Origin of the sequence: Streptomyces sp. CB01881 (assembly GCF_002953255.1) — a bacterium.
In the GTDB taxonomy this organism is placed as follows: Bacteria; Actinomycetota; Actinomycetes; order Streptomycetales; family Streptomycetaceae; genus Kitasatospora.
Window position 1 is genome coordinate 1,073,858 of the sequence record NZ_CP026498.1, and the last position, 84,835, is coordinate 1,158,692.

Here is an 84,835-nt window from a genome sequence, read left to right on the forward strand (position 1 = left end):
TCGAAGATGGAAGTACAAGGCCACCATCGACTCCCCGGCCGGGCCACGCAAGTGCCTCCAGGTCAGTCTCGCCCGTGCCCCGAGCAGCAAGCCACTGGTCGCCCGGTTCGGCGGAATCCCACTCCGACGCAGAAAGGACGCGGTCCTCAAAGACCGCGACCCCGCCCAAGCAGTCTCCGCGCCACGCCAACGCGAGCTGGTCAAAAGGCTGTTGGCCGGGTTCTGCGAGCTCTGCGGAGCGACCGACAACATCGCGGTCCACCAGATCCGCAAGCTCGCTGACCTCGACCTCTTCGGACAGGGACAGCCCAACTGGGCCGCCCTCATGGCCAGGAGACGGCGGAAGACCCTCGTGGTCTGTCCAACCTGCCATGACGGCATCCACGTTGACTGCGCAAACACACCTCACGGAAGTCACTGGAGAGCCCGTTGCGATTAACGTCGCACGACGGGTTCGGGAGGAGGCCGCTGGGAAAAGGACCAGCTCACGCGCTGGCACCTCGCCCGGCGGCCCACCTCACGGTCCCTGTAGCCGATGAGTCGGTCGCCACATCATCGGGCCAACGGCGGCCGCCGGCCGGATCGCGTGGCGGGGTTGACAAGCGCGCCCCCGATCGGAGCAGGAGTCGCGATCCACTCGGGGCAGCTCTCACCGCGTGCTGGGCAGCAGGCCACGTGATCGTCCTGGGCCTCCTCGGCCAGCTCGTTCACCACCAGGTCGAGGACGCGCCGACGTTCCGGGCAAGCGCCCCGCTGGCCGTCCTCGACGGCGAGTCCGACTCGTAACTCCTCCACTGAATCGCACTGTTCCCACGGCCTCGCCACGCAGACCGTCCGAGGAGGTACTCCGATGAGCCCCTTACCCCACCGTCACGCAGCTATTGCCGCGCGCAGTCGGGCGAGAGCCGCCTCGGCTTCTTCCCGGACCTCCGGCAGGCCTCGGCTCGCCCGCACGACGCGCTGGAGTTGGTGCGGCAGGCGGTGCATCGCCGCTCCCTTGACGGCCGCCGTCATCTGCTCGCGGGCAGCGCTGCGGTCGCCTTGACGGGCCAGGACCTGACCGGCGGTGATCGCGGAGATGATCTGCCACTGCGCGGTGGTCTGCAGGCCCGGATATGGTGCGCGGTCCAGCAGGGCGGCGGCCTCGCTGATGCGCCCTGTGCCTGCCAGGCCTCGCAGGTGGACCTCGTGGTGGGTGAACTCGGAGAACAGCGGGGTTGCCGAAGCGGCGTCGAGCAAGCCTCGTCCCTCGGCTACCGCCGAGTCGAACGCCGCGGTGTGCCCAGCACTGCCTGCGGCCCGGGCCAGCAGGATGACGGCTTCGGCCCGCTCCTCGGGAGTGTTGGCGAGGTCTCGGGCCAGTGCCAGCCGGTCCAGGGCAGGGCCCAGCATGCGGGCCTTGCGCAGCTCGTTTCCGTGGTGACGCAAAGCGTAGGCGTGCAGGCTTCGGTCGCCCAGTCGGCGAGCGATCGCAGTGCCCTTGCCGGTCCAGCGTGCGGCCGTGGCGAGACGTTCCTCGGGCAGGACGTGGCCGAGGGCGACGCCGAGGCTGACACGGGCGCGGGCGAGCAGGCGCAGCACGTCGGTCTCGGTGTGGCCGTCGGCGGCTCTGGCTTCGAGGCGGGCGACGAGGGGCCACAGTTCGTCGACGGCGGCGGCTGCTTGGCCGGCTTGGCGGACGATCTCGGCCAGGCGCAGCACACTGTCGGCGAACTGGATCACGGCGTGATGGTCTCCGTCGGCGTCGTCGGTGATGCCGAAGACGTGGGGTGGCAACTGCAGACGTTCGGCGATGTGCCGCAGGGCACCAATGTCGGTGATGGTCCTACTGCCGGTCTCCACTCGGGAGATGTACGAGGTGGAGTAGCCCAGCAGGGCACCGAGTTCCTCCTGTGGCAGGTGGTGCAACTCGCGGTAGAAGGTGAGGATCTGGGGCAGGCTGCGGCGGCTCAGAATGGCCTGCGCCCTGGGGGTGGTCCAGTGCCAGCGGATGCCGCTGCGCGGGTCCGGCCGGGCCATGGGTCAGCTCCGATCGAGCAGTTCGTACCAGCGGGCGATGGAGTCCTTGTAGCCCTGCGGCATGACCAGGCCGGGTACCTCGTCGCGGTGGAAGAGGCCTGCTTCCTTGTGCTCGTGGCTGACGACGGGGGGCTGGTGGGCGTCGGTGGCGGTGCAGCCGTAGGTGACGATGAAGACCAGGCGGCCAGGCAGCGGCTCGTACATCCACGTGTCCAGCAGCGCGCCGGCAGTGGCCTTCCAGCCGCTTTCCTCGCAGATCTCAGTCTCCACGCGGGTCTCGGGCCTCTCCTTGCCTTCGAGCTTCCCGCCGGGCAGCTCCCACTCCTGGCGCTCGTTCTTCAGCAGCAGGACCCGGCCCTGCGGGTCGAGGACCACGCCCTTGATCGAGATCGGGAACGTCGGCGGCACATAAGGCTTTTCGGTCATCTCTTCTTCCACGGCGCGCGGGCTGGCACGGGCACCTCGAACGTAGCAGCGTTCCGGTGCCCCAGACTCCCGACGGCCGGTGATCTGGCTTTGACAATCTGTCACTTCACCTGGGGAGGGTGCGGCGGGGAGAGTGTGTCGTCTCCCGTCCGCCCGGTCTCACGAGGGGGATCCACCATGCCGTCCTTTGACACCGCGGTCGCATCCGCAGGAGAAGATTTCACCGCCGCGTCCCTGAGCGGCGGGGTACGTGAGCGCGCCGGCGCGGTGCTGCGCGAGCGCGGCCTGGTGCGGCTTGGCAGGCTGGGCGGGCGCGAGGATGTGCTGTACGCGGCAGGCCGCTTGATGGTCGGACTGTGGCCGCACCGCGATGCCGATCCGGACGGGCTGACCGTCATCCGCGACACCGGCCGCCATGACGGCCGGGCGGGCTTCGCCGGCCTCGGGCGCGGCGACCTCGACCTGCACACCGAGTGCGCGCAGCAGCCGCAGCCGCCCCGTCTGCTCCTGCTGGCATGCGCGCGGGCGGGCGATGCCGGCGGGGAGAGCCTGCTGACGGACGGCCGAGCCATCCTCAGCGAGCTGGCCGAATTCCATCCCGCTGCATTGGAGGCGCTCTCGGCGCCGCGGGCCGCATTCTTCGGCGGGGCGGACGGCCATTTCGCGCCCGTGCTGGAGCAACTAGCTGGCGGGCGGTGGCACTTGCGGCTGCGCCAGGACTCCCTGGCCCGTTTCTCGCCGGAGGCCGAGGCGCACCTGCCCGCCCTGCGCCGGGCCATCGAACGGCACACGACCCGGCTGCGCCTGGCCGCCGGGCAGGGGATCGTCCTTGACAACCACCGCTTTCTGCACGGCCGAACGGCGTTCCGAGGCGAGCGACTGCTGTTGCGCGCGCTCGGTGATCCGCACCCCGTGGTCGGCTTGGACGCCGGCTTTGCCGCCCCCTGGTCCACGCCCGCTGACGCCGGAGCCTCGGGACAAGGGACGGCCTGATGGTCGGCGTGAACGCCCACGGCCGAACGCCGCCTCACCCGCTGAGTGCATCGCCGCCCGGATCCACGACCGAAGCGAAGAAGACCGTCACACCACGCCCTGCCTCGAAGCCCATCCGGCGGGCACCTCGGACGGTCAGCCGCCGTCCAACCGGCAGCTGACCGTCGACAAGCAGCACACCCACCTCACCGTCTCCTGGTGATGCGGAGCGCATTCCGCGCCCCGACGCCAGGTCCCACAAGGGAAATCCCAACAGGAGGAACCACATGGCTCAGAAGATCACGGTCGAGAGCCCGGCCGCCCCGGTCACCGGCTTCGCCGACGAGTTCGACCTCGACGTCCGCACCGTCGAGACGGCCGACGCGGCCAGCCTGCAGGTGCTCACCGACGACGGCTGCGGCAGCACCTGCGGTGCCTGCACCACCGGCGTGCACTGACCCCGCCCGGCCGGGTGCGCCGGGACACCCGTCCCGGCGCACCCGGCCGGCACCACCCTTCCGCTCCCCTAAACCCCGAGGTCCGCCATGCGCCGCCGCCCGTCCGCTCCCACGGCTTCCTACCGCGCCACCGGCGTGGCGCTCGTGCGCGCCGTCGCCTGTCCCGACCTGCCCGTGCCCGCCTGGCCGGACCTCACCACCGACGCCCCGGAGCAGGCACACCAGCAGGTGGAATGGCTGCGCACGCTGTGCGGCGACGAGCACCTCACCGAGGCGCTCGCACTGGCCAGCCCGGTCCTCGCCCACTGCATCGAACAGCTGGTCGCCGCCGAGCAGCCGGCACCGCGGGAGGTGCGGCGCGCCGCCCTGTCGACCGCGCGCTACCTTCTGCGTGCGCAGGCCCGCCCGACCCCGTTCGGGCACTTCGCCGGTGTACAGGCAGCCGCCTTCGGACCGGCCTGCAAGGTCCGCTGGGGCAACTCCCACCACGTGGTCGCCCAGGCTTCGGCTGCCTTCCTCAGCCGGCTGATCGAGCGGCTGGAACAAACGCTGCTGCTCCGGCTGGACGTGATGACCAACAACACCGTCCACGTGCGTGGCAACCGCCTCGTGATCCCCCACCAGCCGCTGGCCGGGCCCGGCGGAGCGACGGCGGCAGAGACCACCCTGCGCCACACTCACCCGGTCGCGTCCGCCCTGGCCGATGCCCGTCGCCCGATCCGCGTCCAGGATCTGATCGCCAAGCTCAGCACAGAGTTTCCAGAAGTACCCGCCGAACGGATCAATGGGGTCCTGTCCGAGCTCGTCGCCTGCCGCGCCCTGATCACCAACCTCCAGGCCCCGGCCACGGAGCCGGACCCGCTCAGCCACCTCTTGGCCGCGCTGCAGAGAGCCGGTGCCGACCGGGTCCCCGTCGCCGCCGCCTTGGTCGCGGACCTGCGTGCCACCGACGACCTGCTCACTGCGCACAACGGGGCGCCCAGCCGCGCCGTCCGCGACCACGCCCGGACCGCGGGCTCCATCAGCGGCGACCCCAGCGACCCTGAGCGCCCGGCGCTGGCCGTCGACCTGCGCCTGGACGCCGACCTCGTACTCCCGCAGGCCGTGGCCGACGAAGCCGCACGCGCGGCCGACCTGCTCACCCGACTCAGCGCGCTTCCCAACGGCACTGCGGCGTGGCGGGCCTACCACCAGCGGTTCTACGAGCGATACGGCCGCGGCGCGCTGGTCCCGTTACTCGACATGGTCGCGGACAGTGGGATCGGCTGGCCAGACGGCTACCCCGGCGCCCGGCCCACCGAGGCACCGCGCTTCGACCAACGCGATGCAGTCCTGGCCGCTGTCGCTCAACAGGCGGCTCTCGACAGCGACCGGGAGGTCGTCCTGGACGACACATTGCTGGCCGCACTCGACCTCGGCCCGGACGAGCCGCGTCTTCCCCCGCACTTGGAGATCGTCGCCCGAATCCGCGCCCGGACCCAGAACGCCCTCGACCGTGGCGAGTTCCGGCTGGAGGTGGTCTCTGCATCCCGGGCGGCCGGTGTCTCGGTCGGCCGCTTCCTCCATCTTCTCGCCCCCGACCACCGGACCGCCTTCGCCGATGTGATGACCAGCCTCCCGACCATGGACGAGCGAGCCGTTACCGCTCAGCTGTCCTTCCCACCGCTGGACGCGGCCACCGGACACGTGGCGCGCAGCCTGGCGACCGGCCAACTGGTGATCAGCCTCGCCGAGCACCGCCCGAGCGCCGATGACATCCTGCGTCCGGAGGACCTCGCGGTCGGCTGCGACGGGCGACGGATGTACCTGGCCGCGCCGGCGCTCGGGGTGCGGATCGAGGCCGCCGCCACCCACGCCCTGAACCTCCGGACCCATACCCCACCGCTGGCCCGCCTCATCACCGAACTGTCCCGCGCCCAAGCCGCGCAGGTCACCCGCTTCTCCTGGGGTTCCCTGCGCTCGCTGCCCTTCCGGCCCCGGCTCCGGCGCGGCCGTGTCATCCTTTCCCCTGCCACCTGGCGCCTCACCTCCGCCGATCTCCCGGCCCAGAGTGCTCCGTGGGAGCAGTGGGACGAGTCCCTCACCGCGTGGCTTGAGCGGCGCCGGGCACCGCGGCACGTGCTGCTGACCGCCGACAGCCAGGGCCTGCCGCTCGACCTCGACCACCCCGGCCACCGCACCCTGCTGCGCACCTACCTCGGCTCCACCCCGCACGCCGTCCTCGCCGAAGCCCCCGAGCCGGCCGACCTCGGCTGGGCCGGCGGACGGGCCCACGAGGTCGTCGTCCCCGTCACCGCCACCAGGTCCCCGGCCTGGCCGCGCCTTCCCAAGCCCACACCCGCTCGCGTCCTGGCCCGTGGCCACGGCGACGCCCCCGGAACCTCCCGGGTCCTCCTCGCCTCCCTCTACGGCAACCCGGACCGCCAGGAGACCGTCCTCGCCCGGCATCTGCCCGAACTCCTGGAGCACCTCGGGAAACCGGCCTGGTGGTTCGTCCGTTTCCGCGACCCACGCCATCACCTCCGACTGCGTGTCGCCCTGCCCGCCCCCGACGACTTCGGACCCACCGCTGCCGCGGTCAGCAACTGGACCGCCGAGCTGCACCGAGCCGGGCTCCTGTCCGAAGTCGTGTACCCGACCTCGTACGCGGAGACCGGACGATGGGGCGAGGGCCCGGCATGGGCCGCGGCCGAGCAGGTGTTCCGCGCCGACTCCGCCACCGTCCTCGCCCAGCTGTCACAGCCCGCGCTGCCCGGGCGGCAGGCCCTGCTCGCCGCCCACGCGGTCGCCATCGCGGTCGGCTTCACCGGCTCGGTCACGGCCGGGCTTCGCTGGCTCGTCACCAACGTCCCCGCCAAGCCCCCGGCTGCCATCCCGCGCTTGGTGTTTCGTGAGGCCGTGCGCCTGGCGGATCCCGCCGACCAGTGGGCGGCGCTGTGTGCGAAGCCGGGCGGCGCCGCGATTGTGGACGCCTGGAGCGAACGCCACCGAGCCCTCGACGCCTACCGCCTTCACTTCCCGGGACCCGACACCCAGGGGGTGGAACCGGACGACGTGCTCGGTTCCCTCCTCCACTGCAGCTATGTCCGCGCCCACCGCATCGACTTCGACGACGAGGCCCAAGTCCTCTACCTGGCCCGCGCTGCTGCCCTCGCCCGCCTCTCCCGGGACGGCGACCTGTGACCCCACCACCTCACCCCGCCCTCCGGCTGTCCGACCGGATCGCCGAGCTGCTCGCCGACCCCGCCGACGCTCCCATCGCGTGGACGTCCCGACCGCAGTGGCGCCAGTCCCTCGCCCACGGTGCCCCTGGCATCGCCCTGCTGCACATCGAACGCGCCGCCACCGGCCGAGGCCCGTGGGATCCGGCATGCGCCTGGCTCGCCGTCGCGGCCGGTGTTCCGCTCACAAGTGGGGCCGACAGCTACCTCTACTACGGAGCCCCTGCGTTCGCGCACGCCCTCGCCTGTGCCGCCCAAGCCCGACCCGGCTCCTACCGGCGCGCGCTCGCCCACCTCGACCAGGTCGTGGCCGACGACGCGGTGCGGCGTAGCGAGGAGGCGCTCGCCCGGATCGACCGCGACAAGTTCCCGGCGCTCGCTGAGTTCGACACCATCCGCGGCTTGGCCGGCGTCGGCGCAGTCCTGCTGCGTCGGGCGCCCAACGGTCGGGCAGTCCGACGGGTCCTCGCCTACCTCGTCCGCCTCACCGAGTCCGTCAAGCACGACGGCGAGCTGCTGCCGGGCTGGTGGACCGCCGACGGCCCGTCCGGCAAGCCGGACCGGGGTTCTCCCACGGTCACGCGAACAACGGCCTTGCGCACGGCATCGCCGGCCCCCTCGCTCTGCTCGCCCTGGCGCTGCGCCGCGGCGTCGAGGTCGAGGGTCAGCACGCGGCGATCCGTACCGTCCTGGCGTGGCTGGAGCGCTGGCGCGACCGCCACGTGTGGCCGTACTGGATCACGTCCGCGCACCTGACCGGCCCCGACCGCAGGCCCCTAGCACCACAGCGGCCGAGCTGGTGCTACGGCACCGCCGGGGTGGCCCGCGCGCAGCAGCTCGCCGCCCTCGCCCTCGGCGATCCCCGGCTTCGCCACCAGGCCGAAAGCGCCCTCGCCACCGCGCTTCTGGACCCACTGGCGCTCGCCGCGACCACCGACGTCTCCGCCTGCCACGGCTACGCCGGGCTCGCCCACATCGCCCATCGCGCCGCCGCCAACGCCTCGCCATGCAACGCTGCCCGGCTCCGCGCGGCCACCGCCCTGCTCCTGGACACCACCCACCCCCCGGGCACCGACCCCGACGAGCAAGCCCGCCGTCTCCTCGCCTCGGCCGGGCCTGCGTTCCTGGACGGCGCCGCCGGCACGGCCCTCGCCCTCCTGTCGCCCGCCTCCGGCACCACCCCAGCCACCCGCTGGGACGCCTGTCTCCTGACCTCCTGACTGAGGACCGACCCGATGACCACCGGATGGATCCAGCACGACATCACCGTCGCCGACCGCGGCACCACCGAGCACCTCGCCGCCCACCACCTCGCCCCGATGCTCGCTGTCGCGCAGAACTCCGGCGCGTTGGAGGGCTGGTGGTACGCAAGCAGCCGTTCCGGCTCCGCTACCGTGCCGACGCACCCGCTCCAGCGGTCGCGGCACTCCTGGACGCCCTCGTTGAAGAAGGGCTCGTCCGACGCTGGACTCTCGGCATCTACGAACCGGAGACCGAGTCGTTCGGCGGCGAGGAGGCGATGGCGGTCGCGCATCGCCTGTTCCACGCCGACAGCCGCCATCTACTCGCCCGGGCCGTTCAGGAGCCGCCCACCGCACTCGGCCGGGCTGAGACCGTCGTCGTGCTGATCTCCGCCATGTTCCGCGCCGCAGGGCTGGACTGGTACGAACAGGGCGACGTCTGGGCGAAGTTCGCCGTCCTCCGCAACGTCCCCGCCCCGGTCTCCGCCGGTCGGGCCGCCACCCTTGCCACCGCGATGCACCGCCTCATGCGCCTCGACACCTGTGGGGTCACCCGCGACGGGGCGCCGCTCGCCGGTCACAGGGGCTGGGCCGACGCATTCGAGCGCGCCGGGCAGGACCTTGCCCGCCTGAACCGCGACGGCCTCCTCACCCGCGGGCTGCGTGCCGTCCTCGCCCACCACCTCGTCTTCCACGCCAACCGCGCTGGGCTCCCGACCGACCACCAAGCCTCCATGGCCGCACGAGCATTGGATGCAGTCTTCCACTCCGACGAGGGCCCCGAGCCCTCGAACTCCATCATCCGCGCAACCACTGGGGTCACCCACATGACTACTCTCAGCGACGACACCACCTCCGCAACCTCCGCACAGCTGCGCGACGCACTCACCGACCGCCTGCTCGCCCAGGACGCCATCCGCAGCGCCACGGTAGAGACCGCCTTCCGCACCGTCGCCCGCGAGCACTTCCTGCCCGGCTTCCCTCTGGAGACCGCCTACGCGGACAACCCCACCTACACCAAGACGGACGGATCCGGCACCCAGATCAGCGCCGCCTCCCAACCCGCGATCGTCGCCCTGATGCTCGAACAGCTGGACGCCAGGGCCGGCGAGAAGATCTTCGAGGCCGGGGCGGGCACCGGCGTGAACTCCGCCTACATGGCCACCATCGTCGGCCCCCACGGACACGTCGTGACCGTGGACGTGGACGAGGACCTCGTCGACAGCGCCCGCAAGCACCTCGCCGACGCCGGAATCACCAACACCGAGGCCGTCCTCGGCGACGGCGCCATCGGCCACGCCGACGGCGCCCCCTACGACCGCGTGATCGCCACCGTGAGCACCAGCGAAATGCCCACCACCTGGCTCCAGCAGGTCAAGCCGACCGGGCGGATCGTCCTGCCGCTGCGCCTGCGCGGCACCGCCTCCCGCACCATCGCCTTCGAGCGTGGCGAAAACGGCTGGGTGTCGGTCGACGACCAGCTCGCCGTCTTCATGCCACTGCGCGGCAGCATGGACGACGCCCGCCGCACCGTCCGCCTCACCAGCCAGGGCGACGTCACGCTCCAGGTCCACAAGGACCAGGACGAGGCGGTCGACGCCTCCCTGCTGCTCGGCGTCCTCGACAGCGGGCGCCAGGTGAGCTGGACCGGTGTGACCATCCCGGCCGGCACCACCTACGAGTACCAGGACCTGTGGCTGGCCCTCACCCTGCCCAACTCCCTCATGCGGATGAGCGTGACCGGCACCGCCCGCGACCGCGGCGTCACCCCGATGTTCGGCTGGGGCGCCATGGCCACCGTCGACAGCGGCTCCCTCGCCTACCTCACCCTTCGCCCCGACGAGTCCGACGCCGACGGACGCAAGACCTACGAGACAGGAGTCATCGGCCACGGCCCCAACGGCGCCGCGCTCGCCGACCTCGTCTCCCAGGAGATCCGCGCCTGGAACACCGATTTCCGCGACCGCCGCCTGCGATTCGAGCTCCCCGACATCCCCGCCACCGCCAACCCCGCCGCCGGCCGCTTCGTCCTGGGCCGCCCGAACCACCCGATCACCATCACCTGGGAGTAGCCCCGTGCACCCGACCGGACCCATCGCCCGGCGCTTCCCGCTGGTCGCCCGGATCCGCCCCGCGTGCCTGCCCCTCGACGCCCGTGTCGGCCGGCTCACCGAGCTGGCCGACACGGCCACCGAGCAGGCAGACCCGGGCCAGGCATCCACCGTCTTCAACCAGGCCGCACTCCTCGCCTCCGACCTCGGCCTGCCCCACTACGCCCGCGAGCTGTGCCACCGCCACGCCCGCCTGTACCTCAGCCGCGGCCCGCTCCCGGCAATGAGCGCCATCCGCGGCCTGGAGCCAATCGTCAACCTCGCTCGCCTCCACATCCGTGCCGGCCACCACCAACAGGGCCACCAGCTCCTCCTCGACCTCTACCGTGCCATCAACACCGGCACCGCCGCCGTACTCGACGGCATCACCGTCCCCGCCCACCTCACCGAGACCGACCAGCAGCGCGCCGAGGTCCGACAGTGGCTCTGGCGCGTCGTCCTCGCCGACGGCACCCGCGCCCTCACCTCCGCCGGACGCTGGAACGATGCCCTGCGGCACATCGAGGAACACCGCGGGATCGGCCTACGCATCCTCGACGGCCGCCAGGTCGCCGTTCTCGCCCACGCCACCACGGGGGATACGGTGGGCGCCCTCGATCTGCTGGAGACCACCGAACCCGGCGCCCCCTGGGAGAACGCCGTCACCACCGCTCTGACCGCCCTCTTCCGCCCCGGCGACCGGCAGGCCGCCGCCACCGCCGTCGACCACTGGTTGGCCCTTGAACCCGTCGACGGCTTGGCCGTGTTCACCACCCGCCTTGCGCTCACCGCTCTCGACGCCGCCGGCCCGGCCACACGCGCCGCCGCAAACCTCCTACGACATCTCATCAGCCGCACGGGTGATTCCGGCGACGGCTACGCACTGCGCGACCTCCTCACCCACCCGGAGACCCGCCGCCACCTCGTACCCGGCCAGGCTGGGTTGCTCGAACGGGCTCTCACCGCCTGCGCGCTGGGCTCCGGCACCCTTCCCACCGCCAGCCGCGAGCACCTGTCGGCCGCGCTGGCCCGCGCCGGTGCGGTGCTCGAAAGCTCCCCGTTCGACCCAGGCTCGCCCGGACCGAATCCGCTTGAACAGCGCACTCGAACAGCACCGTCATCAGACGCCGGCCCGCTCGCCAAGCCGACCAACTCAGCTACCTGACTGCCAACTTGCCCTGCCTGCATAGCTGCGGGCGGCTTCGCGCGTTCGAACGCCACGAAGAACTCGTACGGAGAATCCTGCCGGCCGAGGCCGCGTGATCCGCACGGGCGTGGTGCGGCCACGCCGCAGACAGGTATGAGCAGGAAGGCACAGCGGTTCTCCAGCGTTCGGGGTGGAGAAGCCACCTTCCAATCAACCTCCGATCAGGCCCTGCCGGAGCCGTGGGGTAAGGCGTGCCCACCGACTTCGGCCAGGGGGCGTCGGCCGATTACCAACGGATGTGCAGCTCTTTCAGCCCGTTCTGGAAGTTGGAGACCAGCCGCTTCGGCGGCACGTCCGACGCCAGCTCCAGGCCGGGAAGCTCGGTGACCACGCGGCGGATCAGGGCCGACATCTGGATCCTGGCGAGCCTCGCTCCCACGCAGAAGTGCGGGCCGAAGCCGAAGCTGACGTGGTCGTTCGGGGTGCGGGTAACGTCCAGGCGGTCCGGTTCGGGAAAGACCGACTCGTCCCGGTTCGCTGAGGCGTGATAGACGACCACCTTGTCACCCCGTCGGATCCGCTGTCCGGCCAGCATCACGTTCCGGGTCGCGGTGCGACGGAAATGCACAACGGGTGGCCAGAACCGGAGTAACTCCTCCATTGCCGCATCCATCAGGTCGTACCGCAACGACAGCGTGCGATATTGGTCAGCATGGATGAGCAAGGAATACAGGCCGCCGGGGAGGCCGTTCCGCAGGGTCTCGTTTCCAGCGACTCCGAATAGAAAGAACATCGTCTCGAACTCGATGGCACTCAGGCCGGCTTCCCGCATGCGGGCGACGATGCTGCCCGGCGGCGGATGCTCGGCGAGCGCGTGGGCGTACGCGAACATGTCAGCGAGGGCCGCGCGGGAGCGCGGGTTGAGCGGGCGGCCGTCGGGGGCGGTGAGGACAGTCGGGCGGTGTTCGAGCGCGGCGCGTCCCATGTCGGTGAGCCGGGACGGGTCGGCAGTACCGGACTGAGCGTAGTCCGGGTCCTGGTAGCCGATCACGCGGTTCGACCAGTCAACCAGCAGCTGCCGGTCCTGCTCGGGCACGCCCAGGATCAGGGCCAGCGTCCACACGGGCAGATCGGCGGCGATCGACACGAAGTCGACTTCGCCAAGCGGGCGGATCCCGGCGACGAGTTCGGCGGCGCGGCTCTCGATGGCGGTGGCCAACTCGTGCAGCGCCCGCGGGGTGAAGGCGGCCGCGACGACGCGGCGCAGCCGGGAGTGGTCGGGCGGGTCCTGGTTGAGCATCATCGTCCGGGCGAAGTCGAGGTCCTCGACGGTGTCCGGGTCCCGGATCTGCGTCGCACCCAGGTGCGAGGAGAAGTCGTCCGGAGAGCGCAGCACGTGTTTCACGTCCGCGTGCCGCAGCACCGCCCAGTAGCCGGGCCCGGCCGGCCAGTCCCCCACCGCCGGCTCCTCCACCCAGCAGACCGGCGCCTCGGCCCGCAGCTCACGGAACAGGTCGTACGGCACGCCCTCGGCGTACGTCCCGGGGAGGAAGACCCGGTTCGCCCGCGCCTGATCGAAGCCCATACCGGCCGACCGTACGCCGCGCCCCGGCGGCCTGCCAGAGCGCCGGACGTGGCGGCTGCGCCCATCGGTCGCCGGGATCCCGTAGGGTCGGCCAATGGCGAAGTACTTCGACGTTCATCCAGAGTCTCCCCAGCCGCGCACCATCAGCACCGTGGCCGCAAGTATCCGGTCCGGGGCCCTCATCGCGTACCCGACCGACTCCTGTTTCGCCCTGGGCTGCCGGTTGGACAACCGCGACGGCCTTGAGCGGATCCGGTCGATCCGGCGCCTCGACGAACGCCACCACTTCACCCTGATGTGCGTGGACTTCGCGCAGCTGGGGCAGTTCGTCCAACTCGACAACAACATCTTCCGCGCCGTCAAGGCCGCGACGCCTGGCAGCTACACCTTCATCCTCCCCGCCACCAAGGAGGTTCCCCGCCGGCTGATGCACCCGAAGAAGAAGACGGTGGGTGTCAGGATCCCCGACCACACCGTCACCAGGGCCCTGCTCGCCGAACTCGGTGAGCCCCTGGTCTCCAGCACCCTGATCCTCCCCGACGAGGACGAACCGATGACCCAGGGGTGGGAGATCAAGGAGCGGCTCGACCACGTGCTGGACGCCGTGGTGGACTCGGGTGACTGCGGCACGGAGCCGACGACGGTCGTCGACTTCTCGGGCGGCGGGCCGGAAATCGTCCGGCGGGGGGCCGGCGACCCCGCCCGCTTCGAGTGACGGGGGCGGGGCCCGGCGGGCCGGCCGAGGCCGGACACGCCCGCCGGCCCCGGGCCGGTGCCGCGCGGGCGGGAGGGCCGGGGTTGACGCCGTGTCACGCCGGACGGAAGACTCCTCCGGGCATACGAGGAGGCCGCGGAACCGCCGTGATCGAGGAACTGGTACCCCCGCCCGCCACGACGGCGCACGCGTTCACCGACCACGAGGCGGCCGTCACCGCGCTGTACCCGCAGGAGGCCGCCGCCGTCGCGCAGGCCGTGCCGAAGCGCCGGCGGGAGTACGCGACCGTCCGGATGTGCGCGCGGCGGGCCCTGAACGGGCTGGGCGTGCCGCCGGCGCCGCTGGTGGCGGGCCGGCGTGGTGCGCCGCGGTGGCCGACGGGCGTCGTGGGCAGCATGACCCACTGCCCCGGGTACCGGGCGGCCGTCGTGGGCCGCTCCGGCGACTTCCTGGGGCTGGGTGCCGACGCCGAGCCCAACGAGCCGCTGCCGGACGACCTGCTGGACTTCGTCTCGCTGCCCGGGGAGCGTGCCCGGCTGCGCGAACTGGCGGCCGCCGCGCCGGAGGTCTGCTGGGACCGGCTGCTGTTCAGCGCCAAGGAGGCGGTGTTCAAGACCTGGTACCCACTGGCCGAGCGCGAACTCGACTTCTCGGAGGCCGAGTTGGACTTCGATCCGGAGGCGGGCACGTTCTCCGCGCGGCTGCTCGTCCCGGGGGTGAGCGCCGGGGGCCTGCGCATCGAGGGGTTCAGCGGCCGGTGGCTCTGCCGCGACGGCCTGGTGGTCACCGCGATCGCGGTGGAGCGCCCCGCCGGGCGCTGACGGCCCCACGCGCCCGGTCCCCGATGCGCCCGGCCCGCAAACGACTGCGGGCCGCAAACGACTTCGGCCCGCAGACGGCTCCGGGCCGCTGCCCGTCGGCAGCGGCCCGGAGGACCGGCCGGGGGAACCGGCCGGAGGGAACGACGGGTCAGCTCGCGCCGGCCGCCGGCCGCGCCGCCGGGTCGGCGGGCAGGGTCCGCGGGTAGCGGCGCCCGTTGAGCATCTTGCCGATCCAGGTCGAGCGGACCAGGTAGTGGTAGCTCAGGAAGAGGATCGGCAGCGCGATGGCCAGGATGAGCGGGTACTTGAGGGCCCAGTTCAGCGGCCAGTCCCGCATCAGGACCTGGAGGGCCATCACCAGGGGCATGTGGATGATGTAGATCCAGTACGACGCGTCCGCGATGTAGCGCCGGACCGGACTGAAGCCCGAGAAGAAGTGCAGCGCGGCGCCGACGAGGCCGAGCGTCCAGAGCCAGCCCGCCAGACCGTAGCCCAGCGCGCAGAGCAGCTTGGTCGAGCCGGTGAGCGCCTCCAGTTCGACGTGGCCGTCGACGGTGACCACCGAGGACTGCGGGTCGAACCCGCCGAGGGCGGCCGTCGCGGCGGTCACGGCCGCCGCTGCGGCGACGTAGCCGATCCAGCGCGTGCGCCAGCCCTGGAGGATGGCGGGGTTCTTCTGCAGGTACCAGCCGAAGGAGAAGGCGACGGCGTAGCCGACCGCGGTCGGCAGCTGGGGCACCAGGTCCGTGTTGGGCGTGGGGAGGCCCTCCCACAGGTGCCACTGGTCGAAGAAGTACAGGCAGAGCGCGACGGGCAGCGCGAGCACGGCCGGCTCGGCCCCCAGGGCGCAGACCCGGCCGAGGAACCGCTCCAGGACGTTGCCCCCGGACGCGGAGGCCGACGGGGACTCCCCGCCCTTGCGGAACAGGCCGAGCACCTTGTGCCCGACGAGCACCGCCACGTACAGCCAGTACAGCACCCAGAGGAACCAGAGGTGCGCCAGCGGGATGGGCACGATCGCCCGCGTCGGGACCAGGCTGTCCACCGGGCCCTTGATGCCGAGCACCACGGCGACCAGGATCACGTTCGCCGGCAGCACCAGCAGGATGCCGAAGAGCAGCGGCAGCAGGATGCGCTTGCTGCGCTCCTTGAAGAAGCCGCGCGCCTTCAGCCGCCGGTACTGCATGCGGCCGAAGAAGCCCGCCAGCAGGAAGAAGACCGGCATCCGGAACAGGTGGATGACGAAGTAGGCCAGGGCGAGCGGGGAGCTCGGGGAGTTGTCGACGATCGGCCAGCCGGTGTAGTGGAACCCGGGGATGAAGGAGAGCGTCCCGTGCAGCACCACGCCGAGCAGCAGCGCGAACCCGCGGAGCGCGTCCAGGCCGTGGTACCGCTCGGAGGGTGCCTTGGCGGGGGCCGCGGCCTGCGCGGGTATCTTCTGGCCAAGGTCGACTGACGGGCTACCAGTCTTTTGTTTCATGATTTCCTCGCCGGGGGAATCGGTCGCGTCGGAGGATCGGTCGCGTCGGACGGTGGACGGGTGGTGCGTGCCGGTTCGGTCCCGGGGTTACTTCTCCTGCGCGGCCGCGGCGGCGCTCTCGTTCCGGCGCGGGCTGCCGGAGCCGGCGCTCCGCCCGAGGTCCTGGAAGTTCTTCGTCGCGATGTTCAGGCAGAACGAGGGCGAGATGCGGAAGAGCCACCAGAACAGCTTCCAGAATCCGGGGACGACGATGACGCCCTGGTTCTTGGCGACGGCGTCGAGCGCCTTCCTGGCGAACTCCTCCGGGGAGATCGGCTTCTTCTCCTCCCACATCGCCTTGGTCTGCTCGCCGCTCACGCCCTCGACCTCACGGCCGTACGCGCCGCCCTCGATGAACGGGGTCCGGATGACGCCCGGGCAGAGCACGCTGACCCGCACGCCCAGCTGCGCGGCCTCGGCCCGCAGGTTGTGCGAGAGGCCGACGACGGCGTGCTTGGTGGTCACGTAGGAGGTGGTACCGGGGCTCGGGACCAGGCCCGCCATGGAGGCGGTGTTCACGATGTGGCCGAAGCCCTGGTCGATCATCACGTTGTAGGCGGCCTGGACGCCGTTGACGGTGCCGCCGAGGTTGACGTCGATGACCCGCCGCCAGTCCTCGATGCGGTAGTGCCGGGCGCCCGCGCCCATGCCGTGGCTGATGCCGGCGTTGTTGAACAGGTAGTCCAGGCGGCCGGTCCGCGCGACCGTGTCCTTGACGAGCTGGGCGAACTCGGCGTGGTCGGTGACGTCCAGCCGGGCGGCCACGGCCTTGCCGCCGGCGGCCCGGATCGCGGCCGCCACCTCCTCGGCCTGCTCCAGCTGGAGGTCGGCGAGGACCACCTCGCAGCCGCGGGCCGCGAGGTCCTGCGCCAGTGCGCGGCCGATGCCCGACGCGCCACCCGTGATGATCGCGGTCGCGTCCTTGTAGATTCTGATTGCGCTGCTCTGCGCTGCCATGACCGGTTTTCCCTCCAGGACTCCGATGGTCGGCCCGGGTCCGAGGCCGTCAGCCTCGTACCGAAGCCGTCTGCTCCTGAAAATCGCTCATCGATTTCAGGTTGTTTCCGAAACGGTTGATGGTGCTGGTCTGCACAGAGCCGCTGCCCGGCGGAAGGAGGTACTTCACGAAGGTCGCGAGCGTGGCGCTGGGCCCGAGGTCGATGAAGGTCGCATCGGTCTCGGCGGTCATCCTCCCGATGGTCCGCGAGAACTCCACCGGGTTCCTCATGGCCGCCCAGATCCCGTCCGCCGTCACGGAGTCGACCGGGCCGGCCGTCGTCGAGGAGACGATCGGGATCTGCGGCGGCGCGAAGCCCAGGCCGCCGAGGAGGCTGCGGACCTCGGGCTCGACGGGGTCGATGAGCTCCGTGTGCACGCCCCAGTTGACGGGCAGCCGCTCGCAGAGCACGCCCTCGCCCTTGAGGGCGGCCTGGAGGTCGTCGATCCGCGCGGCGTGCCCGCTGACGACGAAGTTGCCGTCGAAGTTGCGGCCCGTCACCCAGGTGCCGGCGAAGAGGGACGCGTGGGTGTGCAGGAGTTCGGGCGGGCCGACGATCGCCAGCATGCCCGCGCGCGGCGTCCGGTCGGCGAGCAACCGCGCGAAGTCCACCGCGAAGGAGATGCCGAGCTCCAGCGGGAAGACCTCGGCGACCACGGCCGCGGTGATCTCCCCCAGGCTGTAGCCGAGCAGGAAGTCCGGCCGGTAGCCCAGCTCCTGGACGACGCGGGTCAGGCTGTACTCGACGCAGAGCAGCGCGGCGTTGGAGTCCGCGAGCGAGTCGAAGGGATCGCTCTTCTGCCGGGCGGGGTCGAAGACGGTGTCCAGCAGCGACTTGCCGAGGACGGGCGAGGCGATGTCGTCGCAGTGGTCCAGCCAGAGCCGGTAGCGCGGGTGCTGCTCGTACAGCTCGCGCGTCATGTGGAAGTACTGGGAGCCCTGGCCCGAGTACATGAACACTATGGGTTTGGTCATCGCCGGTGCTTCCCAGGGGTGTCGGTCGTGGGCGGGCCCGCGGCGGCGTTCCGGGACGCCGCGGCGGTCAGCATTTCTGCAGGCAGATCGCCGAGCTGATCCCGCCGAACCCCATGCTGAGGCTGACGGCCGTCTCGAACGACCAGGGTTCCGCCTCCTCGCGCACCCAGGGGAACGACGGGTCCACCGGGTCGGCCAGGTTGCGGGTGGGGTGCAGCTTCTGCTCGCGCATCTGCAGCAGCGTGGCCACGACCTCGACGGCGCCGGCGGCGGTCAGTCCGTGGCCGGTGATCGACTTCGTCGCGTTGATCCGCGCATGGGTGAGGCCGACCTCGCGCAGCGCCCGCAGCTCGGTGTCGTCGCCGGTGGGCGACCCGGTGCCGTGCGGGTTGACGTAGTCGACCGCGGAGGCCGGGATGCCCGCCTCCGCCAGCGCCGCCCGGACGACACCGACCTCGCCGTCGAACGACGGGTTGGGGTTGCGGTTGCCGTCCATCGCGGTCGCGCCGCCGCCGAACCGTGCGTACGGCGCGGGGTGCCGGCGGGCGCCCGCCCGCTCGACCACGACCGCGGCGCAGGCCTCGCCGAAGACGAAGCCGTCCCGCCCCCGGTCGAACGGGCGGCAGGCGGCGGCCGGGTCGTCGGCCCAGCGGGTCGACCCCATGGCGCCCATCGCCCGGAACGCCAGGCACTCCCAGTACGAGAGGTCCATCAGCGCGCCCATCGCGATGCAGACGTCGACCTGGCCGGACTGCACCGCCCGGACCGCCTGGAGCACGGCGAGCAGGCCGCTGGCCGAGGCCCCGCCGAGCGTCTGGGCGAAGCCCCGGATCGGGAACGCCTCGGTGCAGAACCCGCACAGGTCGGTGTCCATGAAGGCCATGCCGTACGTGGGGCGCAGGAACTCGGGGCGCTCCGCGTGCCGGGCGTGGAGCTGCGTCAGCTCCCGCTGCTGGACGTTGGAGCCGCCGATCACCAGGCCGATGCGGCGCGGGTCGGCGTCGTCCAGCCCGGCCTCGTGCCAGGCCTCGTCCAGGGTGGCCAGGGCCGCCCGCGAGGACAGCGAGGCCGTCCGCAGGACCCGCGGCGGGACGGCCGCGGGCATGGTCAGCTCGCCGATCTCGGCGCCCAGGAAGGACGCCTCGGCGCCGTCCGGCGTCCCGGCCGGGGCAGGCGGCACCTGCCGGCCGGGACGCTTCAACGTGCCGAAGGCGTGGCGGCCGCCGAGGAGCGCGGCGGTGAAGTCGCCCTTGCCCTGGCCCACCGCGCTGGTGACGCCGAGGCCCGTGACGACGACGTCGCGGGTGTCAGGAGTTCGACTTGCCATGGATGAGCTCCGCCAGTTCGCCGATGTTCTTCGCGTTCGCCAGCTCGGACAGCGGGATGCTGACCTCCAGCGACTCCAGCGTCATCATGAGGATCTCGGCCCGGTCGATGGAGTTGGCGCCGAGCTCCTTCAGCGAGTCGGCGGGGTCGAAGGCGTGCTCCTCCAGCTCCGGGAGGACCTCGCGGGTGTGCTCGACGATGAGCTTGAAGACGTCCTGGTTCGACGGCATGGTGTCGCTCTCCTAGTACTGGGAGGTGATGAGGTCACGGACCTCGGGCTGGTGGAAGGTCTTGTCGTGCATGGCCACCTCGCGCTCGATGTAGCGCGGGAGCTCCGCGCGCAGCTCGGCCACCAGGTGGTCCTTGAGCGTGATCAGCGAGAGCCGCGGCTTCTCGGCCAGCGTCTCGGCCAACTCGACGGCGTAGGGCAGCACTTCGGCGCGCGGAAGGACGGGGAAGGGGATTCCCCGCTCCTTCAGGTCGCGGCCGTAGTACGTCTTCGCGGAGAGCAGCATCTCCTCGCCGAGGCTGAAGCCGAGCTTCTTCGGCAGGATCAGCGTCGCCCCCATGCCCGGCGTGAAACCGTAGCGCATGAAGTTGGTGGTGTAGATGCTCTCCTGACTGAGGATCACGAAGTCGGAGAAGAGTCCCATCGCGAAGCCGCCGCCGATGCCGTGGCCCTGCATCGCGGAGATGACGGGAACGGGGCAGTCCAGCGCCAGGCCGTAGATGTCGGAGTCGGTGAAGCTGATCTGCCGGTCCTGGATCTGGAGCAGGCTCTCCTTCCGGCCGCCGCTGGCGAAGTAGGTGCCGTAGCCCGTGAGGATGACCGCCTTGCAGCGCTCGTCGGCCTTGACCTTCTCGAAGGCCTCGCTCAGGCCGATGATGAGCTGGTCGGAGAAGGTGTTCTTGTGCTCCTTGTCCTGCATGGTGATCTGGACCACGGAGGGTCCCAGCTGGGTGTAGTCGACGGCTGCGCCCGGCATGCCCTACTCCCCTTCCCAGGGAAACTTCCCTGTGTTCACGTAGCGCGCGATCTTCTGCAGGTTCTCCCGGTCGGAGAACACCTCACGGTTGGCCTCGACGGCCTTCTCCCGGGAGGGGATCAGGATGTCGTCGAGGTTGCGCAGGTACTTCTTGTAGCGGGCGACACCGGTCTTGGGCAGGTACCGCAGCCGCAGGATGTGCTTGCGCAGCAGGTTGCCGCTGTTCTCCTCGGCGGCGTCCACCAGCTGCCAGTCCACCGCCTGCTGCGCGGTGAACGGCTGGGTGGTCAGCGTGATGTAGTTGGCCCGGGCCGGGCCGACCTTCCTGATCAGGAAGGGCAGGACGCAGGCCGGCATCAGCCCGAAGAGCAGCTCCGAGAGGCTGAACACCGACCTGTCCTCGCACACGACGATGTCGCAGGCGGCGACGAAGCCCAGGCCCCCGGCGTTGACCTTGCCGCGGACGTGCGCGATGGAGACGAACGGGCCGAGGGCCAGCGAGAGCCAGAGGTCGTACAGGGCCTCGGCGTGCGACTTCTCGTGGCCGCCGCTCTCCTGGGAGCCGAGCTCCCGGAAGTCGGCGCCCCAGCAGAACACCTCGGGCAGGCCTTCCAGGACGATGACCTTGGCGTGCTCCTCGCAGTGGCGCACCACGGCGGTGCACTCCTCGACCAGCCGGCGGTTGATCGCGTTGTCCGCGTCGGGCCGGTGGAGTTGGAGGAAGCAGATCTCGTCCTGGAACCTGACCTTGACGGTCTCGAACTCCGCGGTGTTCAGGACAGCCACTCGTACTCCCGGTGGAACTCGTTGATCCGCTTGAGGAAGAGGAGTTCCTTGCCGAGCGTCTTGCGCGCCTCGGGCACGATGCCGGTGTCGAGGACGGCGTTGCGGGTCCCGAACTTCACCGCGTGGTTGGTGCGCAGCAGCATGTCGTACTCCGGCATGCTCAGTTCGTAGCGCTTGTCGAGGTGCTTCTCGATCTCGAAGCGGCGCACGTGGTCCTGGCTCTCCTGGCGGACGACGCCGCTGAAGAACTCCGAGCAGCAGCCGGAGCCGTAGGAGAAGACGCCGACGCGCTGCGGGCTGGAGAGGTCCGCGTTGTCGATGGTGCTGGCGAGCGAGAGCATCGTGGTCGCGCCCATGACGTTGCCGACGCGCTGGCAGTACGTCAGGCCCGGGTGCATCCGGCGCTGGAAGTCCTCCTCGATCGCCGCCGGGCGCGCCTTGACGAACTTGCGCATCAGGTTGCGGTGCGCACCCTTGATCATCCCGCCGAAGGGCGTGTGGAAGGCCAGGTAGCCGAAGCTGTTCACGAAGTCGACGTCGCCGACGCGCCGCTGGTACTCCAGGAAGGCGTTCTCGCAGCAGTCGAGGTACGAGAGCAGCGACAGCTCCGCGTTGCCGGCCTCGCTGTCGGCCAGCGGGCGGCAGGTGTCCATGACCTCGTGGCCGTAGTAGCCGCTGGCGCCGACGTCGATCTGGAAGACGTTCGGGGTGTCGCTGATGAGCATCGCCACGGCGCCGGCGCCGCCGCTCGGCTCGGCGAAGGACCAGTCCTCGGAGAGCGCGTCGCCGCCCTCCGCCACCATGAACCGCGTGATGTCGGTCGCGATGACCAGGGCCTTCGCGCCGGGGGAGGTCTGCGCGAGGATGAAGTTGGCCGCCATCTGCAGGGCTGCCACGCCGGAGTAGCAGGCGTTCTTGATCTCGAAGAGGCGACAGTTGCGGTTGAGCCCGAGCAGGCTGTGGAAGTACGTGCTCATGGACTTGCCGAAGTCGAACGCCGACTCGGTCGCGGTGATGACGAGCTCGATGCGGTCCCGCTCCTCGGGGGACATCGCGTCGATGATGGGCTTGGCCGCGTTGACACCGAAGGTCACCGGGTCCTCGTACGGCAGCGCGACGGTCTTCTCCTTCATGAGGAGGTTGTCGAACCTCGCGGTGTCGAGCCCGCGGTGGATCGCCAGCTTCTCCACGTTGACCTGGCAGGTGCCGGCGAAGACGTTCATCGCTTCGATTCCGACGGTCGTCATCTTTTCTCTCCCTGGGACTTACTGGTCGGCTCGGGCCGGTTCGCTGCGCTAGTTGATGGGCTCGATCTCGGTCAGGTCGAAGTAGCCCCGGTAGCCGTTCATGTAGACGGCCGGACGGTGACCGAAGAGGACGGTCGCCTCGGTCGCGGTCCGCAGGCTCCCGTAGTCGCCGGTGGTGGACTTGACGAGGGTCCCGACCGGGTACGCGTCGTTCCACCGGCGGACCAGTTCCGCCGCCGACTGGCGGGGCTTGGCGGCGACGGCCGGGCGCGGCTTGGCGGCGGCGGGCGCCGAGTGCCGGACGGGGTTCGGGATCTCGCGGCGGATCTTCTTCACCAGCTTGGTGAGGACGTCGCCGTGGCCGATCTCCTCGAACTCCATTCCCTCGTAGCCGAGGAGGTGTTCCACGGTGTCGGTCCACCGCACCGAGCTGACGATCTGCTTCGCCAGGTTCTCCTTGACGAGGTCGTTCTCGTAGGGCCTTCCGGTGACGTTCGAGATCACCGGAATCCGCAGCTCGGAGAAGGGGATGCCGGCGAGGAACTCCTCGAACTCGGCGCGGGCCGGCTCCATGTAGCGGGAGTGGAAGGCGCCGCTGGTGTTCAGTGCGACGAAGAGGTGGTTGCCCGTCTGGAAGTGCGGCTGCGCGGCCCTGATGTCCTCGACCAGGCCCGAAATCACGATCTGGGAGGGCGTGTTGTAGTTCGCCAGGTCGACGGAGGTGAGGCCGTTCTGCTCCAGGACGGTTCTGATCTCCTTCTCCGAGGCGTTCAGCACGGCCGCCATGCCGCCGCCGGAGGCCTGGGCCATCAGCTCGCCGCGCTTCTTCACCAGCCGCAGGCCGGTCTCGAAGTCGAAGCACTCCGCGGCCAGCAGTGCGTTGAACTCGCCGAGGCTGTGGCCGGCGACGAAGTCCGGCACCTGGCCGGTCTCGCGGAGCTTGCGGTAGTAGGACAGGGCGTTGACCACGTACAACGCGGGCTGGGTGTACTCGGTCTGGTTGAGCAGGCCCTGGGGGTCCTCCAGGCAGAGGGTCTTGACCGAGTAGCCCAGGATCGAGTCGGCGGCGCGGGTGAGGTCCTCGAACTCGTCGAAGAGCGCGCCGCCCATTCCCTTCCGCTGCGATCCCTGACCGGGGAAGACGTATGTCCGCATGGAGAACCCTTTCTCGTCTTTCGGTGTGTTGGCGATGGTCGCCCGACCGCCCGGCTGCTCTGCCGCACGGTTGTCCGACCGCTCGTGCTGCACGACCTCTCGGCTGCTCTGCCGCTCGTGCCGCCCGACCGTTCGCATCTCTCGGCTGCGCGTACTTCCCGTCCGGCTGCGCGTACTGCCCGTCCGCGCACGCCACGACGGACCGGATGAGGCCCGGCAGGGGGCGACCGCCCGCCCCTTACCTGCTCGTCCCGGAAATGCCCGCGGCTCTCCGCACTCCTCGCCGGCCGGCACCTCGTCGCGCCCTGCCAGGCCGTGTTGGACCGGCCGGCAGTTGACGTGACATCAGCCTTTGTGCCCCCCCTGGTTACCGACGGTGACGGATAATCAGATCATAGTGCCTGGCTGCACGGGGTGACCAGTGTGACAATTCCCATCGGCCGTCAGGGCGGCATCGCGCCCGCACCACGCCGGTTTCAAGCCAGGGCGTGCAGCCGCTCCGTCAGAATCCCGGCGGCCTCCCGCATGAGCCCGGCCGCGATCCGGTCCACGTGCCGGTTGCGCCAGTTCTCCTGCGGGGTCCCCTTCACCCACTGGTTGTAGGAGCCGAGCGCGGGACCGGTGTGGACCTGCACGTTCGCCGGATCGCGCTCGGGGTCCGTGAACGAGAGCCGGCTGGTGTACCCGTAGTACCAGCGGAAGATCAGCGCCATCCTGCGTTTCGGGCTGCGCTCGGCACGCCCGATCTCGGCCACCCGGCCGGTGCGTTCCAGATGCTCCCTGGTCTCCCGCCAGACCTCCTCCACGCTCCGCTTGAAGTACGTCTCCTGGATCTGCCGCCGGGTGCCCTCCGGAATCTCGTCCCAGGAGTCGTAGGACTTGTAGAGCGCGAACAGCTTGTTGGCCCGGGCGGGAAAGAGCACGCCCTTCCTCAACACCTGGACCAGCGCGCCGATCTCGAACATGTCACCGGCCGGACAGTAGTCGGTGTCCTGGACGTCGATTTCCTGCAACCGGTCCTTCACCGCGTCGGTGATTCCGGCCTCCACCGTGCACTGGTTGACCGAACCCGTCATCACGAAGTCCGCACCCATGGTGAAGGCCGCGGCGACGGCCTGCGGGGTGCCGATCCCGCCCGCCGCCCCCAGCCGGATCTCCTCGGTGTACCCGAACTCCCGGGTCAGGTCGCGGCGCAGGGCCTGCATCGACGGCAGCAGCACGGTGGGCACGCCGCGGTCCGTGTGGCCCCCCGAGTCCGCCTCGATGCAGAGGTCCTGGGCCACCGGGACCCCCCTGGCCAGCCCGGCCTGCTCGGGGGTGACCCGGCCCTGCGCCAGCAGCTGCGCGACGAGGGCCTGCGGCGCGGGCCGCATGAACTCCCGCGCCACCTCGGGGCGGGAGACCTTCGCCACGATCCGGTGGCCCCGCACGACACCGCCGTCAGGACCCCGGCGCAGCCCGCTCAGGTGGAACAGCACCAGGGCCGGCGTGACCTTGACGAAGGCCGAGGCCTCGACGATGCGCACGCCCTCGGCGAGCAGCCGCTCGACGGCGGCCGTCTCGCGCGCCGGGTCCTGGAGGTCGCAGAGCAGGTTGACGCCGAACGGCTGGTGCGGCGCCAGGTTCCGGCGGATGTGGGCGATGTCGCCCCGCACCCGGTCCGGGCTCAGCCCCGCCGCCCCGAGGAAGCCCATGAAGCCGCCGCGCCCCATGGCGACCACCAGCTCCTTCGAGGCGATGCCCCGGTACATCGACCCCGACAGGTACGCGTAGTCGACGCCGAAGTCCCTGCGGAAGGACTCGCTCCCGAGCCTCCGTGCCACGCTGTCCAATGCAGCCCCCTGCTCGACGGGCCGGGGACGGCCGCCCCCTTCCGGGAGGCGGCCGCCCGCCCACTGTTCCTGGTGTCCCTGCGGGCGCGCCGCCCCGGTCACTTCTTGCTGCGCGAGCTCCGCCGGCGACGGCCCACCCAGGTCTTGGCGGCCGCGATCCGCTTCTCCTCCCGGCTGCCGGAGTAGAACAGCTCGCAGAAGGAGCGGATGGCGGAGAGCGACTTCGGGTCGCTGAGGATCACGAAGTGGTTCGAGGAGTCCACGTCGGTCCGGTGGAAGTTGGGCAGCTGCTGCTGCCACTCCTCCCAGTAGTTCACCTGGTCCAGCGCCGTGCCGTCCTCCTGGGTGGAGAAGACCGGTTCGAGCTCCCCGTAGAAGAGGCCGCTCTTGTTGCGGAAGTAGAAGCAGGTGACGGACTCCGGCCGGGCGAGCGGACGGACGTCGTACTCCAGGACCCCGTAGGCCTCCTGGACCCGGACGTTCTGCTCCACGAGGGCGCGCAGCGCCTCCGCGGAGCCGCCCAGGCCGCGCTGCTGCGCGACCGCGATCAGCCGGTCGAGCAGCTCGTCGTCGCCCTGGCTCCAGTCGACCTCGGCGGCCGCGATGAACGCGTCCGCGAAGTTCTCCGGAGCCGGCCTGACGGCCGCGAACAGCAGGGCGTTGACCTGCTGGAGCACCATGTCCTTACGTGACATGGTCATTTCCTTCACCCTATCACCGTACATCGCGTCGACCATGACGATGGTCTCCACCGTCTCGCCCTGCTCCTGCAGTTGACGGGTCACCTCGTACGCCAGCAGGCCGCCGAGCGAGTAGCCGCCGAGGTCGTACGGACCCTCGGGCTGGACGGTGCGGATGATGTGCGCGTAGTGCGCGGCCATGGCCGTGATGCCGTTCAGCGGCTCCGCGTCGGACATCCAGCCGCGTGCCTGGATGCCGTGGAAGGGCCGCCCGAACGCGTCGGCGACCGCGCCGTAGACCTCCAGCCCGCCGAGCCCGCCGTGGAACCAGAAGACCGGCCGGCCCTCGGTGACGGCGTTGAGGCGGATCACCTCGGGGAAGCGCGCCTGGGGCTGCGCGGCCCCGGCGGCCGCGGCGGCGGACGGGACGGCGGAGCCGAAGCGGCGCACCAGGTCCCGGGTCGACCGGCAGTCGGCCAGGGCCTGGAGGTCGGCCGCGGGGTCGACCTCCGTCTGGATGCCCTTCACCAGCTGCATCGCCAGGATCGAGCTGAACCCGAGGTCCTGGAGCGGCGCGTCGAGGTCCAGCGCGTCCGCCGGGACGCCCAGCAGGTCGGCGACCAGGACGGTGAGCCGCTCCGCGGCGCCGGTCCCCGCCGGGGCGGCCTGACCGTTCCCGGCCGGGGCCGGGACCACCGGCGCGGGCGCGGGGACGGGCGCGGACGGCTCGCCCTGGGGCACCCAGTACCGCTTCCGGTCGAACGGGTAGGTCGGCAGCGTCCGCAGCATCCGCGGCGCCCGGCCCTCGCGCGGGAGGGCCTCCCACGGCACGTTCCCGCCCCGGGCCCAGAACAGGGCCACGTTCTCGGGCCGGTTCTCCGCGAGCAGCTCGCGGACCACCGCGTCCCCGACCCGTCCGCTCAGCAGGGCGCCGAGCTCCGAGTCCTCACGTCGCGCGTCGCCCGTGAAGAGCGGCACCGGGGCCTGGCCGGCGGTGCCGGCGAGGTAGTGGCCGAGGCCCGCGACGAGCTCGCCGGTGCTCCCCGCCACCAGCGCCAGCCGCGCGTCCATGGCCTCGCGCCCGCTCTGCAGCGTGTGGGCGAGGTCGGCGAGGGAGAGCCCGTCCTGCGCGTTCACGAACTCCAGCAGCCGCTCGGCGACGGCCTTCAGCCGGCCCTCGTTGCGCGCGGAGAGGACGACGACCTGCGGTGCCCGGTCGTCCTCGTGCCCGTCGGCGACGGACTGCTCGGGGACGTACTCCTCGACGACCAGGTGGGCGTTGGACCCGCCGGCGCCGAAGGCGCTGATGGTCGCGCGCCTCGGGTACTCACGCTCCTGCCCGTCGACGTCCACCACCGGCCGGTGCCAGGGCTGCGCCTCCCGCGGGAGGTAGAACGCCGTCCCGGCCGGCTGGACGCCGGGGTTGAGCCCGCCCTGCCCGACGAACGGGACGAGCCGGCGGTGCTTGAGCTGGAGGGCGACCTTGCTCAGCTGGGCGATGCCGGAGGCCGCCTCGGCGTTGCCGAAGGAGGACTTGACCGTGCCCAGGGCGCAGAAGCCCTCGTCCTGCGTGTGCCTGCCGAACACCTTGCGCAGCGCCGCGAACTCGATGGCGTCGCCCAGCTGGGAGCCGTTCGCGGACGCCTCCACGTAGCCGACCGTGCGCGGGTGGACGCCGGCCCGCTCCAGGTTCTCCTCGATCAGCTCCGCCTGCCGGTCGGGGCTGGGCACCATCGGGCCGTTGGTCCGGCCCTTGTGGTTGGTGGCGCTGGACCTGATGACGGCGAGGATCTCGTCCCCGTCGCTGACGGCCCGTGCCAGCGGCTTCAGCAGGACGGCGCCCACGCCCTCGGCGGGCAGGAAGCCGTCGCCGTCCAGGAAGGCCCGGCTGCCGGGATCGCTGCCGGTGAGGCCGGTCAGGCTCAGCCCGAGGAACTTCTTCGGGTGGAGCGTCAGGTTGACGCCGCCCGCGATCATCATGTCGCAGCCGCCGCGGCGGAGTTCCTCACAGGCCATGTGGATGGCGACGAGCGAGGAGGAGCAGGTCGTGTCGACCGCGAGGCTCGGCCCCTGGAGGTCGAAGAAGTGCGACACCCGGTTGGCGATGGCGCTGTAGGACATCACCGAGGTGATGGACTCGTGGACGATGTCGGACGACAGCAGCTGGTACTGCTGGTACATCGCGCCGACGTAGACCCCGACCCGGCTGCCGTACGCGGTGCGCAGGCGCTCGCGGGTGTAGCCGGAGCCCTCCAGGAGGTTCCAGACGCACTCCAGGAAGAGGCGCGTCTGCGGGTCCGTGATCGCCGCCTCGCGCGGCGAGACGTTGAAGAACAGCGGGTCGAAGTCGGCGACGCCGTCGATGAACCCGCCCCACTTGGTGGGGGTCCGGCCGGGCTTGTTCTGCTCCGGGTCGTAGTAGAGCTCGTGGTCCCAGCGGTCCTCGGGGACCTCGGTGACGAGGTCGCGCCCGGCGGCCATGGCGTCCCAGAGCTCGTCGAGGTCCCTGGCCCCGGGGTAGCGGCCGGAGAGGCCGACCACCGCGATGGCGTCCTCCTGCGGCGCGGACCGCCGCTGCGGCGCGTCGTCGGCGGGCTCCCGCCGTACGGGTGCCGCGGTGGCGGCCGTGGCGGCGGGAGCGGACGGGACCGTGGCGGCGGAGGCGGGCGGCGCGGCGGGGACCGCGGGCGGCGCGGCGGGCGCGGCCGGTTCCGGCGACGCGTCGCGGATGCCCAGCACCGACTCCAGCGCGCCCGCGTGGGCGCCGAGGAAGTAGCCGCTCAGGTCGTCGATGGTCTGGTGCTCGAAGAAGAGCGTCTTCGACAGCGAGCCGAAGTCGGCCTCCAGCCGGTTGGTGACGGCGAGCGCCAGCACCGAGTCGATGCCGAACCGCTCGAACGGCGCCCCGGGGTCGATCCGGTGCGCGGGCACCTGGATCACCTCGGCGAGGGTGTTCCTGAGGTACGTGACCAGCTCGGCGCGGACGGCCTTCCGTCCGGCACCCGCGGAGCCTGCGGCGGGCCTGGCCGGCGCAGGCGCGGGCACGGCCGCGGGCCGGGGCTCCGGCTGCGGGGCCCCGTGCAGCACGGTCCGCCGGATCCTCTCCGCGTCCCCGGCGATCACCAGGACCTGGGTCCGCGGCGCGCCGAGCGCGGCGTACAGCGCGGCGAGCCCGGTGGCGGTCGGCATGGGCACCATGCCCAGCCGCTCGCGCATCACCGTCTCGGTGGCGGCGTCGACGCGCATCCCGCCCTCGGCCCAGAGCGGCCAGTCGACGCAGACGGAGGCGCCGGAGCGCAGCCCGCGGGCCACCAGCTCCTGCCGGTGGTGCGTGTAGGCGTCCTGGAAGGCGTTGGCGGCGGCGTAGTCGGCCTGCCCGGTGTTGCCGAACACCCCGGCCGCACCGGCGCAGACGACCAGGAAGTCCAGCGGGACGTCCTTGCTGGCCTCGTCCAGGTTGACCAGGCCCGCCACCTTCGGCGCGAGCACCTCCCGGCACTCCTCGGCGGTCTTGCGCCGCAGGAGGCCGTCACGCAGGACGCCGGCGCTGTGGACGATGCCGTGCAGGGCGCCGTGCTCCTGGACGATCCCCTCGACCAGCGCCCGCACCTCGGCCGCCCGGGCGACGTCCACGCGCTCGTAGCGGACGTCCGCCCCCTGCGCGCGCCAGCCGTCCAGGACGGCCCGCTGCTCGGGGCGCAGCGCCGAGCGTCCGGCCAGCACGAGGGTGATGCCGTGCACCGTGGCCATGTCCTGGGCGAACAGGGTCGCGACGCCGCCGAGGCCGCCGGTGACGAGGTAGACCCCGCCGGTCCGCCAGGGCACCCGGGTCTCGGGCCGGTTGTCGCCCTCGGCCCAGGTCAGCGCCTCGGTGCGGCCGTCGCGGAAGCGCAGGCAGGCCTCGCCGGGGTGGCGGCGTCCGGCGGCGACCCGGCCGGCGAGCTGCGCGGCGGGCTCGTCCGGGTCGACCAGGACGGCCTGGGCCAGCAGCCGCGGGTCCTCGGCCTGGGCCGACTTCAGGAGGCCGAGCAGGCCCTGAACGGTCGCCGGCTCCCCCCGGTCGGGGACGACGAGCTGCACCAGCAGCCGCTCCCGGGCCGGGTCGTCCAGCAGGCGCCGGACGTGGGCGAGGGCCTGCTCGGTGTACTCGGTGAACCGCTCGGCGATCCCCGCGGCGGCGGAGGTCAGGGACAGCACCCGCACCGCCGGGTCCTGGCCGGCCAGCGCGTCGGCGAGGGCGGGCAGGTCGGGCAGCAGGACGGCGTGCCGGTGCGGTTCGACCGCCGCGGCGCCCGGGGCGGGCTCCCGCCAGGCAGGCACGAAGGCGACCGACTCCACCCCGGCGGCCCGGACCACGGGCGTCTCGGCGGCGGCGCCGACCTCGCCGTCCAGGACGCGGTAGGACATGCCCCTGATCCGGGCGCGCACCCCGCCCTGCTCGTCGCAGAGGTCGATGTCGAGCTTGAAGACCTTGCCGCCGCGCTCGACGCCCGCGCTGTAGCGGATCCAGGCCCACATCGCCTCGGTGCAGGAGCCGAGCACCTCCAGCTCGTCCAGGGCGAACGGCAGCGAGGGCTTCATGCCGGACACGTCGAGGGTGTCCGCGTCGCCGCCCGCCAGCCCCATGCCGAGCGAGGCCTGGAGCGTGGAGTCGAGGAGGCTGGGGTGCAGGACGTAGGCGTCCCGGGTGGCGCGCACCGAGGCGGGCAGCTTCAGCTGCACCAGGACCTGGTCACGGCCGATGTGCAGCCGTTCGATGCCGCGGTGCCCGTCCCCGTAGCTGAAGCCGATGGCCTCGTACGCCGGGTAGAGGCGGTCGGCACCGATCTCGGTCCGGCCGCAGGCGGCCCGCAGGCCGGGCAGGTCGAGCACGGCCGGGCCGAGGTCCTTGAGGACCACCTGCCCCTGGCTGTGCACCACCGCGGCGCCGGGGGTGTCGCCGGCCGGGCCGGCGATCTCGTAGTCGGCCTCGTCGTGGCCCCTGGGCACCAGCGAGGTGGTGAGGGTGACGGGCTCCGCGCCGGCGGTCACCGGGCGCGCCCAGACGACGTTGCGCAGGGCGAGGCCGCGGCCGCCTTGGGCCGGTCCGCCGAGGGTGAGGGCGGCGGCGGCCCGGGCCATCTCCAGGCAGGCGACGCCGGGCAGGACCTTGTGGCCCTTCACCACGTGGTCGCGGAGGAAGAACTCCTCACCGGTGAACTCGGACCGGTAGCGCCGGGAGCGGAAGTCCGAGACGTCGGCGTGGAGCAGCGGGTGCGCGGCGGTGTGCTGGCCGGTCGCGGCCGGGAGCGCCGCGGTCTGCGGCTGCGCCTGCGGCACCCAGTACCGCTCGCGGGCGAACGGGTAGGTCGGCAGCGGGACGCGGGTGTACTGCCCGTCGGCGAACAGCGCGGCGTAGTCCAGGCCGTAGCCCTGGACGTAGAGGTCCGCGACGGTGGCGAGCAGTTCGGCGAGGGAGTCGGGGTCGGTGCCCGCCGCCGCCTGCCGGATGCACTCGTTGCCGAAGTTGCGCAGCGCGGCGCGCTCCTGGTTCCCCTGCGCGGGCACCTCGCCGGCGCAGACGCGCGGGCTCTGGCCCTTGGCCGTCCACAGCCGCAGGTTCTGGACCAGCTCGGCCTGGTCGCGCACGACCAGGGCCAGCCGGTGCGGCAGGTGCCTGCGGCCGACGAGCAGGGTGAAGCCGATGTCGCCCGGGTCGAGGCCGGGCTGCTGCTCGCAGTGCGCGAGGAGCCGTTCGGCCTGCTCCTCCAGCTGCTCGGCGGTGCCCGCGGACAGGGTGACGAGGTGCGCGGAGGGCCCGCCGGTGCGGTGGGCCCGGTACGGGGCCTCCTCGATCACCAGGTGGGCGTTGGTCCCGCTGACGCCGAAGGAGCTGACGGCGGCGCGGCGGGTGCCGTCTCCCCCGGCCTCCCAGGGGCGGTCCTCGGTGTTCACGTAGAACGGGCTGTCGGTGAAGTCGATGTGCGCGTTGCCCCGCTCGAAGTTGATCGAGGGCGGGATGCGCCGGTGGCGCAGCGAGAGCAGCACCTTGATGACGCCGGCGATGCCAGCGGCGGTGATGGTGTGGCCGAGGTTGGACTTGATCGAGCCCAGCGCGCAGTAGTCCCGCTGCTGGGTGTAGTGGCGGAAGGCCCGCTTGAGCGCCTGGTACTCGATCGGGTCGCCGAGCTTGGTGCCGGTGCCGTGGGCCTCCATCAGCTGGATGTGCTCGGGGTTGATCCCGAACGCGTCGTAGACCGAACGCTCCAGCCGCTCCTGGGACTTGGCGCTCGGTGCGGTGATCCCGTTCGACGCGCCGTCCTGGTTGACGCCGGAGCCGCTGATGACGCCGTGGATGTGGTCCCCGTCGGCGAGCGCGTCGCTGAGCCGCTTGAGGACGACGACGCCCGCGCCCTCGCCGGGGACGAAGCCGTCGGCGCGGTCGTCGAAGGTGTGGCAGCGGCCGCTCGCGGAGAGCATGCCGGCCTGTCCGGCGATCACCCAGAACTTGGGTGTGGTCTGGATGGCGACACCGCCGGCGATGGCCATCTCGGTCTCGCCGCCCCACAGGCCCTGGCAGGCGAGGTGGATGGCCACCAACGAGCTGGAGCACGCGGTGTCGACGGAGATCGCCGGGCCCTGGAGGTCCAGGTAGTAGGAGATCCGCGCCGGCATCGCCGAGAGCGCGTTGCCCCACATGGACTGCGGCGGCGCCTCGCCGCCGAACAGCTGCGCGTAGCCGCTCTCCTGGCAGCCGACGTAGACGCCGACCTTGCGGCCCCGGGTGCCGGCGCCCGCGTAGCCGGCGTCCTCCAGCGCCTTCCAGGACTCCTCCAGGAACACCCGCTGCTGGGGGTCCATGTAGGTCGCCTCGACGCCGGAGATGTTGAAGAACGTCGGGTCGAAGCGGTCGATGTCGTCGATGAAGCTGCCGTGTTCGCAGCGCTGCGCGCCCTCGGGGTGGTAGCCCGACATGTCCCAGCGCGAGATCTTCTCGATCAGGTCGTGGCCCTGCGCCAGGTGCTCCCAGAGCTGCTCGACGCCGGGCGAGCCGCCGAACCGGCCGCTCATGCCGACGATGGCGATCGGCTCCTTGTGCAGCGGGCCCGCCGGCTCGTGCGGTGCCCGCGCGGGAACCCGGGCCTGCTGGGCCTGCGGCGCGACGGCCGGCTGCGGGGCCGCGGGGTGTGCCGCCGGGAGCGGGGCGGGCTCGGCGGCCGGGGCGCGCAGCGCGGCAGGGAGCGAGGCGGTGGCCTCCGCGCGGTGGGCGCCGGCGATGTACCGGGCCAGCCGGTTCACCGAGCCGTGGTCGAAGAGGTCGGTGGTGGCCAGGTCGATGCCGATCTTCCGGTTGATCTCCTGGATGAGCTGCACGCCGATGATCGAGTCGATGCCGTAGTCCATGAAGGCGTCGTCCGCGGAGATCTGCGTCCGGTCGACCTTCAGGGAGAGCTTCAGTTGCTCGAAGATGACGTCCTTGACGTGCTGTTCCAGCACCTCGTCCGTGACCGCCGGTGTGCGGGCCCCGGTCCGCGCGGGGCGGTGCGCCGGGGCCTCGGGGCGGGCCGGGGCGTCCTGCGCGTCGGCGGCCCGCGCGGCGCCCCCGTCGGCGGGGGCGCCCGCGAGCTCCTGGCGGATCAGCCCGTCGCTGTCGGCCGCGATCACCTGGTGGCCCAGGTCGTGCAGCCGCTGCGCGGGGAACGACACCGCGCCGAAGCCCTCCTCGTCGAGCACCTCCTCCCAGGACTCGGGGGTCAGGCCCGGGCAGCCCGGGATGCGCAGCTCGGTGTCCTCGTACAGCCACCAGCCTTCGAGCAGGCCGAAGGTCAGGTGGGTGAAGAGCGAGTGCGAGGAGAGCTCGTTGGCGAGCAGGACGCCGTTCTCCTTCAGCGCGCCCTTGGCGTTGCGCAGCGTCCGGCGGATGTCCTTGGTGGCGTGCAGCACGTTGGTGGCGAGCACGATGTCGTAGGAGCCCGGCTCGACGTCCTGGCCGGCCAGCGGCGCCTCGACGTTGAAGATCCGGTAGTCGAGGTACGGGTACCTGGGCCCGTACTCCTTCTCCGCGTACATCAGGAAGGACTTGGAGAGGTCGGTGTAGCAGTACGTCTCGACGTGGGCGGCGAAGGGTTCGAGCCGCTCGAAGACCTTCACGCTCCCGCCGCCGGTGCCCGCGCCGATCTCCAGCAGGCGGATCCGCGCCGACGGGTCGCAGCGCACGATCTCCCGCACGATGCCGGCCACCGCGTCGGCCATGATGCCGTTGAAGGTGTCGGTGACGGGGTTGTTCTTGTAGATCCCCTCGACCAGCTCCATCGAGGAGTTGGGGAACATGACGTCGGTGGCGAGCACCTCGCCGGTCAGGATCCGCGGCAGGGCGCGCAGCATGGCGTCGAGGAGCACGACCTGCGCGCGCAGGTCGGCGTTGCGCGACCACTGCGCGCTGCGCTCCTCCCACTCCGCCCAGACGTCGCGGCTGCTGACCGCGTGCACCGGGCGGGCCTGTGCGGCGTCGCCGTGCAGGTAGCCGCGGTCGAGGAGCTGGCGGACGGACTCGTCCAGCCAGCGCCGCAGCTCCTCGCCGAGCGGCAGGCGGGGGGCGGCGTCCGAGAAGAGGCCCACGCTCTGCAGCTGGCTGAGCAGCAGGCGGCTCAGCAGGTCGTCGTCGACCAGGGTGTCCGCGGTGCCGTCGGCGGCCTCGACGGCCGGGGCCGCCGTGCCGTCCGCGATCTCCCGGCAGAGGCGGGCCAGGGGAACCCGTGTACCGCTGCGGGCGGTGGTGATGGCTTCGCGCCGGATGATGTGCTGCATGTTACGAGTTACCCCCCTGAGCCTTGACCAGGCCGAGCTGGTCGAACGTGCCGGAAAGAAGGACGTCGAGGGCCGCCATGCCGTCGGCGGGCTCGATCGAGGCTGCGCCGGCCCTGCTCATCCGCTCCTGGTACTCCTGGGAGGCGACGATGCCGACGCTGCCCCAGTAGCCCCAGTTCATGGTCTTCACGGGGGCGGAGAGAGCGGAGCCGAGCCGGTGGGCGTAGGCGTCCTTGAAGACGGAGCCGGCCACGTAGTTGCACTGCCCGGGTGCCTTGAGGAACGAGTTCATCGAGGAGAAGAACAGGACGAAGTCCAGCGGCTCGGTCCGGAAGACCTGCACCAGCCGCACGCTGACGTCGACCTTGGCGCTGACGGCGGCGCGGAAGCGCCCCTCGTCCATCCGCTCCAGGCTCTGGTCGAGCAGGACGATCGCCGAGTGGATCACGCCGTGGATGACGGGGTGGCTCTGCTTGATGTGCTCGTAGGCGCCCTGCAGTGACTCCCGGTCGGCGGCGTCGGCCTGCACGTAGCGGGGCTCCGGGCCCAGCCGGCCCAGCCGGCCCAGCTTCTCGCGGATCGCCGCGTCCTCGGCCCGGCGGCCGATCCAGACGACCTGCGCGCCGTAGGTGCGGATCATGTGCTCGGTCCACGCCTCGCCGATGCCGCCGGCGCCGCCGATCACCACGTACGTGCCGCCCTGCCGGTACACCGGGTTACCACCCTGCGCGGTGTCCCCGGCGGTGTCCCGGTCAGTGTCCCGGGCGGTCTCCTGGATCGGGAGGAGCGCCTGCTGGTACCAGCGCCTGCGGCGGTACGCCCGGACGCTGCCGCGGTCCTCGCAGGGCAGCGCGAACAGCTCCGCGAGCGGCCAGTCGTACCCCTTGTCGAGGTCGGCCAGGCGCACGTTCCAGCCCGGGTACTCCTTGGCCACCGAGCCGAGCAGGCCGTGCAGGCCGGCGTGGGTCGGGTCGACGGTGTCGCTGCGCCGCACCGGCAGGCTCTGCTCGGTGACGACGGTCAGGTCGAGCGTGCGGCGGCCGTAACCGAGGCTCAGCAGCGCCTTCAGCGTGCGGAAGCAGGCATACAGCCCGCCCTCCTGTGCCTCGACCAGCGCGTCCTCCGTGACGGCCGGCGGGGTCTGCTGCTGGGGTGCCAGCCAGACCAGGTGGGCGACGGGGTCGCCGGCGGCGTCGAGCCGGGCGGCGATCGTCTCCACGGTGTCCGCGGGTGAGACGGCCAGGCGCTCGGCGCCCGGGTGGACGGTGCGGATCCGCTCCCAGTGCTCCTGCTCGCCGCCGACCACCAGGACGCGGCCGTCCGCGGCGGCGGGGGTCTGCGGGGCGGGCTTCGGGACGACGTCCCAGACCGGCTTCAGCAGGATGTTCGCCGCGGCCGACGGGTCGGCGGCGGGGACGGGTGCGGCCGCGGGCGCCGGGGTGGGCGCGGGCGCGGCGGGCGCCGGGGTGCCCACATCGGCGGGCACATCGCTGCCCGCGTCGGCGGGAGCCGGGGTGAACCAGTAGCTCTCGCGGGCGAAGGGGTACGTGGGCAGCGGGACCCTGCGGGGCCGCTCGTCCGCGTACAGCTGCGCCCAGTCGACGGCCGTGCCGGTCACCCAGAGCCCGGCCAGCCGCTCGCTCTCCGCCGCGGACGGCGCACCGCCCGGGGCCGCCTGGGGGACGTGCACGGCGCCCCTCCCCCGGCCCTTGGCGGCCTGACCGGTGAGGACACCGTCCGCCCGGCCCTGCGCGGAGTACCGCGTCAGCTTCTCCGCCAGCTCCCCGAGGGTGGCGGCGACCAGCGCCAGACGCCGCGTCATGGCCTCGCGGCCCACCTGGAGCGAGAACGCGAGGTCCCGCGGGTCCACCGACGGGTGCGCCCGGACGTGGTCGCCGAGTCGTGCGGCGGCGGTCCTGAGCTGCTCCTCGCTCCTCGCCGAGAGGACGAAGACGCGGGGGACGTGCGCCGGCTCCGGCGCGGCGGACCCGGCGCCCTCGTCGTACTCCTCCAGCACGAGGTGGGCGTTGGTGCCGCTGAAGCCGAAGGAGCTCACGGCCGCGCGCCGCGCGGTGCCGGCCTCCGTCTTCCAGGGCGTCAGGGCGGTGTTGACGTAGAACGGCGAGCGCTCGAAGTCGAAGTGCTCGTTGTGGCGCTCGAAGTTGAGCGTCGGCACCAGGTGCTTCTGCTGCATGCAGAGCACGGCCTTCTGGATGGAGGCGATGCCCGCGGCCGCGGAGGTGTGCCCGAGGTTGCTCTTCACCGAGCCGATCGCGCAGTAGCCGACCTTGTCGGTGTGCTCGCGGTAGACCGTGCCCAGCGCCTCCAGCTCGATGGGGTCGCCCAGCTTGGTGCCGGTGCCGTGCATCTCGACGTAGCCGATCCCGGCCGGGTCGATGCCGTGGCGCCCGTAGACGTCGCGCTCCAGCTCCATCTGGCTCATCACGCTCGGCGCGGTGATGCCGTTGGTCTTGCCGTCCTGGTTGATGCCCGAGCCGAGGATGACGCCGTGGACGTGGTCCCCGTCGCGCACCGCGTCGTCGAGCCGCTTCAGGACGAGGGCACCCACGCCCTCCCCGGGCACGAAGCCGTCGGCGCCGTTGTCGAAGGTCTTGCAGCGGCCGTCCGGCGAGAGCATCCCGGCGCCGCACATGCTGATGTACGCCTCGGGGCTCAGGTAGAGGGTGACCCCGCCGACCAGGGCCATGTCGATCTCGCCGCCCTTGAGCGCCTGGGAGGCCAGGTGGGTCGCGACGAGCGAGGAGGAGCAGGCCGTGTCCAGGGCGATGGCCGGGCCCTTGAGGTTGAGGAAGTAGGCGATCCGGCCGGCCGTGATGGCGTTGCTGTTGCTGGTGGCCGAACTGGCGTCCGCGCCCTGCTTCTGCATGAGCATGCTGTACTCGTTGCTCATGATCCCCAGGTAGACGCCGCACTTCTCACCGCTCAGCGCCCGCGGGTCGTACCCCGCGTCCTCGAAGGCGTGGTACGCCTCCTGGAGGAAGAGGCGCTGCTGCGGGTCCATCGCCTCGGCCTCGGCCGGCGGGATGTTGAAGAACAGCGGGTCGAAGACGTCGATGTCGTCGAGGTCGCCCATCGACCGGCAGTAGACCTTGCCCTTCTGGCTCGGGCGGGGGTCGTAGTACTCGTCGACGTCCCAGCGGGACTTGGGGATCTCCCGGACGCAGTCGCGCCCGTTCGCCAGGTTGTCCCAGTACTCGGCCAGGTTCTCCGAGCGGGGGTAGCGCCCGGCCATGCCGACGATCGCGATCGCGTCACCGCGGCGCGGGCCGGCGTCGCGCTCCCCGGCCCGGGCGGGGGCGGCCGCGACCGGCTGCGCGGCCGGCCGCACGGCCACCGGCGCGGGCTCGGGGGCGACGACGGGAGCGGGCTCGGGGGCGATCGCGGGAGCGGGCGCCGGCTCGGCTGCCGGCGCGAGGGCGCTCAGGACGACGGGGGCGGGCGCCACGGCGTCGACGGGCTCCGCGACGGGCGCGGCCTCGGCGTCGGTGGCGGGGGCGGCGTCGGCGGGGGCGGTCAGCCCGCGAAAGGGACGCCCCTGAGGGGCGCCTCCCTTCCCCAGCTCCCGGAGGATGCAGGCCGTCAGCTCCTGGATCGTCGGGTGGTCGTAGAGCCTGGTGGCGGGGAGGTCCAGCCCGTACTGCTTGTTGATCGCCTTGATCCACTCCACGCCGATGATGGAGTCCAGCCCGAAGTCGGTGAAGCTCCGGTCGAGGTCGAGCTCGTCCTCCGACACGTACAGGGCGGCGGCCAGGCTGCTCAGCAGGTCCGCCTGGACCTCGTCCTCCGAGAGGGCCGGCTGCGGCGCCTCCACCGTCACCGGCGCCGGAGCGGCGACCGGCTCGGCAACCGGCGCCACCGGCGCAACGGCGACCGGAGCGGCGGCCGGCAGAGCGGCCGGAGCCGCGGCCGGGGCGGGCGCCGCGGTGCGCAGCAGGTTGTGCAGGTAGGCCGCCAACTGGCGGACGGTGGGCGTGTCGTAGAGCCTGGTCGCGGCCAGGTCGAGGCCGTACTGCTTGTTGATCGCCTTGATCCACTCGACCCCGACGATGGAGTCCAGCCCGAGGTCGGTGAAGTTGGTGTCGGTGTCGACCTCCTCCTCCGCCATGTACAGGGCCTGGGCGAGGCTCACCGCCAGCTCGTCGACGAGGGTCTCCTCGTCCGGGCCGGCGTAGGCCGTGACCACCGGAGCGGGAGCCTGCGGGGCCTGGACCTGCGGGGCGGGAGCCTGCGGGGCCGGGGCCGCCACCGGGGCGGCGGCGGGGGCCGGCGGAGCGGGAGTGGACACCGGCGCGAGGGTCACCGCGGCGGCGGGACGACGCACGGGCGCCGGAGCCACCGGAGTGGCCGGCCCGCCGCCGAGCGGGGCGAGGCCGATGCCGCGCGGCTTCGCGACGGCGCGGGCGCCGCCGGACGGCACGGGCACCGTGGCGGGCCGCACCGGCGGGATCGGCTTCAGGGGGGTGGGCTCGGGCGCGGTCACCACCGCCACGGGCGCGGGTGCGGCGGCGGGCGCAGCGGCCGGAGCAGCGGCGGGCTCGGCAGCAGGCGCAGTGGCGGCGACGGCCGGAACCGCGGTGGCCGGCGCGGGCGCCTGGCCCGCCGGGGCCCAGAACCGCTTGCGTGCGAACGGGTAGGTCGGCAGCGAGACCCGGGCCGGCTGCGGGGCGGGGTAGAAGCCCCGCCAGTCCAGGCCCAGCCCGCTGACCCAGAGTTCGAGCAGCTTGCCGAACTTGCGCTTGCGCACCCACGCCTCGATGGTGTGCGCCATGTCCTCGTCCTCGGCGAGGAACGACACGGCGTCCTTCGCGCGCTTCACCCGGCCCCGGTAGACCTCGCCGACGGTGTCCTTGCCGTCCAGGTGGTCGCGCAGGCGGGCGAGCAGCTCCTCGGCGGAGCCGGCCAGGAACGCCAGCCGCTCGTCCAGGTGCTCGCGTCCGGTCTGGAGCGTGAAGGCGATCCCGGGCAGGTCGGCGTCACCGATCCGCTCCTCCTGCGCCCAGTCGAGGAGTCGCTGCGCCTGCTCGCGGAGCTGCTCCTCGGTGCGCGCGGAGAGCACGACGACGGTGGACAGCGGCTGCTGCGCCGGGTCGGTGTCCGCCGGGCGCCCGGCGGGGACGTACTCCTCGACGACGACGTGCGCGTTGGAGCCGCCCGCGCCGAAGGAGGAGATGCCGGCGATCCGCGGGTACTCGCGGGGGCCGTCGGCGGTGTCGATCACCGGCCGGTCCCAGTCCGCCAGCTCCCGCTGCACCCGGAAGGGCGTCCCCTCGAAGTCGATGTGCGGGTTGAGCACCTCGGAGTGGAGCGAGGGCGCCAGCTTGCCGTGCTGGAGCTGGAGCAGCACCTTCGTCAGCGCCGAGATGCCGGCGGCGCTCTCGGCGTGCCCGATGTTGCTCTTCACCGAGCCGATCGCGCAGAACTGCCGGTCGTCCGTGTGCCGGGAGAAGGCCTTGGTGAGGCCGGCGATCTCGATCGGGTCGCCGAGGGACGTACCGGTGCCGTGCGCCTCGATGTAGCTGACCGTGCGCGCGTCGACGCCCGCCTTGTCCAGGGCGTGCGCGATCACGCCGCTCTGGGCGTTCGGGTTCGGCACCGTGTAGCCGTTGGTCCGGCCGCCGTGGTTGACCGCGGTGGCCTTGATGACGCCGTAGATCCGGTCGCCGTCGGCGATCGCCCGGTCCAGCGGCTTCAGCAGCACCGCGCCCACGCCCTCGCCGGGCACGTAGCCGTCGCCGCCCTCGCCGAAGCTCTCGCAGCGGCCCTTGCTCGACGCGAAGCCGGTCTGGCCCAGCAGCCGGTACTTGTTCGGATGGAGCGACAGGTTGACGCCGCCGGCGACGGCGACCTCGCAGTCGCCGAGCTGGAGGCTCTGGCAGGCGAGGTGGAGCGCCGTCAGGGAGGAGGAGCACATGGTCTTGAGCGTGATGCTCGGGCCCTGCCAGTTGCAGTAGTACGAGACGCGGTTGGCGATGTTCGCCGCGTTGCCGGGGATCACCCGGCCCTCGGCCTGCGCCTGCTCGGTCGCACCGTACAGCTGGTACTCGTCGTACATCGCGCCGACGAAGACGCCGACGTTGCCCTCGACGCCGTTCGAGCGGTGCCGGTTGAGGTCCTGGCGCGTGTAGCCGGCGTCCTCCAGCGTCTCGTGGACGCACTCCAGGAACAGGCGCTCCTGCGGGTCGGTGAACTCGGCCTCGCGGGGCGACATGTTGAAGAACAGCGGGTCGAACCGGTCGACGTCGTCCAGGAACCCGCCCCACTTGCCGTAGGCGGTGCCGGGCTTGGACGGGTCCTCGACGGAGTGGGCGCGGTGGTCCCAGCGGTCCGCGGGCACCTCGGTGACGCTGTCCCGGCCCTCGGCCAGGTTGCGCCAGAACTCGCGGAGGTTGCGGGCCTGCGGGTAGCGGCCGCCGAGGCCGATGACGGCGATGTCGGCGCTGCGCGGCGCGACCGCCGCACGCGGCTCCGGCACGACGGCGGGCGCCGGGGCGGGGGCAGGCGCGGCGGCGGGCGCCTGAGCCACGGGCACGGGGGCCACGGGGGCGGGAGCCACGGGGGCGGGAGCGGCCACAGGGGCGGGGGCGGGGGCGGGGGCCGCGGGCCGCACGCCCAGCAGCTCCGCCAGCTTCTCCCGGTGCGCCTCGACCAGGTAGCCGGTGAGCTGCCTGATGTCGCGGTACTCGAAGAAGAGCGTCTTCGGCAGCCGGCCGAAGACCGCCTCCAGCTTGGCGGTCAGGCTCATCGCCATCACCGAGTCGATGCCGTACCGCTCCAGCGGGAGGTCGGCCTCGATGCGGTGCGCGGGCACCTTGAGCGCGCCCGCCAGCAGCGTGGTGACGTACCCGACGGCCCTGTCCTCCAGGCCGTCGTCCTGCCGCTCCACTGCCGCGCCGGGAATGTCGGTGCTCACTGGTCCTGTGTCCTCACCGGCCTGCTGCATCGTCAGCGCCTGCCTGATTCGGGCCACGTCGCCTGCGGCGACGAGCACTTGGTGGTGGTTCGTCTGGAGGCTGCGGGAGAGCGCCTCGATCCCGGCCGCGCGCTCCAGCAGGGAGATCCCGAAGCGGTCGCGGAGCTCGGCCTCCGTGCCCGCGTCCGGGCGCATGCCGCCGTCCGCCCAGAGCGGCCAGTCGACGGAGAGGGTGCGGCCGCGCCGCAGTCCGGCCGCGACCAGGCCCTGCCGGTACTCGGCGAAGCCGTCCATGAAGGCGTTGGCCGCCGTGTAGTCGGCCTGGCCGGCGTTGCCGGTGACGGCGGCGCCGGAGGAGAACGTGACGAAGAAGTCCAGGTCCGCGTCCTTGGTCGCCTCGTCCAGGTGCACCAGGCCGTCGACCTTCGGCGCCAGGACGGCACGGAACTCGCGGGCCGGCTTCCTCAGGATGAAGTTGTCCTCGATCACGCCGGCGCTGTGGACGACGCCGTGGAGGTGGCCGGCCGTGCGCACGATCCGGTCGACCAGGGCCGCGACGGCGTCCCGGTCGGCGACGTCGAGGCTCGCGTAGGAGACGTCGGCCCCCGACGCCCGCAGCCGTTCCACGGTCCGCCGCGTCGCGGCCGTCTCCGGGGAGCGGCCGGCGAGGACGAGCGTGGCGTCCTTCACCTGGCCGGCGATCTCCTCGGCGAAGATCAGCCCGAGGCCGCCGAGGCCGCCGGTGACCAGGTAGACGCCGCCGGCCCGCCAGGGCGCGCCGGGGCGGTCCGCCGCGGGCTCCTCGGCCCAGGCCGGCACCTCGCGCCGGCCGTCCCGGTACCGGACGGTGCTGTGAGCGGTGCCGGCCTCGTCGGTGCCCGCCGGGTTGCGGCGCTCGGCCGCGAGGAGCGCGCGCAGCGCGTCCGCTCCCGTGGCGGCGTCCACGAGGACGACCTGGCCGGTGATCCGCGGGTTCTCCAGCCGGGCCGTCCGCAGCAGCGCGCCGAGGCCGGAGAGCGCCGGCGACTCGGGCCGGTCCGCCAGCACGATCTGGACGAACACCTCGGACTGCGTGCCGTCCGTCAGCAGCGCCTTCGTCCGCTCGAACACCTGGAGCGCGTAGTCGGTGTAGCGGCCCGCGAGGTCGGCGGCCTCGGAGCCGAGCACCTCGACCTCGCAGTCGGCGTCCGGGGCGACCGCGACCGCGTCCGCGAGGACGCCTGCCTCGGCGAGGACCACGGTGCGCCGCGCGGTGTCGGCCGCCGGTGCGGGCAGCGCGCGCTCGCGCCACTGGGGGAAGGCCAGGACGGTGCCGGCCGCGTCCTCCCCGGGCAGGGTCCGGGCGGTGCCGGCCGCGGGCTCCCGGGCCGGCTCCTGGGCCGGCTCCTGGGGCATCGCCCGGACCGCGAAGCCCGTCAGGCGCACCCGGACCTCCCCCGCGTCGTCGCACAGGTCCAGGTCGAGGCGGCGGACGGCGCCGTCCTGCGGGCCGGTCCCGCTCGGGCGGATCCAGACCCAGAGGCCGGGCGTCAGCGCGCCGAACACCTCGACCCGGTCGACGGCGAAGGGCAGCAGGGTCTGCGGCGCGGTGTCCGGGCCGTCCGCCGGCATCCCCAGGCAGGCCTGGAGCGCCGCGTCGGTGAGGCCCGGGTGCAGACGGGTGGCGTCGAAGCCGGGCTGCGCGGCGGCGGGGAGCACGAGGCGCGCCAGCAGCTGGCCCTCGCCGACGAGCAGGTACTCGATGCCGCGCAGCGACGCGCCGTACTCGATCCCGGCGGCCGCGAAGGCCGCGTAGACGTCGTCGGCGTCCACCCGGCGGACGGTGCACTCCGCCCGCAGCCGCGGCAGGTCGACCGGGCCGGGTGCGGCGCCGACGGGCACGACCGTACCGGTGCTGTGCAGGACCTGCGCCGTACCCGGCCCGTCCGCGTCCTCGTCCGCGGCGAAGACCTCGAACCGGACGCCCTGCGCGTCCTCGGGGCCCTGCACGTCCTCGGTGCGCAGCGCGTCCTCGGGCCGCAGCGCGACGTGGAGGTCGCGCGGGCGGTCGCCCACCCGGAACGGGCGGGCCCAGACCACGTCGGCGAGGGCCGAGCCCGGCTGGGGCGTCCGCCCGCCGGCCGCGGCCGCGAGCGCCATCTCCAACTGGGCGACGCCGGGCAGGATCCGCTCACCGCGGACCCGGTGGTCACGGAGGAACGCCTCCTCACCGGTGAAGGTCGAGGTGTAGCGCTGCCGCCCGAACTGGGAGGTGTCGCGCTGCACCAGCGGGTGCGGCGCCGCCGCGGCGGACGGGCCGGGACCGGCCTGCGCACCCGGCTGCTCCTCGACCCAGTACCGCTCCTTCGCGAACGGGTAGGTGGGCAGCGGGATCCGGAACGGCCGGGCCGACGCGTACAGCAGCGGCCAGTCGACGGCGCAGCCGCCGGCCCAGGCCTTCGCGACGGCGGCGTGGTCCCCGGCCGCGATCCAGGAACGGACCAGCGCCTTGCGTTCCTCGTCCTCCTCGTCCCAGGTCAGCTGCTCGGGCGCCCGGCCCCGGAAGAGAGCGGTCCCGCCGCCCTGCCCCAGGTGGGTCCGCAGGCCGGCCGCGACCGCGGCGGTGGAGTCGGCCACGAAGGCCAGCCGGTGGTCCATCGCCTCCCGGCCGGCCTGGAGCGAGAAGGCCAGGTCGGTCAGGTCGAGCCGCGGCTCGTCCGCCAGGAAGGCGAGCAGGTTCTCGGCCGAGCTGTCCAGCTGCGCCTCGGTCTTGGCCGACAGGGTGACGACGACGGCCGCCGAAGCGGTCCGCACACTGCTGTCACGCATTGCGATACTCCTCCAGCACGACGTGGGCGTTCGTTCCGCTGAATCCGAACGAGCTCACGGCAGCGCGCCTCGGCGCCCGGCCGGCCTGGGGCTCCCAGGGTTCGAGGCGGGTGTTGACACGGAAAGGGGAATGGGCGAAGTCGAAGTGCTCGTTGGGAGTCTCGAAGTTCAGCGACGGCACGAGCAGACCGTGACGCATGCTCAGCAGCGCCTTGTGCACCCCGGCCACCCCGGCGGCCGCCGAGGTGTGCCCGATGTTGCTCTTCACCGAGCCGATCGCGCAGGAGTTGGCCGGCACGCCCCGCTCGCGGTAGACGGTGCCCAGCGCGTCGAGCTCGATCGGGTCGCCGAGCTTGGTTCCGGTGCCGTGCATCTCGACGTAGCCGATGGACGCCGCGTCGATGCCGTGCCGGTCGTAGACCGAACGGACCAGGTCCATCTGGCTGTTGGCGCTGGGCGCGGTGATGCCGTTGGTCTTGCCGTCCTGGTTGGTGCCCGAGGCCGCGACGACGCCGTAGACGTGGTCGTGGTCGGCCTCGGCGTCGCCCAGGCGCTTCAGCACCAGGGCGCCGACGCCCTCACCCGGCACGAACCCGTCCGCGCCGTTGTCGAAGGACCGGCACTGCCCGTGCGGCGAGAGCATGCCCGCCTCGGACATCCCGACGTAGGTGTCCGGGAGCAGGTAGAGCGAGACGCCGCCGACCAGCGCGATGTCGATCTCGTGGCTCGCCAGCGCCTGCTGGGCGAGGTGCAGCGCCACCAGCGAGGACGAGCACGCGGTGTCGATCGCGATCGCCGGGCCCTTGAGGTTGAGGAAGTAGGCGATGCGCGAGGCGGCGATGGCGTTGCTGCTGCTGGTCGCCGCGTTGGTCTCCGCGCCGTTGCGGAACACCAGGAAGCTGTACTCGTTGCCGCTGATCCCCAGGAAGACGCCGCACTTCTTGCGGCTCAGGGACTGCGGGTCGTACCCCGCGTCCTCGAACGCCCGGTAGGCCTCCTGGAGGAAGATGCGCTGCTGCGGGTCGAGCCCTTCCGCCTCCAGCGGCGAGATGTTGAAGAACAGCGGGTCGAAGCAGTCCGCGTCCTCCAGGTAGCCCAGCCACTTGCAGTTCGTCTTGCCCTTCTGGCCGGGGCGCGGGTCGTAGTACCGCGCCACGTCCCAGCGGGACGGGGGCACCTCGCGCACGGAGTTGCGGCCGTTGCTGAGGTTGTCCCAGTACTGGCGGAGGTTCTCCGAGCCCGGGTAGCGGCCGGACATGCCGATGACGGCGGCCCGGTCACCGGTCCGGACGGCGGACGGCGCGGCCTCCCGCGCGACGGGGGCCGGGGCGGGCGTCGTGGTGGCGGGCACCGGGGCAACGGGGGCCGGGGCGGCGGAGGCCGGGGCCGGCTCGACGGGGGCGGCGGGCGCGGGAACGGGGGCCGGAGCCGGGGACGGCGTGACCGGGGCCACCGGGGCGGCAACCGGGGCGACCGGCTGCGCGGCGGCGACCGGCTCGGCCTCGGCCGGCATCTGCGTCTCCAGGTACCCGGCCAGCTCGCGCAGCGTCGCGTAGTCGTACAGCCGCGTCGCCGTCAGCGACGTGCCGTACAGCCGGTTGATCGTCTTCACCCACTCGACGCCGATGATGGAGTCCATGCCGAGCTCCACGAAGTTGCGGCCGGCGTCGACCTCCCCCGGTTCCAGGAACAGGGCCTCGGCCAGGCTGCTCCGCAGCTCGTCGATGAGGACGGACCTCGGTCGGACCGGCCGGGCCGCGACGGGCGCGGGCGCCGGCACGGAGGGGACGGCGGGCACGGGCTCCGGCGTCGGCACGGGATCCGGCGTCACCACGGACTGCACGGCCGGCGCGGGTGCGGCGGCCGGCGCGGGCGCGGGCGCGGCGGCCGCCATCTCACTCCGGAGGAACTCCGCGAACTCCCGCACCGTCGGGTAGTCGTAGAGCCGGGCGGCCGTCAGCGCGGTGCCGTACTTCTTGTTGAGGGTCTTGATCCACTCCACCCCGACGATGGAGTCCAGGCCCAGCTCGATGAAGTTGCGGCCGAGGTCGATGTCGCTCTCCGGCAGGTACAGCGCCTCCGCGAGACCGGCTCGCAGCTCCTGCCGCAGCACGCTCGTGGACCGCACCGGCGCGACCGGGGCCTGCGGCACGGGCGCCGGGCCGGCGACGGCGGCGTCGGGGGCGGCCAGGGGCCGTGCGCCGGGCACCGGGGTCACGACCGGCGCGGGCCGCCCGGACGGAGCACCCAGCTCGCCCAGCCGGACGTTGCGCGGCTTGCCGGCCAGCGAGACCGGTGCGGCGGGCGCCGCACCCGGGCTCCGCAGCACGATCTTCGCCCGTCCGGCTGCGGTCCCGCCCGTCGCGGGGGCGGCCACGACCACCGGAGCAGCGGCCGGGGCCGGGGCCGCAGCCACAGCCACCGCGGCCGGAGTCGGGGCCGCCGCGGTCGGAGCCGGGGCGGGCGCGGCCACCGGGGCCGCCGCGGGCCGCTGCTGCGTGGCCCAGTACCGCTTGCGCGAGAACGGGTAGCCGGGCAGCGCGGTCAGGTGCGGCTGCTCGCCCGCGAAGAGCTTCTGCCAGTCCGGCGTCGCGCCCTGGCAGTAGAGCGCGGCCAGGGCCGAGAGCACGTCCCGGTACTTGGCCGCCGGGGTGCCGGGCACCGCCAACTCGGCGAGCAGCGCCTGCGCCTGGATGTCGAGCAGCGAGCGGTCCTTGCGGTCCCGCGGCACCTCGCCGCGGCGGACCGTCGGCGAGTCCTCACCGCGCGCCGCGGCGTCCAGTGCGGCAAGGGCGTCGGCGGCGTCGCCGACGACGAGCGCGCAGCGGTGGGCGAAGTGCTGCCTGCCCTCCAGCAGGGTGTACGCGGCGTCGCCGAGGCGGGCGGCGTCGAAGTCCCCGGCCCGCAGGGCCTCCCGCAGCTCCCGGACCCGCTCGTCCAGCGCCTCGGGGGTCTTCGCGGAGAGCACCAGCAGCCGGGCCGGTGCCTCGCCGGACGGCGCCGTGCGCTCGGGCGCGCGGTGACTCTCCACGACCATGTGGACGTTGGTCCCGCTCATGCCGAACGAGCTGACCGCACCGAGGCGCGTGCCCTGCGCGTCGGCCGGCCACGCCTTGGCCGCCTTGTTGACGTAGAAGGGGCTGTCCTTCCACGCGATGTAGTCGCTGTCCTGCTCGCAGTGGAGGCTGGCGGGGATGACGCCGTGCCGCAGCGACTGGACGAGGGCGATCAGGCTGACCACGCCGGAGGCGGCCAGCGTGTGGCCGACGTTGGTCTTGGTCGAGGTCAGCGCGCAGTGACCGGCCCGGCCGGTGCGCTCCTTGAAGACCTCGTTGAGCGCGTTGACCTCCACGGGGTCGCCGAGCCTGGTGCCGGTGCCGTGGGCGACGATGTGCTCGATGCGCCCGGCGTCGATCCCGAAGCGCCGGTGGACGCTGCGGTGGAGGTTCGCCTGGGCCGCGCCGTTCGGGGCGGTGATGCCGTTGGTCCGGCCGTCGTAGTTCATGCCGCTGCCGCGGATGACGGCGAGGACGGTGTCACCGTCGGCCTCCGCCTGCGACAGGCGCTTCAGGACGACGACCGCGACGGCCTCGCCGAGCACCATGCCGTCCGCCCGCGAGTCGAACGCGTGGCAGACGCCGCTCTCGGAGAGCATGCCGGCCTTACTCGTCTCGGCGAACACCTTGGAGGTGGTCGCCAGGTTGACCCCGGCCACCACCGCGGCGTCGCACTCGCCGCTGCGCAGGCTCGCGCACGCCTGGTGGGCGGCGGCCAGACCGGAGGAGCAGGCGGTGTTGATGGCGAGCACGGGACCGGAGAAGTCGAGCAGGTAGGCCAGGCGCGAGGCCATGATCGCCTCGTGCTGCGCCGTGATGCTGCCCTCGCCCTGGGTCAGGTGCAGGTAGTCGCCCTGTTCCGCACCGACGAACATGCCGATCTGCTCGTCCCGGAGCCGACGCTCGCCGTAGCCGGCGTCCTCCAGCGCGTGCCAGGCCTCCTGGAGCAGCAGCCGCTGGCGCGGGTCCATGCTCTGCGCCTCGCGCGGCGAGATCTCGAAGAATGCGGGGTCGAACTCGGCGATGCCGGGGACGAATCCGCACCGGGTGCGCTCCGGGTCCTGTGCCTCCGGGTCGCTCCAGTCGGCGCGGCGGTCCTCGGGCACGGGCGAGAGGACGTCCCGGCCCTGCTCCAGGATCTTCCAGAACTCGTCGACCGACCGGGCGGCGGGGAAGCGGCCGCTCATGCCGATGACGGCGATCGCCTCGGGTGCGCCGTCCGCGCTCCTCCCCCGGACCGGCCCGGCGGCCTCGGCGACCTCGGCGGCCGTGGCGGTCGTGGCGGGCTCGGGGACGGCGGTAGCCTCCGGGGCCTCGGCGGCCGGGCGCCCGGCCTGCTTCGTGTAGCGCTCGCGCAGGGCGTCCTGCTGCTCCGCCACCAGGTGCGCCACCAGCCGCTGCGGGGTGGGGTGCGAGAAGAAGACCGAGGGCAGCACCTCGAAGCCGAAGTGCCGGCTCATGGCCCCGGCGAGCTTCGCCAGGTTGACGGAGTCGAATCCGAGGTGCGAGAGGTTCTCGTCGGCGTGGATCTGCTCACGGGGCACCCTGAGCGTCTCACCGATCATCGTTTCCAGTTCCGAAAGAACCAGGGTGTCGAGGTCCACGTGCTCCGTTCCCGGGACGAGCGCGCTGTGCGCAGCGTTGTTGACGGCAGGTGCGGCAGGTGCGGCAGGTGTTTCTGGTACGGCAGGTGCGGTCGGTGCGGGGGGCGTCCGGTCCACGCCGAGCAGGCGCCGGACGCGGTCCGGCTCCCCGGCCAGGACGAGCTGCTGGGTCCGGCCCTGCCCCAGGAGCCGTTCGAAGAGCGCGATGCCCTCCTCCCGGTCGAGCAGCCGCAGCCCGCTGGAGGCGAGGTACAGCTCGGCGCCCTGCGCGTCGTCGAACCCCATGCCGCCCTCGCGCCACAGGGGCCAGTTGACGGCGACGGTCGCCCCGGAGAGCGAACCCTGCCGCACCCGCTCCTCGCGGTGCCGGGCGTAGGCGGTCTGGAAGCGGTTGCCGACGGCGTAGTCGCAGCTGCCGAAGTCCCCGAGGACGGCCGAGGTGGACGAGAAGTAGCAGGCGAAGCCGAGGGGTTCACCGGCGAGGACCTCGTCCAGGACGAGGGTGCCGGCCACCTTGGAGGAGAGCCGGTCCTCGAACGCCGGGGCGTCGGTGGTGAGGACGCTGCCCTGCCCGGCGACGCCGGCGGCGTGGATGACGCCGTCGATCGCCCCGAAGCGCTCGTGCGCCGCGCTCACGACCGCCCGCATGGCCTCCCGGTCGGCGGCGTCGGCCCGCCCGTACAGGACCTCGCCGCCGAGCGCCTCGATCCCGGCGATCAGCTGCTCCCGGCCTGCGTCGAGGGGCGAGCGGCCGGTCAGCACCAGGCGCGCGGAGCGGGTCCGGGCGAGGTGCTCGGCGAAGAGCAGGCCCAGGCCGCCGAGACCGCCGGTGATCAGGTAGGTGCCGCGCTGCCTGAGCAGGTCCGTACCGGCGCCGGGCGTGCTCGGCCGGACCCTGCCGACGTGGCGGGACCCGCCGCGGTAGAGCACGCTCGCCGGCTCGGCGGCGGCCAGCTCGTCCCGCAGGCGCGCGAACCAGGCCGCGGGTGCCATCCGGCCCCCGGCGTCCCGGTCCTGGACGGGCCGGCCCTCGGCGTCCCGGGCGTCCTCCAGCACGGCGGTGAACGCCACCCCCGGGAGCACCCGGCCGAGCGAACGCTCGAAGCCGAGCCACGACTCCAGGTACGCCTGCTCCACGCCGTCGCGGAACTCCCCGGCCTGGACGATCCGCCGGACCGTCAGCTTCGCCGCCGCGACCGCCTGGAGGAGGTGGAGGGTGGTGCGGTAGGAGGCCGGGCCGGCGCCGTCCTCCAGCGTCCACAGGTTGAGCAGGCCGTCGACCGGGCCGTACTGCGCCCGGATCTCCTCGAAGGCGCGGACCCAGTCGCCGGGCTCCCGGGCGTCGACCTGGTAGGAGTGCTCCGAGGTCTTCCGGTAGCCCTCGCCGCGGGTCAGGAGGACCAGCGTGGTCGCGGGGTCGAGGGCGCGCGCGGCGCGGGTGAGCTCGTCCGGGCCGGCGGGGTCGGTGCCGAGGCAGACCAGGATCCGCGCCGCGCCGGACGGCGCGGCGGGCAGCGCCTCGGGCTCCCAGTCCTCCGTGAAGACCAGCGCCTCGTGGGCCGGGCCGGCCGCAGCGGTTCCGACCGCGGCGGCGACGGCCGGGGTGGTGCCGGCGACGGCCGGGGCGGTACCGGCGAAGGTGCCTGCCAGGGCCGCGGCCGTGCGCGTGGTGTCGATCCAGTAGCGGTCCCGGCCGAAGGGGTAGGCGGGCAGCGCGATGCGCGCCGGCGCCACGCCGTCGTACAGCCCGGCCCAGTCGACGGTGACGCCCTTGACCCAGAGCTCCAGCAGCCTCGCGAGGTCCCGGCCGGCGAGCGCGTCGTCCGGCCGCTCCTCGGCGGCGAGCCGCGCGAGGGCCTCGGTGTCGCCGCTCGCCCGCCCGCGGACCAGGCCGTCGGCCTCCTCGCCGGCCGCGAAGCCCTTCAGCCGTGCGACCAGCTCCGGCATGGTCTCCACCACGAGGCCGAACCGCTCCCGCATGGCCTCGCGCCCCACCTGGAGCGTCCGGGCGACCGAGGGCAGGTCGGCGTCGGCGAGGCCCTTCGCCTCGATCCAGTCGGCGAGTTGGCGTGCCTTCTCGGTCAGGCGGTCGGCGCTGCGGGCGGAGAGCACGACGAGGACGGGCGCCCCGGGCGCGACCGCGGGCGCGGGCTCCGCCCGGTACTCCTCGACGACCAGGTGGGCGTTGGACCCACCGGCCCCGAAGGAGGAGATGCCCGCGATCCGGGGCAGTTCCCGCTCGGCCCCGTCGACCGTCACCACGGGCCGCCGCCAGTCCGCCAGGGTCTGCTGGACGGTGAAGGGCGTGCGGTCGAAGTCGATGTACGGGTTGAGCTCCGCGGAGTGCAGCGACGGGGCGAGCTTGCCGTGCCGCAGTTGCAGCAGGACCTTGGTCAGGCCGGACATGCCGGCGGCGCTCTCGCAGTGCCCGATGTTGCTCTTGACCGAGCCGATCGCGCAGAACCGCTCGTCCTGGGTGTGCCGGCGGAACGCCTTGGTGAGCCCGGAGATCTCGATCGGGTCCCCGAGCGCCGTGCCGGTGCCGTGCGCCTCGATGTAGCTGACGGCCCGGGGGTCCACCCCGGCCTGCCGCCACGCGTCGGTGACCGAGCGGGCCTGCGCGAGCGGGCTGGGGACGGCGTACCCGTTGGTCCGCCCGCCGTGGTTGACGGCGATGCCCCGGATGACGCCGTGTATTCGGTCGCCGTCCGCCACGGCCCTGGCCAGCGGCTTCAGCAGGACGGCGCCCACGCCCTCGCCCGGCACGTAGCCGTCGCCGCCCTTGCCGAAGCTCTCGCACCGGCCCTTGCCGGAGACGAACTTGCCCTGACCGAGCATCAGGTACTTGTTGGGGTGCACCGAGAGGTTGACGCCGCCGGCCAGCGCCACGTCGCAGACGCCCGCGCCGATGCTCTGGCAGGCGAGCTGGATGGCGCTGAGCGAGGAGGAGCACATCGTGTCGACGCTCATGCTCGGGCCGCGGAAGTCGAAGTAGTAGGAGACCCGGTTGGCGACGGCCGAGGGGTTCCCGGAGAGCGCCACCGGGCGCCCGAGGACCTGCTCCTGGGCCCCGTAGAGCTGGTACTCCTCGTACATGACGCCGACGTAGACGCCGATGCTGGGCGGCGTGCCGTCGGCCGAGGGCGCGTTCAGGCCCGCCGGGGTGTACCCGGCGTCCTCGACGGTCTCGTAGGCGCACTGCAGGAAGAGGCGCTCCTGAGGGTCCATCAACTCGGCCTCGGAGGGCGAGATGTGGAAGAACAGCGGGTCGAACTCGGCGACGCCGTCGACGAATCCGCCCCACTTGCTGTAGGTCTTCCCCGGCGCGTCCTTGTCGGGGTCGAAGTACACGCCGTGGTTCCAGCGGTCGGCCGGGATCTCGGTGACGCTGTCGCGGCCGGCGGCCAGGTTGGCCCAGAACTCGTCCAGCGTGCGGGCCTGCGGGTAGCGCCCGGACAGGCCGATGATCGCGATGTCGAGCCCCCGCGTCCCCTCCGCCGCCCCCTCCCGCGTCTCCGACCGCTCGGGCTGCACCGACCGCACGGGCTGCACGGGCTCGGGCGGCCGGGCCGGCCCGGCCGCGCCCACGGGCTGCGGCGCGTCCAACCGCGTGCCCCACCGGCTCGACGCCAGGGGCTTGCGCGGCACCGCCTTGCGCGGCACGGGCCTGCGCGGCCGGTCGGCCCCGCGCGGCGTCGGCGCCGGCGCGGGCGCCCGGCCGGCCGGGGCCTCCTCCTCACCGGCGGTGCCGAGGTGGCGCAGCAGCGCCGGGCGGTGGTCGGCGATGAGGTGCTGCGCCAGCCCGTGGAGGTCGCGGAACTCGAAGAAGAGGGTCTTCGGCAGCGACCCGAGGACGGTTTCGAGCTCGGCCGTCATGGTCATCGCCATGACCGAGTCGATGCCGAAGCTCTCGAACGCCCGGTGGGCGTCGACCCGGCCGACCGGCACCTTGGTGGCCTGGGAGAGCAGGCCCTTGAGGTAGGCGGTCGCCTTCGCTGCGAGCTCGTCGCTGTCGTGGTGTGTCACGGGGTTGTGCGTCACGGATTCGTCCCGACGGCAGAGGTGACAGGGGAGGTCTGGTGCGGGGCAGGCGTTTCAGGTGGGCCGGACGGCGCGGCCGCGGTGACCATCACCTGGCTGTGCGGGGAGTTGAGGATCCGGTGGAACGCCTCGATCCCTTCGGCCGTCCCCAGCGGGACGACGCCGTAGCGCGAGCGCAGCAGGGCCGCCGTCTCCGGCGTGACGTGCATTCCGCCGTCGGCCCAGAGCGGCCAGTTGACGGACTGGCTGTGCCCGCTGCGCTCGCCTCGGGTCACGAGGTCCCGGCGGTGCCAGGCGTAGGCGTCGAGGAAGGCGTTGGCCGCCGCGTAGTCGACCTGGCCGACGTTGCCGGAGGCCCCGGAGGTGGAGGAGAAGGTCACGAAGAAGTCGAGCGGGAGGGCGGCGGTGGCGTCGTCGAGGTTCACCACGCCCGACACCTTGGGTGCCAGGACGCCGCGGAACTCCGCCTCCTGCTTGCGCAGGATGAAGCCGTCGTGCGTGACGCCGGCGCTGTGGACGACGCCGTCGATCCGGCCGCACCGCTCCAGCGTCCGCGCCACCAGCGCGTCGGTGGCGGCGCGGTCGGCCGTGTCGGCCTGCTCGTAGTGCGCGGCGCGGGCGCCGAGGGCGACCAGCTCGTCGAGGGCGCGGAGCTTGTCCGGGCCGGACGGGGAGCGCCCGGTCAGGACGAGGGTGGCGTTCCCGGTCCGGGTGGCGATCTCCCGGGCGAGGACGAGGCCGAGCGCGCCCGTCCCGCCGGTGATCAGGTACACCCCGTTCTCCTTCCACGGGAGCGGGGTGGCGGCCGCCGTGGCGTCCTCGGCCCAGGCCTGCACCTCGCGCCGGCCGTCCCGGTAGCGGACGAGGGTGTCCTCCGGGTGGGCCCGGTTCTCCAGGATCCGTTCGACGGCCCTCGCCGGGGTGTCGTCCGGGTCGAGGAGAAGCAGCTGCCCGGTGACGTTCGGGTTCTCCAGCGCGGCCGTGCGGAGCATCGCGACGAGGCCGGAGAGCGGGAGCGCGTCCGGGCCGCCGGCGATCGCCAGCTGGAGGTGGGCCTTGCCGGCGGTGCCGCGCACCTCGGACTTCAGCCGCTCCAGAAGCTGCACCCCGTAGTCGGCGTACCGGCCGTCGAGGGTCCCGCCCTCGTCGGCCAGGACGACGACGTCACTGTCGTCGCCGCTCCTGAGCAGCTCGGCCGCCTCGGGCAGGCCCGCGAGGAGGACGGTCCGCCGTGCGCCGTCGACGCTGGAGGGCCCGCCCTGCGCGGGCCTCTCCTGCCACCGCGGGTAGGAGAGTGCCGCTGCGCCGGGGGTCCCCACAGGGTTGACCGGATCATGATGCACCGTCACTTGACGAGACGTTACATGATCACCAGTCGACTCCGTGGTGGAAATCGGATCATGATTCTTATTTAGATTCAGGACCCGGAACGACAGCCCGGCGATGCGTACACGGACGCGTCCCCGCTGGTCGGCCAGGTCGACATCGAGCTTGCGGATCGCCGCGTCGGCGCTCTCCTCCCCGCTCGGGCGCACCCACGCCCACATCGCGTCGGTGCAGGCGTCGAGGACGAGGACGTCGTCCACCGCGAACGGCACGGCGAGGCCGGAACCGCTGCGCGCCGCCCCCTCGGCGCCCGGCCGGCCGAGGACGCCGACGCAGGCCTGGAGCGCCGCGTCGAGCAGGCTCGGATGCAGCGTGAAGTCGCCCTCGGTGCCCCGGACCGGGTCCGGCAGCGCCAGCTCGGCCAGCGCCTGCCCCGGACCGGTCCAGATGTGCCGGACACCCCGGTGCGAGGGCCCGTACGCGATGCCGGCCGCGTGGTAGAGCTCGTAGCAGTCCGCGGCGGTCAGCCCGGGGAGGTCGCAGGCGTCCCGCAGGGCGTCCAGGTCGAGGACGGTGTCCTCGGCGCCCTCCACGAAGTAGAGGGTCCCCTCGCCGTGCAGGACGGACTCCTCGTCGTCCGGGGTGCCGTAGACGCGGAACCGGATGTCGCCGTCCGCCTCGGGGTGCAGGCCGACGTGCAGCTCCTGCGGCCGGTCACCCACCCGCAGCGGCTGCGCCAGCACGACGTTCCTCAGCGCCACCGGCGCGGACGGCTCGACGGCCGTGCGGCAGGTGAGGCAGGCGGCCGCGACGGCCATCTCCAGGAACGCCGTGCCCGGCATCGTCCGGGAGCCCTGCACGACGTGGTCGCGCAGGAAGAACTCCTCGCCGGTGAAGACCGAGCTGAACCGCTGCTCCGCGAAGTCCGAGGTGTTGGCCTGCACCAGCGGGTGCAGCCGGCCCGGCCCCTGCGCCGGCTGCGGCCCCTGCGGCGCCCGAGCCACCAGGGGCTCGGCGTCGAAGGGGAAGCAGCGCTCGCGCGCGAACGGGTAGGTCGGCAGCGCGATCCGCCGGGGGGTGGCGGCGCCGTGCAGCAGCCGCCAGTCCAGCGGCACGCCGTTGGCCCAGAGTTCGAGGAGCTTCTCGTACTTCCCCTTCCCGGCCCAGGCCCCGATCATCGCGTCGAGGTCGGTGTCGGGGGCGAACAGCGTCAGCACGGCGCTGTCCCGGGTGACCGTGCTCCGCACGACCTCGTCACCGGAGCCGCCGCCGGAACCACTGCCCGAACCGCCGTCGAGGAAGTCCCGGAGCTTCACCAGCAGGTCCGGCACCGACCCGGCGATGACGCCGAGGCGCTCCTCCATCGCCTCGCGGCCCACCTGCAGCGTGTAGGCGATGTCCGCGAGGGCGGCGCCGGCGTTCTCCGGGCGCTCCAGCCAGTCCGCCAGGTTGCCGGCCTGCGCCCGCAGCTGCTCCGCCGTCCGCGCCGAGAGCGGCACCACGGCGGGCTGCGCGTCGTCGGCCGCGGCCGGCTCGGCCGCCTCCCCGGGCAGGTACTCCGCGATGACGATGTGGGCGTTGGAGCCACCGGCGCCGAAGGACGAGACACCGGCGACCCGCGGGACCGCGGTGCCCGAACCGTCGGCCGGCGCCGGGCTGGGCCAGTCCGCCAGCTCCCGCTGCACGACGAACGGCGTCCCCGCGAAGTCGATGTGCGGGTTGAGCGGGTGCGCGTGCAACGAGGGGGCGAGCTTGCCGTGCTGGAGCTGGAGCAGGACCTTGGTGATGCCGGCGATGCCCGCCGCGCTCTCGGCGTGCCCGATGTTGCTCTTCACCGAGCCGATCGCGCAGAACTGCCGGTCCTCGGTGTGCTCGCCGAACGCCTTCGCCAGCCCGGCGATCTCGATCGGGTCACCCAGCGCCGTGCCCGTGCCGTGCGCCTCGACGTAGCCGACGGCGCGCGCGTCCACGCCCGCCGTCGCCAGGGCCCGGCCGACGACGTCGGCCTGGGCCTGCGGGTTCGGCACCGAGTAGCCGTTGGTCTTCCCGCCGTGGTTCACGGCCGTGCCCTTGATGACGCCGTAGATCCGGTCGCCGTCCGCCACGGCCTTCGCCAGCGGCTTGAGCAGGACGGCGCCCACGCCCTCGCCCGGCACGTAACCGTCGCCGCCGGCCCCGAAGCTCTCGCAGCGGCCGTTGGTCGAGGCGAACCTGCCCTGGCTCAGCAGCAGGTACTTGTTCGGGTGCAGCGAGAGGTTCACCCCACCGGCGACCGCCACCTCGCAGTCGCCCCACTTCAGGCTCTGGCAGGCCAGGTGGACGGCCGACAGCGACGACGAGCACATCGTGTCGACGCTCATGCTCGGGCCCTGGAGGTTGAAGTAGTACGACACCCGGTTCGCGATGGACGCGGGGTTGCCGGCCACCGCCAGCGGCGTGCCGCCGAGCTGCGCCTGGGCCCCGAGGAGCTGGTACTCCTCGTACATGACGCCGACGAAGACGCCCACCCGGCCGTCGAGGACGTTGCCGGTCCGGCTCTTCGCGGTGTCCCGGGTGTAGCCGGCGTCCTCCAGGGTGTCGTGGACGCACTGGAGGAACAGCCGCTCCTGCGGGTCCATGATCTCCGCCTCGCGGGGGGAGATGTTGAAGAACATCGGGTCGAAGTCGTAGGCGCCGTCGAGGAATCCGCCCCACTTGCTGTACGTCTTCCCGGGGGCGTTCGGGTCGGGGTCGAAGAAGCCGCCGACGTCCCAGCGCGAGGCTGGCACCTCGGTCACGCAGTCCCGGCCGGCCGCGAGGTTCTGCCAGAACTCGCGGACGTCGGCGGCCTGCGGGTAGCGCCCGGCCAGGCCGATGATCGCGACGTCACCGCCGCCCACGGGGCCCTGCGTCCGCTCCTGCTCCTGCTCCTGCGCCTGCGCCTGTGCCTGACCGGATCCGAGGGTGCGCCAGGCGCGGGCGGGAGCGGTCCGCTCCGCGGCGGCCGGCCCGGCGGACGGGGACGGCTGCGGGCGGGCGGCCACCGCGGGCAGCAGCTCGCGCATCCGCTCCGGGTGGGTCTCCAGGAAGTGCCGCGTCAGCGCCGCGATGGTCCGGTGCTCGAAGAAGAGCGTCTTCGGCAGCGAGCCGAAGACCGTCTCCAGCGTGCGGGTCATGTCCATCGTCATGACGGAGTCGACGCCGTAGTCCTCCAGCGGCGCCTCCGGGTCGATCTTGGCGGCGGGCAGGTCGATGACCGACGCCAGGAGCTTCTTGAAGTACGCCGCGGCCTTCTGGGCGGTGGCCTCGTCCTGAACGGCCACGTCCTGGCCGCTCACGTCCCGGCCGGCCGCCGGCTCCTCCGGGCGGTCCGCCGCCGGGGCCGGCAGGGCCGGGGGCCGGTCGGACGGCGCGTCGGCGAGGAGGCCCGCGAGGAGGGTCTCGCGCAGCCGCGGCCGGTCGCCCTCCAGCACCAGCACCTGGCCGTGCTGCGAGGCCAGCGCCCGGTAGAGGGCCCGGACACCGGTCTCCGTGCGCAGCGGGACGAGCCCGAACCGCTCGCGCAGCGACTGCTCGGTGCCCGCGTCGACGTGCATGCCGCCGTCGGCCCACAGGGGCCAGCCGAGCGACACCGTCCGGCCGTGCCGCTCCCCCGCCGCCACCAGCGTGTTGCGGTGGTGCGCGTAGGCGTCCATGAAGGAGTTGGCCGCGGCGTAGTCGGACTGGCCGACGTTGCCGAGGGCCCCGGCCACGGAGGAGAAGGCGACCAGGAAGTCCAGGTCGTCGCCCCGGGTGGCCTCGTCCAGGTGCACCAGCCCGGCGACCTTCGGTGCCAGCACGCGCGCGAAGTCGGCCTCGTCCTTGCGCAGGATGAAGGCGTCCTTGATGAACCCGGCGCTGTGCAGGATGCCGTCGATCCGGCCGTGCGCCTCGCGGAGCCGGCCGACGAGCGCCACGACGTCGCCCCGGACGGCCACGTCGGCCTGCTCGTAGGCGGCGTGGGCGCCGAGGCCCGTCAGCTCCGCCAGGAGCGCGTCCCGGCGCCCGTCGCGCGGCGCGCGGCCGGCGAGGACGATCCGGGGCTCCCGCACCCGGGCGGCGATGTCCCGGGCGAAGACGGCGCCCAGCCCGCCCGCGCCACCGGTGATCAGGTAGACGCCGCCGTCCTTCCACGGCACCCCGGCCGGGGTACCGTCCGCCTCCTCACGCCACCGCAGGACCTCGCGCGTCCCGCCCCGGTGGCGGACGGCGGTGTCCGACAGCGCGGCGCGGTCGGCGGCGACCTGGGCGGCCGCCTGCTCCGGGCCGTCCTGCGGGTCGACCAGCACGAGCTGGCCGAGCACCTTCGGGTTCTCCAGCCGGGCCGACCTCAGGACGGCGGCCAGCCCCGCCCACAGGGACGGCTCCTGCGCCGCCGGCGCGACCAGCTGGACGGGCACGCCCTGCTGCCCGCGCTCGCCCAGCACCTCCTTGACGGCGGCGAGGACGGTCAGCGCGTCCTCGGTGTAGCGGGCGTCGACGCCCGGCGCGGCGGAGTCCAGGCGCACGACCCGGGCCGTGCCCTGGGCCTCCAGCGCCGCCGCGACCTCGGGAAGACCGGCGACCAGCACCAGGCCGGCCCCGGTCACCCCGGTCACACTGTCCGCCCCGGCCGCCCCGGCACGGTCCGCGCGCTCGGCGGGGACCCAGCAGGGCGCGGCGAGCAGCTCCGCGGTGCCCGACGGCGATCCGGTGCCCGACGGCGATCCGGCGGCGGCCGGCTGTGCACCGGCGACCGGCTGCGCCGTGTAGGCGCGCAGCGAGACGCCCTTGAGGCGGACGCTCACCCGGCCCCCGTCGTCGCAGAGGTCGATGTCGAGGCGGCGGACGGCGTCGCCCGGCCGGCCGCCACCCTCGCGCACCCAGGCCCACATCACGGGGGCGCAGGGGCCGGTGATCTCCACCTCGTCCAGTGCGAAGGGCAGCAGGAGCGGCCCGCCCTCGTCCGCCAGGGGCAGCAGGCCCGCACAGGCCTGGAGGGCGGAGTCCAGCAGGGCCGGGTGCAGGCCGTAGTCGTCCAGCGTCCCCCGCACCGCGTCCGGCAGGACGAGCCGGGCGAGCACCTGGCCGTCGCCGGTCAGGAGGCGGTCGAGGCCACGGTGGCCGGGGCCGTAGGCGATGCCCCGGGCGCCGAACGCCCGGTAGGTCTGCTCCGCGTCGAACTGCGCACCGCCGCAGGCGGCCTGCAGCCGGGCCAGGTCGAGGGCGGCGGGGTCCGCCGGACCGCTCTCCGGGGCCACCCGGACGAGGCCCTCGCTGTGGATGACCGGCTGCGCGTCCGGGCCGTCCTCGTCGGCGGTGCTGTGGATCTCGAAGCCGACCTCGTCCGGGCCCTTCGGCAGCAGGCGGACCTGGACGGTCCGGGCCCTCCCGGTCACGGTGACGGGCCGCGACCAGACCACGTTGCGGATCCGCAGGCCGCCGTGCGGCCCGTCCAGCGAGGCCGCCACCGCGGCCCGGGCCAGCTCCAGGCAGGCCGCGCCGGAGAGCACGCGCTCGCCCTGGACCTGGTGGTCCTTCAGGAAGAACTCCTCGCCCGTGAAGACCGAGGTGAAGCGCTGCTCGTTCAGGCTGGAGGTGTTGGCGTGCAGCAGCGGGTGGAGCCGCCCGGCGCCGGTCGCGGGCCGCCGGTCGGCCGCGGTGCCCGGGGAGAGCCAGTAGCGCTCGCCCTGGAACGGGTAGGTCGGCATCGGCACCCGGCGGGGCGCGGCGCCGTCGTACAGCTTCTCCCAGTCGAGCACCAGGCCGGTGACCCAGAGCTCCAGCAGCCTGTCGTACTCGTGGCCGGCGGTCCAGGCGTCGAGCGCCTGCGCCAGGTCCTCGTCGGGGGTGAAGACGGCGAGCACTCCCTGCCGCCGCTCGACGCGGCCCCGGTGGAGCCCGTCGGCGCCCGCCTCGCCGGCCAGGAACGCCCGCAGGCCGGCGGCGAGTTCGCCGGTCGTGCCCGCGACGAGGCCGAGCCGCTCCTCGTAGGCCTCCCGGCCGGTCTGGAGGGTGTGGGCGAGATCGGCGAGCGCCGTGCCGGCGCCCTCGTCCTCGGTGGTCCAGTGCAGCAGCTGCTCGGCCTGGGCCCGCAGGCCGGCCTCCGTCCGGGCGGACAGCACGACGGCGGCGGGGCGGCCCGCGGAGTCCGCGGCGGGCCGGGCGGCCGGCGCGGGGCGGTACTCCTCGACGATGACGTGCGCGTTGGAGCCGCCCGCGCCGAAGGAGGAGATGCCGGCGATGCGCGGTGCCTCGGTGCCGTCGGCGGCGACGGGGCGCTGCCACGGTGCCAGCTCGCGCTGCACGCGGAACGGGCTGTTCTCGAAGTCGATGTGCGGGTTGAGCACCTCGGCGTGGAGGGAGGGCGCCAGCTTGCCGTGCTTGAGCTGGAGCAGCACCTTGGTCAGTGCCGAGATGCCGGCGGCGCTCTCGGCGTGCCCGATGTTGCTCTTCACCGAGCCGATCGCGCAGAACTGCCGGTCGTCCGAGTACTCCCGGAACGCCTTGGTCAGGCCGGCCACCTCGATCGGGTCGCCGAGCGAGGTCCCGGTGCCGTGCGCCTCGACGTAGGTCACCGAGCGCGCGTCGACACCCGCCTCGCGCAGCGCGTGGCCGATGACGTTGTGCTGCGCGCGGGGGTTGGGCACGGAGTAGCCGTTGGTCCGGCCGCCGTGGTTGAGGGCCGTCCCCCGGATGACGCCGTAGACGGTGTCGCCGTCCTCGACGGCCCGGGCGAGCGGCTTCAGCAGCACCGCGCCCACGCCCTCGCCGGGCACGTAGCCGTCGCCGCCCTCGCCGAAGCTCTCGCAGAGCCCCTTGCTCGACGCGTACTTGCCGTTCCCGAGCATCAGGTACTTGTTCGGGTGGAGCGAGAGGTTGACGCCGCCGGCGACGGCGAGCTCGCACCCGCCGGTCCGCAGGCTCTGGCAGGCCAGGTGCAGGGCGGTGAGCGAGGACGAGCACATCGTGTCGACGGCCAGGCTCGGGCCGTGCAGGTCGAAGACGTAGGAGATCCGGTTCGCGATCGACGACGCGCTGCCGGACAGGGTGACGTTGCGTCCCTTCGCCTGCTCCTGGGCGCCGTAGAGCTGGTACTCCTCGTACATCACGCCGACGAACACGCCGACGTTCCCGGCGAGACCGCGCGCGCCGTAGCGGCTGAGCGCCTCGCGGGTGTAGCCGGCGTCCTCCAGCGTCTCGTGCACGGTCTCCAGGAACAGCCGCTCCTGGGGGTCCATGAACGCGGCCTCGCGCGGGGAGATGTTGAAGAACAGCGGGTCGAAGTGGTCGGCCCGGTCCAGGAAGCCGCCCCACTTGGTGTACGTGCGGCCCGGCGCGTTCTTGTCCGGGTCGAAGTACGCGCCGTGGTCCCAGCGGTCGGCCGGGACCTCGGTGATGCAGTCCCGGCCCTCGGCGAGGTTGCGCCAGAACTCGCGGACGTTGCGGGCCTGCGGGTAGCGCCCGGCCAGCCCGATGACGGCGATCTCCGGGCCCTCGGGCTCCGTCGCGGGGCGGCGGGCCGGGGCGCGCCGTGCGGCCCGCCCGCGGCGCGGCGCCGCGGGGACCGCCCGGACCGCGGGAGCCGCTTCGACGGCGGGGGCGCCGGCGGCGGGCTCCTGGTCGTCCGCGCCCAGGAGCTCGGCCAGCCGCTCCCCGTGGGCCTCGACGAAGTACTCGGTGAGCGCGCTGATGCTCTGGTACTCGAAGAAGAGGGTCTTGGGCAGCGAGCCGAAGACCTGCTCCAGCTTGTTGGTCAGGTTCATCGTCATGATGGAGTCGATGCCGTAGTGCTCCAGGGCGTCGCTCGCATCGATCCGGTCGGCCGGCAGGCGCAGCTGGGAGGCCAGCAGGGTGACCAGGTACCGGCCGGCCCGCTCGGCCGGCGTGGTGGCGCCGGCCTGCGGGGGCGCGGCGTGGTGCTCGGGCTCGCCGTGGACGAGCGGGGCGTCCGCGGCAGGGTTCAGGTTCGCGGCCGGGGTCGCGGCCGCGTCGTAGGCCCGGGAGGTGAAGCCCCGGAGCCGGCAGCGGACGGCGCCGGCGTCGTCCAGGAGGTCGATGTCGACCTTGCGGACCCCGAGGCCGGGCCGGTCGTCGGCGCTGTACCGCACCCACGCCCACAGCCCGGACGTGACCGGCCCGAAGACCTCCAACTCGTCCAGGGCGAAGGGGAGGTGGAGAACGGTCCCGGCGGCGTCCGGGGCGTCGCCGGCGGCGCCGAAGAGGCCGACGGAGGCCTGGAACGCGGAGTCCAGCAGGCCCGGGTGGAGCACGAAGGCGTCCTGGGTCGCCGCTGCCCCGGCGGGGAGCACCAGGCGCGCCAGGGCCTGGCCGTCGCCGACCGCGATGCTCTCGATGCCGCGGTGCGCCGGCCCGTAGTCGATGCCCAGCTCCCGGTACGTCCGGTAGCACTGCGCGGCGTCGAGGCGGTCGGTGTCGCAGGCGGCCAGCAGCGCGGCCACGTCCACCGGCCCGGCCGGGGCGTCGGCGGCGGGGACGGCCACGCCCTGGCTGTGCACGACGGGCGCGGCGTCGGCGGCGCCGTCCTGCAGGCTGGAGATCTCGAACGCGACCTCGCCGTCCGCCTCGGCGAACAGCGTGGTCCGCATGTGCACGGGCCGCCCGTCCGCGGTGACGGGGCGGGCCCAGACCACGTTGCGCAGCGTCACGCCCTGCGGGCGGGTGTCGAGCGAGGCCTCCAGGGCCGCCCGCGCCATCTCCAGGTAGGCGGCGCCCGGCAGCACCTTGCGGCCCTTGACGACGTGGTCCGTCAGGAAGAACTCCTCGCCCGAGAACACCGAGCCGAACCGCTGGGCGTCCAGGGAGGAGGTGTTGGCGTGGACGAGCGGGTGGAGCCGGACGGCGCCGGGGGCGGCGGCCGGACGGCCGGCGGTGAGGTCGCCCACCCAGTAGCGCTCACGGGCGAACGGGTAGCCCGGCAGCGGGAGCATCCGCGGGCCGTTCCCGCGGTGGAGCCGGCTCCAGTCGACGGCCAGGCCCTTGACCCAGAGGTCGAGCAGCCTGTCGAACTTGCCCTTCCCGATCCACGCGTCGACGGTCGCCGCCATGTCGGTGTCGGTGGCGAAGCCGGCCAGGGTGTCCCGGTGGTCCCTGACGTTGCCCAGGTGGAGACCCTCGACGTCCTCCTCGCCGGCGACGAACGCGGTGAGCCCGGCGGTGAGTTCGGCGGCGGAGGTGACGGGCAGCGCGAGCCGCGCCTCCATCGCCTCGCGGCCGGACTGCAGCGTGTGGGCGACGGCGTCGAGGTCCAGGGCCGCGGCGTCCTGGCGGACGATCCACTCCAGCAGGGCCCGGGCCCGCTCGCGCAGCCGCTCGCCGTCCTTGGCCGACAGCACGATCAGGCGCGGGGCGCCGTCGTCCGCGCCGGTGCCGCCGGCGGCCTCGCGGCGGTACTCCTCCACCACGACGTGCGCGTTGGAGCCGCCCGCGCCGAAGGAGGAGACACCCGCGATCCGGGGCCGCTCCGTCGTGCCGTCGGCGCCGACGGGCCGCTGCCAGTCGGCCGCCTCCTGCTGGAGGCGGAACGGCGTCCGGGCGAAGTCGATGTTGGGGTTCGGCTCCTGCGCGTGCAGGCTGGGGGCGAGCCGCCCGTGCCGCATCTGAAGGACGATCTTCAGCAGTCCGGCGATGCCGGCCGCCGCCTCCAGGTGGCCGATGTTGCTCTTCGCCGAGCCGACGGCGCAGTACTGCCGGGCGTCGGTGTCCTGCGCGAACGCCCGGGTGAGGCCGTCGAGTTCGATCGGGTCGCCGAGCTCCGTCCCGGTGCCGTGCGCCTCCAGGTAGCTCACCTCGTGGGCCTTGACGCCCGCGCGGTCCAGCGCCTCGCGCACCACCTCGGCCTGGGCACCCGGGTTGGGCACGGTGTAGCCGTTGGTCCGGCCGCCGTGGTTGATGCTGCTGCCGCGCAGCACGGCGTGGATGACGTCGCCGTCCCGCTCGGCGTCCGACAGCCGCTTGAGCAGCACCACGGCCACGCCCTCGCCGGGCACGAATCCGTTGCCGCCGGCTCCGAAGCTGCGGCACTTCCCGTCGTGCGACAGCATCCGCTTGCCGGACATCAGGGTGTAGTTCGACGGGTGCAGGTAGAGGTTGACCCCGCCCGCGAGCGCGAGGTCGCACTCGCCGCGCCGCAGGTGCTCCATCGCCTCGTGAACGGCGCTCAGCGAGGACGAGCACATGGTGTCGACCGGCAGGCTCGGGCCCCGCAGGTCGAGCAGGTACGAGACACGGTTGGCGACCGAGGCGAAGGACGTCAGCGGGTGGAGGTTCTCGTTCTGCTCCCGCAGCGCGGGCCCGTAGAGGTCGAAGCCGGTCTTGGAGACGCCGGCGAAGACGCCGACCCGCCCGCGGTGCGCGTCGGCCAGGCGCCGGCGGGTGTAGCCGGCGTCCTCCAGCGCGTTCCAGGACTCCTGGAGGAACAGGCGTTCCTGCGGGTCCATGTTCATGGTCTCCTGCGGCGAGATGCCGAAGAAGAGCGGGTCGAAGTCGGCGAAGCCGTCGAGGAAGCCGCCCCACTTGCTGTAGCTGCGGCCCAGCGCGACCGCCTCGTCGCGGTCCGCGTGGTAGAAGCCCTCCAGCTCCCAGCGGTCGGCGGGGATCTCGGTGACGCAGTCCCGCCCGGCGGCGAGGTTCTGCCAGTACTCGTCCAGGTTCGCCGCCTGCGGGAACCGGCCGCTCATGCCGACGATGGCGACGGCGTCCGCGGCGGACGGCGCACCGGGTGCGGGGGGTGCGGCGGGGACGGGGGCCGGGGCGGGGACGGGGGCGGGCTCCGCGACGACGGGGCGCTCGGCGACGGCGGGGCGCTCGGCGACGGCGGGCCTCCCGGCGGCGGCCGGGGCCGGGGCCGCCTCAGCAAGGGCCGCAGCGGCGGCGACCGGGGCCGGAGCGGCGAGCCCGGTCCAGGTGAGGCACGTCCCCCGGTGCTCCCGGAGGAAGTAACCCGCGAGGGCCTCCAGCGAGTTGAACTCGTAGAGGACCGTCTTCGGGACGGCCTCGAAGGTCTCGGCGAACTTCCGGTTGAGCCGGGTGACAACGATGGAGTCGATCCCGTAGCTCTCCAGCGGGGCCTCGGCGTCGATCTTCGCCGCCGGGAGGCCGATGACGCCGCCGAGCACCTGCCGGAGCCGGTGCACGACCTTGTCGCGCAACATCCCCTCGTCGCCGGCCGCGGCCGGCGGCGCGGAGGCCGGCACCACGGCGGGAACGGCGGGAACGGCGGGAACGGCGGCAGCCGCAGGGGCGGCCGCGGGCTGCTCCAGGAGCGCCCGGCGGATGCGTGCGCCGTCGCCCTCGACCGCCATCACCTGCGGGAGCTCCAGGGAGAGGCTCTCGTGCAGGACGCGGACCCCCGACCCGGTGCGCAGCGGGTGCATGCCGACCTGTTCCAGCAGCGCGCGCTCGGTCTCGGCGTCGGGTGCCATGCCGCCCTCGGCCCAGAGCGGCCAGTTGAGCGAGAGGCTGCGGCCGGAGCGGCGCCCCTCGGCGACCAGCCCGGCGCGGTGGTGGGCGAAGGCGTCCATGAACGCGTTGGCGGCCGCGTAGTCGGACTGGCCGACGTTGCCGGTGACCGCCGCCGCGGAGGAGAACAGGGCGAAGAAGTCCAGCGGGTCGCCCTGGGTGGCGGCGTCCAGGTTGACCGTCCCGGCCACCTTGGGGGCCAGGACGGCGCGCAGGTCGTCGGCGCTCTTGCGCAGGACGAAGCCGTCCCGCAGGACGCCCGCGCTGTGGATGACGCCGTTGACGGCGCCGTGCTCCTGCCGCACCCCCGCCAGGAACGCCGCCACGCCGGCGGCGTCGGCGACGTCGAGCGGGGTGTAGTGCACCTGTGCCTGCGGGCTCCGCAACGACTCCAGCAGCCGCCGCCTGTCCGCGTCGAGCGGGGAGCGGCCGGTGAGGTGGACGGTGGCGCTGCGCACCGAGCTCAGCACGTCCCGCGCGAAGATCAGCCCGAGGCCGCCGAGGCCGCCGGTGATGACGTAGGTGCCGCCCTCCTTCCAGGGCAGCGCGGGCCGCTCCGGGGCGGGCAGTTCCCGCCAGGCCAGGACGGACCGGCCGCCGTCGTGCAGCCGGACGGCGCGCTCGGCCGGGCGGTCCCGGCTCGCCAGGACCTGCCCGGCGGTCGTCGCCACCGGGGCGTCCGCGTCGACCAGGACGAGCTGGGGCACCAGCCGGGGGTTCTCCAGGGCCGCGCTCTTCAGCAGGCCGAGCAGGCCGGCGCCGAGGGCGTCCTCACCGTTCCACGGGCAGACGACCTGCACCAGCGTGCGGGGCGGCGACGGCAGGGCGAGGAGCCGGCGGACGGCGTCCAGCACCTGGCCCGCGAGGTCGGTGTAGCGCTCCGCGAGGCCGGTGGCCGGGCTCTCCAGCAGGCGCACCACGGCCGTGCTGTCGGACTCCTGCAGGGCCCGGGCCAGTTCGCCGGGGCCTGCCAGCAGCACCAGGTGGCCGGGCTCGCGGCCGGTCGCCGGCGAGGCGTCGGCCGCCTCCCAGACCGGGTGGAACCGGACCAGCTCCGGGCCGGCCGGCTCGTGGCCTGCCTGCTCCGGGCCGGCTTCCGCGTGGCCGGCCACCTCCTGGCCGGCCACCTCCTGGCGGCGCCTCAGGAACTCCTTGACGTGCTCCCGGGAGACGCGCTGGGCCTTGAGGTCCAGCAGCAGCTGTTCGAGTTGCCTGTCCATGGTCAGCGACCCCCGTTGTCCGTGGTACGGCCGGCGTCGTCGAACGACCGGCGGATGTGCTCTGCGGCGGCTTCCATGCCGAGGGAGTCGCTCAGGTAGCTGTCGAGGACGTCGTCCAGCAGCGCGTCCGGCCGTGCGTCCGGCAGGCCGGCCTCCACCGCGCCGGCCCCGTCCTCAGGACCGTCGATCCGCTTCTCGGCGATCCAGTACCGCTCCCGGGCGAAGGGGTAGGTGGGCAGCGGGACGACCCGGACCGTGCGCCCCGGGTGGAGGCTGCGCCAGTCGAGCTCGAAGCCGTTCACCCAGAGGTCGAGCACCTTCGCGTACTTCCCCTTCGCGATCCAGGCTTCGAGGATCGCGCCCATGTCCTCGTCCGCGGTGAGCGCGGAGAGTGCCCGGTCCTGGCGCTTCACCCGGCCGCGGTGCAGCCCCTCGGTCCGCTCGGGGCGCTCCAGGAAGCCCTGGAGACGCTCCCTCAGCTCGCCGAGGGAGCCGACGACCGTCCCCAGCCGCTCGGGCATCGCCTCGCGCCCGGTCTGCAGCGTGTGGGCGACGTCGGTGACGGACACCCCGCGCAGCTCCGCGGCGGGCAGCCAGCGCAGCAGCGCCGCGGCCTGCTCCCGCAGCCGCTCCTCGTCCTTGGCGGAGAGGACGACGACGGCGGGCCCGTCGGCCGGACCGCCCGCGGCGGCCGGCGCCGCCGGGACGTACTCCTCGATCACCACGTGCGCGTTGGCGCCGCCCGCCCCGAAGGACGAGACGCCGGCCCGGCGCGGGACCTCGGTGGTGACGCCGTCCACGGTGACGACCGGGCGCTTCCACTCCGCCTGCTCGCGCTGGACCACGAACGGGGTCGAGGCGAAGTCGATGTGCGGGTTCAGCTCCTCGGCGTGCAGGCTGGGCGCCAGCTCGCCGTGCTGGAGCTGGAGCACGACCTTCAGCACGCCGGCGATGCCCGCGGCGGCCTCGGCGTGGCCGATGTTGCTCTTGGCCGAGCCGATCGCGCAGTACTGGACGTCCCGGGTGTCACCGGAGAACGCCCTGGTGAGGCCGTTGATCTCGATCGGGTCGCCGAGCGCCGTCCCGGTGCCGTGGGCCTCGATGTAGCTGATCGTGCGGGCGTCGACGCCGGCCCGGTCGAGCGCCCGGCGCACGACCTTGCCCTGCGCCACCGGGTTCGGCACGGTGTAGCCGTTGGTCGTCCCGCCGTGGTTGATGCTCGTACCGCGGATGACGGCGTGGATGTGGTCGCCGTCCCGCTCGGCGTCCTCCAGTCGCTTGAGGACGATCGCGCCGACGCCCTCGCCGGGGACGAAGCCGTTGCCGCCGAGCCCGAAGCTGCGGCACTTCTCCTCGTCCGCGAGCATCTGGAGGTTGCACAGGTTGAGGTAGCTCGACGGGTGCAGGTAGAGGTTCACCCCGCCCGTCACGGCCAGCTCGCAGTCGCCGCGGAGCAGGTGCTCGCAGGCCTCGTGAAGAGCCGTCAGCGAGGAGGAGCAGAGCGTGTCGACCGGCATGCTCGGGCCGTTCAGGTTCAGCTTGAACGAGACCCGGTTGGCCGCCGACCCGAACGAGGTGTACGGGTAGGTCGTGTCGCCGCGGCGCCACCGCTCGGGCCCGTAGAGGTTGTGTCCGGCGCGCGTGATGCCCACGAAGACACCGACCCGGCCGTCGAAGTCCCGCTCGATGCGCGCCCGCGTGTAGCCCGCGTCCTCGAACGCCTTCCAGGTCTCCTGGAGGAACAGGCGCTCCTGCGGGTCGATCTCCATCGCCTCGTTGGGCGTCATCTCGAAGAACAGCGGGTCGAAGTCGGCGAAGCCGTCGAGGAAGCCGCCCCACTTGCTGTAGCTCTTGCCCTCCGCTGCGGCCCTCTCCTTGTCGGGCTCGTAGAAGCCGTCGAGGGGCCACCGGTCGGCGGGGATCTCGGTGACGGAGTTGCGGCCGGACCGCAGGTTCTCCCAGTACGCGTCCAGCGTCTCGGCCTGCGGGAACCGGGCGCTCATACCGACGATCGCGATGTCGCCACCGCGGTTCGGCGCGGGCTCGGGTGCGGCCGCCGGCGCGGCGGCGGCCGCGGGCGCGACCGGCGTGGTCCGCCCGGGCTCAGCAGGTGCTGCGGCCGCTGCGGGCGCAGGCATCACCGCGGCCGGAGCCGCCGGAGCGGCCACGGCAGCAGGCGCGAGGCCGACCGCCCGCTCCAGGGCCTCGTCCTGCCGCCCGGCGAAGTGCCCGGTGAGCTCCTCGATCGTGCGGTACTCGAAGAAGAGCGTGCTGCTGACCTCTCCCAGGTCCTTCTTGAGGTTGTTCAGGAGCTGGAGGATGAGGATCGAGTCGATGCCGTAGGCCGACAGCGGCTCCCGGGCGTCGATGGACCCGGCCGGGATCAGCAGGGTCCGGGCGACCAGCTCCCGCAGGTACGTCCGCATCGCGTCCTTGAACGCCGCCTCGTCCACCCGCACGGGCTGCGGGGCGGCTTCCGGCTCCGGCTGCGCGGCGGCGGGCGCCGCGGGCCGTGCCTCGGCGGGCGCCACGGGCTGGGGCCCGGCCTCGGCGGGCGGCTCGACGCCGTCCGCCTGGCGGATCACGCCGTCACTGAAGGCGACGACGACCTGCTGGCCGAGCGGGTGCGCGTCCCGGGCGGGGAACTCGACGGCCGCGAAGCCCTCCCACTCCAGCACGGACCGCCACATCGCGGGTTCGAGGCCCGGGCCGCCGGCGTCGCGCAGCTCCGGGTCGTCGTACAGCCACCAGCCGTCCAGGAGGGCGAAGGTCAGCATGCCGAACACGGTGTAGCCGTCGATCTCGTTGACCACGACGGCGCCGCCGGGGCGCAGCAGGGCCTTGCTGTTGCGCAGCGACACGCGGATGTCCTTGGTCGCGTGGAGCACGTTGGTCGCGATGACGAGGTCGTAACCGCCCTCCTCGAAACCCTGCTCCGCCACCGGCCGGCCGGCGTCGTAGAGCTCGGTGCGCAGGAACGGGTTCTCCGCCCCCCACTGCTGCCTGCCGTGGATGAGGAAGGCCCGCGAGAGGTCGGTGTAGCAGTACTCGCCGATGTGCTCCGCGTACGGGCGCAGCCGGCGCATGACCGTGGCGGTGGTGCCGCCGGTGCCGGCGCCGACCTCCAGGATGCGGAACCTCGCGCCGGGGTCCTGCGCCAGCCGGCGCTCGACCAGGGCGACGGTGCAGTCGCCGACGACGTCGTTGAAGTAGTCGGCGATCATGTTCCGCTTGTAGATGCCCTCCACCAGGTCCAGGGAGGAGCCGGGGAAGATGACGTCGACCGCGGAGGTGGCGCCGGTGAGGATGCCGGTCAGTGCCCGGATGGTCTTGTCGACCAGGTCCACGGACGCCCGCAGCTCCGGATCGGCCAGCCACGCCTGCTTGTTGCGCTCCCACTCGGCCGCGGTCGCGGCCGCGTCGACGGGGTCGGCGGCGCCGGCGCGGTAGCCGGTGCCGGTCTCGACGAGGTGGCCCTGCTGCACGAAGAGCTTGAGGGTCTCCTGGAGCCAGCGGTCGTACTTGGCGATGATCCCGTTGGCCTGCTGGAAGGAGGCCGCGTCGAAGACGCCGCCGGGGAACCAGCCGCGGCCGTGCAGCTCGCACCAGAGCAGCTTGGCGAGCAGCGCGTCCAGCTCCCGGAGCTTGTCCTTCGCCTGGGTCTCCACCGTGCGCAACGCGCCCTGACGGGAGGGGAGTTCGGGGGCGAGCGGGCCGGCCTGCGCGGCCGCCGGGCTCAGCACCCGGACGGACTCGTGCGCCGAGTAGGCCTCGAACCGTTCCGGCTTGCGGGTGTTGACGTAGACCAGCTGCCCGAGCGGCGCGGCCAGCAGCCGCTCGACCGCGTCCATCGCGAGCGCCGGGTCGATGTCGCCGAGGCCCTCCTGCTGGTAGATCCGCTCCCGGACGTGCTGCGGGACGTCGAGCCCGCTGCCGACGGCGCCCCAGTAGCCCCAGTTGACCACCTTGACGGCGTAGCCGCGCTCCGCGGACAGCCGGTCGGCGAGGGCGTCCTCGAAGGCGTTGCCGGCCACGTAACTGCAGTAGCCCATGGTCTGGTTGATCGACGCGATCGAGGAGAAGAACAGCAGGAAGTCGAGCCCCTCGACGTCGAAGACCTCGGCCATCCGCACGCTGGCGTCGACCTTGGCGCTCAGGCCCTGGCGGAACTGCTCCTCGCTGGTGTTCGGCAGGCTCTGGTCGACCAGCCCGAACACCGACTGGACGACTCCGTGGACGGTGCCGAACCGCTCCTTGACCTTCTCGTACGCGGCCCGCAGCGACACCGGGTCGGCGGCGTCCGCCGGGACGTACCAGGGCGCGCGGCCCAGGGCGCCCAGCCGGTCGATCTTCCGCTGGATGGCGTCGTCCTTCTCGCGGCGGCCGATCCAGACCACCTGGGCGCCGAAGCGGCGGATGACGTCCTCGCTCCACAGCTCGCCGATGCCGCCGGCCCCGCCGAGGACGACGTAGACGCCGCCCTCCTTGTACGGGGTGCGGGCCGGCGCGGGGAGCGCCACCTCGGCCAGGCTGCGGCGGAACCACTGCCCGCGCCGCAGCGCCCGCACCGAGCGGGCCGGGGCGCCCAGCAGGGCGGCCACGGGGGCGGGTTCGGCCACGCCGAGGTCGAAGGACTTCACGCCCCAGTTCGGCAGTTCCCTGGCCATCACGCCGGCCAGGCCGAGCACCGCCGCGTCGGCGGGGTGCACCGTCTCGCCCCGGAGCACGGACTGGGTCTGCCGGGTCACGACCGTCCAGCTCAGTTCCTCGCCGCCGTAGCCGAGCGCGAACAGGGCCTTGGTCAGCCGGAAGAAGGCGACCACGCCGGTGTCGGTGCGCTGCAGCAGTGCGGTGGCCCCGGCCGTCGCGGCGGCGTCGGCCGGCGAGATCCAGACGAGGTGGCGGACGGTGCCGATGCGGCGCAGCGCGGCGGTGAGCGCCTCGACGCTCCGCATCTCGCCGTCGGCGAGGAAGTGCGGGGCGGCGCAGCGGGCGGCGATGGCGGCGCGCTCGTCGGCGTCCCCGCCGACGACCACCACGTTGCCGTCCAGGATCAGGCCGTCGGCCGGCTCGGCGCCCTGGCCGGGGGCCGGCTCGCGGACCCACAGCGGTGCCAGCGACAGGTGGTCGGCGTCCTCCGGGCCGGTGGCGCGCGGGGCGGCCAGGGCCGTCGGGACGGGGGCGGCGGGCAGGGCCGGGCGCCGCGTCACGGCCTCCTCGGGCAGCCAGTAGCGCTGGCGCAGGAAGGGGTAGGTCGGCAGCGGGACGCGCAGGTGCGCCCCGGCGGGGAAGAGCCGCGCGTACTCCAGCTCGTAGCCCTGGAGGTACAGGTCGCGCACGGCTTCCAGCTGTTCGGTCCGGGCCGTCCCGGCCGCGCCCTCGGCGCACTGCCGGATGCAGCTGTTGCCGAACTGCTCCAGGGAGGTCTGCGGGCGCGGCGCGTGGTCCGCGAGGTCGGCGACGCGCACGTGCTCCTCGCGGCCGTCCGCGAGCCACTCCCGCAGGCGCGCCACCAGCTCGGCGGTGTCCCGGGCGACGCAGGCCAGCCGGACCGGGCAGTGCCGGCGGCCCAGGAGCAGCGTCAGGGCGACGTCACCCAGCCCGGTCTCCGGACGGCCGGCCAGGTGGTCCGCCAGCTGGGCGGCCTGGGTGCGCAGTTGGTCGGGCGAGAGGGCGGACAGCACCACCAGGTGGCCGTCCGTGGCCGGCCCGGTGCGGCGCCGCTCGGGGGCCTCCTCGATCACCAGGTGGGCGTTGGTGCCGCTGAACCCGAACGAGCTGAGGGCGGCCAGCCGCGGGCGGCCCGGCTCGGCCGTCCACGCGCGGTGGACGGTGTTGACGTAGAACGGGCTGCCCTGGAAGGCGATGTGGGCGTTGCCCTGCTCGAAGTGGAGGGAGCGCGGCAGCTCGCGGTGGTGCATGGCGAGCAGGACCTTGGCGAGGCCGGCCACCCCGGAGGCGGGCGCGGCGTGCCCGATGTTGGTCTTCACCGAGCCGATCGCGCAGTACTCCTGCTTGTCGGTGTAGGCGCGGAACGCCCGGGTCAGCGCCTGGAACTCGATCGGGTCGCCGAGCTTGGTGCCGGTGCCGTGGGCCTCGACCAGCTGGATGCCGGCCGGGTCGATGCCGAAGGTGTCGTAGACCGAACGCTCCAGCCGCTCCTGCGACTTCGCGCTCGGCGCGGTGATGCCGTTGGACGTCCCGTCCTGGTTCAGGCCCGAGGCGCGCACCACACCGTGGATGTGGTCGCCGTCGGCGAGCGCGTCCCGCAGGCGCTTGAGCACGACCATGCCGACGCCCTCGCCGGGGACGAAGCCGTCCGCCCGCTCGTCGAAGGTGTGGCACTGGCCGGTGTCGGAGAGCATGCCGGCCTTGTGGGCCGCCAGGTAGTAGTCGGGTGCGCACTGCACCGAGACCCCGCCGGCCAGGGCCAGCTCCACCTCGCCGGCGCGCAGCGCCTGGCACGCGAGGTGGATGGCGACCAGGGAGCCGGAGCAGGCCGTCTCGACGGCGATGGCGGGGCCCTGGAGGTCGAGGTAGTAGGAGATCCGGGCCGGGATGATCGCCTCGGCGTTGCCCCACATGGCCTGGGCCGGGGCGTCCTCGGCGGGCGCGGTCAGGTAGTCGCTGATCTGGGTGCCGATGTAGACGCCGCAGTCCCGGCCGCGGACGGCCTCGCCGGCGTAGCCGGCGTCCTCCAGCGCCTTCCAGGACTCCTCCAGCGTCAGGCGCTGCTGCGGGTCCATGTAGGTGGCCTCAAGGCCGGATATCTGGAAGAACATCGGGTCGAAGAGGTCGATGTCGTCCATGAGCGAGGCGTACCGGGGGTGGCCGGCGCCCGGGGAGACGTACGCGGAGAGGTCCCAGCGGTCGATCTCGCCGACCAGGCTGCGGCCCTCGGCGAGGTACTGCCAGAGCTGGTGGACGTCCTTCGCGGTGCCGAACCGCCCGCTCAGGCCGATGATCGCGATCGGCTCGGTGGACGGGTCCGCGGCAGCGGCGGGCGCAGCGGCGGAGGCGGGCGCAGCGGGTGCGGGGGCCACGACGGCGGTGGGCACGGCGGCCGCGGGGGCCTCCGGCGCCGGGACGACCGAGGTGGCGACGACCCGCGCCGGGGCGGCCGCCGCGGGGACGACCGCGGACCGCGGCGCGGGAGCGGCTTCGGGCTCCGCGACGGCCGAGGCGGCCAGCTCGTCGCGGTGGAACTCCACCACGTACCGGGCCAGCCGGCGCACCGAGCTGTGGTCGAACAGGTCGGTGGCCGCCAGCGTGGTGCCGAGCGCGGTGTTCAGGTCCTGCGTCAGGCCGACCCCGAGGATGGAGTCGACGCCGTAGTCGGCGAAGGCGTCCTCCTCGGAGATCTCCCGGCGGTCCAGGCCGAGGGACTGCTCGATCTGCGTGAGGATCGCCTCCCGCACGCGCGCCTCCTGGACCGCGACGGGCGCGGGCGCGGCGACGGCCGGCGTGACGACCGGTGTGACGACCGGGGTGACGGGCACGTCGGCGGCCACGGGCAGGGCGACGGGCGCGGCGACGGCCGGCTGCGCGTCGGCGGTGCTCCGCGGCAGCAGTGCCCGCGCCTGCCCGGGAAAGGTGTCGGCCACGTAGGCCGCCAGCCGGCGCACCGAGCCGTGGTCGAACAGGTCCGTGGTGACCAGCACCCCGCCCAGGTCCTCGTTGAGGTCCTGGATCAGCTGCACCCCGAGGATGGAGTCCACCCCGTAGTCGGAGAAGGCGTCCTCCTCGTGGACCTCGCTCGCGGCCAGCCCCAGGGAGTCCTGGATCCGCGTGACGATCGCGCGCTGCACATACGCCCGCACCTCGCCCTCGCTCACCACCGGCGCGGCCGGCTGGTTCTGCACGGCCTGCACGGCCTGCGGCTCGGCCGCGGCGGTGACCGCGGCCGCGGGCACGTCCGCACCGGACCGGGCCACGACGATCTGGTGGCCCGCCTCGTGCACCGCGGCGGCCGGGAAGGCGACGGGGCCGAAGCCCGCCTCCTCCAGGACCGTCCGCCAGCTCGCGGGCGCCAGGCCGGGGCAGCCCTCGATCCGCAGCTCGGCGTCCTGGTAGAGCCACCAGCCGTCGAGCAGGCCGAAGGTCAGGTGCAGGAAGAGCGTGCGCGCGGCCATCTCGTTCAGGACGAGCTCGCCGTCCGCACCCAGCAGCGCCTTGGCGTGGCGCACGGCCGCCCGCACGTCGTGGGTCGCGTGCAGGACGTTGGTGGCGAGGACGATGTCGTAGCCGCCCTCGGTCACGCCCTGCTCCGCGGGGCCGCGCTCCACGTCGAAGAGCTCGAACCGCACGTACGGGTGCTCGGCGCCGAACTCCTTGCGCCCCTTGAGCAGGAAGTACTTGGAGAGGTCGGTGTAGCGGTACTCGGCGATGGCGTCGCGGTACGGCGCGAGCCGGCGCAGCACCTTCTCGCTCGTGCCGCCGGTGCCGGAGCCGATCTCGAAGATCCGCACCCGGCGGGCCGGGTCACGGTCGAGCAGGGCCGCCACCCGGGCGGCCACCTGGTCCGCCATGATCTCGTTGAGGGCGTCGGCGCTGTCGCAGTGCCGGTAGACGCCCTCCACCAGGGCCATCGACGAGCCGGGGAAGATGACGTCGGTCGCGGGCCGGCGGCCGGTGAGGACCTCGGGGAACGCGCGGACCGCCGGGTCCAGCAGGGCGACGTAGGCGTTGGCGCCGTTGCCCTCCCGGCACAGCGCCTCCCAGCGCCGCCACACGGCGTCACCGTCGGCCGGCGCCTTCGCGGTCGGCGTGTAGTGCCCGGCACCCTCCTCGCGGTACTCCAGGTAGCCGTGGCCGGCCAGGATGCGCAGGCTCTCGTCGAGCCAGCGGTCGTAGCCGCCGCCCGGCTTCAGCCCGGCCCGGAGCCCGGCGACGGAGCCGCCCTCGGCCCTCAGCCCCACGGCCCGCAGCTGCGTGAACAGGAGCTCGCAGAGCAGCTCGTCGTCGAAGCCCCGGGCGCTGCCGGAGTCGGCGAGGACGCGCCGCAGCTGGTGCTCGTCCGCGGTCCGCACCGCACCGGCCGCACCGGCGGCACCGGCCGCCGGCTTCGCGGCCCGCTTCGGGGTCGTGGTCTTCTCCACGGCGAGCTGGTCGAACGGCCCGGAGAGCAGCGCGTCCAGCGCCGCCATGCCCTCGGCGGGCTCGATCGAGCCGATGCCGTCGAGCTCCATCCGCCGCTGGTAGGCGTCGGCGGCGACGACGCCGACGCTGCCCCAGTAGCCCCAGTTCATCACCTTCACGGTGGCGGGCCAGGTCTGCTGCAGGAGCCGGGCGAAGGCGTCCTTGAAGACGCAGCCGCAGACGTAGTTGCTCTGGCCCGCGGAGCGCTGGAAGGAGTTGAGCGAGGAGAAGAACAGCACGAAGTCCAGCGGCTCGCCGGCGAAGACCTGGGCCATCCGGACGCTGACGTCCACCTTGGCCCGCACCGCGGCCCGGAACCGGTCCTCGGTCATCCGCGCCACGCTCTGGTCGAGCAGGGCGATGGCCGAGTGGACGACGCCGTGGATCTGCGGGAAGCGCGCCTTGACCTGGGCGACGGCGGCCGCGAGGGACTCCCGGTCGGTGGCGTCGGCCTGGAGGTACCAGGGCGCGGGGCCCAGCAGGGCCAGCTCGGCGGTCCGGGCCCGGATCGCCTCGTCCTCGGGGCGGCGGCCGATCCAGACCACCTGCGCCCGGTAGTTGCGCACGACGTGCTCCGTCCAGGCCGCCCCGAGGCCGCCGGCGCCGCCGATGACGACGTAGACGCCGCCGTGCTTGTACGCCGTGGCGTCCTCACGGGCGGCCTCCTCGGCCGGCACGGGCACCAGGGTCTGCCGGTACCAGTGCCCGCCCCGGTGCGCCCAGGTGGCCGCCGCCGGCTCCGCCGGGAGGTCGAGCGCCTCGCGCAGGACGGAGTCGCGCAGCTCCTCGACGTCGGCGAGGCGGACCCGCCAGCGCGGGTTCTCCTTCGCCAGCGAGCCCAGCAGGCCGTGTACACCGGCGTGGGTCGGGTCGACCCGGTCGGTGTCGCCGACGAACTGGCTGCGGACCGTCACGGCGGTCCACTCCAGGGCCCGCTTCTCGTAGCCGAGCGCCAGGAGCGCCTTGGCCAGCCGGAACCCGGCGTAGGCGCCCTGCTCCTGACGGTCGATCAGGTCGTCGCTCTCCGGTCCGGCCGGTGCGGCGCCGCCCGCGACCCAGACCACGTGGTCGTAGACCGCGCCGCCGCGCGCCAGCCGCGCCCTGAGGCCTTCGACGGTGTCGCCCGCCCGCAGCAGCAGGACCTCGACGCCCGCGTGGCCGGCGAGGACCGAGCCCAACGCGTCCGCCTGGTCGCCGACGAGCAGGATCCGCCCGCCCGGGGCGCGCTGCGCCGCGGGCGGGAACGGCGGCTGCGCCTGCTCCCAGCCCGGCTTCAGCAGGGTGAGCCGGCCCTCGGACGTGGCCGGGGTGGCGGCGGGCAGCGGCTGGGCGGCGCGCTTGACCGGGCGGGTGCTGAAGGCCCTGATCCGCACGCACACGTTGCCCTGCGCGTCGCACAGGTCGACGTCCAGCTTGTCGCCGCCCTGCCCGGAACCGCCCTGCCCGGAACCGCCCTGCGCCGAACCGCCCTGCCCGGCCGGACGCTCGCTGCGCCGCAGCCACGCCCACATGGTCGGCGTGCAGGGCCCGAGGATCTCCAACTCCTCCAGCGCGTACGGCAGGTGGGCACCGTCGACGGCGTCCAGCAGGCCGATGGAGGCCTGCAGGGCGGCGTCGAGCAGGCTGGGGTGCAGCCCGAACCGGTCGAGGCCGTCCTCCGCCGCCCGCGGCAGCGCCAGCTCGGCGAGGACCTGCCCCTCACCGGCGAAGATCCGCACCAGGCCCTGGAAGGCCGGACCGTACTGGATGCCCTTGCGCCGGTAGGAGGCGTACGCCTCGGCGGCGTCGATCTCGTAGGAGCCGCACTCGGCCCGCAGTCGCGCGAGGTCGAGCGGGGCCGGGCTCGGGGTGTCGCCGACGACGATGCGGCCCTGGCTGTGCACGGCCGGCTGCGCGCCGGCCACCGGGGCGAGGATCCGGTAGCGCACCCCCGCGGCGTCCTCGTCGAGCTCGACCCGGACGTCCGACGGGGTGTCACCGACCTTGACCGGCCGCATCCAGACGACGTCCCGGATCACCACGGTGCCGGGCCGGCCGCCCTGGTCCGCCCGGGCGGCGGCGTGGGCCGCGCGGGCCAGCTCCAGGTGGGCCACACCGGGGAGGACCTTCTCCCCGGCCACGACGTGGTCGCGCAGGAAGAACTCCCGGCCGGTGAGGGTCGTCCCGGCCGGCCGGCCGGGCTCCGCGGAACGCCGCAGCAGCGGGTGGCCGGCCGCGGCCGCCGCCTGCCGGGCGACGTCCTGCTGCCACAGCCGCTTCCTGGCGAAGGGGTAGCCGGGCAGCGAGACCGGGGCCGGGCGCCGGCCGCCGAACAGCCGGAGCCATGCGAGGTCGTGCCCCTGGCAGTAGGCCTTGGCGACGGCCCGCAGCGCGTCCGCGTAGAGCGCGCCGTCATGGTGCAGCCGGGCCGCCTGCTCCAGCAGGCGGTCGCCGGCCTCGCGCACCTCGGCCTTCGGCGCGAAGCCCTTGGGCACCCGCGCGGTGAAGACGTCCGGCGCCTGCCCGTCCCGGGCCCACTGCCGCAGCAGGCGGACGGCCTCGGCGGCGTCGCGGGCCACCACCGCGCAGCGGTGCTGGAAGTGCGGCCGGCCGTCGAGCAGGGTCGCGCCGACCTCGCGCAGGCCCTGCGGGCGGGTGGCGTCCTCCAGGAAGTCGATCAGGTCGGTGACGCGCTGCCGCAGCGACTCCTCGGACTTGGCCGACACGGCCAGGAGGTGGGCGGGCATCGTCGCGGCCTCGTCCTCGTTCTGCACCGGATAACTCTCCACAACCATGTGTGCGTTGGTCCCGCTCATACCGAACGAGCTGACGGCCGCGACGCGCCGGCGCCCGGCGCGCTCGGGCCAGGCCCGGTTCGCCTTGTTGACGAAGAACGGGCTGTCCTTCCAGGCGATGTACTCGCTCTCCTGCTCGCAGTGCAGGCTCGCCGGGATCGTCTCGTGCCGCATGGCCTGGACGAGCCCGATGAGGCTGACGAGGCCGGAGGCCGCGAGCGTGTGCCCGACGTTCGACTTGACCGACGTCAGGGCGCAGTACTGCTGCTTGTCGGTGAAGCCCTTGAAGGCGTCGTTGAGCGCGTTGATCTCCACCGGGTCCCCGAGCCGGGTGCCCGTCCCGTGCGCGACCACGTACTCGACGTCCGCCGGGTCGACCCCGTACTGGCGGTACGTGGAGCGCAGCAGCTCCGTCTGGGCGTCGCCGTTGGGGGCCGTGATGCCGTTCGACCTGCCGTCGTAGTTGATGCCGCTGGCGCGGATGACGGCGTGGATCCGGTCCCCGTCGGCGACCGCCGCGGAGAGCTTCTTCAGGACGACGACGGCGACGGCCTCGCTGAGCACCATGCCGTTGGCCCGCTTGTCGAAGGCGTAGCAGACGCCGTCCTCGGAGAGCATGCCGGCCTGCCGGGTGCCGTCGAGCAGCTGCGGGGTCGTGATCAGGCTGATCCCGGCGGCGAGGGCGGTCTCGCACTCGCCGTTGCGGATGCTCGCGCACGCCTGGTGGGCGGCGACGAGGCCGGAGGAGCAGGCCGTGTTGAGGGCCATCACCGGGCCGTTGAGGTCCAGGAAGTAGGACAGCCGCGCGGCGAGGATGCCGTCGTGGTTGGCGGTGATGCTGCCGGTGCCGCGGGCGAGGTCGCCGTAGTCGCCCTGCTCGACGCCCACGAACATGCCGACCCTGCGGGTGGTCGCCGGCTTCCAGCCCGCGTCCTCCAGCGCCCGCCACGACTCCTGGAGGAGCAGCCGCTGGCGCGGGTCCAGGCTCTGCGCCTCCTTGGGGGAGAGTTCGAAGAACAGCGGGTCGAACTCGTCCGGTCCGGACAGCTGGCCGACCCGGAACGCGCCGAACGGGCTGTCCTCGGGCTCGCCCCAGAGGGCGAGGCGCTCACGGCTGACCGGGGTCACGGTGTCGCGGCCCTCGGCGAGGACGGACCAGAGCTGGTCGACGTCGTCCGCGCCGGGGAAGCGGCCGCTCATGCCGATGACGGCGATGGCGTCGTCGTCCGCGCTCCCCCCGGCCGCTGCCCGGGCGGCCGGCTCGGGGCGGGTGCCGCCCGCCTGCTGTCCGGCCGTGGCGGCCTCGACGGCGGCGATGGCCTCGACGGCCCCGTCGACGGCGGCCTGGGCCGGGGTGACGGCCTGGGCCGCGGCAGCCGGCTGGGCCGGTGCGGCGGGCCGCGCCGGTGCCGGTTCGGACGCGGCCCGGTCGAGTGCGGCCCGGAACCAGTCCGGCTCGGTCACCTCGGCGGCGGTGGCGGGTACGGCGTCGTCAGCACCGCCGTAGAACGCGGCGAGGACGTCCTGGTGCTCGGCCGCGAAGTAGCCCTTGAGCTTGCGCAGCGTGGAGTGGCTGTAGAAGAGCGAGGGCGAGACCTCGACGCCGTAGTGCGAGCCGAGCCGGGCCGCCAGCTCGGCCAGGCTGACCGAGTCGAAGCCGTAGTCGGAGAGGTTGTCGTCCTCGTAGATCTTGTCGAGGCCGATGTTGACGGCCCCGCTGATGATCTCCCTGAGGTCGCGGTCCAGCCCCTCCTCGGCGCTGACCACCGGCACGGTCGGTGCGGACGCCGCCGCCGGGGCGGACGGCGCGACGGCCGGCTGCGGCTGCGTCAGCCCGAGGAAGCGCACCACCCGGCTGGGCCTGCCCACCAGGATCATGTGCTGCGGGGCGTCCTGGGCCAGTAGCTGCTCGAACAGCGCGATGCCGTCCTGCGTCTCCAGGAAGTCCTGGCCGCTCGACCGCAGGAGCATCGTGGTGGTGTCCTGGTCGAAGCCCATCCCTCCCTCGCGCCAGAGCGGCCAGTTGACGACCACCGTCCGGCCGGAGAGCCGCCCGGCCGCGACCTGTGCGTCGCGGTGGGCCGCGTAGGCCATCTGGAAGCGGTTGCCGACCGCGTAGTCGCAGGTGCCGAAGTCACCGATGACGGCCGAGGTCGAGGAGAAGTAGCAGACGAAGTCGACGGGCTCGCCCGCGAGCGCCTCGTCCAGCGCCAGCGTGCCGCGGATCTTGGGCTCCAGGATTCCCGCGAAGGTGCCGGGCTCCTTCTGCAGGACGCTCCCCTCGCCCTGGACGCCGGCCGCGTGGACGACGCCGTTCAGCGCGCCGAAGCGCTCGCGCGCCTGCTCCACGACGCGCTTCATGTCCTGCGCGTCGGCCACGTCCGCCTGCACGTACACGGCCCGGCCCCCGGCGGCGGTCAGGCCGTCGAGCATCTCCTGGCGCGCCGCGTCCAGCGGGGAGCGCCCGGTGAGCACGAGGTCGGCCCCGTAGTTCTCGGCGAGGTGCCGGGCGACGATCATCCCGAGGCCGCCGGCCCCGCCGGTGATCAGGTAGGTGCCGCCGCGCCGCAGGGCGCCGGGGCGCTCGGCGAGGGCGGCCGGCCGGACCCTGCTGACGAAGCGTCCGCCGGCGCGGTAGAGCGCGCTGACGGCCTTCCCGGTGCGCAGCTCGGCGAGCAGCCGCTGCGTCCAGGCGGCCTCGTCGGCGGGCCGCTGCGGGTCGGCGGCGTCCTGGAGCACGGCCACCACGGACAGCTGCGGCATGACCAGGCCCAGCGACCGCTCGAAGCCGATGTGGGCCTCCAGCAGGGCGCGCTCGACGCCGTCGCGGTACTCCCCCGCGAGCACGAGGCGCCGCGCGGGCAGCTTGGCCGCGGCCACGGCCTGGAGGGTGAGAACGACGTCACCGAAGTCCTCGGCGTCCCAACCGGGCTCCAGCGCGCGGAGGTTGACGACCGCGTCGATGCCGGGCCGGTTCGCCGCGAGGTCGCGGAACGCCTCCCGGTAGTCCTGGGGCTCACCGCGCCGGACCTCGTAGGAGTCCGCCGCCACCTTCCGGTAGACGTCGCCGAAGCCGACGAAGGCCACCGGCAGGGCGGGGTCGAGCGCGCGCACGGCCCGGGCGATCCCGGCCTGGCGCTCCGCCCCGGTGCAGAGGAAGACGACGCCACCGGGCTGCCGGTCGGCCGCGCCGTCCAGCGCCTGCGGCTCCCAGCCCTCCACGAAGGCGAGCGACCGGGTCGGCTCCTCGGCCTCGGCCACGGCGGCCGGGGCGGTGACGGCGACCGTCCGGGCGACCGGGGGCGCGACGGCGACCGACGCGGCAACGGCCGACGCGACGGCGACCGGCTCCACCGGGGGCCGGCCGAGGGAGAGCGGCTTCGGCGCGTCCAGCCAGTGACGCTCCTGCGCGAACGGGTACGTCGGCAGCGGGATGCGGCGCACCTCGGCGCCCCGGCCCAGGGACTCCCAGTCGAGGGCGAGGCCCTTGACCCAGAGCTCGGCGAGCTTCTCGCCCCGGCCGCGTTCGAGCCAGCGCGCCACCACCTCCTGCATCTCCTCGTCGGCCTCCAGGAGGGCGACGGTGTCCTTGTGCGCGCGCACCCCGGCGTGGAAGACGCCCTCGACGTCCTGCCCGCCGTCGAGGAAGGCCCGGAGCTTCTCGCGCAGCGCGTCGTGACCGTCCACGACCAGGGCGAGCCGCTCCTCCATGGCCTCGCGGCCGACCTGGAGCGTGTAGGCGATGTCCGGCAGCGCGGCCTCCCGGCCCTGCTCCGACAGCCAGTCCAGGAGCGCCTGCGCCTTCTCGCGCAGGCGGTCACCGTCCTTCGCCGACAGGGCGACGAGCTGCGGCTGCGCGGTGCGGCCGGTCTGCGGCGCCGGCTCCTGCGCGGGCACGTACTCCTCGATGATCACGTGAGCGATGGCGCCGTGGGCGCCGAAGGAGGAGACGCCGGCGATCCGGGGCAGCTCCCGCGTCACCCCGTCGACCGTCCGCGTGGGGCGCCGCCACGGCTCCAGCTCCTGCTGGACGTAGAACGGCGTGTTCGCGAAGTCGATGTAGGGGTTGAGCTTCTCGGAGTGCAGGGACGGCGCGATCATCCCGTGCTTCATCTGCAGCAGCACCTTGGTGACGGCGACGACGCCGGCCGCGCCCTCCAGGTGCCCGATGTTCGACTTGACCGAGCCGATCGGGCAGTACTGCTTACCGGCGGTGTGCTTGCGGAACGCCCGGGTCAGGCCGGTGATCTCGATCGGGTCGCCGAGCGAGGTGCCCGTCCCGTGGCCCTCGATGTAGCTGACGTCCTCGGCCGAGAGGCCGGCGTCGGCCAGGGCGGCCGTGACCATCTCCGCCTGGGCCAGCGGGTTGGGCACCGTCATCCCGTTGGTCTTGCCGCCGTGGACGGTGGCGACGCCGCGGATCACGCCGTGGATGTGGTCGCCGTCGGCGACGGCCTGGTCGAGCGGCTTGAGCAGGACACAGCCCACGCCCTCGCCGGGCACGTAGCCGGTGCCGCCGTCGCCGAACGAGCGGCAGCGCCCGTCCTTGGCGAAGAAGTTCATCTGGCTCAGCGACACGTACTTGTTCGGGTGCAGCGAGAGGTTGGCCCCGCCGGCGAACGCCAGCGACGCGCTGCCGTTGCGGATGCTCTCGACCGCCATGGCGATCGCGTAGAGCGAGGACGAGCAGGCGGTGTCGACGGTCAGGCTCTGCCCGTGCAGGTTGAAGAAGTACGACACGGCGTTGGAGGCCGCGGCGCGGTCGGAGAGGACCACCTCCTGGCCGCTGAGCAGCTGGTACTCGTTCCACATCATGCCGAGGTAGACGCCGACCTTGCGGGCCTTGTCGGCGCTCAGGGTCTTGCGCGTGTACCCGGCGTCCTCCATGGCCTCCCAGGCCGACTGGAGGAACAGGCGGCTCTGCGGGTCGGTCAGCGCGGCCTGGTTCGGGGACATGTTGAAGAACAGGGCGTCGAAGTTCTCGGCGCCGTCGATGAAGCCGCCCCACTTGCTGCTGCTCTTGCCGGGCGTCTTCTCGGCCGCGTAGTGCTCGTCCTTGTCCCAGCGGTGCGCCGGGATCTCCTCGATGCAGTCCTCGCCGCGCTCCAGGACCTTCCAGAACTCGTCGAGGTTCCGGGCCTTCGGGTAGCGGCCGCTGATGCCGATGACCGCCACGTCACGCGACCGCCCGGCGGCCTGCGGGTGCCCCTGCACGGCCGGGGCCGCGGACACCGCCGGTGCGGTCTGCGTCCGGAGGGGCTGCGCCGGCGCGACGGGGACCGGGGCGGCCGGTGCCGCTGCGGCCGGGGCCGGGGCGGCGGACTGCCCGAGGTCGAGCAGCTCGGTCAGCCGCTCCGCCTGGTTCTCCGAGAAGTACCCCGCCAACTCGTCGATCGTCCGGTACTCGAAGAACAACGTCCCCGGAATCGACTCGAAGTCCTTCCCCAGAAGACGCATCAACTCCATGATCTGGA

Annotated in this window: 27 protein-coding genes and 2 pseudogenes; 10 read left to right on the top strand and 19 right to left on the bottom strand. The window is 73.3% G+C overall.

What is annotated here, in order from left to right; translation table 11 throughout:
- Window positions 1-439, top strand: a pseudogene (locus C2142_RS41920) (hypothetical protein); the annotation flags it as partial.
- 431 nt (window positions 440-870) lie between these two features.
- Here C2142_RS41920 and C2142_RS04970 read toward each other — a convergent pair.
- Both C2142_RS04970 and C2142_RS04975 read right to left on the bottom strand, forming a co-directional pair.
- Window positions 871-2,019, bottom strand: coding sequence for a helix-turn-helix transcriptional regulator (locus C2142_RS04970; protein WP_148641253.1), 1,149 nt, complete (start codon window positions 2,017-2,019; stop codon window positions 871-873).
- A 3-nt stretch (window positions 2,020-2,022) separates the two neighbouring features.
- The gene (locus tag C2142_RS04975; protein WP_148641254.1) at window positions 2,023-2,445 is read right to left on the bottom strand and encodes an NUDIX domain-containing protein; all 423 of its coding nucleotides are present in this window, start codon (window positions 2,443-2,445) and stop codon (window positions 2,023-2,025) included.
- Window positions 2,446-2,622: 177 nt separating this feature from the next.
- On the opposite strand from C2142_RS04975, the gene C2142_RS04980 reads away from it, so the two are divergent.
- Window positions 2,623-3,438, top strand: a complete 816-nt coding sequence (locus C2142_RS04980; RefSeq protein WP_148641255.1) for a TauD/TfdA family dioxygenase — start codon at window positions 2,623-2,625, stop codon at window positions 3,436-3,438.
- A 34-nt stretch (window positions 3,439-3,472) separates the two neighbouring features.
- Here C2142_RS04980 and C2142_RS04985 read toward each other — a convergent pair whose 3' ends face one another.
- Complete coding sequence (locus tag C2142_RS04985; protein ID WP_148641256.1) at window positions 3,473-3,706, bottom strand: hypothetical protein; 234 nt, start codon at window positions 3,704-3,706, stop codon at window positions 3,473-3,475.
- Here C2142_RS04985 and C2142_RS04990 point away from each other — a divergent pair.
- The 6 genes and pseudogenes from C2142_RS04990 to C2142_RS05010 all read left to right on the top strand — a co-directional run bounded on the left by C2142_RS04990 (window position 3,705) and on the right by C2142_RS05010 (window position 11,592).
- Window positions 3,705-3,875 carry an FxLD family lanthipeptide gene (locus tag C2142_RS04990; protein WP_148641257.1) on the top strand — a complete coding sequence of 57 codons (171 nt, stop codon included), beginning with the start codon at window positions 3,705-3,707 and terminating at the stop codon, window positions 3,873-3,875. The genes C2142_RS04985 and C2142_RS04990 overlap by 2 nt on opposite strands.
- Before the next feature lie 87 nt (window positions 3,876-3,962).
- Window positions 3,963-7,058: a lantibiotic dehydratase gene (locus C2142_RS04995; RefSeq protein WP_174315588.1), complete on the top strand. Its 3,096-nt coding sequence runs from the start codon at window positions 3,963-3,965 to the stop codon at window positions 7,056-7,058.
- Window positions 7,055-7,525 (top strand): annotated as a pseudogene (locus tag C2142_RS41925) (lanthionine synthetase LanC family protein); the annotation flags it as partial. The gene C2142_RS04995 and the pseudogene C2142_RS41925, both read left to right, overlap by 4 nt.
- 98 nt (window positions 7,526-7,623) lie before the next feature.
- Window positions 7,624-8,316 carry a lanthionine synthetase LanC family protein gene (locus C2142_RS41930; RefSeq protein ID WP_346766359.1) on the top strand — a complete coding sequence of 231 codons (693 nt, stop codon included), beginning with the start codon at window positions 7,624-7,626 and terminating at the stop codon, window positions 8,314-8,316.
- Between the two features lie 140 nt (window positions 8,317-8,456).
- A complete protein-coding gene (gene fxlM, locus C2142_RS05005) occupies window positions 8,457-10,409 on the top strand; it encodes a methyltransferase, FxLD system (protein ID WP_162002408.1) in 1,953 nt (650 codons plus the stop codon).
- A 4-nt stretch (window positions 10,410-10,413) separates the two neighbouring features.
- Window positions 10,414-11,592: a hypothetical protein gene (locus C2142_RS05010; RefSeq protein ID WP_194235754.1), complete on the top strand. Its 1,179-nt coding sequence runs from the start codon at window positions 10,414-10,416 to the stop codon at window positions 11,590-11,592.
- 268 nt (window positions 11,593-11,860) lie between these two features.
- Here the strand turns inward: C2142_RS05010 and C2142_RS05015 are convergent, their stop codons facing one another.
- Window positions 11,861-13,099, bottom strand: a complete 1,239-nt coding sequence (locus tag C2142_RS05015) for a cytochrome P450 (RefSeq protein ID WP_346766360.1) — start codon at window positions 13,097-13,099, stop codon at window positions 11,861-11,863.
- 154 nt (window positions 13,100-13,253) lie between these two features.
- Here C2142_RS05015 and C2142_RS05020 point away from each other — a divergent pair, with 154 nt between their 5' ends.
- The gene (locus C2142_RS05020; protein ID WP_148641260.1) at window positions 13,254-13,874 is read left to right on the top strand and encodes an L-threonylcarbamoyladenylate synthase; all 621 of its coding nucleotides are present in this window, start codon (window positions 13,254-13,256) and stop codon (window positions 13,872-13,874) included.
- Window positions 13,875-14,020: 146 nt separating this feature from the next.
- On the top strand, window positions 14,021-14,695 hold the full coding sequence (locus C2142_RS05025; RefSeq protein ID WP_148641261.1) for a 4'-phosphopantetheinyl transferase superfamily protein: 675 nt from the start codon (window positions 14,021-14,023) through the stop codon (window positions 14,693-14,695).
- Between the two features lie 148 nt (window positions 14,696-14,843).
- On the opposite strand, the gene C2142_RS05030 is transcribed toward C2142_RS05025, so the two are convergent.
- From C2142_RS05030 to C2142_RS05100, 15 genes are all read right to left on the bottom strand, one after another.
- Window positions 14,844-16,175: an acyltransferase family protein gene (locus C2142_RS05030; protein WP_148641262.1), complete on the bottom strand. Its 1,332-nt coding sequence runs from the start codon at window positions 16,173-16,175 to the stop codon at window positions 14,844-14,846.
- An 87-nt stretch (window positions 16,176-16,262) separates the two neighbouring features.
- Complete coding sequence (locus tag C2142_RS05035) at window positions 16,263-17,171, bottom strand: SDR family oxidoreductase (protein WP_148641263.1); 909 nt, start codon at window positions 17,169-17,171, stop codon at window positions 16,263-16,265.
- Window positions 17,172-17,220: 49 nt separating this feature from the next.
- Complete coding sequence (locus tag C2142_RS05040; RefSeq protein ID WP_148641264.1) at window positions 17,221-18,186, bottom strand: acyltransferase domain-containing protein; 966 nt, start codon at window positions 18,184-18,186, stop codon at window positions 17,221-17,223.
- A gap of 67 nt (window positions 18,187-18,253) precedes the next feature.
- Window positions 18,254-19,513 (bottom strand): beta-ketoacyl synthase N-terminal-like domain-containing protein, encoded by a 1,260-nt coding sequence (locus tag C2142_RS05045; RefSeq protein WP_148641265.1) that lies wholly within the window; start codon window positions 19,511-19,513, stop codon window positions 18,254-18,256.
- On the bottom strand, window positions 19,494-19,742 hold the full coding sequence (locus C2142_RS05050) for an acyl carrier protein (protein WP_148641266.1): 249 nt from the start codon (window positions 19,740-19,742) through the stop codon (window positions 19,494-19,496). Before C2142_RS05050 ends, C2142_RS05045 begins: the two co-directional genes overlap by 20 nt.
- Window positions 19,743-19,754: 12 nt before the next feature.
- Window positions 19,755-20,498: a polyketide synthase gene (locus C2142_RS05055; RefSeq protein WP_148641267.1), complete on the bottom strand. Its 744-nt coding sequence runs from the start codon at window positions 20,496-20,498 to the stop codon at window positions 19,755-19,757.
- A gap of 3 nt (window positions 20,499-20,501) precedes the next feature.
- Window positions 20,502-21,284 carry an enoyl-CoA hydratase/isomerase gene (locus tag C2142_RS05060; RefSeq protein ID WP_148641268.1) on the bottom strand — a complete coding sequence of 261 codons (783 nt, stop codon included), beginning with the start codon at window positions 21,282-21,284 and terminating at the stop codon, window positions 20,502-20,504.
- Entirely contained in the window at window positions 21,272-22,531 is a 1,260-nt protein-coding gene (locus C2142_RS05065) for a hydroxymethylglutaryl-CoA synthase family protein (RefSeq protein WP_148641269.1), read from the bottom strand. The genes C2142_RS05060 and C2142_RS05065 overlap by 13 nt, the downstream gene beginning before the upstream one ends.
- Before the next feature lie 48 nt (window positions 22,532-22,579).
- Complete coding sequence (gene fabD, locus C2142_RS05070) at window positions 22,580-23,686, bottom strand: ACP S-malonyltransferase (protein WP_148641270.1); 1,107 nt, start codon at window positions 23,684-23,686, stop codon at window positions 22,580-22,582.
- Between the two features lie 476 nt (window positions 23,687-24,162).
- Entirely contained in the window at window positions 24,163-25,509 is a 1,347-nt protein-coding gene (locus C2142_RS05075; protein WP_206670891.1) for a PfaD family polyunsaturated fatty acid/polyketide biosynthesis protein, read from the bottom strand.
- A gap of 107 nt (window positions 25,510-25,616) precedes the next feature.
- Entirely contained in the window at window positions 25,617-34,985 is a 9,369-nt protein-coding gene (locus tag C2142_RS05080) for an SDR family NAD(P)-dependent oxidoreductase (RefSeq protein WP_148641272.1), read from the bottom strand.
- Between the two features lies 1 nt (window position 34,986).
- Window positions 34,987-44,724: an SDR family NAD(P)-dependent oxidoreductase gene (locus C2142_RS41430; protein ID WP_148641273.1), complete on the bottom strand. Its 9,738-nt coding sequence runs from the start codon at window positions 44,722-44,724 to the stop codon at window positions 34,987-34,989.
- On the bottom strand, window positions 44,717-53,425 hold the full coding sequence (locus tag C2142_RS05090; RefSeq protein WP_148641274.1) for an SDR family NAD(P)-dependent oxidoreductase: 8,709 nt from the start codon (window positions 53,423-53,425) through the stop codon (window positions 44,717-44,719). The genes C2142_RS41430 and C2142_RS05090 overlap by 8 nt, the downstream gene beginning before the upstream one ends.
- Window positions 53,422-67,449, bottom strand: coding sequence for an SDR family NAD(P)-dependent oxidoreductase (locus C2142_RS05095; RefSeq protein ID WP_148641275.1), 14,028 nt, complete (start codon window positions 67,447-67,449; stop codon window positions 53,422-53,424). The genes C2142_RS05090 and C2142_RS05095 overlap by 4 nt, the downstream gene beginning before the upstream one ends.
- A 2-nt stretch (window positions 67,450-67,451) precedes the next feature.
- Window positions 67,452-84,818 carry an SDR family NAD(P)-dependent oxidoreductase gene (locus tag C2142_RS05100; protein ID WP_162002409.1) on the bottom strand — a complete coding sequence of 5,789 codons (17,367 nt, stop codon included), beginning with the start codon at window positions 84,816-84,818 and terminating at the stop codon, window positions 67,452-67,454.
- Window positions 84,819-84,835 lie beyond the last annotated feature (17 nt).

Bases quoted from the DNA above. Each gene is read 5' to 3' on its own strand.
- C2142_RS05035 (WP_148641263.1), bottom strand. From the start codon at position 17,171: ATGGCAGCGCAGAGCAGCGCAATCAGAATCTACAAGGACGCGACCGCG.
- C2142_RS05100 (WP_162002409.1), bottom strand. From the start codon at position 84,818: ATGCGTCTTCTGGGGAAGGACTTCGAGTCGATTCCGGGGACGTTGTTC.
- fabD (WP_148641270.1), bottom strand. From the start codon at position 23,686: ATGCGGACATACGTCTTCCCCGGTCAGGGATCGCAGCGGAAGGGAATG.
- C2142_RS05080 (WP_148641272.1), bottom strand. From the start codon at position 34,985: ATGCAGCACATCATCCGGCGCGAAGCCATCACCACCGCCCGCAGCGGT.
- C2142_RS05030 (WP_148641262.1), bottom strand. From the start codon at position 16,175: ATGAAACAAAAGACTGGTAGCCCGTCAGTCGACCTTGGCCAGAAGATA.
- C2142_RS05065 (WP_148641269.1), bottom strand. From the start codon at position 22,531: ATGACGACCGTCGGAATCGAAGCGATGAACGTCTTCGCCGGCACCTGC.
- C2142_RS04985 (WP_148641256.1), bottom strand. From the start codon at position 3,706: ATGTGGTTCCTCCTGTTGGGATTTCCCTTGTGGGACCTGGCGTCGGGG.
- C2142_RS05050 (WP_148641266.1), bottom strand. From the start codon at position 19,742: ATGCCGTCGAACCAGGACGTCTTCAAGCTCATCGTCGAGCACACCCGC.
- C2142_RS05020 (WP_148641260.1), top strand. From the start codon at position 13,254: ATGGCGAAGTACTTCGACGTTCATCCAGAGTCTCCCCAGCCGCGCACC.
- C2142_RS05055 (WP_148641267.1), bottom strand. From the start codon at position 20,498: ATGCCGGGCGCAGCCGTCGACTACACCCAGCTGGGACCCTCCGTGGTC.
- C2142_RS04970 (WP_148641253.1), bottom strand. From the start codon at position 2,019: ATGGCCCGGCCGGACCCGCGCAGCGGCATCCGCTGGCACTGGACCACC.
- C2142_RS05095 (WP_148641275.1), bottom strand. From the start codon at position 67,449: ATGGACAGGCAACTCGAACAGCTGCTGCTGGACCTCAAGGCCCAGCGC.
- C2142_RS04995 (WP_174315588.1), top strand. From the start codon at position 3,963: ATGCGCCGCCGCCCGTCCGCTCCCACGGCTTCCTACCGCGCCACCGGC.
- C2142_RS05040 (WP_148641264.1), bottom strand. From the start codon at position 18,186: ATGACCAAACCCATAGTGTTCATGTACTCGGGCCAGGGCTCCCAGTAC.
- C2142_RS04975 (WP_148641254.1), bottom strand. From the start codon at position 2,445: ATGACCGAAAAGCCTTATGTGCCGCCGACGTTCCCGATCTCGATCAAG.
- C2142_RS04990 (WP_148641257.1), top strand. From the start codon at position 3,705: ATGGCTCAGAAGATCACGGTCGAGAGCCCGGCCGCCCCGGTCACCGGC.
- C2142_RS05045 (WP_148641265.1), bottom strand. From the start codon at position 19,513: ATGGCAAGTCGAACTCCTGACACCCGCGACGTCGTCGTCACGGGCCTC.
- C2142_RS04980 (WP_148641255.1), top strand. From the start codon at position 2,623: ATGCCGTCCTTTGACACCGCGGTCGCATCCGCAGGAGAAGATTTCACC.
- C2142_RS41430 (WP_148641273.1), bottom strand. From the start codon at position 44,724: ATGCGTGACAGCAGTGTGCGGACCGCTTCGGCGGCCGTCGTCGTCACC.